This window comes from Microbacterium sp. A84, assembly GCF_051842815.1.
Lineage (GTDB): Bacteria > Actinomycetota > Actinomycetes > Actinomycetales > Microbacteriaceae > Microbacterium.
This window is the reverse complement of record NZ_JBPXMS010000003.1, coordinates 111,524-226,866: the sequence shown is the minus strand read 5'-3', so window position 1 is coordinate 226,866 and position 115,343 is coordinate 111,524. Positions and strand designations below refer to the sequence as shown.

General features: G+C 64.5%; 95 protein-coding genes and 1 tRNA gene (2 of these 96 running past the window's edge). 52 read left to right on the top strand and 44 right to left on the bottom strand.

Annotated elements, in window-relative coordinates:
• The 6 genes from ACSU04_RS13635 to ACSU04_RS13610 all read left to right on the top strand — a co-directional run.
• Window positions 1-814, top strand: the 3' portion of a protein-coding gene (locus ACSU04_RS13635) for an NAD(P)/FAD-dependent oxidoreductase (RefSeq protein ID WP_439289954.1). 470 nt of this gene lie to the left of the window's left edge; 814 of the gene's 1,284 nt are visible here — the last part of the coding sequence; the start codon falls outside the window, past its left edge; it ends in the stop codon at window positions 812-814.
• 13 nt (window positions 815-827) lie between these two features.
• Window positions 828-1,472 carry an HD domain-containing protein gene (locus ACSU04_RS13630; RefSeq protein ID WP_439289953.1) on the top strand — a complete coding sequence of 215 codons (645 nt, stop codon included), beginning with the start codon at window positions 828-830 and terminating at the stop codon, window positions 1,470-1,472.
• Entirely contained in the window at window positions 1,469-2,977 is a 1,509-nt protein-coding gene (locus tag ACSU04_RS13625) for an aldehyde dehydrogenase family protein (protein ID WP_439289952.1), read from the top strand. Before ACSU04_RS13630 ends, ACSU04_RS13625 begins: the two co-directional genes overlap by 4 nt.
• A 326-nt stretch (window positions 2,978-3,303) precedes the next feature.
• Window positions 3,304-4,473, top strand: a complete 1,170-nt coding sequence (locus ACSU04_RS13620) for a thiolase family protein (protein WP_439289951.1) — start codon at window positions 3,304-3,306, stop codon at window positions 4,471-4,473.
• Window positions 4,474-4,482: 9 nt separating this feature from the next.
• On the top strand, window positions 4,483-5,286 hold the full coding sequence (locus ACSU04_RS13615) for an IclR family transcriptional regulator domain-containing protein (RefSeq protein WP_439289950.1): 804 nt from the start codon (window positions 4,483-4,485) through the stop codon (window positions 5,284-5,286).
• Window positions 5,287-5,438: 152 nt separating this feature from the next.
• Entirely contained in the window at window positions 5,439-7,151 is a 1,713-nt protein-coding gene (locus ACSU04_RS13610) for a long-chain-fatty-acid--CoA ligase (RefSeq protein ID WP_439289949.1), read from the top strand.
• 15 nt (window positions 7,152-7,166) lie between these two features.
• On the opposite strand, the gene ACSU04_RS13605 is transcribed toward ACSU04_RS13610, so the two are convergent.
• A complete protein-coding gene (locus ACSU04_RS13605; protein ID WP_439289948.1) occupies window positions 7,167-7,616 on the bottom strand; it encodes a MarR family winged helix-turn-helix transcriptional regulator in 450 nt (149 codons plus the stop codon).
• Between the two features lie 103 nt (window positions 7,617-7,719).
• Here ACSU04_RS13605 and ACSU04_RS13600 point away from each other — a divergent pair, with 103 nt between their 5' ends.
• The 4 genes from ACSU04_RS13600 to ACSU04_RS13585 all read left to right on the top strand — a co-directional run bounded on the left by ACSU04_RS13600 (window position 7,720) and on the right by ACSU04_RS13585 (window position 11,660).
• On the top strand, window positions 7,720-8,637 hold the full coding sequence (locus tag ACSU04_RS13600; protein WP_439289947.1) for an SDR family NAD(P)-dependent oxidoreductase: 918 nt from the start codon (window positions 7,720-7,722) through the stop codon (window positions 8,635-8,637).
• A gap of 11 nt (window positions 8,638-8,648) precedes the next feature.
• Window positions 8,649-9,536 carry an amidohydrolase family protein gene (locus ACSU04_RS13595; protein WP_439289946.1) on the top strand — a complete coding sequence of 296 codons (888 nt, stop codon included), beginning with the start codon at window positions 8,649-8,651 and terminating at the stop codon, window positions 9,534-9,536.
• A gap of 104 nt (window positions 9,537-9,640) precedes the next feature.
• Window positions 9,641-10,093 (top strand): MaoC family dehydratase, encoded by a 453-nt coding sequence (locus ACSU04_RS13590; protein WP_439289945.1) that lies wholly within the window; start codon window positions 9,641-9,643, stop codon window positions 10,091-10,093.
• 46 nt (window positions 10,094-10,139) lie between these two features.
• Complete coding sequence (locus tag ACSU04_RS13585; protein ID WP_439289944.1) at window positions 10,140-11,660, top strand: acyl-CoA synthetase; 1,521 nt, start codon at window positions 10,140-10,142, stop codon at window positions 11,658-11,660.
• A 3-nt stretch (window positions 11,661-11,663) separates the two neighbouring features.
• Here ACSU04_RS13585 and ACSU04_RS13580 read toward each other — a convergent pair whose 3' ends face one another.
• On the bottom strand, window positions 11,664-12,242 hold the full coding sequence (locus ACSU04_RS13580) for a PadR family transcriptional regulator (RefSeq protein ID WP_439289943.1): 579 nt from the start codon (window positions 12,240-12,242) through the stop codon (window positions 11,664-11,666).
• A gap of 121 nt (window positions 12,243-12,363) precedes the next feature.
• Here ACSU04_RS13580 and ACSU04_RS13575 point away from each other — a divergent pair, with 121 nt between their 5' ends.
• Together ACSU04_RS13575 and ACSU04_RS13570 are read left to right on the top strand one after the other, a co-directional pair.
• Window positions 12,364-13,473, top strand: coding sequence for an aromatic ring-hydroxylating dioxygenase subunit alpha (locus tag ACSU04_RS13575; RefSeq protein ID WP_439289942.1), 1,110 nt, complete (start codon window positions 12,364-12,366; stop codon window positions 13,471-13,473).
• 1 nt (window position 13,474) lies between these two features.
• A complete protein-coding gene (locus tag ACSU04_RS13570) occupies window positions 13,475-14,461 on the top strand; it encodes a PDR/VanB family oxidoreductase (RefSeq protein WP_439289941.1) in 987 nt (328 codons plus the stop codon).
• A 43-nt stretch (window positions 14,462-14,504) separates the two neighbouring features.
• Here ACSU04_RS13570 and ACSU04_RS13565 read toward each other — a convergent pair whose 3' ends face one another.
• The 7 genes from ACSU04_RS13565 to ACSU04_RS13535 all read right to left on the bottom strand — a co-directional run bounded on the left by ACSU04_RS13565 (window position 14,505) and on the right by ACSU04_RS13535 (window position 22,235).
• The gene (locus ACSU04_RS13565) at window positions 14,505-15,362 is read right to left on the bottom strand and encodes a PaaX family transcriptional regulator (RefSeq protein ID WP_439289940.1); all 858 of its coding nucleotides are present in this window, start codon (window positions 15,360-15,362) and stop codon (window positions 14,505-14,507) included.
• Window positions 15,359-16,159 carry an ABC transporter ATP-binding protein gene (locus tag ACSU04_RS13560; protein WP_439289939.1) on the bottom strand — a complete coding sequence of 267 codons (801 nt, stop codon included), beginning with the start codon at window positions 16,157-16,159 and terminating at the stop codon, window positions 15,359-15,361. Before ACSU04_RS13560 ends, ACSU04_RS13565 begins: the two co-directional genes overlap by 4 nt.
• Window positions 16,152-16,976: an ABC transporter permease gene (locus ACSU04_RS13555; protein WP_439289938.1), complete on the bottom strand. Its 825-nt coding sequence runs from the start codon at window positions 16,974-16,976 to the stop codon at window positions 16,152-16,154. Before ACSU04_RS13555 ends, ACSU04_RS13560 begins: the two co-directional genes overlap by 8 nt.
• Complete coding sequence (locus ACSU04_RS13550) at window positions 16,973-17,803, bottom strand: ABC transporter permease (protein WP_439289937.1); 831 nt, start codon at window positions 17,801-17,803, stop codon at window positions 16,973-16,975. Before ACSU04_RS13550 ends, ACSU04_RS13555 begins: the two co-directional genes overlap by 4 nt.
• A 7-nt stretch (window positions 17,804-17,810) precedes the next feature.
• On the bottom strand, window positions 17,811-18,797 hold the full coding sequence (locus ACSU04_RS13545; protein ID WP_439289936.1) for an ABC transporter substrate-binding protein: 987 nt from the start codon (window positions 18,795-18,797) through the stop codon (window positions 17,811-17,813).
• A 228-nt stretch (window positions 18,798-19,025) separates the two neighbouring features.
• Window positions 19,026-21,515: an alpha/beta hydrolase-fold protein gene (locus ACSU04_RS13540; protein ID WP_439289935.1), complete on the bottom strand. Its 2,490-nt coding sequence runs from the start codon at window positions 21,513-21,515 to the stop codon at window positions 19,026-19,028.
• Window positions 21,516-21,632: 117 nt separating this feature from the next.
• On the bottom strand, window positions 21,633-22,235 hold the full coding sequence (locus tag ACSU04_RS13535) for a MarR family winged helix-turn-helix transcriptional regulator (protein WP_439289934.1): 603 nt from the start codon (window positions 22,233-22,235) through the stop codon (window positions 21,633-21,635).
• Window positions 22,236-22,356: 121 nt separating this feature from the next.
• Here ACSU04_RS13535 and ACSU04_RS13530 point away from each other — a divergent pair, with 121 nt between their 5' ends.
• The 7 genes from ACSU04_RS13530 to ACSU04_RS13500 are packed head-to-tail and all read left to right on the top strand — an operon-like array spanning window position 22,357 to window position 29,893.
• The gene (locus tag ACSU04_RS13530) at window positions 22,357-23,301 is read left to right on the top strand and encodes a transporter substrate-binding domain-containing protein (protein WP_439289933.1); all 945 of its coding nucleotides are present in this window, start codon (window positions 22,357-22,359) and stop codon (window positions 23,299-23,301) included.
• Window positions 23,302-23,318: 17 nt separating this feature from the next.
• Window positions 23,319-24,221: an amino acid ABC transporter permease gene (locus tag ACSU04_RS13525; RefSeq protein ID WP_439289932.1), complete on the top strand. Its 903-nt coding sequence runs from the start codon at window positions 23,319-23,321 to the stop codon at window positions 24,219-24,221.
• Window positions 24,218-25,051 (top strand): amino acid ABC transporter ATP-binding protein, encoded by an 834-nt coding sequence (locus tag ACSU04_RS13520; protein ID WP_439289931.1) that lies wholly within the window; start codon window positions 24,218-24,220, stop codon window positions 25,049-25,051. Before ACSU04_RS13525 ends, ACSU04_RS13520 begins: the two co-directional genes overlap by 4 nt.
• Before the next feature lie 44 nt (window positions 25,052-25,095).
• Window positions 25,096-26,331, top strand: coding sequence for a CaiB/BaiF CoA transferase family protein (locus ACSU04_RS13515; RefSeq protein ID WP_439289930.1), 1,236 nt, complete (start codon window positions 25,096-25,098; stop codon window positions 26,329-26,331).
• Window positions 26,331-27,437, top strand: a complete 1,107-nt coding sequence (locus ACSU04_RS13510; RefSeq protein WP_439289929.1) for a 2-hydroxyacyl-CoA dehydratase — start codon at window positions 26,331-26,333, stop codon at window positions 27,435-27,437. The genes ACSU04_RS13515 and ACSU04_RS13510 overlap by 1 nt, the downstream gene beginning before the upstream one ends.
• Window positions 27,434-28,684, top strand: coding sequence for a 2-hydroxyacyl-CoA dehydratase (locus ACSU04_RS13505; protein ID WP_439289928.1), 1,251 nt, complete (start codon window positions 27,434-27,436; stop codon window positions 28,682-28,684). The genes ACSU04_RS13510 and ACSU04_RS13505 overlap by 4 nt, the downstream gene beginning before the upstream one ends.
• Window positions 28,685-28,687: 3 nt before the next feature.
• A complete protein-coding gene (locus ACSU04_RS13500; RefSeq protein ID WP_439289927.1) occupies window positions 28,688-29,893 on the top strand; it encodes an MFS transporter in 1,206 nt (401 codons plus the stop codon).
• Between the two features lie 21 nt (window positions 29,894-29,914).
• Here ACSU04_RS13500 and ACSU04_RS13495 read toward each other — a convergent pair whose 3' ends face one another.
• Window positions 29,915-31,030, bottom strand: a complete 1,116-nt coding sequence (locus ACSU04_RS13495) for a CapA family protein (protein ID WP_439289926.1) — start codon at window positions 31,028-31,030, stop codon at window positions 29,915-29,917.
• 106 nt (window positions 31,031-31,136) lie between these two features.
• On the opposite strand from ACSU04_RS13495, the gene ACSU04_RS13490 reads away from it, so the two are divergent.
• The 6 genes from ACSU04_RS13490 to ACSU04_RS13465 all read left to right on the top strand — a co-directional run bounded on the left by ACSU04_RS13490 (window position 31,137) and on the right by ACSU04_RS13465 (window position 38,057).
• The gene (locus ACSU04_RS13490) at window positions 31,137-31,613 is read left to right on the top strand and encodes a MarR family winged helix-turn-helix transcriptional regulator (RefSeq protein WP_439289925.1); all 477 of its coding nucleotides are present in this window, start codon (window positions 31,137-31,139) and stop codon (window positions 31,611-31,613) included.
• 152 nt (window positions 31,614-31,765) lie between these two features.
• Complete coding sequence (locus tag ACSU04_RS13485) at window positions 31,766-32,698, top strand: ABC transporter permease (RefSeq protein ID WP_439290113.1); 933 nt, start codon at window positions 31,766-31,768, stop codon at window positions 32,696-32,698.
• On the top strand, window positions 32,698-34,662 hold the full coding sequence (locus tag ACSU04_RS13480) for a dipeptide/oligopeptide/nickel ABC transporter permease/ATP-binding protein (RefSeq protein ID WP_439289924.1): 1,965 nt from the start codon (window positions 32,698-32,700) through the stop codon (window positions 34,660-34,662). Before ACSU04_RS13485 ends, ACSU04_RS13480 begins: the two co-directional genes overlap by 1 nt.
• Entirely contained in the window at window positions 34,659-35,522 is an 864-nt protein-coding gene (locus ACSU04_RS13475) for an ATP-binding cassette domain-containing protein (protein ID WP_439289923.1), read from the top strand. Before ACSU04_RS13480 ends, ACSU04_RS13475 begins: the two co-directional genes overlap by 4 nt.
• Before the next feature lie 28 nt (window positions 35,523-35,550).
• The gene (locus tag ACSU04_RS13470; RefSeq protein WP_439289922.1) at window positions 35,551-36,453 is read left to right on the top strand and encodes an alpha/beta fold hydrolase; all 903 of its coding nucleotides are present in this window, start codon (window positions 35,551-35,553) and stop codon (window positions 36,451-36,453) included.
• Window positions 36,450-38,057, top strand: coding sequence for an ABC transporter substrate-binding protein (locus ACSU04_RS13465; RefSeq protein WP_439289921.1), 1,608 nt, complete (start codon window positions 36,450-36,452; stop codon window positions 38,055-38,057). Before ACSU04_RS13470 ends, ACSU04_RS13465 begins: the two co-directional genes overlap by 4 nt.
• A gap of 90 nt (window positions 38,058-38,147) precedes the next feature.
• Here ACSU04_RS13465 and ACSU04_RS13460 read toward each other — a convergent pair whose 3' ends face one another.
• The 4 genes from ACSU04_RS13460 to ACSU04_RS13445 are packed head-to-tail and all read right to left on the bottom strand — an operon-like array spanning window position 38,148 to window position 41,837.
• Complete coding sequence (locus ACSU04_RS13460) at window positions 38,148-38,801, bottom strand: response regulator (RefSeq protein WP_439289920.1); 654 nt, start codon at window positions 38,799-38,801, stop codon at window positions 38,148-38,150.
• A complete protein-coding gene (locus ACSU04_RS13455) occupies window positions 38,798-40,087 on the bottom strand; it encodes a sensor histidine kinase (protein ID WP_439290112.1) in 1,290 nt (429 codons plus the stop codon). Before ACSU04_RS13455 ends, ACSU04_RS13460 begins: the two co-directional genes overlap by 4 nt.
• Before the next feature lie 20 nt (window positions 40,088-40,107).
• Window positions 40,108-40,929, bottom strand: coding sequence for an ABC transporter permease (locus ACSU04_RS13450; RefSeq protein WP_439289919.1), 822 nt, complete (start codon window positions 40,927-40,929; stop codon window positions 40,108-40,110).
• Window positions 40,926-41,837, bottom strand: a complete 912-nt coding sequence (locus ACSU04_RS13445; protein ID WP_439282898.1) for an ABC transporter ATP-binding protein — start codon at window positions 41,835-41,837, stop codon at window positions 40,926-40,928. Before ACSU04_RS13445 ends, ACSU04_RS13450 begins: the two co-directional genes overlap by 4 nt.
• 201 nt (window positions 41,838-42,038) lie before the next feature.
• Between ACSU04_RS13445 and ACSU04_RS13440 the strand changes: the two genes are divergently transcribed.
• The 3 genes from ACSU04_RS13440 (at window position 42,039) to ACSU04_RS13430 (ending at window position 44,640) form a co-directional block, all read left to right on the top strand.
• Window positions 42,039-42,560: an HtaA domain-containing protein gene (locus tag ACSU04_RS13440; protein ID WP_439289918.1), complete on the top strand. Its 522-nt coding sequence runs from the start codon at window positions 42,039-42,041 to the stop codon at window positions 42,558-42,560.
• Window position 42,561: 1 nt separating this feature from the next.
• Window positions 42,562-43,530: a PaaX family transcriptional regulator gene (locus ACSU04_RS13435; protein WP_439289917.1), complete on the top strand. Its 969-nt coding sequence runs from the start codon at window positions 42,562-42,564 to the stop codon at window positions 43,528-43,530.
• Window positions 43,531-43,608: 78 nt separating this feature from the next.
• The gene (locus ACSU04_RS13430) at window positions 43,609-44,640 is read left to right on the top strand and encodes an ABC transporter substrate-binding protein (RefSeq protein ID WP_439289916.1); all 1,032 of its coding nucleotides are present in this window, start codon (window positions 43,609-43,611) and stop codon (window positions 44,638-44,640) included.
• 56 nt (window positions 44,641-44,696) lie between these two features.
• Here the strand turns inward: ACSU04_RS13430 and ACSU04_RS13425 are convergent, their stop codons facing one another.
• The 7 genes from ACSU04_RS13425 to ACSU04_RS13395 are packed head-to-tail and all read right to left on the bottom strand — an operon-like array spanning window position 44,697 to window position 52,665.
• Window positions 44,697-45,809, bottom strand: a complete 1,113-nt coding sequence (locus ACSU04_RS13425; RefSeq protein WP_439289915.1) for a CapA family protein — start codon at window positions 45,807-45,809, stop codon at window positions 44,697-44,699.
• On the bottom strand, window positions 45,806-47,179 hold the full coding sequence (locus ACSU04_RS13420) for an MmgE/PrpD family protein (RefSeq protein ID WP_439289914.1): 1,374 nt from the start codon (window positions 47,177-47,179) through the stop codon (window positions 45,806-45,808). The genes ACSU04_RS13425 and ACSU04_RS13420 overlap by 4 nt, the downstream gene beginning before the upstream one ends.
• Entirely contained in the window at window positions 47,176-48,138 is a 963-nt protein-coding gene (locus tag ACSU04_RS13415; RefSeq protein ID WP_439289913.1) for an ABC transporter ATP-binding protein, read from the bottom strand. Before ACSU04_RS13415 ends, ACSU04_RS13420 begins: the two co-directional genes overlap by 4 nt.
• 1 nt (window position 48,139) lies before the next feature.
• Window positions 48,140-49,153: an ABC transporter ATP-binding protein gene (locus ACSU04_RS13410; RefSeq protein WP_439289912.1), complete on the bottom strand. Its 1,014-nt coding sequence runs from the start codon at window positions 49,151-49,153 to the stop codon at window positions 48,140-48,142.
• Between the two features lie 5 nt (window positions 49,154-49,158).
• Window positions 49,159-50,061 (bottom strand): ABC transporter permease, encoded by a 903-nt coding sequence (locus ACSU04_RS13405; RefSeq protein WP_439289911.1) that lies wholly within the window; start codon window positions 50,059-50,061, stop codon window positions 49,159-49,161.
• Between the two features lie 5 nt (window positions 50,062-50,066).
• Entirely contained in the window at window positions 50,067-51,050 is a 984-nt protein-coding gene (locus ACSU04_RS13400; protein ID WP_439289910.1) for an ABC transporter permease, read from the bottom strand.
• A gap of 37 nt (window positions 51,051-51,087) precedes the next feature.
• On the bottom strand, window positions 51,088-52,665 hold the full coding sequence (locus tag ACSU04_RS13395; RefSeq protein WP_439289909.1) for an ABC transporter substrate-binding protein: 1,578 nt from the start codon (window positions 52,663-52,665) through the stop codon (window positions 51,088-51,090).
• 251 nt (window positions 52,666-52,916) lie between these two features.
• Between ACSU04_RS13395 and ACSU04_RS13390 the strand changes: the two genes are divergently transcribed.
• Complete coding sequence (locus ACSU04_RS13390; RefSeq protein ID WP_439289908.1) at window positions 52,917-54,122, top strand: cytochrome P450; 1,206 nt, start codon at window positions 52,917-52,919, stop codon at window positions 54,120-54,122.
• 40 nt (window positions 54,123-54,162) lie between these two features.
• Here ACSU04_RS13390 and ACSU04_RS13385 read toward each other — a convergent pair whose 3' ends face one another.
• From ACSU04_RS13385 to ACSU04_RS13360, 6 genes are all read right to left on the bottom strand, one after another.
• Window positions 54,163-55,065, bottom strand: coding sequence for a PaaX family transcriptional regulator (locus ACSU04_RS13385; RefSeq protein ID WP_439289907.1), 903 nt, complete (start codon window positions 55,063-55,065; stop codon window positions 54,163-54,165).
• A 47-nt stretch (window positions 55,066-55,112) separates the two neighbouring features.
• The gene (locus tag ACSU04_RS13380; RefSeq protein WP_439289906.1) at window positions 55,113-56,324 is read right to left on the bottom strand and encodes a cytochrome P450; all 1,212 of its coding nucleotides are present in this window, start codon (window positions 56,322-56,324) and stop codon (window positions 55,113-55,115) included.
• Entirely contained in the window at window positions 56,321-57,499 is a 1,179-nt protein-coding gene (locus ACSU04_RS13375; RefSeq protein WP_439289905.1) for an ABC transporter ATP-binding protein, read from the bottom strand. Before ACSU04_RS13375 ends, ACSU04_RS13380 begins: the two co-directional genes overlap by 4 nt.
• Window position 57,500: 1 nt before the next feature.
• On the bottom strand, window positions 57,501-59,258 hold the full coding sequence (locus tag ACSU04_RS13370; RefSeq protein ID WP_439289904.1) for an ABC transporter permease: 1,758 nt from the start codon (window positions 59,256-59,258) through the stop codon (window positions 57,501-57,503).
• Window positions 59,259-59,327: 69 nt separating this feature from the next.
• Window positions 59,328-60,299: a type II toxin-antitoxin system HipA family toxin gene (locus ACSU04_RS13365; protein WP_439289903.1), complete on the bottom strand. Its 972-nt coding sequence runs from the start codon at window positions 60,297-60,299 to the stop codon at window positions 59,328-59,330.
• A 303-nt stretch (window positions 60,300-60,602) separates the two neighbouring features.
• Window positions 60,603-60,908 carry a helix-turn-helix domain-containing protein gene (locus tag ACSU04_RS13360; RefSeq protein ID WP_439289902.1) on the bottom strand — a complete coding sequence of 102 codons (306 nt, stop codon included), beginning with the start codon at window positions 60,906-60,908 and terminating at the stop codon, window positions 60,603-60,605.
• 160 nt (window positions 60,909-61,068) lie between these two features.
• Between ACSU04_RS13360 and corA the strand changes: the two genes are divergently transcribed.
• The 9 genes from corA to ACSU04_RS13315 all read left to right on the top strand — a co-directional run bounded on the left by corA (window position 61,069) and on the right by ACSU04_RS13315 (window position 82,084).
• Window positions 61,069-62,085 (top strand): magnesium/cobalt transporter CorA, encoded by a 1,017-nt coding sequence (corA, locus tag ACSU04_RS13355; protein ID WP_439289901.1) that lies wholly within the window; start codon window positions 61,069-61,071, stop codon window positions 62,083-62,085.
• A gap of 30 nt (window positions 62,086-62,115) precedes the next feature.
• Entirely contained in the window at window positions 62,116-62,400 is a 285-nt protein-coding gene (locus ACSU04_RS13350) for a hypothetical protein (RefSeq protein ID WP_439289900.1), read from the top strand.
• Window positions 62,401-62,625: 225 nt separating this feature from the next.
• Window positions 62,626-64,158: a helix-turn-helix transcriptional regulator gene (locus ACSU04_RS13345; protein ID WP_439289899.1), complete on the top strand. Its 1,533-nt coding sequence runs from the start codon at window positions 62,626-62,628 to the stop codon at window positions 64,156-64,158.
• 127 nt (window positions 64,159-64,285) lie between these two features.
• Window positions 64,286-65,890 (top strand): helix-turn-helix transcriptional regulator, encoded by a 1,605-nt coding sequence (locus ACSU04_RS13340; protein WP_439289898.1) that lies wholly within the window; start codon window positions 64,286-64,288, stop codon window positions 65,888-65,890.
• A 114-nt stretch (window positions 65,891-66,004) separates the two neighbouring features.
• Window positions 66,005-66,361, top strand: a complete 357-nt coding sequence (locus ACSU04_RS13335; protein WP_439289897.1) for a hypothetical protein — start codon at window positions 66,005-66,007, stop codon at window positions 66,359-66,361.
• A gap of 50 nt (window positions 66,362-66,411) precedes the next feature.
• Window positions 66,412-72,885, top strand: a complete 6,474-nt coding sequence (locus ACSU04_RS13330) for a DUF7507 domain-containing protein (RefSeq protein ID WP_439289896.1) — start codon at window positions 66,412-66,414, stop codon at window positions 72,883-72,885.
• Window positions 72,886-73,316: 431 nt separating this feature from the next.
• Window positions 73,317-74,147: a hypothetical protein gene (locus ACSU04_RS13325; protein ID WP_439289895.1), complete on the top strand. Its 831-nt coding sequence runs from the start codon at window positions 73,317-73,319 to the stop codon at window positions 74,145-74,147.
• A 515-nt stretch (window positions 74,148-74,662) separates the two neighbouring features.
• Window positions 74,663-75,838 (top strand): response regulator transcription factor, encoded by a 1,176-nt coding sequence (locus ACSU04_RS13320; protein ID WP_439289894.1) that lies wholly within the window; start codon window positions 74,663-74,665, stop codon window positions 75,836-75,838.
• Window positions 75,839-76,168: 330 nt separating this feature from the next.
• Window positions 76,169-82,084 carry a GEVED domain-containing protein gene (locus tag ACSU04_RS13315; protein ID WP_439289893.1) on the top strand — a complete coding sequence of 1,972 codons (5,916 nt, stop codon included), beginning with the start codon at window positions 76,169-76,171 and terminating at the stop codon, window positions 82,082-82,084.
• A gap of 117 nt (window positions 82,085-82,201) precedes the next feature.
• Here ACSU04_RS13315 and ACSU04_RS13310 read toward each other — a convergent pair whose 3' ends face one another.
• From ACSU04_RS13310 to ACSU04_RS13300, 3 genes are all read right to left on the bottom strand, one after another.
• Complete coding sequence (locus ACSU04_RS13310; RefSeq protein ID WP_439289892.1) at window positions 82,202-85,711, bottom strand: putative Ig domain-containing protein; 3,510 nt, start codon at window positions 85,709-85,711, stop codon at window positions 82,202-82,204.
• Window positions 85,712-85,978: 267 nt separating this feature from the next.
• A tRNA-Gly gene (locus ACSU04_RS13305) sits at window positions 85,979-86,052 on the bottom strand.
• Window positions 86,053-86,113: 61 nt separating this feature from the next.
• Window positions 86,114-87,355, bottom strand: a complete 1,242-nt coding sequence (locus tag ACSU04_RS13300; protein WP_439289891.1) for an NAD(P)/FAD-dependent oxidoreductase — start codon at window positions 87,353-87,355, stop codon at window positions 86,114-86,116.
• Window positions 87,356-87,504: 149 nt separating this feature from the next.
• Here ACSU04_RS13300 and ACSU04_RS13295 point away from each other — a divergent pair, with 149 nt between their 5' ends.
• From ACSU04_RS13295 to ACSU04_RS13280, 4 genes are read left to right on the top strand one after another with little or no spacing between them, the layout of a single operon-like run.
• Window positions 87,505-87,981 (top strand): Lrp/AsnC family transcriptional regulator, encoded by a 477-nt coding sequence (locus ACSU04_RS13295; protein ID WP_439289890.1) that lies wholly within the window; start codon window positions 87,505-87,507, stop codon window positions 87,979-87,981.
• A complete protein-coding gene (locus ACSU04_RS13290; RefSeq protein ID WP_439289889.1) occupies window positions 87,981-88,658 on the top strand; it encodes a GAP family protein in 678 nt (225 codons plus the stop codon). The genes ACSU04_RS13295 and ACSU04_RS13290 overlap by 1 nt, the downstream gene beginning before the upstream one ends.
• A gap of 9 nt (window positions 88,659-88,667) precedes the next feature.
• The gene (dcd, locus tag ACSU04_RS13285) at window positions 88,668-89,273 is read left to right on the top strand and encodes a dCTP deaminase (RefSeq protein WP_439282909.1); all 606 of its coding nucleotides are present in this window, start codon (window positions 88,668-88,670) and stop codon (window positions 89,271-89,273) included.
• Window positions 89,274-89,327: 54 nt separating this feature from the next.
• Window positions 89,328-89,900, top strand: coding sequence for a hypothetical protein (locus tag ACSU04_RS13280; protein WP_439289888.1), 573 nt, complete (start codon window positions 89,328-89,330; stop codon window positions 89,898-89,900).
• A gap of 110 nt (window positions 89,901-90,010) precedes the next feature.
• On the opposite strand, the gene ACSU04_RS13275 is transcribed toward ACSU04_RS13280, so the two are convergent.
• Window positions 90,011-90,748 carry a hypothetical protein gene (locus ACSU04_RS13275; RefSeq protein WP_439289887.1) on the bottom strand — a complete coding sequence of 246 codons (738 nt, stop codon included), beginning with the start codon at window positions 90,746-90,748 and terminating at the stop codon, window positions 90,011-90,013.
• 89 nt (window positions 90,749-90,837) lie between these two features.
• On the opposite strand from ACSU04_RS13275, the gene ACSU04_RS13270 reads away from it, so the two are divergent.
• Entirely contained in the window at window positions 90,838-91,404 is a 567-nt protein-coding gene (locus ACSU04_RS13270; RefSeq protein WP_439289886.1) for a MarR family winged helix-turn-helix transcriptional regulator, read from the top strand.
• Between the two features lie 34 nt (window positions 91,405-91,438).
• On the opposite strand, the gene ACSU04_RS13265 is transcribed toward ACSU04_RS13270, so the two are convergent.
• Both ACSU04_RS13265 and ACSU04_RS13260 read right to left on the bottom strand, forming a co-directional pair.
• On the bottom strand, window positions 91,439-92,854 hold the full coding sequence (locus ACSU04_RS13265; RefSeq protein WP_439289885.1) for an MFS transporter: 1,416 nt from the start codon (window positions 92,852-92,854) through the stop codon (window positions 91,439-91,441).
• 112 nt (window positions 92,855-92,966) lie between these two features.
• Complete coding sequence (locus ACSU04_RS13260; protein ID WP_439289884.1) at window positions 92,967-93,818, bottom strand: serine protein kinase RIO; 852 nt, start codon at window positions 93,816-93,818, stop codon at window positions 92,967-92,969.
• A gap of 275 nt (window positions 93,819-94,093) precedes the next feature.
• On the opposite strand from ACSU04_RS13260, the gene ACSU04_RS13255 reads away from it, so the two are divergent.
• Entirely contained in the window at window positions 94,094-94,705 is a 612-nt protein-coding gene (locus ACSU04_RS13255) for a nucleotidyltransferase domain-containing protein (protein WP_439289883.1), read from the top strand.
• Window positions 94,706-95,008: 303 nt separating this feature from the next.
• Here the strand turns inward: ACSU04_RS13255 and ACSU04_RS13250 are convergent, their stop codons facing one another.
• Window positions 95,009-96,478 (bottom strand): nucleobase:cation symporter-2 family protein, encoded by a 1,470-nt coding sequence (locus ACSU04_RS13250; protein WP_439289882.1) that lies wholly within the window; start codon window positions 96,476-96,478, stop codon window positions 95,009-95,011.
• Window positions 96,479-96,612: 134 nt separating this feature from the next.
• On the opposite strand from ACSU04_RS13250, the gene ACSU04_RS13245 reads away from it, so the two are divergent.
• Window positions 96,613-97,797, top strand: coding sequence for an MFS transporter (locus ACSU04_RS13245; RefSeq protein ID WP_439289881.1), 1,185 nt, complete (start codon window positions 96,613-96,615; stop codon window positions 97,795-97,797).
• 11 nt (window positions 97,798-97,808) lie between these two features.
• Here ACSU04_RS13245 and ACSU04_RS13240 read toward each other — a convergent pair whose 3' ends face one another.
• The 8 genes from ACSU04_RS13240 to ACSU04_RS13205 are packed head-to-tail and all read right to left on the bottom strand — an operon-like array spanning window position 97,809 to window position 106,825.
• Window positions 97,809-98,726: a helix-turn-helix transcriptional regulator gene (locus ACSU04_RS13240; protein ID WP_439289880.1), complete on the bottom strand. Its 918-nt coding sequence runs from the start codon at window positions 98,724-98,726 to the stop codon at window positions 97,809-97,811.
• Between the two features lie 37 nt (window positions 98,727-98,763).
• Window positions 98,764-99,999, bottom strand: coding sequence for a D-mannonate dehydratase ManD (manD, locus tag ACSU04_RS13235; RefSeq protein WP_439289879.1), 1,236 nt, complete (start codon window positions 99,997-99,999; stop codon window positions 98,764-98,766).
• Between the two features lie 23 nt (window positions 100,000-100,022).
• Complete coding sequence (locus ACSU04_RS13230; RefSeq protein WP_439289878.1) at window positions 100,023-101,567, bottom strand: mannitol dehydrogenase family protein; 1,545 nt, start codon at window positions 101,565-101,567, stop codon at window positions 100,023-100,025.
• A complete protein-coding gene (locus ACSU04_RS13225) occupies window positions 101,560-102,483 on the bottom strand; it encodes an ABC transporter permease (RefSeq protein ID WP_439289877.1) in 924 nt (307 codons plus the stop codon). The genes ACSU04_RS13230 and ACSU04_RS13225 overlap by 8 nt, the downstream gene beginning before the upstream one ends.
• The gene (locus ACSU04_RS13220) at window positions 102,483-103,409 is read right to left on the bottom strand and encodes an ABC transporter permease (RefSeq protein ID WP_439289876.1); all 927 of its coding nucleotides are present in this window, start codon (window positions 103,407-103,409) and stop codon (window positions 102,483-102,485) included. Before ACSU04_RS13220 ends, ACSU04_RS13225 begins: the two co-directional genes overlap by 1 nt.
• Window positions 103,406-104,536, bottom strand: coding sequence for an ABC transporter ATP-binding protein (locus ACSU04_RS13215; RefSeq protein ID WP_439289875.1), 1,131 nt, complete (start codon window positions 104,534-104,536; stop codon window positions 103,406-103,408). The genes ACSU04_RS13220 and ACSU04_RS13215 overlap by 4 nt, the downstream gene beginning before the upstream one ends.
• Window positions 104,537-104,538: 2 nt before the next feature.
• Entirely contained in the window at window positions 104,539-105,762 is a 1,224-nt protein-coding gene (locus tag ACSU04_RS13210) for an extracellular solute-binding protein (RefSeq protein WP_439289874.1), read from the bottom strand.
• A 43-nt stretch (window positions 105,763-105,805) separates the two neighbouring features.
• Window positions 105,806-106,825 carry a LacI family DNA-binding transcriptional regulator gene (locus tag ACSU04_RS13205; RefSeq protein ID WP_439289873.1) on the bottom strand — a complete coding sequence of 340 codons (1,020 nt, stop codon included), beginning with the start codon at window positions 106,823-106,825 and terminating at the stop codon, window positions 105,806-105,808.
• A 201-nt stretch (window positions 106,826-107,026) separates the two neighbouring features.
• Between ACSU04_RS13205 and uxaC the strand changes: the two genes are divergently transcribed.
• Window positions 107,027-108,448: a glucuronate isomerase gene (gene uxaC, locus ACSU04_RS13200; RefSeq protein WP_439289872.1), complete on the top strand. Its 1,422-nt coding sequence runs from the start codon at window positions 107,027-107,029 to the stop codon at window positions 108,446-108,448.
• 91 nt (window positions 108,449-108,539) lie between these two features.
• On the top strand, window positions 108,540-109,001 hold the full coding sequence (locus ACSU04_RS13195) for a DUF3817 domain-containing protein (protein ID WP_439282925.1): 462 nt from the start codon (window positions 108,540-108,542) through the stop codon (window positions 108,999-109,001).
• 16 nt (window positions 109,002-109,017) lie between these two features.
• Here ACSU04_RS13195 and ACSU04_RS13190 read toward each other — a convergent pair whose 3' ends face one another.
• A complete protein-coding gene (locus tag ACSU04_RS13190; protein WP_439289871.1) occupies window positions 109,018-109,746 on the bottom strand; it encodes a DUF1684 domain-containing protein in 729 nt (242 codons plus the stop codon).
• Window positions 109,747-109,778: 32 nt separating this feature from the next.
• Entirely contained in the window at window positions 109,779-110,474 is a 696-nt protein-coding gene (locus ACSU04_RS13185) for a hypothetical protein (protein ID WP_439289870.1), read from the bottom strand.
• Window positions 110,475-110,630: 156 nt separating this feature from the next.
• Here ACSU04_RS13185 and dnaK point away from each other — a divergent pair, with 156 nt between their 5' ends.
• From dnaK to ACSU04_RS13160, 5 genes are all read left to right on the top strand, one after another.
• On the top strand, window positions 110,631-112,493 hold the full coding sequence (gene dnaK, locus ACSU04_RS13180; RefSeq protein ID WP_439289869.1) for a molecular chaperone DnaK: 1,863 nt from the start codon (window positions 110,631-110,633) through the stop codon (window positions 112,491-112,493).
• 2 nt (window positions 112,494-112,495) lie between these two features.
• Entirely contained in the window at window positions 112,496-113,158 is a 663-nt protein-coding gene (locus tag ACSU04_RS13175; RefSeq protein WP_439289868.1) for a nucleotide exchange factor GrpE, read from the top strand.
• Window positions 113,159-113,165: 7 nt separating this feature from the next.
• Entirely contained in the window at window positions 113,166-114,155 is a 990-nt protein-coding gene (locus tag ACSU04_RS13170) for a DnaJ C-terminal domain-containing protein (protein WP_439289867.1), read from the top strand.
• Window positions 114,156-114,188: 33 nt separating this feature from the next.
• A complete protein-coding gene (locus ACSU04_RS13165) occupies window positions 114,189-114,617 on the top strand; it encodes a heat shock protein transcriptional repressor HspR (protein WP_439289866.1) in 429 nt (142 codons plus the stop codon).
• 109 nt (window positions 114,618-114,726) lie between these two features.
• Window positions 114,727-115,343, top strand: the 5' portion of a protein-coding gene (locus tag ACSU04_RS13160; protein ID WP_439289865.1) for a GntR family transcriptional regulator. Its footprint extends 73 nt past the window's final position; only the first 617 of its 690 coding nucleotides appear in the window; the start codon lies at window positions 114,727-114,729; the stop codon falls past the right edge of the window.

Below are 115,343 nucleotides of genomic sequence, written 5' to 3'. Positions count from 1 at the left end.
TTTCATCGGCCTGGAAACCGCGGCTGTCGCCCGAGGGCTCGGCAAGAACGTCACGGTGCTCGAAGCCGCACCTCGCCTAGTCGGACGCGTTGTCGCGGAGGAGACCAGCGCCTTCTATCTGGGCGCGCATCGGCGCCGCGGAGTGCAGGTCGTCCTGGATGCGCGCATCGCGCGCATCATCGGCGGCGATGCCCGCGTGGCTGGTGCCCAGGGATCGGTAACCGGAGTCGAGCTCGAGGACGGCACCGTCATTGCCGCCGACCTCGTTCTGATCGGCGTCGGCGTGATCCCGCGCACGGAGCTTGCCGAGCAACTGGGCCTGGACGTCGAGGGTGGCATCGTCGTGGATGCGGCGGCCCGGGCATCCGATGGTCTGACGGTTTCGGCAGGCGACTGCACCATGATGCCCAATCCCTACCCGCTCGGCATGGGCGGCAGCATCCGGCTGGAGAGCGTCAACAACGCACTCGAGCAGGCGAAGATCGCGGCCGCTTCCCTTCTCGGTGAACCTGCGGAGTACCGCTCAGTGCCGTGGTTCTGGTCGGACCAGGGCGATCTGAAGCTGCAGATCGCGGGGCTGTCGACCGGCTACGACAGCGTCGTGGTACGCGGCGATCCCGACACCGAGAAGTTCGCGGTGCTGTACTACCGCGAAGGGCGTTTGATCGCCGCCGACGTCGTGAACCACCCGGCGGAGTTCCTGGCGATCAAGTCGGCCCTCATCAAGGGCGGGACGATCTCGCCCGCCGCCGCGGCCGACGTCAGCACATCCCTGAAATCCGCCATCGTCCTGCCCGACGCAGTGAACGCCTGATATCGGAGTCACCATGACACTTCCCGCCGCTGTCCCCGTAGACACCAGCCCCATCGCCGCCGCGGCTGCGAACGACGACCTCGACCCGCTGTGGCGTGCCATCGTCGCCGAATCGCGCTCGCGACAGAACGACATCCATCTGCCCATCTCATTCGCTTTCGCCGAGCGCTTGTGCGCCTCGCACCCCGAGGCGGACGCCCTGGTCGTCAGAGTCGCCATTGTGCTGCATGACACCGGTTGGTCGCGCGTTGACCAGGACCGCATCATCTCCGAGGGATTCTCCGGTGACTGGCGCCGCGCGGATGTTCGATACGAACATGAGCGGCACGGCTGCGACATCGCCCGCGAGGTGCTTCCGCCGCTGGGGTACGACGAGGCCTTTATTGAACGCGTGACCGCGATCATCGACGGTCACGACACCCGCCAGGTGTCGCACTCCATCGAGGACAGTCTCGTGCGCGACGCCGATCGGCTCTGGCGGTTCACGCCCACCGGAATCGCGCTCGCCTCGTCGTGGTTCGGCATCACACCCGCCGCGTACTGTGCACGACTGCGCGTAGAGATCGTGCCCGAGCTGCTCACCGACGCCGCCGTGCGCATGGCCGAGGCCGAGCTCATGCGCGCCGAAGTGCTTCTGAAGATCGAGCAATTGTCATGACGATGCTCGATGACGATTTCGTGGTGGCGATGCGTCATCGCCACCATGAAGCTGCCGCCGGATTGCCCTACACCCACGTCTCTGGACACCGCATTGGCGGCGTCGAGACGAAGGCATCCGGTGGCGTGAACTCCCCGGTTGTGGACCCAGCCACAGGGGAGCGTTGGGGCTCGGTACCGGATGCTGATGCGTCCGATATCGACGCGGCAGTCGCCGCAGCTCGCGCTGCCTATCCCCAGTGGGCGGCGCGGGCTCCCTCCGATCGTGCCGAGCTGTTGCGCCGCATGGCGGATGCGATCGAGAACAGAGCCGATGTGCTCAGCCTCACCAACACGCTGGAGAATGGATCGCCGGTGGCCGAGACTGCTGGCGCAGCGGCGAATGCGGCATCCATCCTGCGAGTGTTCGCAAGCCTGGCCGGGCAACTCGAAGCGGGCGACGTGCGCGCCTTTCCGGATCGACGTAACGAGACTGTCGTCGCGCAGGACCCCATCGGCGTGTGTGCGCTCATCGCGCCGTGGAACTTCCCGATCAACCTCGTCGTGATCAAGCTCGCTCCCGCGCTCGTCGCCGGATGCACCGTCGTGATTAAGCCTGCCGGCCCGACGCCCCTGTCTGCGCGGTTCCTCCTCGACGCCGCGGAGGAGGCCGGTATTCCCGCGGGGGTTATCAACCTCGTGACCGGTGACGGTGCGACGGGCGAGCTGCTCGTGCGCCACCATGGCATCGACAAAGTAGCTTTCACGGGGTCGACACCGGTCGGGCGTCGCATCGCTGCTGCGTGCGGCGAGCTGCTGCGTCCGGTGACCCTCGAGCTCGGCGGTAAGTCGACGGCGATCGTGCTGCCGGATGCTGATTTGGATGCCATGTCGGCGGTGCTTCTGCGCAGCAGCATGCGCAATACCGGGCAGACCTGCTACATATCGACCCGCCTGGTCACCACTCCCGATCGGTATGACGAACTGGTCGACATGGTTTCGGCGACGGTTGCGGCAGCGCCCGTCGGAGACCCGCTGGATCCCGCGACGGTGTTCGGCCCTGTCGCGACGTTCGCGCAACGTGATCGGGTGCTCGGGTATATCCGCGCGGGTGTGGCAGAGGGCGCCAGGGCGACGGTCGGCGGAGATGTGCCCGAACCGCTGCGGGGTGGCGCGTTCGTCGCCCCGACCGTGTTCGCCGACGTCACGCCCGACATGACCATCGCCCGCGAGGAGATCTTCGGACCCGTCATCACTCTGCTCCGCGCACCGTCAGTGGACGCCGCCGTCGACATCGCCAACAACACGTCGTTTGGCCTCGGTGGGATCGTCTTCGGCGGAGATGAGGATGCCGCGTTCCGTGTGGCGCGACGCATGGACACCGGCTCGGTCGGCGTGAACATGTTCGCCTCGAACCACTACGCGCCCTTCGGTGGTCGGCACGATTCCGGTCTCGGTGTCGAGTACGGGCTGGAGGGGCTCAAGGCGTATCTCACGCCGCAGTCTGTGCATCGCCGCGTGCGCTGACTGTAGGCGCCGCTGCGCCGGGCTTCGTCCGGTACACCTGCAGGGCGATCGTACGGATGCAGGGCGACACGCCGTGGGATGGCCGTGCATCCGGGGTTTGGCCCTGCATCCGTACGAGGGCGAGGGCGAAGGCTGGTCAGTGACGTCCCCTAGGGAGTATGCTGGCACCGCATAGCGAACCATCATTCGCAGAGCGAACACTCTCGAGGAGGCGCAGTGATCGACAAGACCGTGCCGGATGCGGCATCCGCCGTCGCTGGCATCCCCGATGGGGCGACCGTCATGATCGGGCGGTTCGACAGGGCAGGGCGGCTGGTGGCGCTCTCGTGACCGCCACCTATATTTACGACGCCGTACGTACCCCGTTCGGACGTGCGGGTGGTGCGCTTGCGGGCATCCGTCCCGATGATCTCGCCGCGACCGTGATGCGCGCAACCGTCGAGCAAACGGAGCTGGACCCTGCGCGCATCGACGATGTCATCTTCGGCGATGCGAACCAGGCCGGTGAAGACAACCGCAATGTCGCGCGGATGGGTGCGTTGCTGGCTGGGCTTCCGACCTCGGTGACAGGCACCACGGTGAACCGGCTGTGTGCGTCGAGCGTCGAGGCCGTCATCCAGGGCGCGCGTGCGATCGAGTCGGGGGATGCCGAGATCATTCTCGCCGGCGGGGTCGAGTCGATGAGTCGGGCGCCATACGTCGTGGAGAAGTCCGCGAAGCCGTTCCCCGCGACCGGCAACCAGACCATGTGGAACACCGCGATCGGCTGGCGGATGACCAACAGCGCGCTGCCGACGCACTGGACCATGTCCAACGGTGAGGCCGCAGAGAAAGCGGCCCGCGTCGCTGGCATCAGCCGTGAGGATCAGGATGCCTTCGCGGTGCGCTCGCATGAGCTCGCTGCGAAAGCATGGGCTGACGGCGTCTACGCCGAGGAGATCGTGCAGGTTCCCGGTGTGGAGCTGGTGCGCGATGAAGGCATTCGCGACGGTTCGACGGTTGAGAAGCTGCGCGGCTTGCGTGCACTGTTCACGGCAGACGGCACCGTGACTGCAGGCAACTCCTCGTCGATCAATGACGGTGCATCGGCCGTGCTTCTCGGTGCTGAGGGCGTCCTGCCGGGTGAGCCGCTCGCGCGCATCACCGGTCGCGCCGCGCACGGGGTCGACCCCGATGACTTCCCGATCGCGCCAATCGAAGCGGCGAACAAGGCACTCGCCCGCGCCGGACGCACCTGGGCAGACGTCGATTTCGTCGAGCTCAATGAAGCATTCGCATCACAGTCGCTCGCGTGCCTGCGCGGCTGGCCGGAGCTCGATCCCGAGCGGCTGAATGTGCACGGCGGGGCGCTGGCGATCGGGCATCCGCTCGGTGCATCCGGCGGTCGCATCATCGGCCATGCCGCGCACGAGCTGCGCCGTCGGGGTCGCGGGGTCGCCGTCGTCGCTATCTGCATCGGCGTTGGGCAGGGTCTCGCCGTCGTGCTGGAACGCTAGGGTTTCGATGTGACTGAATCGGATGCTGCACCCGCGGCCGACTCTGCGCCTTCGGCCGATTTCGTGCAGTCGCTCGCTCGTGGGCTGGCCGTCATCCGCACATTCGATGGTGAGCCTGCTGAGCTGTCACTCGCCGAGGTGGCCCGTCGCGCGGATATTCCGCGCGCTGCAGCTCGACGGTTCCTTCGCACCCTCGAGCATCTCGGCTATGTGCGCGCGACGGCGGATGCCAGGTTCCTGCTGACACCGCGAGTGCTGGAGCTCGGCTACGGCTACCTTTCGTCACTGTCGCTGCCCGAGATCGTGCAGCCGCACCTCGATGCGCTCTCGCGCCAAATCGGGGAATCGGTATCGGTCGCGGTGCTCGACGGAGCAGACATCGTCTACGTCGCCCGTGCCGCTGCCCGCCGCATCATGAGTGTGCGCATCACGATCGGTACTCGCCTGCCTGCGTTCGCGACCAGCATGGGGCGCGTGCTGCTGGCCGCGTTGCGTGAGCCGGAAGCCGGAACCATCTTGGATGCCACGCAACTCGTCGCCCACACCCCGCGCACCCGCGCCGACCGGGCTGACCTCGTTGCCGAGATCGAACGCGTGCGCTCGCAGGGCTGGGCCATGGTCGACGGTGAGCTCGAGGAGGGGCTGCGGTCGATTGCTGTCCCGCTGACGACACGGGCAGGGGTGACAGCGGCACTCAACGTCTCGACAAGCACCGCACGGGGGAAGGCCGATGATGTGCGGGCCGAGCTTCTACCCGCGCTCCAAGAGGCGGCATCCCGCATCGAAGGTGAGCTGCGCGCCGCCCGCGTCTGACGTTTCGGGTGTGAACCGTATCGGCATCCTGTTGCGGGAAGTGTTTCCTGGCATCCGGGGCCGGCGAAGCCAGGATTTCCTTACCGTAACGAGCGCGATTCCCGCAACGGGCGCGACGATGGCGGGGAACAGCGACCGCGTAGGATTCTCCCATGCAGCTGAACGAGACGCGCGCCTGGAATCGGTTCTACGCGCCGGGGACGCCCATCGACATCGAGCCGGTCACCGGGTCCCTCAGTGACCTGCTCGACGAGCGTGTCGCCCAGTGGTCAGACCGCCCGGCGATCGCGTTCTTCGACCGGACGGTGAGCTACCGAGAGCTCGGCGAGCGGGTCTCCCGCGTCGCGAACGGGCTGCGGGGGCTGGGCGTCAAGGCCGGTGACCGTGTCGCGCTCATCATGCCGAACGCTCCTCAGCACGTCATCGCCTTCTACGCCGTGCTGCGCCTCGGCGCCGTCGTTGTCGAGCACAATCCGCTGTACACCCGCGACGAGCTCGAGGTGCAGTTCCGTGACCACGGCGCGACCATCGTCGTCACCTGGGACAAGCTCGTGCCGACTCTGCGCGCGCTGCCGTCCGAACTCGGCATCCGCGACATCATCTCCGTCAATATCACCCGCGCCATGCCGTTCGCGATGCGCCTCGCGCTGACGCTGCCGATCGCGAAGGCGCGCGAGTCGCGTGGGAAGCTGACCGCGCCCGCGCCGGGGACCCTCCCGTTCGCGACGCTTGAGAAGAGCGCTCCGCTTCCGGCGTCGCACCCGCGGCCCGCCGCATCCGATCTGGCATCACTTCAGTACACCTCCGGCACCACCGGCACGCCAAAGGGTGCGATGATCACGCACGCGAATCTGTGGGCGAACGCCCGCCAGGGCGCGGCGTGGATGCCCGAGTTCACCCGGGGTGACGGACGCATCTACGGGCTGCTGCCGATGTTCCACTCCTTCGGCGTCTTGCTCTCGGTCATCTATTCCGTCGAGACCGGCTCCTGCGCCGTGCTCTTCCCGACGTTCGATCCGGCGCTGGTCGAGAAGGCCGCGAAGAAGTTCCCGCCGACGTTCGTGCCAGCGGTGCCGCCGATGTTCGACCGTCTCGCCCGCGTCGCCAAGGAAGGCAAGCTCGATTTGACCGGTGTCGTCTACGCGATCTCCGGTGCGATGACGCTGACCCCGGCGATCGTGAAGCGCTGGGAAGATCAGGCCGGAAGCATGCTCAACGAAGGCTACGGGCTTACCGAGACCAGTCCGGTGGCGCTGGCGAACCCGTTCACGGATGCCCGCCGCATCGGCGCGATCGGCATCCCGTTCCCGTCCACGGACATCAAGGTCGTCGACCCGGACGAGCCCACCCGCGAGGTCGAGCTCGGCGATTCCGGTGAGCTGCTGATCCACGGACCGCAGGTGTTCCAGGGGTACTGGAATCGGCCGGAGGAGACAGCGGCCACCCTGCTCGAGGGCGGCTGGCTGCGCACCGGCGACCTTGTCGTGCAGGATGCCGACGGCTTCGTCACGGTCGTCGACCGCAAGAAGGAACTCATCATCACCGGCGGCTTCAACGTGTCGCCGAGCGAGGTCGAGCAGGTCATCGTGACGGTTCCTGGGGTCGCGGCATCCGCCGTCGTTGGCATCCCGCGGGGGAGCGGAGCCGAGGTCGTCACGGCCGTCGTCGTACTCGAAGAAGGCGCGACGTTCGACGAGGATGCCGCCCGCGAAGCCGCGCGCGAGAGTCTAGCCGAGTATAAGCGCCCGAGCTCCTACCTGGTCTGGGAGGAACTGCCAACCTCGCTCATCGGCAAGGTGCTCCGCCGCACGGTGCGCGACACCCTGATCGCCGACCGCCACGCGGTGCGCGCGACGGAGGACTGAGTGCCATTGAATTCGCTAGGCCGGGAAAGCGGTCTTTCGGAGGAGATCGGCAAGGGTCACGCGCTCGGTGTCCGTGAGTTGGGAGTGCGTGTCGCGCTCGGCGCGACGCACTGCCTGTCGCGCCCGGGTGAGCGTTTCGAGGCCATGGGGGGTGGCGATTACGACGTTTGCGCGTCGGTCGCGAGTGTCGGGTTCGCGGGTCACTAGACCTGATTTCTGAAGGTCGTCGACGAGCGCGACCACCTGGCTGGGGTCCAGCCGGAGGAACTCGGCGATCTCGCGCTGCGAGGTGCGCGCCTCTCCAGCGGCGAGCTCAAGCACGGCGTAGGGGCGCACCTTCATGCCCACGTCGGCAAGGGCGGCGTTGCCGGCTGCGTTGGACAGCGCGCTGGCGCGCGCCAGGAGGAAGCTCATGTCGCCGACGAGCGCCTCGCTGCCCGTCAGCCGGGTGATCGATTCCGTCATGGGTTCATCGTAAGCTACGGAGCATCTATCAATAATTGAAAAGATCAAGTAATCTGACAGTGCTCCGCCGAGAATCGGCCGAGCCCACGAACAGGGGAGTGTCATGTCGCTCGAAGGCAAAGTCGCCATCGTCACCGGATCCGGTCGGGGCCTCGGTCTCGCTTATGCTCGGGAGCTCGCCCGTCAGGGGGCGTCCATCGTCGTCAATGACGTGTCGGCGGATGATGCTGCCGAGGCTGTCGCGAGTATCGAAGCTGTCGGTGGCAAGGCTGTTGCGGTTGTCGCGCCCGTCGGCTCCACTGAGACGGCCCAAGAATTGGTGAAGACTGCCGTCGGCACTTACGGACGCCTGGATATCCTCGTTACGAACGCCGGCGTGCTGCGCGATACCGTGCTGTGGAAGATGAGCGACGACGATTTCGACACCGTCATCAACGTGCACTTGCGCGGCACCTTCACCTGTGTCCGCGAGGCCGCCACCTACATGCGTCAGAACGAGATAGCCGGCCGCATCATCTGCATCGGCTCGCCGACCGGCCAGCGCGGCAACTTCGGTCAGACCAACTACTCCGCGGCCAAGGCGGGCATCGTCGGTATGGTGCGCACCTGGGCCATGGAGCTGAAGAAGGCGGGCATCACCGCGAACGCCGTCATCCCAGTCGCCGCTACCGCCATGACGGCGACCGTCCCCTACTTCGCCGCCGCTGTCGAGGCCGAGGCCAAGGGTGAGTCGATGCCGGCGTTCTTCCGCCACGACCTCGGGTTCGGCACCTCCGACGACGTCGCCAGTCTCATCTCATACCTCGCCTCGGATGACGCGGCAGCAGTGACCGGACAGGCGATCGGCATCGGCGGCGACCGGATCCAGCTCTGGTCGCATCCGGAACCCGTCGTGACCGAATACCACGAGGGCGGCTGGTCGTACGAGACGCTGGCCGCTGACTTCCCCGGTCTCATCGGGGCGCACCAGCAGTCGGTGGGCGAACGCTTCCCTGCGCTCCCCGAAGACCTGCAGCGCTGACCGGGAGCGCCATGACCCGCTACGAGCCGAACATCGACGTCGATGCGATCGTCGCCATTGACATGCACGTGCACATCGAGATCGACGACGACGGTCATACCTCGCTGCCGAGCGATCTCGTCGAAGCTGCGTCGAAGTACTTCGCGGCGGATGCCTCGCGTCCCGATCTCGACTCGATCGCCGCCTACTACCGCGAGCGGAAGATGGCCGCGGTGGTGTTCACGGTCGATGCGGAGTCGCAGCTCGGTCACGCGCCGCTCTCCAGCAGCGACATCGCGGAGGGGGCGGCGCGCCATAGCGACGTGCTGATCCCGTTCGGTTCGGTGGATCCGAATCGTGCGGATGTCGTCGACCGTGTGCGCCGTCTGATCGATGATTACGGGGTGCGAGGCTTCAAGTTCCACCCCACCGTGCAGGGGTTCGACCCGAGCGGTGAGGAGTTCTACGGTCTGTATCGGGTACTCGAGGAGGCCCGTGTCGTCGCGCTGTTCCACACGGGACAGACCGGTATCGGTGCGGGGCTCCCCGGCGGGCGCGGAATGAAGCTCGCGCTGTCGAATCCGATGTTGCTCGACGGTGTCGCTGCGGACTTCCCTGACCTGCAGATCATCATGGCGCACCCGTCGGTGCCCTGGCAGGACGAGGCGCTGTCGGTCGCCACGCACAAGCACAACACCTGGATCGACCTGTCAGGCTGGAGCCCGAAGTATTTTCCTGAGACCCTCGTTCGGGCGGCGAACTCGTATCTGAAGAGGCGCGTTCTGTTCGGCTCGGACTACCCGCTGCTCACACCCGATCGGTGGCAGCGCGACGCTGCTACCGCCGAGACCTTCAAGCCCGAGGTATTGCCCGGCATCCTGAAGGACAACGCTGTGCGCCTGCTCGGACTCGGTGACTGACGTGCCACTGATCGAGCCGTCATCTGCCATCGGCATCACTTCCCTCATCGTCGGACGCGCCCTGACCGGTGCATCCGCATTCGTCTGACCGAAAGGACACCACCATGACCACCACCGTCGCCTACGCCGACATCGCAGGCCTTGCCGGGACCGATCTCGGATTCTCCGAGTGGCTCGACGTCACGCAGGACCGCGTCAACGTCTTCGCAGACGCCACCGATGACCACCAGTGGATCCACGTCGACCCCGAGCGAGCCGTCGACGGTCCGTTCGGAGCGCCGATCGCACACGGTTTCCTCACGCTGTCGCTGGCAGTGAAGTTCTGGAGCGAACTGTTCGACGCCGAGGGCGTGACCACGAAAGTCAACTACGGCCTCGACAAGGTGCGTTTCGTGTCGCCGGTGAAGGTCGGCTCGCGGGTGCGCATGAGCGCTGTCATTGCCGAGGTTGCCGAGGTCACGGGCGGGTACCAGCTCGCGGTCGACCAGACGATCGAGATCGAGGGCGGCGGCAAGCCGGCCGTCGTGGCACGCGGCATTTACCGCTTCTACGCCTGATTCGAGCGCGTCGACAGAACTGTTTCCCGCAGCGAAGGAGCTATGGATGAAGAATCAAGGGCTGGGCAGTTGGATCGCGCGTCGCCGGGTGAAATCTGAGGGGGACATCGCGCTGATTCATGGTGATCTTTCCTACCGGTATGAGGAGTTCGCCGAACGTATCGATCGGTTTGCGAACGCGCTGGCAGAGCGCGGTGTCGCCAAGGGTCATCGCGTCGTCTACTTGGGCAACAATCATCCCGACTTTCTCACCACCTTCTTCGCCTGCGGGATGCTCGGAGCGATCTTCGTTCCGCTCAACACCCGGCTTGCTGCAGGTGAACTGGAGTACATGATCGATGACTGCGGCGCGCGGTTGCTCGTCACGCACCACGATGTGCGCGAGCTTGCGAGGGCTGCGGCGTGGACGAGTGCGATCGAGCATCGCATCGTGGTGGGCGGACCTGCGGAGATGCCGGCAGTTGAGAACATCGAAGACGTCCTGGCCGCCGCATCCGCCGCCGAGCCAGTCGTCGACGTCGGCCACGATGATCCCGCCATGATTCTCTACACCTCGGGAACAACGGGGCGACCCAAGGGGGCGTTGCTCACGCACGGCAATCTCACCTGGAACTCGCTCAACGTGCTCGTCGACTACGACGTCACCTCCAACGAGCGGGCGCTCATGATCGCGCCGATGTTTCACGTCGCCTCACTCAGCATGGGTGCGCTACCCACCCTACTCAAGGGCGGCACCCTGGTGCTGCAGCAGAAGGTCGACGCTGGCGCGGTGCTCGCGGCGATCAAGCAGTACCGAATCACCAGCCTGTCGGGTGTTCCGACCACGTTCCAGATGCTCGCCGAGCACCCAGACTGGAAGACGGCCGACCTGTCCTCCCTGTCGAAGCTCACGTGTGGTGGGTCGAGCGTTCCGCTGCGCGTAATCGATGCGTATGAGCAGCGCGGGCTGAGCTTCTCATCGGGGTACGGGATGACCGAGACTTCGCCTGGCGCTACCGCGCTACCCTATCGCAAGGCGCGGGAGCATGTCGGCTCTGCGGGGCTGTCGCACTTTTTCACCGATGTGCGCATCGTCGGAGACGACGGTTTGCCAGTGCCGACCGGTGAGGCGGGCGAGATCGAGGTCAGCGGCCCAAACGTGATGCGGGAATACTGGCTGCGACCGGATGCCACGCGTGACGCCCACCATGGCGAGTGGCTCCGCTCCGGTGACATCGGAATCCTTGATGAGGATGGATTCCTGACGATAAGTGATCGCCTGAAGGACATGATCATCTCGGGCGGAGAGAATATCTACCCGGCAGAGATCGAGCAGCTGATCATGGAGCGTCCTGAGATCGATTCGGTGGCTGTGATCGGCGTTCCTGATGAGCGGTGGGGAGAAGCTCCTCTCGCAGTCGCGGTCAAACGCTCAGAGATCACGGCCGACGACGTGCTCGAGCACCTCAAGGGGCGCATCGCAAAGTACAAACTCCCGCGTGGCGTGGTGTTCGTCGATGAGTTGCCTCGCACAGCGAGCGGAAAGATCCGCAAGAACGTGTTGCGGGGAAAATACACGCTTGACTGAGTGTCAGCTCAGATCCTCGAGCATCTGCAGGCCGCGCTGTGCCCAGCGAATTTCCGTCTGCGCACGCTCGACCAGGCCTTCATAGGCGAACTCTTTGAACGCGGTCGTGCGCGCCCACTCGGATTGCGGAGTCGTCGCGAGGCGCCGCTCCAGCATCGGATGCCGACCCGAGCGGATGCGCTCAAGTTCGGCCTGCCATCGGTGCAGCAACTCCGTGTGATGTCGTGCGTGATTCTCCAGGAATGCGCGCCGCGCCTCTGCGCCCGCAGACTCGAGGTAGGCGGCTTTCAGATGTGCGGGATCACGCACGCGCGAGTACTCCAAGGGCCCATTGACCCACTCGAGGAAGGCCTGGTCGCCACCATCCGTCACGTGATACACGCGGCGGCGACCGCGGACTCCGCGCGACTGCTCCTCGCCGGCGATCAGCCCTTCGGTCTCCATGCGCTTGAGCTCGGGGTAGATCTGCGAGTCGGGTGCATGCCAGACATGACCCACCGACTCGGCGAACAGCTTCTGCAAGTCGTAGCCCGATAGCGGGCCGACGCGCAGGAGCGCGAGTAGGGCGTATCTCAGTGACATCGAACCTCCGTCGTTCCGAGGACGTTATCAGGCGCTGATCACTTGCGGCAGCGACGCCGGGCGACATACGATGAACATACCTATCCCCATAGGTAAATCTTAGCGGCACGAAGGAGTGACGATGGCTGACACCACGACGGCGAAGATCTTCGACTATCCACGCAATGCGTGGTACGTCGCGGCGTGGGATTACGAAGTGACCCGCAAGCCGCTTGCTCGCACCGTCGCCGGCAGGCCGCTGGCCATGTATCGCACCGAGGACGGAACCCCGGTGGCTCTCGCAGACGCCTGCTGGCATCGCCTGGCGCCGCTGTCGATGGGCAAGGTCATCGGTGATGATCTGCAGTGCCCGTACCATGGCATCCGCTACAACTCCGCGGGGCGATGCACGTCGATGCCCGCGCAGGAGACGATCAACCCCAGCGCGACCGTGGCATCCTTTCCCCTCGTCGATCGCTACCGCTACGTCTGGGCCTGGGTCGGAGACCCGGCACTGGCCGATCCGTCGACCATTCCAGACATGCGTCAGATGACCGACCCGGAGTGGACGGGCGACGGTGAGCTCATTCACGCGGACTGCAACTACCAGCTCGTGCTCGACAACCTCATGGACCTGACCCACGAGGAATTCGTGCACACCTCGAGCATCGGCCAAGAAGAGCTCAGCGAATCGGACTTCGTGACGACCCACACCGACAACACCGTCACCGTGGAACGGTGGATGCTCGACATCCCCGCTCCGCCGTTCTGGCTGAAGAACATGCGCGACAAATTCCCCGGTTTCTCAGGTCGAGTGGACCGGTGGCAGATCATCCACTTCGAGTCTCCCTCGACGATCTGTCTGGATGTTGGTGTGGCCGCGGCCGGCACCGGTGCACGCGAGGGCGATCGCTCCCAGGGGGTCAACGGCTACGTGATGAACACGATCACGCCCGAGACCGACCGCACCTGCCACTACTTCTGGTCGTTCCAGCGCAACTATCGCCTGGACAGTCAGCTGATCACCACCCAGCTGCGCAACGGCGTGCACGGGGTGTTCGGCGAGGATGAGCGCATGCTGAAGGCGCAGCAGGAGGCGATCGACGCGAACCCGGACTATGAGTTCTACAGCCTCAACATCGATGCCGGTGGCATGTGGGTGAGACGCCTGTTGGAACGGATGCTGGCCGCGGAGGGTCGCTCCGGTGGGGTCCCGGTGGCTTCCGCGACCGCGGAATCACGGAGCGCCTGACGTGGCGACATCGCACACGCTCATCTGGCAGCGGGCGACGGTCGTCGAGAGCGCTGAGGTCACCGAACGAATCCGTCGGATCGTGTTCTCGCCCGACGCAGCGCGCCGAATCGACCCCGGAACCCACGTCGAAGTGCGGCTGATCGTGGACGGTGAACCGGTGACGCGCTCCTATTCGATCGCGGAGGCCGTCGGCGACAACGGATCCTTCGCGCTGTGCGTGCATCGCAGTGATGTGTCGCGAGGCGGTGCCGAGGCCATGCATGCCCTGCGCCCGGGAGAACAGGTGGAGCTCACGCATCCGCTGCAGGACTTCCCGTTCAGTTACGGCGGGCGACGCTACGCGTTTCTCGCCGGCGGGGTCGGCATCACCGCCATCCTCGCGATGACGCGGGCCGCTCGGCTCGCAGGTAAGGAATATCGCATCGCATACTGCGGCAGGAGTCGGGGGCAGATGGCTTATCTCGACGCACTGCGCGCCGAGCACGGGGATCGCCTGCGCACGCACGTCGGTGAAGAGGGCACGTCGATCGACGTCGAAGCCTTCGTGGCAGCACTCGATGTCGATGAAGAGCTGTATATGTGCGGCCCGATCCGCCTGATGGATGCCGTGCGCCGAGCCTGGGACGCGTCAGGGAGACCGCTGGCGAACCTGCGATTTGAGACGTTCGGCAACAGCGGCTGGTTCGAACCGCAGCCGTTTCGCGTGCGAATTCCCGCGAGCGGGATCGAGTGCGTGGTCTCGCCCACCCAGACGCTGCTCGAGGCGCTGGAAGGGGCAGCCGCCGACGCGATGTTCGACTGCCGCAAGGGCGAATGCGGCATCTGTGAGGCTCGCGTCGTTGGTCTTGCTGGAGACATCGATCACCGCGACGTGTTCTACAGCGAACGTCAGCGCGATGCGAACTCGAAGATGTGTCCCTGCGTGTCGCGGGTGCACTCCTCCGCAGACGGCGAGATGGCGACCATCGATCTGGAGCTGTCTTGACGGCCGAGATCCCGGATCCTCCGAAAGGAGGTTCCCCAGTCGATCAGCGGCTGATACCGGTGCGCTGAGCCGTCATCGCGGTGAACTCTGCCTCTGATCGAGGGGCGAGTTCGGCCCTGATCTGGCGATAAAGGGCGAAGGATGCCGGCGCAGGCCACTGCGCGCCCATGAACTCAGGAGGAAGTCGCGGGTCTGCACGTAGCAACTCTAGCCAGTCCGCGACGAGCATCGTGCGCGTGACGACGGCGGATGTGGCATCCAACTGCACGCCGCTCCATGTCTTGACGAACGACTCATGCGCGCCGCGGATGCGGTCGATGTCCCAGGCATCCTTCACGCTCGAGGCGATCGGGAACCCGTCCAGTTCCTGTGCGTGGAATGCCACAACGGCGCCATCCGGAAGGTCCGCGCGCAGCGGCTCGATCGCTGCCGCCAGCGCGGGTCGACCGGATGCCAGCCAGAGGCCGTCGCGCAGGGGTGCGAAGCCGTGCCAGGTGAGCGTGGAGCGCAATCGGCTGCGCAGAGTCCGAAGCTCCTCTGGTAGCGAGAAGGTGACGAGGGTCCACCCGTCCCCGTTCGGGTGGAAGGGGTCAGGTCCTCGGACTCGATTGGTCGCTTCGGCGAGCATGGCGTGGCCGGCTGGTGTGAGGGAGAACTCCAGATGGCGACCGTGCCGCTCGCGGGTGAGCACATCGTTGCTCACGAGGCGGTCGAGTGTCGCGCGCGCCGCGGGGGCTGCAACTCCCGCGCCGTGCAGCACGTCGAGGAAGACGCCAGTGCGCACCGGTTCATCCCACTCCTGGGCGATGAACTCACCGAGGAAGGCGAGCAGAAGCCGTTTGGGCTGTCGGCTGCGCACACCCTCAACTTTGCCGCTGTCGGCACGGTTCGTCGTACTCATGCGCGTGGACGCACAGCCTCGCCGCGTTTCGCACGCTGGATCTGCTCGTACACGTGTGTGCGGAGCTCAGCGAAACGCGGAAGCGCTCGGGTCGTGATCTGATCCCGCTGGGGACTGAGGTCGATCAACAGGTCCTCCTGTACCCACGTTGGTGACTTGGACAGCACGATAACGCGTTGACCCAGGTAAACCGACTCGTCGATGTCATGTGTGACGAACAGGATCGACATTCCTCGCTCGGCGTGGAGTGTGCGCACCAGATCCTCAAGGTCCGCGCGAGTTTGGGCGTCGACAGCAGCGAACGGCTCATCCATGATCAGAACTTCTGGTTGGTAGGCCACTGCACGGGCGATCGCGACCCGCTGTTGCATGCCACCGGATAGCTGCCAGGGGTAGCTTTTGGCAGCGTGTTCCAGGCCCACCGCCAGCAGTGCGTCGTCGATGAGCTGCGCACGCTCGGTTTTCGACAGCTTCTTGTGCTTGAGCGGAAGCTCAACATTGCCGCGAACAGTCAGCCAGGGATACAAGCTCCGCCCATACTCCTGGAAGACGAGTGCCATGTTCTCTGGTGGCGCGGTGACTTTGCGGCCATCGAGTTGAACTTCTCCGGCGCTCGGTCGAAGGAGCCCTGCGATGCACTTCAGCAGCGTCGTCTTACCGCAGCCGGACGGCCCGACGATGCAGACGAGCTCGCCCCGCTTCATGGCGAAGCTGATGTCGCCGATCGCCTCGACTCTGCCGGTCGCAGACTCGTAGACCTTGTTCAGCTTGTCTACCTGCAAAAGCGTCTCAGGCACGCTCGACCTCCTTGATTCCGTGGTACCAGCGCAGCACGCGTCGTTCGGCGAAGCCGAAGATCACTGCGAGAAGTACGCCGATGAGGCCCAAGAGGAGGATGCCGCTCCACATTTGGGCGATGAGATAGTTCTGCTGGAAGAACTTGATCTGGTAGCCCAGCCCGGAGGACGAGTAGAACAACTCCGAGATGACCATCATGATCAACGCCACCGACAGTGTCTGTCGGATTCCGGCCATGATTCGTGGGCTCGCCGCGGGCAAGACCAGATTGAACAGGCGTTGTGAACGGGTAAGAGAGTACGACCGGGCTGTCTCCGTCATGACCGAGTCTGTTGCGCGGACGCCATCGATCGTGTTCAACAGAACCGGCCATATTGCGCCGAACGCGATGACGATGATCTGCATGGAATCGGTGACGCCGAGGATCGCCACGAAGACTGGAATGAGCACGGGTGGCGGAACGGCGCGGAAGAATTCCAGCAGCGGTTCGAGAAGCTCACGAAGCCAGCGAGTCAAGCCGATGAGTGTGCCGGCAACGATGCCGAACACCACCGCGATGACGATTGCCACAGCCAAACGGGCAACGCTCGGAAGCACGTCATCCACGAAGCTGGGGCCGAACCACGTGTCGACAAAGGCCCGGAATATCGTCTGCGGTGCGGGGAAGAACTTCGCCGGTGAGATTGTCGCCCAGATTCCCCAGATGAGCAGCAGCACTATCGGGAGTCCGATGGCGTACAGAGTGCTCGCGCCGATCTTCGCCCAGAGCCGAGACTTCGGCGTCGGAGTGCGAACAGTGCTGGTGTAAAGAGTCACGCTGCTTCCTCCCCTCTGACCGACTGGTGCCATGAGAGTGCGCGGCGTTCGATCGCGCGGAATCCGATGTTGATGATGAGTCCGAGGACGCCAGTGACGATGACGATGGCGTAGACGGTGGTGATGTTGCCGATTCCTGAGGCCACCGTCAGCTGTCGGCCGAGCCCCGGGTTGCCGATGGTCATCTCAGCGGTGACGGCGAGGATGAGCGCCACTGCCGCGGCGAGTCGTATACCAGTCATGAGGTAGGGCAGTGCGGTGGGCAGGACGAGATTGCGCAGTTGAGAGGCTTTTGTCAGTCCGAAGCTGCGTGCGGTGTCGCGGGCTACCGCATCGATGTCGGCTACGCCGTAGAGCACCTGCACGAACACCTGCCAGAAGCTGGCGTACACGATGATTATCAGGGCAGCGGGCATCTGCAGACCGTAGATCAGCACAGCCAGTGGAATGAGCGCGACCGAGGGAATTGGCCGCAGGAACTCCACCATGGAGTGGGTCGCTCGTCGCAAGATCGGCACCATGCCGATAAGAGTGCCCAGTGCCGTGCCGGCGAGGGTGGCGATGGCCAGCCCGATCGCCCATGCCGACATGGTTCGGCCGATGTTGCGCCAGAACTCCATGTCGCGCAGCAGCACACCCAGCTGCGCGAAGGTGTCCGTCGCGGGCGGCAGCTGCTCTGGGTTGATGATCTTCATCACTGAGAGAAGCTGCCATGTCGCGAGGAACCCGACGATGCCGAGTGTTCCGAGGAACGCGCGGCGGGCTGTGCCGATCCGCTGACGGCGCCGGTGCCTGGCGAGTGTCGCCGAGGATGTCGCAGTCGTCATATCGGGTTCAGTGCTGCTGGATCAGTCGATCGAAGTCCGGCAACTGGTTGATGTACTCATACGTGACCGCGAGGTCGGCGAGCGTCTTGATGCTGTCCACGTCCATCTCGAACGTGAATGTGGGCAAGATGATGCTCTCGGCTGCTTCGAGGGGAATGTCGAGGTTCTCAGCGATCGCAGCGTAGACGGCATCGTCGTTCGCTTCGGCGAATGCAAGGGCCTCCGTCATTGCCTCGGAGTACGCGGTAACAAGCTCGGGATCGTTGTCGATGAGGTCCTGTGTGGTGATGTTGGTCAGCACGGACAACCCGGGAATGGTCACCTGATAGGGAGCCATGACAGACACGCCGCCCTCGCTAACCACCATTCCTCGGAACGGGTCTGGCGCCCAGGCGGCATCGATCGTGCCAGCTTCCAGCTGTGCCTTGACGTCGGGGAATCCGACCTCGATGAACTCGATGGTGGACGCGTCGCCGCCGTCTGCATCGACAGCCGCGCGGATCGTGAGGTCACCGGCAGCACCGAGGCTGTTGACGGAGACTTTCTTGCCGGCCAGGTCCTTCGGGGTTGCGATTCCCGAGTCGCCCAGTGCAACGACCGCGTTCACGTCATCGCCCTCTGCGAGGCTGTTTGCGTAGTCGCCGATGATCGCGACGCCGAGGTCCTGCAGGTCGGCGCGGATCGGGCCGAACGGCTGGCCGATCGCGAACTGGATGTCGCCGCTGAGCAGTGCCGGAATCGCCTGGGCTCCGCCCTGAGCGGGAACAATTTCGACCTCGAGACCGTGATCGGCGAAGATGCCCTCGTCGATGGCGGCCCAGAGCGCTCCTGTTTCGGCAATGGGTAGTGCAGCGACGCGGATCTTCGTGACCTCCGCGGTTGCGTCCTCGGCATCGCTCGGGGCGGCAGCCGGCGGCGCGGCGGAATCGGTGCAGCCTGACAGGGCGAGCGTGGCAACGGCCAGTAGGCCGAGTGTGGCAAGACTCTTCTTCATGGTGGGGCCTCTCGTGTGTGGTCGCCGAGGCTCGCAACCCCCGTGCCCCACTGCTGTGAGAGCGTTCCCACCAAGGTGAGAGTTCGACGGTACGCACATCGACGTGCTGATAATGCCCATCGTGTGCGAGATTCCGCGAACTGTCAAGAGTTCTGTGACGGGCGTCAGAGAATATTCGAACGAAGATCGGCGAGTGACTTGTTCGCGATCAAATACGACGCCCTTGGCCTACCGACCTCGTTGTGTCACCTCGGCGTGCGTACCTTCGGAGGCGCCGACGATGTTTGAAGCAGTCACGGTGACCGCCTCTGGGGCCTTACCAACACGGTCGATGACGAGACAACGCAAGTCGACCGTCTCACACAGTATTTCTCCGGACAGGTTGCGCACCGTATATGTCACCGGCAGATCGGAGTTGCTCGCCGCCCAGCGGATGTGACGCGTCGCCCCCGCTGCGAACGCCGTGACCGAACCGGGAGCAGCCGGGCTCGCGACGTGGTGGTCTCCTGCGGGAAGAATGATCGTCGCTCGCTCGCCCGAGCGGGTCAGCTCCAGCTCGATCTCGCCATCCGTGTGCACACGCACGTCTCCGGTGGTCGCCGCATCCAGCGCGGCGGCATCCAAGTCGACCGTCATCGTCCGGGAGTTCTCTGCCTCGAGGTCGATCTCGTTGTACGGAGTGACTGTTCCCGCGGCGTTCAATTGCTGATCCCGCACGCGCACCTCCCTGTCATCAATCACCTGGATCTCATCGGTGAGAAGCGGCTCGAAGGTTGTCGTCTGCAGCGCGTGCGATGTCGCGGTGACTCTGCTCCAGCGCGCATTGTCATCGCGCGGTTCCAGGTTGCTGAGCCAGTACGCGCGGTTCACCGGCATGCCGAGATCCTCCCGCTCATCGCCGGGCTCCCAGCGGAACGTGATCGTACTGGGGTTGGTCACGCGGTCAGGTGCGTCCTTGAGATATTCGGCCGCGTCGCTCCAGCCGAGCCACGAGCCGAGCATCCCATGGTCGGCGCCGTCATAGTAATGGGCTCGGTACGGGATTCCGGCGTCCTCCGCGGTGCGATCCCAGTGCTCTGTGTTCCTTAGCGCGACGTCGTTGCTGCCCGACTCCATGTAGGTTCGGGTGCTGTTCAAGTTCTCGAGTCTCAGTTCGGCACCCTCGCGGTCTCGCTGCTCAGCGGTGTTGTAGTAGCCCGCGCCGGAGACGATTGCTGCACCGGCGAACAGATCGGGATGGTTGGTGAGGAAGTGAGCGGCGCCCACGCCACCCATCGAGAATCCGCCGATGACCGTGCGCTCACTGTCGAGCGAGTACGCTGACGCGACCCGGTTCCACGCCTCCCAGACGTCGAGTTCGGCGTGGTTGATGTACCACGATGAGAGGCCCCGGCCCAGCGGCGTAACGCAGATCGATCCCCTTTCCTCGCACATCGGCAAGTAGACATCGTCTTTCCTGTCGCCGATGAATCCGTTGTGGTTGGAGTTGCCGCCGTGCAGCAGTATGGTCAGCGGCGCTGGGGTTTCTGGTGTGTATCCCGTCGGTACATATACGGTGTAAGGCTGCACTCGCCCCCAGAACGTGGCGGGCAACACGGCAGGACCGGGGCTCCTGCGGGCTCCTTCTGCGAAGCCCTGGGCAATCTCGACCGATGACACGAGCCATCTCGTGGAGTACCCGGTGGGCATCGCTTCGGGGGTGGTGACGCCCGAGAGTAGATCATCCCAGTCCACCGCGATGGCGAATTCGCTCATATCGCCCTCGGTGAGACGTTGTGATTGCCGTCCGTTGCTCCACTGGCTCGACGCGTCGGCATTGCCGTCCACCACGGGCGGCTCATCCGCCATGTCGCGGAACGCCGCGTTGTACACGCGGGTGCCCTCGGTGGCCTCAGGTGCAACGGCGAATCCGCTGCCTTCAGAGTCGGCGACGCCCGCTGCCAGGCGGATGTTCCAGACCTCGTCGACGGGAAGCGCGCTGCGGGGAACCGTGACCACAAACGACCTCGCGTCCGTGTCTACAGTGACGGCGCCACCAACGGAGTCGACGTCTTCCCTCTCGCCCGTCGTCATGTCGATCACCCATGCGCCTCGAGAAGACACCACGAGCGCAGAGTCGATTCCCGGCGACGTCGCGCCGGCGGACGCCGGCCACTCAGCGACGCCCGTGTCGGCATCCGCGTCGGTGTCGAATGCCCACGCGGCGATGGGGACGTCGGGGTCGACGAGCGTGTTCCAGTCGATGCGCCAGTAGGTGTTGTCCTCGTCTGCTGCCACCCCCGCACGGAAGATGTCGGCGCCGTTGGATGCAGCCTCATCGGCGCTGTACGTGTAGTCACCCGCGCCGGTGTCGTCGTAGAGCCAGTCGGCCCAGAGGAGCGCGCCATCGACGAAGCGGCTTGTTCCCGAAGTACGGGGGAACTCCTCGGAAAAATCCCAGCCCTGTGCGTCTGGGAGAGTCGGTTCCGTTGCTGCCGCTGCCGCCGGCACGCCGTCTGGCATTCCGGAATTTGCAGGTGAGTCGACGGCGCCGCTCGCGTTGTTCGTGGAACCCGAACCGAGGGATGCAGGGTAGCTCGCGCCAGCCGTGAGCGATCCGATGCCGAAGGCCCCGATCGTCAGGGCGACGAGGACGTTGCGCAGGCCGCGTGCGGGTTTCTGCGTGGGTGAACCGGCGGATTCCACAGGAATGATCGGCGTGCGCGGCGGAGGGTTCACGGCTTCTCCTTCGAAGCATAAAATCAATCAGGATGAGATTATGCACCGAAAGCTAACAGCTTCGTCACGCCGCCGTCAACCGCCGCGCAGAGTCTTAGGCGCGGAAGAACACCTAGGTCACGAATCGACGTCCGGATGTGCTGCACGGTCGGCGCGGAGACGCGCGGCCGCAAGCCGCGACGGGATGTGTCGCGGGCGGATGTCGTTCGTCCGTCTGCTGATGGCAGCCGCCTCCGCCTCGTCGTCGCCGAAATATCCTCCGGCAAGCACCTGGGCGGTGTGGTCGAGGAGTTCGGCGAGGGTTTCGCCGAACTCTTCTCCGAGTGCCGCGGTCAGCCTGTCCTCATGTATGCGCAGTTCCGCGTGGCAGGCATCCAGCACCTCCCAGCCGCGTTCGGTCAGTCGCACCAATCTCACGCGCCGGTTCGTGGGGTGGTCGCCGCGCTCGACCAGGCCGGTTTCGATGAGTTCGTTCGACACCGTGTGCGCCGCTTGCGCGCTGACGAAGGTGCGGCGCGCGAGCTGTGCGTTCGACAGCGGCATCCCCTCGCCGAGAACCTGCAGTACGAACAGTTGTGAGAGTGTCACGCCGTGGGAGAGTGCGGAGTTCTCTGCGAAGCGGTTGAATGCACGCCCTAGCCGGTACGCGCTGTAGTTCAGACGCGACGTTGCTGGCTCACCGCGCGGGTCTCGTGTGATCTCCTCCACATCGACCGACACTACAGGCTTCCCGGGTTGCGGTCGTCGAGAAGAATCGGCATGGTTGAAGAATATCATTCGACATGATACTTTTCATCTCGCATGAACCACCCTGCCTGTTCACAACGATGTGGAGATCATCATGAAACTCAACCGCTTGGGTGCGGCCCTGATCGCGGGAGTCGCAGTGCTCGCGCTTGCCTCCTGTGCCGCAGGATCCGGTGACAACGATGCCGCCGGGGGATCCGGTGGCAGTGATGCTGCCGGAGGATCCGACGGCGTCAGCGAAGTCAACACCGATGCACCCCTTTACGACCAGCTCCCGCAGGGGATCAAAGATGCCGGCGTGATCACGATCGCCGGTGACACCCACCCGCCATACCGCACGGTCGAGGAGGGCGGGGAGATCACCGGAATCGATCCCGATATCCAGGCCGCACTGTCCGAGCAGTTCGGCGTGCCGTTTCAGATCGAGACCGTCTCGGGCATGGAAGCGATCCTGACCGGAATGCTCTCGGGGCGCTACGACGGGTTCAACGGCCCGCTGCGAACCACCCCAGAGCGCGAAGCGGACTTCGACGCCGTCGTCTGGATGACGACCATCACCTCCTACGTCTACCTTGCCGAGCGCGAGGATGAGTTGGCCGATCCCGAGGCGCTCTGCGGTGCTCGCGTGGCAGGCGTGGGCGGCTCGGTCACCGAGAGTCAGCTGGAGCGCTATGGCGAATGGTGCGTCGCGGAGGGGCTGGAGCTGCCGGAGTTCATCGGCCTCGACGACACCAACTCGACCTTCCTTGCGGTCAACTCCGACCGAGCAGACTACGCGGGTACGACTCAGACGGCGGCGATCGATCTGCAGGCGACTGACCCGGAGCGCTACGAGTATCTCGTGCAATCCGAGGATCAGGGCGCGGGCATCGATCAGCTCGCCTTCTTCGTGCCCAAGGGGAATGACATGGCCGAGCCTCTGTTTGCGGCGTTCGAGGCGATCTTCGACAACGGCGAGTACGAGCGGATCATGGCTGAGTGGGACCTCACCGATGTCGCTGTCGATGAGCCCGTACTCAATCCGATGACCAGCAAATGACGATGACGGAGGCAATCGTGACGACCGATTCTGTGGAGCCCGCGGCGGTGATCGATGTCGAGAGCGCTCGCCCTCGCATCCAACCGCTGCGGATCATCGGCGGCCTTCTGCTTGCCTCCGTTGTGCTGGCAATGCTGTGGTTCCTTGTCAGCAACGAGCGCTTCGAGTGGCCCGTCGTCGCCGAGTACCTCTTCAACGGCAGCGTGCTGCTCGGGCTCGGGATGAGCCTTATGCTCACCGCGATCGGAATGGTGCTGGGGTCGGCCCTCGGCACCTTCCTGGCCGCTGGCCAGCTCAGCGACTTCTGGCCGCTCCGGATGGCGTGCATGGGATTCGTGGGCCTCTTCCGCGGCATCCCTCCGCTCGTGCAACTCATCTTCTGGTACAACCTCGCCTATCTGCTGCCACGCATCGCGGTGGGTGTGCCATTCGGTCCCGAACTGTTCAGCTGGTCGACGAATGACCTGATCACCCCGATCACGGCCGCCATCATCGGGCTCTCGCTGCACGAGGCCGCCTACATGGCAGAGATCATCCGCGCCGGCATCCTGTCGGTGGATCAAGGACAGCGGGATGCGGCATCCGCTATGGGCTTCAGCCGCTGGCACACATTCACGCGCATCATCCTCCCGCAGGCGATGCGCGTCATCATCCCGCCGACTGGATCACAGGTGATCGCACTCCTCAAGGGCACATCACTCGTCAGCGTGATCGCCATGGGTGATCTGCTGCATGCGGTCCAGGTCATCTACAACCGCACGTACGAGGTGGTCCCGATGCTCATCGTCGCCGTGATCTGGTACCTCGCCGTCGTCACCGTTCTCACGGTGATCCAGCGTCGCGTCGAGGAGCACTTCGGACGGGGCACCTCGCGAGTCGCCGTCAAACGCACCGCCAGAGCGAAAGAGCGACAGCTATGACTATGGAATCCTCCGGACTGATCGTTCAGCCGAGAATGGCCGACGGATCACCGCTGCTGCGGGTGTCCAACGTGCGCAAGCGCTTCGGCGATCAGATGGCGCTCGCCGGGGCAACCCTCGACGTGTACGAGGGTGAGGTCGTCGCGATTCTCGGACCATCCGGCTCGGGAAAGTCGACGCTCGTCCGCTGTATCGATCAGCTGGAGTCGATCGACGGCGGATCGATGTCGTTCGAAGGCGAACTGCTCGGCTTCGAGGAGATTCACGGTCACCTGCGGCCGCTCACCGATGCGGGGCGCAGGCGGCAGCGTCGTCGTATGAGCATGGTTTTCCAGCAATTCAACCTGTTTCCGCACTGGACCGTGCTGCGCAACATCACCGAAGCCCCGATGAGGGTGCACGGCGTCTCCGCGGCCGAAGCCCGGCAGCGCGCGCTCGAGCTGCTCGAACGCATCGGCCTCGCCGACAAGGCGGACGCGTATCCGAGGCATCTGTCCGGCGGCCAGCAGCAACGGGTCGCCATCGCGCGCGCCGTCGCAGTGCGACCGCGGATTCTGCTCTTTGATGAGCCGACGAGCGCACTCGATCCGGAACTGGTCGGCGAAGTGCTGCAGACCATGAAGTCGCTCGCGGTGGCCGGGCACACGATGGTCGTCGTCACCCACGAGGTGGCGTTTGCTCGCGAGGTCGCCGATCGATGCGTATTCATGGCGGACGGGCGGGTCGTCGAGGACCGCCCGGCAGACGACTTCTTCACGGACCCGCGGTCCGAGCGGCTGCGCACGTTCCTCACCCGGTCAGAGAGATCACAGAACGAAGTCGCGGACTGATGCCCGCGCATGACCGTCCTATTTCCCCACAACGAGGAGCAGCTATGAGCACAGCACCACTTGCAGGCAAGACCGTCATCGATCTCACGACGGCGCTTGCGGGGCCCTATGCCACGCTCCTGCTCGCTGGGCTGGGTGCTCGTGTGATCAAGGTCGAGAACCCCACCCGCGGAGGCGACTCCTCGCGCAACAACTCGCCGTATGTCACAGCTGACGGGCTGAGCCTGAAGCGGATGTCGCCCGACGATATGTCCGTGTCGATGATGCTCCGCGGTCGCGGCAAGGAGTCGATCACTCTCGATCTCAAGCAGCCCGAGAGCCGTGATGTGCTGTTCGACCTGATCCGCGATGCGGATGTCGTCGTGGAGAACTACAGCTCCGGCGTCACCAAGCGGCTCGGGATCGACTACGGCTCGGTCCGCGAGCTCAACCCACGACTCGTCTACACGTCGATCAGTGGCTTCGGAGCGACCGGTGACCACGGTGATCGCAAGGCGATGGATACGATCATCCAGGCGCTCAGCGGAGTGATGATGACCGCCGGCGAACCCGGAGACCCGCCTGTGCGGTTCGGACTCCCGATCGGAGACCTCGTCGCACCGCTGTTCAGCGTGATCGGAACACTCTCCGCTGTCATGCACGCCGAGCACACCGGACAGGGTCAGCACGTCGATGTCTCGATGCTCGGCGCGCTGACATCCCTGGTCGCCTGCGAACCCTTTGATGCGCTGGAGTCGATTGGATTCCCGCTGCGCACCGGGGCGTATGTGCCGCGCCTCGCGCCGTTCGGCAACTTCCGCGCGGCTGACGGTTGGTTCGCCATCTGCGCGCCAACAGATCAGTTCGCTGCCGGAGTGCTTCGCGCGATCGGTCGTGAGAATCTGCTCGCCGGGAACGAATTCGGCACCCGCGACGCGCGCGTGGCCAATGCCGACCGACTGCATGGTCTGATCGCAGGCTGGGCCGCCGAGCGTACGCTCGCAGAGGCGCTGGCCGCGCTGGAGAGCAACGGCGCTCCGGCCGCGGAGGTGCGTACGACCGCTGAAGCGGTACGCGATCCCCAGGTGACAAGTCGCGGTGAGGTGGTGCCACTCGTTCACCCGAAGTTCGGGCACTTCGACGGGCTCTTCGGATCGGGAATTCCGGTGCTCTTCTCGGAGAGTCGCACCGACCTGACGGCGCCGGCTCCTGGCCTCGGTGAGCACACCGACGCGATCCTGGGAAAGCTCGGCTATGACGCCGAGCGCATCGCGCAGCTGCGCCAGGCCGGGGTGCTGTGATGCGAAGCGCGCCCAGCCTTTCGCACTTTGGGGGCACGAGCGCGCACAGCCGACCGCTAATCGGTGTGGTCGGCTCGGATCTGCCCAGGCAGATCGTGCTCGCTGCCGGCGCGGTTCCCCAACGCCTGTTCGGCTCGTGGTCGGGCGCTGTGTCGCCGCGCGCGTCCGAGTTGCTCGGTGCCGTGGATGCAGTGGCGGGTCGCATCCTCGATGCGATCCTCGCAGGAGAACACGATGATCTCGTAGGGCTCGTGATCTGCAACGACTCGCAGGCGAATCTTCGGATGTTCTATGTGCTGAGAGTACTCGCTGAACGGGGTGAGGTTCCGTTCCCCGTGCAGCTGCTGGACGCCCCGCGTGGACCGGGGGCGGCGAAGCGGGCGTTCGTTGTCGCGCAGTACGCGCGACTCGTCGACTTCTGCGGACAGGTGACCGGCAGCACCGTCGGGATCGAGGATCTGCGCCGCGCCGGTGGCGTCGAGCAGAACGTGGCTGTCGCACTTGAGCGGATGCGTGAGCGCCGAGCCGGGAGCCGCTGCACCGGTGTCGCAGCATTGAACGCCTACCGCATCGCGGCCTGTTCCGCTCCTGATGTCGCTATTGCTGCCGTCGACGATGCCGCCATCGACGACGCACAGGGGCCGGTCGGCGAGGGGAAACGCATCTTCGTCACGGGCAGTGCGCATCCCGACTCCACCGTGTATCAAGAACTTGAGCGCGCCGGAGTCGCCATCGTCGCCGAAGACCATGATGCGGGAGACGCAGGCTGGTTTGCGGCCTGCCCGACGGGAGATTCTGCGGCGGACATCCTCGCCGGTCTCGCGTCGCTGCACGCAGAGCGCCCGCCGTCTGCGGCCCGTGGCACCACGGCGGAACGCGTCACGGCGCTGCGCCGGCGGGTCGTGGAGACCCGAAGCACTGCGGTGATTGCACTTGTGCGGGACTTGGACGATGCTCCTGCCTGGGAGCTGTCCTCCTTCCGTGCCGCGCTTGACGCCGTGTCCGTGCCGTTTGCCTCGCGCGTGCAGATTGCGGTGGACGGAGCGATCTCGGCGTCGCTGGATGCCGTGAGCGCACTTGCGTCGATGGAAGGAGTGCGCAGATGAGCGAGAACAGACTCGAGACCGCGGCGGCGGCCACTCGCTACCAGAAGGAATGGTTCGCCGAGACGGCTCAGAGAGCAAGGGATGGCCAGCCGATCGCGCTCGTCAACGCCGATGCTCCGCACGAGGTGCTGCGGGCAATGGGCATCCCCTATGTCGTCAATCAGTGGTGGGCGTCGATCATCTCTGCCAAGCGGCTCGGCCCGGCGAGCCTGGAGCATCTCGCAGCGCTGGGCCTGCCGGACTTCAGCCAGCAGTACGACGCCATCCCTCTCGGGGCGCAGGACCTCCCCGGTGATCAGCGCGCATGGGGCGGCCTGCCCGATCCGGACTTCGTCATCGCGGAGCGAAGCGGCGATGTCACGCAGAAGATCTTCGAGCTGTGGGGGCAGCGAGAAGGCACCGAGGCCTTCTTGCTCTCGCGCACCGGCGCGGATCCGGTTCCGTCGAACTGGTGGGAGAAGGTATCCCACGATTGGGAGGAGGTTTTCGGAGCTGACCGGCTCGATCTGCTGCAAGCGGAGATCGAAGACCTCGTCACCTGGCTGAGCGAGCGCACTGGGCGGACGCTTGACCGTGATCGTCTCGCGCAGATCATGGACCTCGGAAACCAGCAGGTGGAGTGGAACCGACGCACGCGAGATCTGATCGCCACAGCGCGGCCGACTCCCGTACTGGTGAATGACACGATGCCTGCCGTTATGGTGCCGCAGTGGCATCGAGGTACCCAGTGGGCTGTCGACGCCGCACGCGCGCTGCACGACGAGGTTGCGCGTCGCATCGAGGAGCAGGTTGCGGTCTGCGCAGACGAGAAGCGTCGACTGATGTGGGTCGGACGCGGGCTCTGGTCGGATCTGGACATGTATCGACGGTTTCATGAAGAGTTCGGCGCCGTATTCGTCTGGTCGATGTATCTTGCGATCGCGGCGGACGGCTATCCCCGATATGGCGATGATCCTGTGCGCGCCCTTGCCGCGAGGTTCGTCGGATTCACCGATCAGCTCTATGTGCCGCCTTTGTCAGCCGAGTGGTATGTGAAAGAAGCCCTCGCACACGGCGTCGACGGTGTCGTGCACCTTGTCGCGGACGACACCCCGGGGGCGGGGTTCATCTCCGAGGCGCTCGAGGCGGAGGGCATACCGGTCCTGGAAATCCGCGCGAACAACGCGGACTCCCGTTCGAGCGGCAACGCCCGCATCCCGGAGCGCATCGAGGAGTTTCTCCGCGAGCGCGTGCCGGCGCGAGCCTGACGCGTGCGCCTCGGCGGAGTCTTCGAACCGTTTCGCGAACGGAACTTCTCGCTGTACTTCGCCGGTCAGACGCTGTCGCTGACCGGAACCTGGTTTCAGAATCTTGCGCTGTCACTCGTCGTGCTCGACATCACCGGAAGCGCGCGGGCTCTTAGCGGCGTCACGATCTCGCAGTTCCTGCCGATGCTGCTTCTCAGCATTCCCGCCGGGCGGATCGCCGACCGGTTCCGTCCGCGCACCGTTCTGATGACGACTTCCCTGGTCTCTGCCGCGCTCGTGGCGGTCCTTGCCATGATCGTGGCTTCACCGGACCCGGCCCTTCCCGCGATGTATGGGGTCATCGCCGCGCTCGGAAGCGCACAGGCATTCGAGCGCGTCGCGGCGCAGACCATCATCTTCGAGCTCGTCGGACCGCGCGCCTTCTCGAGGGGCGTCGCGCTGAGCACCGTGACGGTTGCCGTGTCGCGTTCGATCGGCCCTGGCCTTGCCGGCATCCTCTTCCAGGCCTTCGGCGCCGTTCCCGGAATGGTCGTCAACTCGGTGTCGTTCCTGATCGTGTTCGGAATGCTCGCGCTCATCCGGGTCGAACGCTTCTATCCTCGGCGTATCAGCGGAGCCGCCGAGCGGGTGCCGATGCTGCTCTTCCTGCGCAACCGCACGATCGCGACGCTCCTGGTCACGAACGTCTTCATTGCGCTGCTGGCGCTGAACTTCATGGTGACGTTGACGTCGGTTGTGACCATCGACTTCGACGGGGGCGGGGCTGCGGCAGGGCTGGCGCACGCGCTCAACGCGGTCGGCGCCATCATCGGCGGTTTCGTGGCCGCGTCGATCGTCCGGCTCCGACCCATCATGGTTGCCGTGGCGCTGGTGGGGTTCGGTGTCACCGTACTCATCAATGCCGCGGCGCCTTCGCTCATGTGGTTCCTGATCGCCGCGCCGCTGCTGGGGCTCGGCATCGGCTTCTACAACAGCGTGCTCAATGCCACCGCTCAGCTGGCGGTGGCGCCGTCGAACATCGGTCAGATGATGTCGTTGATGAACATCGGCAACTACGGCGTCGTGCCGTTCGGAGCGCTCCTGCTCGGCTGGATCATCGACCTCAGCTCCGGTCGCGTCGCCTTGGCGATCGGAGGCGTGGCAGCACTTCTCGCTGCGGCGTGGGTCTGGTGGAGAGTGCGACGTGATCGGCCCGATCCCGCGGGATAGTCGCGGCGGCATCCCTTGTTCTCAGGAAAGCCGTACGACGTCACCGTCCCACGTGAACTGGGTGTCGAGGCCAGCGCGCCGTGAGATGTCTTCGATGTAGGCGAGCACGGAATCGCGATCGCCCTCGCCGAGCGGTACTGGAGCGGAACTGTCATCGATCCAGCACGGGATCACACCGGCACGGATTTCGCCGCCATCGACGTCGAGCACAGCGATCGCGGTGTTGCGGCTCTCCGGGTGGAACGGATAGCCAGGCATGTTCGGGTCCGGGGCGAACCCGTACAGTTCGATACGGCGCTTGGCCCACGCCTTCAACTCTTCGGAGTCGTTGTCCTCGGACGGCGTGAGCGCGTCAGTCACAGTAACGAAGTTGCCGAGGCCGTGGAAGATCGGTTTGCCCTGGTACATCTCAATACCGCGCATGATGTGTGAGTGGTGGCCGACGACGGCGTCTGCACCCGCGTCGACAGCGGCGTGTGCGATCTCATATTCGTAGTCATCGATGCGCGCCGGCGTGTGGCCATACCCCTTATGAAGGGCGACGACCACAACGTCCACCTCTGCGGCGAGGGCAGCGACAGCATCCGTCATCCGGCGCAGTGATGCACGGTCGGCGAAAGTGTAGATCTGCGGCGGGTTGCCGGGGTTGAGATCGTCGAGGTCGTAGTGGGTGAGTACTTTGACGAACGCCGCCCCGGCCTTTCTGCTGGTGGCCCACGACTCGCGGGGTCCGACGCAGTTGAAGCTCAGGACGCCGACGCGGATGCCATTACGCTCGACGATCGCGGGTTCCATGGCGGCTGCAATGTTCACGCCCGTTCCCGTGGTGACCATGCCATACGACTGTGCAGCGGTGAGGGTATCGATGACGCCGCGCTCGCCGAGGTCGAATGCGTGGTTGCCTGCGACTGTCGCGATGTCATAGCCGGCTCGCGCCATCGCTTCGAGATCTTCCGGCCTCGCGGGTGGTGCCGGAACAGTCAGCGCCGTCACCGCTTGCTCAGTGGTGTGGGGCACTTCGATCTGGCCGATGGCGACATGCGCATTCTGGGTGACCGGCGCACTGGCGGTGAAATAGGAGTCGGGGTTGTCGTACTGAAGAACGATGTCGCCGACCGCAACGATGCGTGTGCTCATGAGGTTCCTTAAATCAAGTTACTTGATATTAATGCCGAGTGGGCTGCCAGCACAACTACGCGGTGTCTGAAGCGGCGCAGTCAGCGAACAGTGCTTTGATCGATGTATGTCACGCCGGCTTCTCGCTTCTCCTTCCGTCAGTCCCGATCCGACGCTGCGGCACGTGCTGCGCCATGTGGCGCGGACGTATCAGGCGCAACTGAGTGAGCAATTCGGGCAGTACGGCATCAGTGATGCGGAGTACACCGTGCTGTTCGTGCTGAAACGCATGCCTGGTCTGTCGAGTGCGGAGATCTCGCGCTGGACGGCTGTCACGGCGCAGGCGGGCAATCAGATCGTGAAGAGTCTGTCGGAGAGCGGCCTCGTCACCCGCCGTCAGTCGGAAGACCATGGACGTGTTCTTCTCATCGAGCTCAGTCCGGAGGGGCGTCGTATCGTCGATGCCTGCGAGAAGCATGCCAATGACTTGGAGGCGCAGATGTGCGAACAGATGTCGGTGGATGAGCGTGCCGCATTCATGCGACTTCTGCGTTCGGCTGCGGACGGTCTGGGGAGCCCGATCTCAACCGTTGCGCGGCGCTGAGCGCACGCTCTTCACCTGATCTCTCGCCGAGAGATCTTCCGCAGATCCCGGTGTTGTCTTGACTCGATGTCACGAATAGTATCTAGTTACTTGATACACGCGCTTGGTGTGCGTGTGAGGACAATCGGCAAGGAGGCTGATCCGTGATCTCGATGCTGCTTCGAAGAGTCGCGCTTGTGATTCCGATGATCATCGTCGTCTCAGTGATCATGTTCCTGCTCGCATCGCTTGTCCCCGGGGATCAAGCGCGAGCGATCCTCGGAGAAATGGCAACACCCGAGTCGTTGGCGGCCCTGCGCGAGCAGTTGGGCCTGAATCTGCCGTGGTATCAGCAGTACTTCAACTGGGCGGTGAGTGCGGTGCGGGGCGACCTTGGGGCCTCGATCTACAGCGGCGAGTCCGTTGTCAGCATCCTCGCCGGGCGGTTCCCCGTGACCGCTTCGCTGGCACTGCTGTCGACGATCGTGATCGCGGTCATCGGGATCTCGCTGGGGCTGATGAGCGCGCTTCGGGGAGGCGTGGTGGGGCGCATTCTCGACGCCGTTTCGCTGTTCGGGCTCGCTGTGCCGAGCTTCGCCATTGCGATCCTGCTCGTCTCGCTCTTCGCCGTCACTGTGCGTGTGTTCCCCGCCACCGGATACGCGCCTATCGAGCAGGGCTTCGGGCCGTGGATCTGGGCGCTCGTGCTTCCCGTCGTCGCCCTCAGCCTGGGCGGGACCACCCTCGTCGCCAAGCAGATGCGCGACTCGGCGAAGGAAGCGCTCAACAAGGACTATGTGCGCTTCCTGCGCGCGAACGGCGTTGGCGAAACGTCGATCTTGTTCCGGCACGTGCTGAAGAACGCGGCGATCCCCTCGGTCACGATTCTCGGTCTGGGCGCCATCTCCGCATTGACCGGAACCGTCTTCATCGAGAACGTCTTCGTCCTTCCCGGCCTCGGATCCCTCGCGACGCAGGTGACCCTCAATCATGATCTCCCGGTCCTGCTCGGCATCGGCGTGCTCTTCACTCTGATCGCCGTCGTCATCAGCTTCGTCGTAGATCTTCTCTACGGCGTGCTCAACCCGAAGGTAAGGACCGCCTGATGGCCGCTCGCCAAGGTTCGCCTCGTGTCGTGGTGAGTGAACGCCGCAGTCTGTTCGTGGATGTGATGCGCAAACCCGTCGGCGCGATATCCATGACGTACCTGTTCCTGGTCATCGCGGCGTCTCTGATGGCCCCGGTGCTCGCGACCCATGATCCGCTGCGGCAGGACCTCGCCTCGGTGCGGCTCACGCCGTCGGCTGAGTACTGGCTCGGCACCGATGCGCTCGGTCGCGACATCTACAGCCGGCTTCTCTACGGCGGCCAGGAGTCTCTTCTTGGTGTGGCACAGGCTCTCATCGTCGCCCTCGTCCTCGCCGTGCCGATCGGCATCGCTGCCGGCTACTTCGGCGGATGGTTCGACTGGCTGGTGATGCGAAGCATCGACATCAGCCTGGCGATCCCCGGAATCATCGTGACCCTGGCCGTGCTCGCCATCTTCCAGAACAGCATGGTCGCGGCCATGGTGGTCTACGGCGTGCTCGTCTCGGCGGGTGCCGCACGCGTGATCCGCAGCGTCGTGCTCGGTGTCAGAGAAGAGTTGTACATAGATTCGGCGCGTACAACAGGTCTCACGAATCCGCAGATCCTCCTCCGTCACGTGCTGCCGCGCACTTTCGGCGTCATCATCGTGCAGGCCGCCATGCTCGGGGCGATCGCGCTGGGTGTGCAGACGGGTCTTGCGTTCCTCGGTTTCGGGCCGCAGCCACCGGCGCCCACCTGGGGCGGCATGGTCGGCGAAGCATCGTCGATGCTGCAGTACTTCAGCTGGATGATCGTTCCGACGTCGGGGATCATCGTGCTCACAACCCTCGCCTTCGGACTCCTTGGCGATGCGGTTCGCGACGCCAATGCCGAGAGGATCGAGCGTCCGGTGCGCGGCGCGAAGAAGTCCGAGCCGACGGTCGAGGCGACAACAACGATGAGGGCTGTGTCCGACGAGGTCGTCCGGCCGGTCGATCAGACTGCGCTCCTCTCGGTGCGGGAGCTCACGGTGGCATTCGGCACGGACGAGAACGAGACTGTGGTGCTCGACCGTGTCGGCTTCGACATTCGGCGGGGCGAGACGGTCGGGCTCGTCGGAGAATCAGGCTCCGGAAAGACCGTGACCGCGATGGCCGTGCTCGGCCTCCTCGCCGAGGGCGGCCGCATCGTCTCCGGAGAAATCTTGTTCGACGGGGTCGACATCTCGGGCTACTCGCGCAAGCAGTACCGGTCGCTTCGCGGCACCAAGATGGCGATGATATCCCAGGAGCCGATGGTCGCACTCGATCCGACCTTCCGCATCGGGTTTCAGATCGCCGAGGTCGTCCGGGCGCAGCATAAGGTCAGCTGGCGTGCGGCGCACCGCCGAGCCCTTGAACTGCTCGAGGCGGTCCGGCTGCCGAATCCCCGCGAGGTGGCGGGGCTCTATCCGCATCAGGTTTCGGGCGGCATGGCGCAGCGCATCGCGATCGCGATCGCACTGGCCGGTCGCCCACAGCTGCTCGTCGCCGACGAGCCGACGACGGCGCTCGACGTCACCGTTCAAGCAGAGATCCTCGATCTGTTGCGCGCGCTGCGGGACAGGCTCGGCATGGCCATCCTCTTCGTCACGCATGATTGGGGCGTGGTCGCCGACATCTGCGATCGCGCGGTGGTGATGTACGCAGGACAAGTGGTCGAACAGGCCACCGTAGAGCGCGTCTTCGAATCGCCGTTGCATCCCTACAGCCAGTCGTTGCAGCGCTCCAACCCGCACGATGCTCCCAAGGGTGTTCCGTTGCCCACCATCGGCGGGGTGGTTCCACCTGCTGGGCGATGGCCGAGCGGATGCCATTTCGCGCCCCGCTGCGCACTGGCCACTGATGCCTGTCTCGATGGGCGGATCCCCATGGTCGACGGGCAGGAAGACCACTCGGCGAGATGCATCCGGATCGATGTGGCTCGGGTCGCACACGAAGAATCACTGGAGGTGGCGACATGAGCGGCGAGAGCCAGCCCGTCCTCGAAGTCGAGAACCTGGCCGTCGAGTATCGCCGAGGGCGCCACATCACGCGCGCAGTCGAGAACATCTCCTTCGGTATTGCCGCCGGAGAGACGTTGGGGCTCGTCGGAGAATCGGGCTCGGGGAAGTCGACCATCGGCAAGGCGATCCTCGGACTCGCTCCCCTGACCGAGGGGGTCATTCGATACCGCGGCACTGACCTCAGCACGCTGACCAGAGCGCAACGGCGCGCACTCGCGAAGGATGTGCAGGTCATCTTCCAGGACCCGCACAGTTCGCTCGATCCCACGAAACCGATCGGGTACTCCATCGCGGAGCCCGTGCAGATCCATGAGCCGGGTCCGAAGGCGGTCGTTCGTGAACGCGTGTTCGAGATGCTGCGCCGAGTGGGGCTTTCGGAGGACGCGGCACAGCGCTTTCCCGCACAGTTCTCTGGAGGACAGAAGCAGCGCATCGCAATTGCACGCGCCCTGATCCTCGCGCCGAAGCTCGTCGTCTGCGACGAGCCGGTCAGCGCCCTTGACCTCTCGATCCAGGCAGAGGTGATCAATCTCATGGCTGAGCTCCAGCACGAAACAGGGGCGAGCTACCTCTTCATCTCGCATGATCTGTCGATCGTCCACTACCTCTCAGACCGCATCATCGTGCTGAGGAAGGGCCACGTTGTCGAGCAGGGCACTGCAGAGGAGATCTATCGAGACCCGCGCCAGGACTACACCCGTCGACTTCTCGACGCTGCGCCCATCCCCGATCCCGTCGCACAAGCGCAACGCACCGCTGCGCGTGAGAAGGACGGCCTGACAGCCCGCACCGACGCGATCGTCAGCCACATCCGATGACCCGGGCGCCAGCCCACGAGGAGGTTTTATGCCCATTCAGAAGCTCACCGACGTCGAACTCTGGTTCGACGAATACGGCCCCGACGATGCATCCGAGGTTTTCCTCTCCAGTGCGATGGGGTACTCGGGACTCGACGGATATCCCGAACGCCTGTCAGAGGCGCCCACCGAGTACAAGGTGTACACGATCCAGGCGCGCGGTTTCGGCCGATCATCGCGCACCGCGAGCGTGCCCGACGAAGGGTGGCTGGCGCAGTGGGCAGACGACGTCGTCGCCTTCGCCGACGCGAAGGGCATTGACCGGTTCGTCTACACCGGCGCATCGCACTCGGCGGGTATTGGCTGGTATATCGCCGTCCGGCATCCCGAGCGCCTGAAGGCCTTCGTCTCGGTCGTCGGCACGCCGCATGACCGCTTCGGTGTGACGGACTCATCCGAGGGCCGTCGGGAATCGATCCGTGCACGTATGGAGGGCGACGTCGACGCCATGCGTGTGCAGTTCGAGAAGCTCGGTGGTTGGCTTCATGACGATGAGACCGAGCGGCGTCGTGACCGGGATCTGCTGATCGATGGAGCGATCGCCGGTGCGATGAGGCGCGACGACGATGAATCGCAGATCAATCAGGGGATGCCTTTTCCCGAGGCGAAGACGAACGACGAGCTCGCGGCTGTCCTGCGCACCATCACCGTGCCCACGCTGATGCTCGCTGGCATGCGTGACGGCATCGTCTCACCCGAATCATCTCTCCGCGGCGTCATGAACGTCAGAGACTCCAAAGCAGTCTTCTTCGAAAGCGAAGGACACTACATGACCCGGGAGATCCCCGAGCGTCTCATCCGCGAAGTCCGTCTCTATATGGGCGAAATCAATGACACCGCTCAGCCCGCGCGGCGTCCCGTTCACGATCACACGAAAGTAGACACAGTATGAGAAAGCTGGCACAGCGTCGTCGCCACGCATCGCGGTGGGGAGCCCTCGCCGCATCCATCACCTTGGTCGCAGGTCTCACCGCATGCGGTGCTGACACCAGCGCCGACGTCACCGCGAATACCGATGGCCCCGTCTCCGAGCGCGGTGAAGAGCTCATCCTGCAGTTTCGCGGGGCTCCGATCTCCCTGGATCCAGCGCTCCAGGGAACGGCCAGCGGCTCGGTGTTCACCGTGCTCGCCTACGACCCCGTCATCTATCAGGCGCCCGATGGCAGCCTGCAACCCTCGCTCGCCACTGATTGGGGATATGTCGACGACGACTATCGTCAGTTCGAGTTCACCCTGCGCGATGGCGTTGAGTTCGCCAGCGGTGAGCCGGTCGACGCCGATGCGGTCAAGGCGTCGTTGGACTACTTCCTGGGCGCTGGCGGCGGTCAGCTCCCGCGTGTCGGTCCGGTCTCGAGCGTGGAAGCGGTCGACGAGAGCACGGTGCGCATCAACTACGACGCACCCTGGGCGGATGCCGCATTCTCGTTGACGCAGACGGTGATGTTCGGAAACATCATCGGGCCGGATGCACTCGCGGACCCGAGCTCGTTGCTCCAGATCATGGACGGAGCCGGACAGTACGTCTACGATGCTGAAGCCTCGGTGCCCGACTCTGAGTACGTCTACGTGCACAATCCGAACTATTGGAACCCCGACGCTCAGATGTGGGACAAGGTGGTGGTCGAGATCATCGCCGATCCGAACGCCGTGCTGAACGCGGCTTCGACCGGGCAGATCGATTTCGGGCTCGGGTCACCGCTTTTCGCTGAAGCAGCCGAGGCTGCAGGACTCACCGTGGAGGCCGCACCGTTCTACAACTGGGAGCTGCGTCTGCACGACGTCAATGGAGAGGTGAACCCGGCACTTGCCGATCAGCGCGTACGTGAGGCCATCGGCCTCGCGATCGATCGCGAATCGATCGTGGCGGCGCTCGGGGGTGAGTACATGTCGCCGAGCACTCAGCTCGTCGTTGAAGGTCTCAAGGGATACAACGCCGAGATCGGATGGGGCTTCGACCTCGAACGGGCGGAGGAGCTGATGGCAGAGGCGGGTTACGAGGACGGCTTCGCGATGTCGCTGGTAGACAGCAGTCTGCAGGACAACCAGTCCCAGATCGCCCAGGCCGTTGCGAGTGCGCTCGAAGCGATCGATATCGATGTGAAACTCGTCGTGGACGCCGTCAGCATCCCGTCCTTCGCCGAGAAGGTCGAATCCGGCGACTACGAGGCGAGTATCTGGGCCTCCAACGGCAACGTCGGCGACGCTTATCGTCCGTTCCGGAGCGCAGGGTCGATGAACAACCCGTTTGGAGTGATGGACGAGGAGATGGAGACCCTATACACCGCAAGCCTCTCCGTCGGCGGGGATGAGCTCGAGCAGACCTACCAGGAGATGAGCGAACGCTGGCAGGAGGCCGCGTTCTCGATCCCGATCCTCACCGGGTATTTCGTGAACTACATCGGACCGAAGATCACGAATGTCAATTCCTCGTCGTTGAACCCGGTGATGCTGCCGGTAGGGCCAGAGCCCGAATACAACTGGCAGCCCGCGCAATAAGTGGATGAAGGACCGCGAAGGAGTTGCCTTCGCGGTCCTTTCCGCGGCACGGTTGTGGCCGATAGCCGGTCCAACTGCTCGTCGCGGCCCTCACACCATCCCATGCCGATGCGCGAGGATCACGGCGTGCACGCGGTCCCTGGCCTCGAGCTTCATCAGCACGCGCCCGACGTGCGTCTTGACAGTCGACTCGCTCAGGAAAAGGCTGTGCGCGATCTCTGCATTTGTGTGGCCGCGAGCGATCGCGACGAACACATCGCGCTCGCGATCGGTGAGTGACGCGGTGGGATCGGGCTCGTCGCTCGCCGGAGCCAGATGAGGCCCGAGGTGCTCGAGTAGTCGGCGGGTGACACGCGGCGCGAGCGCCGCGTCGCCGCGATGCACGGCCCGCACTGCTGAGGTCAGCTCATGCCGCTGCGCGTCCTTGAGGAGGAATCCGCTCGCGCCCGCACGGATCGCACCGAACGCGTACTCGTCGAGGTCGAATGTGGTCAGCACCAGCACCCGGGTATCCGGCAGCGACTGCACGATTGCCTCGGTCGCAGCGATCCCGTCGAGTCCAGGCATCCGGATGTCCATCAGCACGACATCCGGGGTGAACTCCGTCGCCCGCCGGATCGCCTCTTCGCCGTCGCTCGCCTCACCGACCACGACCATGTCGGATTCCGCTTCGAGCACCAGGCGGAAGCCGACCCGGATGAGCTCCTGATCATCGACGAGGAGTATACGAATGGGGTCGATCATGGGGCATCCTCGATTGCAGGGGAAGGGGGAGAGTCGGATGCCGCAGGCAGCTCCGCCCGAAGCATCCATCGATTTTCGCCTGCAGGCACTGAATGCACCGTGCCATTCACATGGGCTGCGCGCTCGCTCAGCCCGCGCAGCCCGAACCCGGTCGTGCCGATGGGGTCCGAGGCCCCATCGTTATAGATCTCGACCACGATCGGATCCGCTGAGTAGTCGATGCGCACCTCGATCTTTGACGCGTGCGGGGCATGCCGCATGGCGTTGGTGAGCCCCTCCTGCACGATCCTGCCGATCGCGAAGCTCACCGCCGGCGTCACGTTCGCCTCTCCGGTGGTCGTGAGCGTGACCGGATAGCCGGCATTCTGTGCGGTCTGGACGGTGACGTGCGGCTGCACCGGCGCGGACGGAGCCAGCGGGAGGTCAGAGTCTGCATCGCGGAGGACTCCGAGCATCGACCGCATCTCAGTGAGGGCGCCGCGGGCGGTCGCCGCGGCCGCAGTCGAAGCATCCCGAGCCCTGTCCTGATCGGCGGTCGCCGCGGCGCCCTCAGAGAGGGCGACGATCACGGTGAGCGAATGCGAGACGATGTCGTGCATCTCGCGTGCGATGCGGGCCCGTTCGCTCGCCGCAGCCAGCAGCGCCTGCTGATCGCGCTCGATGAGCAACTGGCGCGAGCGATCGATGACAGCTTCGATATAGCGCTTGCGGCCGCCGACGTTGATGCCGATCAGTGTTCCAATCAGCGCGAGCGTGAGTTGGCCGAGGACACCGTTCAGCGAATCCTGGAGCGTGATGGCTCCGGCGCGCTCGAGGATGAATGAGATGAGCGTCAGCGTTCCGATGCCGATCCCCAGCCCCGTCCATGCGGCACGAGTCGAGCGATAGACCGCGAGCGTGTAACTCGTGACGACGAGAAGCGGGCCGCCTGCGGGCTCGAGCAGGAACAGATACGCGACAGCTACCGCGTATGAGGCGGCGAAGGTCACCACTGGCCACTGCCTGCGGCGCAACAGCAGAGCGCAGGCGATCACGACCAGGACCACGAGGATGACATTGGTGATCACTGGTGGAGGGTCGATGACCCTGAGCCCGCCGCCGGGTGTCGTTTCGTATGAGGTGAAGAAAGTTGCCGGCGCGATCCCGAGGAGGAGGCAGATGACGGCGATGATGACATCGGCTGCGATCGGATGCCGCGCCCAGAAGCGCCGGATGATGCCGGGCGGACGCGGCAGCCGCAGCTCGTCGTCCTCACGGACGGCGGTGCTGCGGCTGCGCGAATTCATCACGGCCTCGACTTTACGCGTCACGCATCGCGGGTGCGCAGTACCGCCCAGGCGGACAGCATCCCCGCGGTGACCCATGCGGCCAGCGTCAGGTAGGCCTCGACGAGGGGCAGACCCCAGTCATCCTGCGGCAGGATCGCGCTCTGCGCTGCGGCCATCGGCAGGTGTCCGATGACGTCACCGATCCACTGCCACTCCTCTCCTGGCATTGCGAAGATGCTTCCCACGATCGGGAGGACGAACAGGAGTCCGACGGTCGCGGCGATCGCGCCGGCGCCGGAGCGGATGAGGAAGCCGAACGCGACGCCGATCAGGGCGAAGACCGCCATCGAGATCGATGAGGCGAGGATCGGCAGCATCGATTTGGCCGGGTCATCCCAGGCGAACGGCATGTCCCTGCCGGCGAAGATCGGCGTGACCGCGATCGCGGCGACGAGGAAGATCACGAGCGAGGTGACGAACATGAACACCGCGACGACGATCGCCTTGGCGGCGAGGACCGATCCACGGACCGGATCGGCAGCCAGCGTGGAGCGGATCATCCCGGTCGAGTACTCGCCGGTCACCGCGATGACCCCGAGGATGCCGGCGAGCAGCATCGTGAACTGGATGGGCGAGACCACGGCCTGGATGGGCTCGAATCCCGGGACGTCCATGGCGAGTGCGACGAGGACGGCGATGCCGATGGTCAGCACGGCGACCAGGCCGATCGACCACCAGGTCGAGCGCAGCGTGGACAGCTTGATCCACTCGCTGTGCACAGTCCGGAAGAACGTGAGGCGGTACGGCGACGCACTCTGCGTGCGCAGCGGCGCCGGAGCGGCGGGAGCCACGGTGGTCATGAGATCTCCTTCGAGCGGTACTCGACCGATTCACCGGTGAGTGCGAGATAGGCATCCTCGAGAGACCCGGTGGCCGGAGTCAGCTCGTGGATGGGGATGCCGCGGTCTGCGGCGATGTCTCCGATACGGGATGCCGGCAGCCCGACGATCTCGATCGTCTCGGGGCTCGTGCTGACGATCTCGATGTCGGGACCGGCCACCGCGGCGGCGAGGTCGGAGGTACGAGGGCTCCGCACCAGGACGGTGTTCCTTGTCCACGCCCGAACGAGCTCTTCGAGTGGGGCATCCGCGAGTACCTGCCCGCGGCCCATGACGATCACGTGATCGGCGGTCTGCGCCATCTCGCTCATCAGGTGGCTGGACAGCAGCACCGTGCGTCCCTCGGATGCCGCGTGGCGGACGAACTGGCGCACCCAGCGCACGCCCTCAGGGTCGAGCCCATTCACCGGCTCGTCGAGGATCAGCGTGTGTGGGTCTCCGAGCAGTGCCGAGGCGATGCCGAGGCGTTGTCCCATGCCGAGCGAGAACTTGCCGGCGCGCTTTCGTGAGACGGAGCCGATGCCGGCGAGATCGATGACCTCGTCGACGCGTGACAGCGGAATGCCGTGAGTGGCGGCCATCGCGCGCAGATGGTTTCGCGCGGTGCGACCCGTGTGGACGGCTTTCGCGTCGAGTAGTACGCCGACCTCGGTGAGGGGCGCACGCAGCTTGCGGTATTCCTGTCCGTTGACGGTCGCTCGTCCCGATGTGGGGCGGTCAAGGCCCACGACCATGCGCATCGTGGTGGATTTGCCAGCGCCGTTCGGGCCGAGGAAGCCCGTGACGGTGCCGGGTTTGACCGTGAAGGACACGTCCTGGACGGCTGTCTTGTCTCCGAACCTCTTCGTGAGGCCTTCTGCTGTGATCATGTCTTCGACGTTACGGGTCGGGCGCGGGCTGACGCGTCCTCCTGTGGTGCCGAGTTGCGGGTGGGGCGTGGCACTGGGGGACCATGGGCGGCGTCCGAAGCGTCCCAACGGTTAAGTTCGCAGGCTGACGAACCGAGCACTGCTCGTGTGAAGGCCGCTCTTCATTTGACCTTGGCGCGTCCGGTCGTCATCATCGATGTTATGAATGCGCGCTCTGCCTACGACGTCGATGCGCCCACCGCGACTCTGGTCGATGGGCTGTACTGGGGTGTGCGCGGCAGTTTCGTCGAGTACATCCTGAACGGCGGTGATGGTCTCATCCATGCTGACGGCGGAGTCGACACCGACGGGCAGGGGGTGTTCCGCTTTCCCGTAGAGGCCGTGCAGCGAGATGCCGCCGGTTGGGTTCTGAGCTTCGGGGGGCAGTTGCGCTTCATGGCGCACTTCGGGGCTCTCGATGTCGACCTGTCGCGTCCTCGCATCGAGCTCGGTGCGACCGGGCAGCTGATCGTGGATTCGCACGGAGCGGAGACGGTTCTCGCTCGCGTCGAGCCTGCGGAACCCATCGAAGTGGATGGCTGGCTGGTGTGGCCGCCGTTGACGACGCGGCTCACGCTCGCGGGGTCGGTGCTCTTCGGTGGTGTGTACTCAGAGGGAGATGACCTGGACGTGCTTCGCATTGCCGTTGTGGCACCCAGCCGGGTTGACGGAAGGGACTACTGATATGACACCTGAGGATCCCGATCTCACCTCACCGCACGCGCGTACTCGTCGCCTGCCTCGCCCGCATTCCGCAGGCGGACCGCAGCATCTGCTGATCACGCTGTTGGGTGACTACTGGTTTGCGAGGGCTGAGTTGCTGCCATCATCCGCGCTCGTAGATCTGCTGGCGGAGTTCGGCGCGAACGAGAATTCGGCGAGGCAGGCTATGCGACGTCTGACGCAGCGGGGGCTTCTGGTGCAAGGGAAACAGGGGCGAACGACCTCCTACGGCATCCCTCCCGACATCGTCGCGGGGCAGCGGGTGCGCCTTGCGCGTGCGTTGACGTTCGGAGCCGACTTCGACGATTGGGACGGCAGATGGACGCTCGTCTCGTTCTCGATTCCAGAGGCGGAGCGCGACGTGCGCAGGCTCTTGCGCAACGGATTGCGAAACATGGCATTCGGAGACCTTCAGGACGGGGCTTGGATCAGTCCACACGATCGGCGCGAAGACGCCGTCGATTTGCTCGACGAACTTGGTGTGGTGCAGGGGCATGTGATGCGCGCCGAATGGAGCCTTCGCGCTGGTGACACCAGCTCGATCGCTTCCGCATTCCGTCTCGAAGAGCTCAGTGGCGAGTACGACGCGTTCATCAGTGAGTACGAGCCCAGGCTCGCGTGGGCGGAAGGTGGCGTCGAGCCGCACGACGCGTTGCGTGAGCGAACGAAGCTCACGAACGACTGGCTGGCCTTCCGGCTCTCAGACCCGGAATTGCCGGCCGAGTTGCTCCCGGTTGGTTGGCCGCGCCCGAGGGCTCTAAAGATTTTCCGAAGCCTGTACGACGCGCTCGGTCCGGCGGCTGCGTCCCACGTGCGGACTCTGGTCGCGCGCTACGACGAGCCGCTGGCCCGCATCGTGACTTTTCACACCGCGACCACGGCGACGTCGGACGGTGCCAGGCGGCGGGTGGGGCCAGCTGAGAGCGTATAATCCTTGACGTTGAATGTGACGACCGGGTATTATTTTGTAGTGTAACTTCCCTTTACTTACGACAATGGAGTCATTCACATGAGGCGATCACTTTCCCTGCTCGCGCTTGCCATGGCCGGGGCGCTCGCGCTCACCGGTTGCTCAGGCGACGCTAGCGGCGACGAGCCCACCGAAGTCATCTCCGACGGAGATCTCGATGCACTGATCGAGGCAGCCCAGGCAGAAGGGGAGCTTGTGGTGTACCTCACACCGCCGGAGTCGACGGCGCAAGCGCTTGCCGACGCGTTCTTCGACGAGTACGACGTCGAGGCATCCTTTGTCCGCCTCACGGGCGGCGAACTCTCGGCCCGCTACAGTTCCGAGGTCGAGGCGGGCGCTCCGGCGGCGGACATCGTGATCCCGAGCTATGACGCGTTCATCGATGACGGCATCGACGAGGGATGGCTGACCGGTCTCGACGAGGCGGGCATACCGGGCTTCGATGAGTTCCCCGAGGAGGGCAAGATCGACGGCGGTAAGACGGCTGTCGTGCAGTTCGCTCCGAGCGCGCTGTCGTGGAACGTCGACGCGCTCGGAGATCTGCCAGTGCCCGAATCCTTTGACGATCTCGCCGACCCGCAATACAAGGGCAAGGTGCTGCTCAGCGATCCCACCTCGTCGCAGGCATACATCCAGTTCTGGACGATGATTGAAGATGCCTATGGCATCGAGACAGTTGAGGCCATCGCGCAGAACCAGGTGCGACTGTACAACTCGGTTGTCCCGATGACCGAGGCGCTCGGCGCAGGTGAGGGGGCCGTTACAGGCCCCAACGTCGGCCAGGTCGTGGCAGGAGCCGCTGCGCAGGGCGCACCGGTGGAATACGTGGTCCCCGATGTGACGACCGGGCCCGAGATCGTCATGGCGATCTCCACGGATGCTGCAAGCCCGAACGCCGCTCGCCTGTTTGCGCACTTCGTGCTCTCCGAAGAAGGGCAGGCGATTTTGAACGCGGCACCGGGGAACGTCTCGGCGTACAACTACGACGAGATGCCGGCCGAGTACGTGCGTATCGATCGTGACGAGGCGCTCGCCAACGAGCAGACCATCCTGGATGCCTTCGGGCTCTGAGGAAGAGTGAAGGGAGGGGCCCGGGTGCATCAGCGCCCGAGCCCCCTCCCTTCGTCTCAGGCGGGAACGACGAACACCTGATCGCCCTCGACGACGAACGAGGTCGTGAGCCCGGCGGCATCCGATGCTCCGCGCAGGTAGTCGACAACCTCTGCGAACCGCGGATCCGATGGGGCGAGCAACGTCGGCACGGCCATGCGGTCGATCCACACCGGGCGGAAGCGAACGCGCGACACCCCTGCGGCATCAACATCGCAGTCAACGATGATTGACTTGCGTGAATCCGGCGGGAAATTGAACATCCCACCGATGTCGGGCTCCCATCCCGGATGCAGAGACAGAAGATGCCGGAAAGAGGGCCGCGATGCATGCTCCTCGTCCATAGGCAGCTCGATCGCGAAGTTGCCGAGGCTATGGAAGATGGCCTTGCCGCGGTACATCTCGATGCCTTTGAGGATGTGCGCGTGATGTCCGATGACGAGGTCGGCGCCGGCATCGATTGCTGCGTGACCTGCGATTCGCTGGTAATCGGCGAGCTCTGAATAGGAGAAGTGGATACCCCAGTGCATCGACACGATGACGGCATCCGCCTGGTCGCGCGCGCGAGCCACATCGTCGACCATCGCAGCCAGATCGCCGGGATGCGGGAAAGTGTGCATCCGGTGAGGGGTGCCAGGCTGGTCTGGCTCGATCGGCTCATGCACCGTGAATGCACGCAGCGGTGCGACACCCGGGCGCTCGACGGTGGCCCAATACGCCTCGGGCAGGATGCTGCAGTACGCGAGCAGGGCGATTCGCACCCCATTGGTCTCGACGATGCGCACCTGGCGTGCCTGGGCGATGTTGCGACCTGCGCCCAGCGGCACGATGCCGGCCCTGTCGAGGGCATCGACCGTATCGAGGAAGCCCTCCGCACCCCAATCCAAGGAGTGGTTGCTCGCCCAGGATGCGTGAGTGAAGCCGGCGCGGCGGAACGCGGCGGCGGCATCGGGATGCGTGCGGGAGGTGTGCTTGGTCTGCGGCACGCGGGAGCCGCGTTCGGTCAGAGTCATTTCGAGTTGCATGAATGCGACGTCCGCGGCCCGGATGTGGTCGGCAACGTTCTCGAACAGCGAGTCGACGTCGAGGCGCTCGGGCCCGACGTCGCCGACAGCAATGAAACGGATCATAGCGGGGGGTGCATCTTTCTCGTGTGGGGCATCACTGCTGAGACCGGTCCGCCGTCTGGCAGGGCGTCGATCGCAACGATGAGCCGCGTGGCATCTGCTTCGCCGATGATCGGATCGACCAGCGCGTGGAACTTTGCCTCGCGTGCGACACGATCCATCGGTGTGCTCGGGGTTCCGGGCGCTTCAGCCCGAACGGTGATCTCTCGGTCAACGGTACGCAGGGTCACCGTCGACAGCAGGCGGTTGGGGAACGCAGCCTCTGCGGCATCGTCGACATGCAGGGCGACACGCGCCGCGGCGTCTGCCACATCAAGTCCCGCTTCGAATCGCGCGTAGTGAACCGGGTCGTTGCCTCCGCTGATGAGGCGCATGCCCACGGCATGATGCAGACTCATCTGCGCCTCCGTCATGTCGCGAGGTGAACCGCCGATGTGACCGACATGTGCGAGCGTCGCACGGTCGACTCCGACATCGACGGAGACCACACCATTTGGGTGGATGCTGTGTGAGGAGAGAATCTGATCGAGTCCGGCCAGCGGCGCCTGGATGCCGGCGCACACGCACCATCGTTTCAGGGCGAGGCCGTCGAGAGCCCACCGGCTGCCGAGGCCCGCCGTGAGGTGCTCGGGGTTCGGATGCGCGACGAAGGAGTTGAGGAACCCGCGTTCGCCCTCGACGGCCGCGGTCGGAGCCGTGAATCCGCGGGCGGCGATCGCTGCCGATCGGATGCCGGCGCTTGCGGCCATGCCGGCGTGCAGCCGCTTGATGTCTCCGCCGGTGCGGGTGAACTCGGTGGTTCCGCTTGCGTGCGCCGCGGCGATGCCGAGGGCCGCACTGGCGTGAGCGGCGGACAGTCCATCGATTCTGATCGTGGTCGCCGCGGCCCCGAAGACGCCCAGAGCGCTGGTCACGTGGAAGCCGCGGTCACTGGTGAGCGACGGGGTGCAGGCCTCACCGAACCGCACGATCGTCTCGAAGCCGGCGGCCATGGCCGTTAGAAGGATGCGGCCTGAGGTCTCCCGATCCTCACCGACAGCGAAACCGGTGGGAACAACCACGCTGCCGGGGTGCGAAAGTCCAGGCAAGGCGTAGTCGTCGATCTCGAAGCCGTGCGCAGCGGTCGCATTGGTGAGAGCCGCCCACTCCGGTCGCAGGGTGCGATCCAGCGCAGCGGAACGTGAACGACCGGTGGGCGACTCGATCGACGCGTACTCGGCGACACTCCGCGTCCATGGCCGATCCGCACCCACGATCATCGCGCCGATCGTGTCGAGGGTGTGCGCGAGCACCCGATCGATGACGTGCTGAGGCACGTCGTCGAAACGCAGCGACCGCGTCCATTCCGCCAGCTCCTCGGTGGCGCCGCTCATGCGGCGACGCGATCACTGAAGTGGCACGCTGAGAGCTGGCCTTCAGGTGTCTTTTGCAGGGCCGGCGTCTCCCGAGCACAGATGTCCTGGGCGAGCGGGCAACGGGTGCGAAAGCGGCATCCGCTCGGCGGCGCCATCGGCGAGGGCAGGTCTCCACCCAGTGCCACGCCGCGTGCAGGAGCTGCCGGGTCTGGGACCGGTACCGAATCCAGCAGTGCCCTGGTATACGGGTGGCGGGGCCGATCATAGATCTGATCAACTTCCCCGATCTCCACGATGCGTCCGAGGTACATCACGGCGACACGGTCGCTGATGCCTCGCACGACGGACAGATCGTGCGAGATGAAGAGCATCGCCAGACCGTACTGCTCTTTCATCTCCTGGAGCAGATTCACCACCTGCGCCTGCACCGACACATCCAGACTGGCGACCGGTTCATCACAGACGAGCACCTGGGGGCGCATCACCATGGCGCGGGCGATCGCAATGCGCTGACACTGCCCGCCGGAGAACTCTGACGCGCGACGGTCCCCGATCCGATCCGGATCCATCCCGACTGACCGGAGCATCGCGTCGACCCTCTCGTGCGTTTCGTGACGCCCGACACCGGAGATCTGCAGGCCCTCGGCGACGAGGTCGCGCACGCGACGGCGCGGATTCAGAGACGCGCGTGCATCCTGGAAGATCATCTGGATGTCACGGCGCGGTCCTTTCGCGGAATGTCCGGCCGCGCGTCCTTCACCTGCGAGCATGGACCCGCCGAGGGTGACGGTTCCCTCGTCCGGGCCGGGCACGCCCAGCAGGGCGCACCCCGTGGTCGACTTTCCGCATCCTGATTCGCCCACGAGTGCCAGGGTCTCGCCGCTCTCCAGCGTGAAATCCACTCCCGATACCGCCTCAACGGTGCCGCCGGGCACCTTGAATCGCTTGATGAGCCCGCTCACTTCCAGCAGAGGCATGTCACTCTCCTTCCGTGGCAGGGTTGTGGCACCGAAGCGTTCGCATCGACGCCGGCCTGGTGACAGACGGCATCACGTCTGCGCAGTGTGCGAGCGCGTTCGCGCAGCGTGCCGTGAACGGGCACCCGGTGCCGAGCCGCGTCAGATCCGGCGGGTTGCCCGGAATCGCCTGGAGTCGAGACTGCCGCGGGGCATCCAGTCGAGGAATCGCGCGTAGCAGCGCACGAGTGTATGGATGCTGCGGATTCTCGAAGACCTCGCTCGTGGGGCCGGACTCGACGATGAGACCGCCGTACATGACGGCGATCCGATCGGTGCGACCGGCGATGACGGAGAGGTCGTGACTGACCATGAGCATCGCCAGGCCCCGGTCCCGCGCGAGGCGGGCGAGCAGGTCGAGGATCTGTCGTTGCACAGTCACATCGAGGGCCGTCGTCGCCTCATCTGCAATGAGCAGGTCAGGATCGCACACCAGCGCCATCGCGATGGTGATGCGCTGGCGCATGCCACCCGAGAACTGATGCGGGTAGTGCCGGAGGCGGTGCTCCGGATCGGGAATGCCGACCTGCTGCAGCAACGCGACGGTCTTTGCGCGGGCTTCGGTCTTCGACATGCCGAGGTTGGCGATGGCGGCCTCGGATATCTGGCGTCCGATCGGTACAACCGGGTTGAGCGCCATCATCGGGTCCTGGAACACCATCCCGATGCGACGCCCGCGCAGTCGGCGAGCCTTCTCCGCCGGCATCCGATCAAGATGCTCTCCGCTGAGGATCACCGAGCCGCTCACCTTCGCACCAGACGCTGGCGCGCCGATGATGACGCTGGCGAGCGTCGACTTTCCCGAACCCGATTCGCCGACGAGACCGACCACCTCACCCGCGCGCAACTCCAGATCCACGCCGCCAAGAGCGATAACGTCGCCTCGATCCGTGGGGATGGCGCAGCGTGCCTGTTCGACACGCAGCAGCGGCTCATCGGACTTCGCGCGAGTGGCATCCATTGATTCTGAGATCACCGGATTCATGCTGATCCCCGTCCGCTCATGCGGCGACGAAGATGATCGCCGACGATGTTGAAGCTGAGTACAGAGAAGAAGATCATCAGCGATGGCGCGATGATCAGATACGGTGCGCGCGACAGGTTGTCCTTGGCGGATGCGATCATCGACCCCCAGCTCGGCGCCGGAGGCGGAACGCCCACGCCGAGGAAGCTCAGCGATCCCTCGATCACGATGATGATCGCGATCACGACAACGGCGTACGAGATCACCGGCTGGATGCTGTTCGGCAGTAGCTCTCGAAACACCACGCGTGCGCGCCCTGCTCCGAGCGTGCGCGCGGCGGTGACGTAATCACGGCCGAACTGTCCGATCGCCGCAGACCGAGTGAGCCGGGCGAACGGCGGGGCGAACAGGAACCCGAGTGCGACCATCATAGTCGGCACGCCCGGTGTCAGCACTGTTGCCAGTGCCATGAGCAGCAGCAGTGGAGGGAACGATAGCACCGTGTCAGTGAGGACATTGATCACGGCTTCGACAGGGCCGCGAGCGTTCGCGGCGACGAGGCCGAGAGTCACGCCGAGAATCAATGCGATGGCGGTGGCGCCTACACCGACGGCGAGCGAGATACGGATGCCGAAGATGAGTCGAGACGCGACGTCACGACCGATGGCATCGGTGCCGAGCAGCGGGCCTTCGCCGGAGAACGGTGGCAGGCTCGGAGAGCCGACAGGCTCGTCGATCCCGGGGAGCGGGAGCAGGTCAGCGACGAGCGCGAGTACCAGCAGCAGCGCGATCCAGGCCACGGCGAACCAGAGCGTGACGAGGCGGCCTGTGTGCCGAGGGCGTCGAGTCCGGGCGGTCAAGATGGCACGTGTCGTCGGCGGGTGCGCCGACTGCGCGGGAGTGTGTGTGGAGGTGTTCATCTCAGTCATCGGCGTGTGCGGGGGTCGAGGAAGGTGTAAGCGAGATCGACGAGAGCGTTGATCAGCACATAGGTGACAGCGACCAGCACGACGATCCCCTGAATCATCGGGACATCCTTCGCCGGGATCGACTGCAGGGCGAGGCTGCCGAGACCCGGTAGCGCGAACAGGCTCTCGACTACGATCGAGCCGGCCAGGAGCCTGCCGAACGCGACTGCGGCGACGGTGATCAGCGAGAACGACGACGGACGCAGTACGTGTCGCAGCAGGATGTATCGACGTGGCAGACCGCGCACGGTCGCGGTGCGGACGAAGTCCTCTCGAAGTGTGGAGATGACGTCGCCGCGCAGCAGGCGGTAGAAGGCGGGGAACTCCCCGAGCGCCAGCGCGAGCACCGGCACGAAGACGTAGCGCAGATTCTCACCGAGTCCGTCGGACAGGGGCGCCCAGCCGGCCACCGGGAACCAGCGCGTCGCCACGGCCAGCGCATAGACCAGCACGACGCCGACGACGAACACCGGGATGGAGAGGAACGCGGATGCGGTCGCCGACATCGCGCGGTCGAACCAGCCGTTCGCCCGCGATGCGCCGTATACCGCGGCAGGGACCGCGATCAGCAGAGACAGCAGTAGGGCGAGGACGGTCAGCTCGAGCGTGACGGGCAGACGCTGCATCAGCACCTCGGCCACGGGCTGGTTCGACTGGATCGAGGTGCCGAGGTCGCCGGTGAGTGCGTTCCCGAGCCAGCCGATGTAACGGGGCAGGAGCGACTGGTCGTAGCCGTGCGCCTGGTCGAATTCTGCGATCTGCGCGTCGGTGGCACCGGGACCCAGGATCGTCGCACCGGGTGATCCTGGCATCAGGTCGGTCAGCGCAGTCGCGGCGAGCGTGACCAGCAGGAGCACTGCGACCAGGTGCGCGATGCGAGCGAGAGCGGAGCGGGAGCGGATGCGCACGGCGCGCACCCGCTCCCCGGTGGGGGCTGTCACGAAGATTTTCCCTTCACCGTTGCTCTGCCGTTGGTCTTCACTCGGTCAGCCACAGCCGGTCGTAGAGCAGTGAACCGTCGCCGTGCAGCGTGAGGCCGTTGAATGATTCGGCATGCACGGTGTAAGACTCCTGGTTGCGAATTGGAAGTACCGGCACCTCGTCGACCGCGATCTGCTCGACCGTGGCGTAGGCCGCACTGCGCTCGGTGACATCCGTGCTCCCGCGGCCTTCCTCGAGTGCGGCGTCGAGGGCGGCGTTCGAGTAACCCATGTAGTTGGTCTGTCCGCCGGTGGCCAGCAGCTTGGCCAGGTTTGGTTCAGGGTCTGTCACCGGCACGATCTGTGCAGACAGCTGGTAGTCCTGGTTGCGGAACACGCGCTCATCGATCGTTGCGTTGTCGACGGTCTCGACGGTGACCGCCACATTGTCGTACTGCGAGAGCCGACTCTGCAGGTACTCGGCGACACGGGTGAAGAACCCGCTCTGTGGCATCGTGACCGCGAACGAGACGGGGGTGCCCTCGTCTGCCAGTTCATCGAAGAGTTCCTGCGCGGCGTCCGCGTCGTGTTCGACGAAGACGCTCTCGCCTGGGTGGAAGGGTGACTCGGAGCCGTACAGACTGTCGGGCGCTGTCGAGCCCGGATCGACCACCTGGGTGAGGTCGTCGAGGTCGAGAGCGAGCTGGATGGCCTTGCGGGCACGCACGTCGTCGAAAGGTGCGACTCCGGTGTTGAACATGAGCATCGGGCCACTGCCGGCGGGGGCTGACGCGGCGGAGAGGCCGGCATCTAGAGCCGCCTGCTTGAAGGAAAGCTCGGAGCCGGGAATCGCGGCGTGTGCCGCACCGGTCTGCACCGAGTTGATGCGTTGGGTGGGGTCGCGCAGCGGCTTGAACGTGATCGAGTCGAGGTAGGGGAGTCCGTCCTGGAAGTAGTCGGGATTGCGGACCAGCGTCATGTGGTCATCGCGCACCCAGTCCTCGAGCATGAATGGTCCCGCACCGACCGGGTTGTTCGCGAAGTCCGGGTCGCTCTGGATCGCGTCGGGCGAGGCGATGTGAGTCAAGCTCGTGGCGAGGATCTTGTCGAACTGAAGGTTGGGTTCGGAGAGTTCCAGGGTGAGAGTGGTCTCGTCGATCACCGTGAAGGTCACGCCCTCCAGCAGGCCCGCGAGCGGCGACGCTGTCGCCGGATCCTGAATGCGCTCGTAGTTGAAGACGACGGCGGCGGCATCCAGAGGCGTGCCATCGGTGAACGTCACGCCCTCGTTCAACGCCATCGTCCAGACGGCGCCCTCGTCGTCAGGTTCCAACGACTCGCCGATCTGCCCCTCGACCTCACCCGTCGCGGCATCCGACCAGAACAGGACATCGTAGATCGCCGACGTCCGGTTCGCATCACCGGAGGGTGTCAGGTTGAACAGCATTGCAGGATCGAGTCCTCGAACGGCTTCCACGCCGAGGATGATTGTGGCGTCTCCACCGGTGACCGGTTGGCCGGTCGTGTTCTCAGCGTCAGCGGGCGGTGTCGTCTCGCCGCTCGGCGCGCACGCCGTCAGCGAGACGAGTAGGCCCGCAGCGACCACGGCCGCGGTAATACGAAGTGAACGGTGCATGTGGTTCCCATCTCCATCGATTTCGGAACGCTCTCCGCGCACGTTGATGCGTCGGACAGCACTTGGCAAGCAATAGTATTCATCGAATGTGACCGATCGTCAAGATCTGTGACGCCAATTATGGATCTCCGTATTCCGCTTCGCTGCGCTGTGGTGCGCATCAATGTCGGCAATCTCGTAGTATTAGACGTCAGCAAAACGTGCGATAGGCACATGTTTATAGTTATATTGACGATGAGAGTGGAGCGAAGATGCAACACGATGCAGGGGCGAAGTGCCCCTTCAATGAAGACTTCGATGCGCACGCCGATGAGACATTCGACAGCCCGCACGACCTCTACCGTCAGCTGCGTGACGAGACGCCGGTTGCCTACTCGCGCGGATACGAGGGGTTCTGGGCGCTCACCCGCTTCGAAGACGTCGAGGCCGCGGCGCGCAACGCCGACACCTTCATCTCCTCGGTGCGCGCGGTGGTACCGAGTGATCCGCGTGGCATCCGTCGCCCACCCCTGAATTTTGATGCGCCTGCGCATTCGCCCTTCCGGCGCGCGCTCGATCGCACTCTGCATCATGCGGGACTGGAGCGCCTTGAACCGCTGCTGCGCGCGCATGCCGAGCGAGAACTGCAGCCGTTCCTGGATGCGGGCACCGGCGATATCTGTCGTACCTTCGGCACCATCTACCCGGCATACACCGCGGCGGAATGGCTGAATCTCGAACACGACGAGGTAGCGCGGCTCGCCAGCGTCTCCAGTGAATGGGTCGATGCCTGGCGCCGTCAGGACGGTGCGACGGTCACCGCCCGCAGCGAGGAGATGTACGGGATGGCCCGCGCTCTGGTTGCGGATCGCCGTGAATATCCACGCCCGATCGAGAGCGATCCGGCCAGCTCTCTGCTCTCTGAGGAGTATGAAGGAGCGCCGCTGTCCGACGAGCTCGTTGTCGGAGCGCTGCGGCAGTCACTTGTCGTCGGGCTCGTCGCGCCGCCCATCTTGCTGGGGGGTATCTGCGTGCACCTCGCGCGTGACCCAGAGCTGCAGTCGCGGCTGCGTGCCGACCTCAGTCTTGTCCCGGCCGCGCTTGAGGAGTTCATTCGGCTCTACACGCCGTACCGCGGTTTCGCGCGCACGGTGTCAGAGCCGGTCGAGTTGCACGGCCGCACGATCGAGCCCGGTGTGCCGGTGACGCTGGTGTACTCCTCCGCGAATCGGGACGAGCGGATGTTCCCCGATGCCGATGAGTTCATCCTGGATCGACCGAACATCGCGCGCCACCTCGGGTTCGGCCGAGGGAGGCACCGCTGTGTCGGAATGTCCCTGGCACGCCTTAGCCTGCGGATCGCGCTGGAGACTATCCTTGCGCGCACGACGTCGATCGAGCTCGCGGGCGCCATCGAGGCGACCCGCATGCCCGAGCTCGGTGCGCAGAGCGTTCCGTTGCGCGTCGTGGCGGCCTGACGCGCGAGCCTTCGTGCCCACCCGGGTGGCCGGGTGGGGCTCAGGCGTCGCGAGACGTGTGATGCGAGGCGAGCGCCGCCAGATCCCGATCGATGGCGCCCAGCACCTGGCGGAAACGTGCCTCTGCAGCATCGCCCAGCTCGTCATAGATGCGGAATGCGACCTCGCGCGCGTGTGAACGCGGCCAGCCATCCGGCAGCAGCTCCACAGGCAGGTTGGGGTCGAAGGGTCGGAACTGCAGCCATTCGCTCATCACCTCGGTGCGCATCACGAGCGCGTCGCGTGGCGCGATGCTGCCGGCGAGCACCTGCTCGATCTGCGGCTCGTGTCTGGTGATGAAGTCGCGATAGCGCTGCTCGAGCTCGCGCAGGTCGAACACGTCGACCGCAGAGAAGCTGCGACCAGGTCGCGGAAGCATCGTCGCCCGCAGCACGCTGCCGTCTGACACACCCAATTCCTCGAGCATCTCGATCGCCGCAGTGACGCGGTCATGCGGAGAGATCCAGGTGCCGTCGGTCAGTAGCCCGAAGTCGAGATCGCGCAGCCGGGTACGCAGCACACGGCGTACGTCACGGTCGGCTTCCGGAATCGAGAAGGTGACGAGCGTCCACTGGCCGTCCCAGCCGGTGAGATCGAGGCCAAACCGCAGCACGCGGCGGATGCGGGTGTTGGTCGACTCGGTGATGCGTTCCGGCACGCCATAAGACGTTGTCCGCCCGGACTTCGACTGCACCAGAAGGCCACGTTTGTGCAGTCGTCGGATCGCCTGACGTGCGCCGCTCTCGGTGATGCCGAACTCGGCCAGCAGCGCGACGATCGCAGACGAGGGGATCTCCTCGTTGCGCCCGAACCAATAGTCGCCCAGGAGAGTGACCGTCAGGTACTGCGGTTCACGGCTCGTCGTCGAGCGGGGGAGGCGAGGGCCGGGTGGGAGAGAGTCCACACCCCCACGTTAGTCCGAATCTAGCGGGGCGGCGCTGTGCCGCCCCGCTAGGCACGCACGAAGTCCATCGGCACTGACCGGGTGCCCCATTCCGCCCAGATCGCCATCTCCGGCTCCTCGGTCAGCGCCCAGCTGGCCGACCGACCGAGAGCCTCCTCGAGGGTGATCCGCATCATCATACGGGCGAGCGGTGCGCCGGGGCAGCTGTGGGTACCGCGACCGAACGCGATATGGCGCTGGATGTTCTCGCGGTTCAGGACGAAGTGCTCCCCGTCGGGGAACACGCGTTCGTCACGATTCGCGGAGGTGTAAACCAGAGCGATCGGGTCGTCCTCGCGGATGAGTTGCCCGCCGAGAGTCACGTCGGTCCGCGCGGTCCGCGCCATGCCGCGATAGGGCGAGTACAGTCGCAGCATCTCCTCGACCGCAGCGGGGATGAGTTCGGGCTCGCTGCGCAGCAGCGTCTGCAGATCCGGGTCGCGACTGAGGTGCACGAACATGTTCCCGATGAACACACTCGGCGCCACCATTCCGGTCACGATGAGCTGACGCACGCAGCCGAGGATCATGGCGTCGGGGAGCGGTGCGCCGTCATGCGTGGCTTCGAGCAGGCCCGCGGTCAGATCCTCCTCCGGGTCGTGCCCGCCAGCCCGGCGCTCATCGATAATGCTCTGTGCGATCGCGTACAGCTCGCCGCTGAGGGACTTTACCGTGTCATGGTCGAGTACCTGGATGGCATCGACATAGGTGCCGGACACCTGCTTGATCAGCTCGCTCGTCTCGGTGCTGAGATTGAAGAAGTGCGCAAATACGTGCGCGGGGAACTTGTGGGCGAACTGCTTGCAGACATCCACCCAGCGTTGCTCGAGCAGCGGATCCAGTAGTTCCACAGCGGCGGTGCGCACGTGTGGTTCCATGTCGCGCATGCGAGGCGGCGTGAAGAACCGGTTGATCACGCGGCGGTACGCGGTGTGCTCTGGGGGGTCGAGATGCAGCGGCGGACGTACGCCGGTGAACGCGAATTTGGGGATCGCGTTCTGCTTGCGGGTGGTGAAATGTTCGATGTCGGTGATGACGGAGAGTACCTCGTCGTAGCCGATCGCGGCCCAGAATCCGTCATACTCTTGGCTGCGGGCGATGCCGCCACGCCGCTCTCGGAGCTGTTCGAACTCTGCGTGTGCACTTGTGAAGGTTTCTCCTTGGCGGACCGGTTCGAAGTCGTGGTCGTCTCGACGGGTGTCGGTGGTGGCGATGCTCATGTGGCACTTTCCTCAGCATGACGCAGCACCCGAAGGCGTGACGTCGGAACGAACAAGTTGACGTCATCGCCCTCGGCGAAGGCGGGTTCTCCAAGCGTCACGACGCGAGTGCGCACCTCGGTGCCGCCGATGCGAACCACGGCCTCCGTGGTCGCGCCGATAAACAGGACACGTTCCACGCGCGCCGCCCAGACATTGCCGTCGTCGCCTTGGTGATTGATCGCCGCGTACTCGGGGCGGAAGCAGGCCACGACGCGATCGCCCGGTGCCAGGGAGTTATCTGCGAGCACACCGTGCGCTTCTCCGGCGGCGGTGTCGAGTAAGGCGCGGCCTTCCGAGACCGATCGGATCGTCGCATCGATCTCGTTCGTGGTGCCGATGAAGTTCGCGACGTATCGGCTGATTGGGGTGGAATAGATCTCAGAGGGCGGGCCCAATTGGCGCACCTTGCCACCACCCATCACAGCGATCCGGTGGCCGAGCTCCATGGCCTCGCTCTGATCATGGGTGACGTAGACAGCAGAGAAGCCGAGTCGGCGCTGCATTTCGAGCAGTTCACGGCGCAGAGTTTCGCGCACTTTGGCGTCGACATTCGAGAGTGGCTCGTCGAAAAGTACAAGGTCACCACCATCGACAAGGGCGCGCGCGAGTGCGACCCGCTGCTGCTGTCCACCGCTCATCTGGCCCGGGTATTGCTTCCCCAGTTCGCCCACGCCGACGAGCTCCAGCACATGCCGTACTTTCTCCGCGATCTCCGCTCGAGGCCGTTTCCCTCGGCTCCGCAAGGGGTACGCGACGTTGTCGAAGACCGTGAGGTGCGGCCACAGCGCGTAGGACTGGAAGATCATGCTGAGGTTGCGTTTCTCGGGTGGCAATTCGATGTTGCGCGCGGCAGAGAACACCGTGCGGCCGTGCACATCGATCTCTCCTTCATCGGCCCGTTCGAGGCCCGCGATCGTTCGCAACAGCGTGGTCTTGCCGCAACCGCTCGGTCCCAGCAGCACCACGAACTCGCCGGGCATGACATCGAGGGAAACGCCGTCGATCGCTTTGGCGACGGTGCCGTCTGCGCGGCGAAAATGCTTGGCCACGTTCGTGAGGCGCACGACCGGCGACAGCTCGGCGACGTCTGCGCTCACTTTGGATGCGGTCGGGATGCGGGTGATCTGAGACATGTCAGGATCCTCCGGGGATCTGATTGCTCCAGCGAGTCAGGCGCCGGGAGATGATGAGTACGAGGATGACGATGACGGCACTGATCAGGGTCAGCGCCGTGGCTAGCGACGCGAGCAGCGCATAGGATCCGTTCTGGTAGATCTCCAGGATGCGGAAGCCGACGACGTTGTTGCGCGTGCCGGCGAGGATCGAAGACGCGGTGAGGTCGCCGATCATCCGCACGAAGAGCAGCGACCAGCCGACGATCAGGGCCGGGGCCATGAGCGGAAGATAGATCCGCACGATGGTGCGCAGTTCTCCGGACCCTGAGACGCGTGACGCCTCTGGTAGTTCCTTCCCGATCTGTGCGACGGCTGCGTCCGAGCTCACCGACGCCTGCGGGATGTACAGCGCCAGATAGGCCAACACCATGATGAGGGCGGTGCCGCCGAGGTTGAAGGGCGGGCCGGCGAAGGCGAGCACGAAGCCCACAGCGATGACGAGGTGGGACAGCATGGCGGGGAACTTGATCGTGCTGTCGAGGAATCGAGCACCGCGACTGCGCGAGCGCACGATCCACAGCGACGACACGGCGACGGCCACGATGCCGATGACTGAGCCGATCGTGGCGAAGACCAGACTGTTCGTGAGAGCCCGCCGCGTGGCGCGGTCATCGAACAGAGCTTGGAAGAAGGAGTCGAGGCTGAGACCTGACCAGTTGATGTCAAGCGTCCAGAAGCCGTTCAGAGAGACGATGAGGAGGGCGAGCAGAGGCAACACGGTCGTGATGATGATGTACATCACGATTCCGGCGCGCACGAATATCTTTCCGCGTCCCAGCCGGATCCGCGTTGCCCGCTGTCCTTTTCCTCCGATGGTCGCGAAACGGCCGCGCTTGAGGGTGGTCGTCTGCAACCACCAGAACACGGCGACGAAGGCGACGACGATCAAGCTCAACCCGATCGCAGCTCCTGTTTCGGCGGGGAATGTGAAGTTCAACAGCCGCACGATGCGGACCGACAGGATCGGGATGTCGGCTCCTTGACCGATCACGCTCGGGATCGAGAACAGTCCGAAACTGCTCATCAGGATGAGCATGGTCGCACCGAGCAGGCTGGGAGCCATCGCGGGAAGCGTCACCGTGCGCAGGGTGCGCAACAGCGACGAACCGCTCACTCGACTCTGCTCCTCCAACGCGGGGTCCATGTTGCGCAGTCCGGTCGTGCACATCATGAAGCTGTAGGGCACCGAGTAGATCGTGTAGACGAGGATGAGCCCATACCAACTGTAGATATCGAGCGGGCCCGACTCCATATTCACGCCAAACAGGTCAAAGAACCAGCGGATGGCACCGTTCAGGTATCCCGCACTCGGCGCCATCAGCAGCACCCAGCCGACGGCGCCCGCGATCGGCGGGAGCATGAAAGGGATCAGAGGCATCGACTCGGAGACCATGCCCATGCCGGCATCGGTGCGCTCGTTGATCCACGCCAGCAGTGCGCCGATGATGAGGGCGAGGACCGTGCTGACACCGACGACGATCAGCGTGTTGCGGAGGAGTCCGAACACATCCTCTCGGGCAAGGGCTTCGAGCACCTCCTGGCCCTGGGTGATCGCATTGATGCCGACAGCCAAGAGGGGCACGATGCCGAGAGCGCCCATGAAGCTGGCGAGCACAATGCTGGCGACCGTCAGTGGCGTGAACTTCCGACGCGCGCGTCTGACGGGCACCGCATCGAGCGGCACTGTCTGTGGAGGAGGAGTTGACGTCATCGTCATAGAAGAAGACCTTCATGGTCGTAATGGATACCGTACAGAAACGGTAACGAGCGGACACAAATAAGTCAACTATTTCTGAATCGTTGACGCTGTGTCGTTCATCCATATGTGTGGTTGAGTCCGGCGCTGGTGAACGACGACTGAGGCAGGGTCAGCCGCAGCAGAGCACGAACCGGCGAGTCGGGCGAGGGCGGGTCCGCTTTTCGGCCTCAGCCTCAGCCTCAGTCGGCGCACGGCCGTCACTGCGGCGCCGATACGAGAACGCATCAGGTAGATCGTGAGAGCATCGGCGCCGTGGGCTGCGGCGAACGGTGGCAGGGCGGTCAGAGCGGGGTGCAGTCGCTCGAGAAAAGAGGCTGCAGCCGGCGGCCGAACGCCGAACAGCGCGAGCGCGTCCTTGGCCATGAACGCGTCGAGATTGACCTTGCGAGCGCCGATGAGTGCGAGCTGGTGCTCATCCCCGTCGCCGAGAGGTTCGGGGTTCACGTCGAACGCGGGCGAGAGTGTCCATGCGGTGCCTCGGCGAAGGAATCCGTGGTTGCGCAGGTGGTCGTCGAGGTTGCCGACGAGCGTCCCGAACGCTGCTCGTCGCCACAGTTCAGTCGGGTCCGAGCCAGCGAGTCGCGCGAAGTCGACGACGTCGACCCAGTCGCCTCCTTCTCCGTCGGCGGCTTCAAGCTCGGTCATCGCGGAGATGTAAGGAATGCGGACGCCGTCGTCAGTGCGGTCGAATCGCCTCAGGAAGAGCCCGGTGCGTTCGGTGCCGTCGACCGTGATCCGTTTGGTCATATGCTCCGGGACGTCGATCCCCACCGCGCCCATCGCGTCGAGCATGGATGCTTCCCATACCATCACATTCCAGTCATCGCCGGTGGGCTTGGGGAACTTCGCCAGACACAGGTGAGAACCGATCTTCACGTTCACTTTCGGGCGAGCGCCGCCGAGCGAGCCGGTGGCCCGGAACAGTCGGCGGAGAGCGACATTGTCGATCTCCGTCTCGCCGCGCTCGACCTGGTCGGCGACGTGCATGATGTCGGACAACGGGTCGCTCCTTGGCGGCCCTCATCGTTGGCGCCGAACATCAGAGTGAGCTCATCGAGCTTGTGCCCGGCCGCGCGGTTCTGCACCTTCCGGCCCCATGTGTCCGGTGCAGAGCCGCTGAACAGATTGGCGGGGAACAGGGCTTGAGGCCCGGGGGACAAGCCCAGCGTGGGGGCGAGCCCGGATGCCGCGCGCTCACGCAGGTAAGCCGTGTCGTACTCGAATGAGCCTGAGGTTCTGGTGCGGTAGATCCTGCCTGCGAGCACTTCTTGGCGACCGAGCACCGTCGTCACCTCGTGGGCGTCAGCCCTCGCTTCGCACCCGGACCCGTTTAGGCAGCTTCTCGTCGATCATCAGTCGACCGCGCTCGGTCGCGAACGGGTCGGTGGCCGCGACCACGCCATCCATGAGTCCCAGGACGCGCATGACGCGGAGCGTGATATCCAGCGTTGTCCCCTCGCCGTTCTCGAGTTTACTGATCGTCGGCTGCGTCGTTCCGGCGCGCTCGGCGACCATCTTCGCGGTCAGTCCCAACAGCTTGCGCTGGTTCGTGAGGTTCTGCCCGATCGTGCGCATGGAGCGCTTGACGGGGAGAGGTGTAGTCGACATAGACCCATGTTAGGTCAAAGATTTTTTATGTAAAAAAGGGTTAGGTAAAGAATCCTTGTTCTAATTTGGGACTAAGTGGGCGGATGTAGGTGGCACCGCGGGACCATGACCTAGAGTCGGATCCGTATGAGGGCGGGCATCCGCGGTGGGAAGGGGAATGATGGCGATCATCGACAACGGCATCTATGTGGATGGCATCCGCACCGAGAACTCGACGAGTCTGAACGAGACGTTCGAGCTCATGCGCGAGCGTGGGGGCATGGCCTGGATCGGGCTATACCGGCCGGAGGAGCAGGAGGTGCGCGAGGTCGCCGACGAGTTGGGACTGCACGACCTCCTCGTTGAGGATGCGCTGTCTGGGCATCAGCGACCGAAGCTGGAGCGCTACGGAGACGTGCTGTTCCTGGTGCTGCGTCCGGCTCGTTATCTCGATGCCGAGGAAGAAGTCGAGTTCGGCGAGGTGCACATCGTTGTCGGGCCCGACTTCGTGGTGACGATCCGGCACGCCGAATCGCCCGACCTGGCGCGCGTACGCACTCGGCTTGAACACGACTCCGCGCTGCTGGCGCGGGGGCCGGAGGCGGTGCTCTACGCCATTGTCGACGAGGTCGTCGACAAGTATGCGCCCGTGCTTGCCGGTCTTGAAAACGACATTGACGAGATCGAGAGCCAGTTGTTCGTCGAGGATGCCGATGCCACAGAGCGCATCTACAAACTCGCCCGCGAGGTGATCGATTTCCAGCGCGCGACGCAGCCGTTGGCAGGGATGATCGAGGCGCTGCTGCACGGTTCTGAGAAGTACGAGGTGGATGTCGAGCTGCAACGGTATCTGCGTGACGTGCTCGATCACGCGCTACGGATCTCCGACAGGGCTGCGACGTTCCGCACGGTGCTCGATAACGCACTGACCGTCGAATCGACGATCGTCGCTCGCCGTCAGAACGAGGAGATGCGACGGATGACGGAGCTCAGCATCCGTCAGAACGAAGAGGTCAAGAAGATCTCCGGATGGGCGGCGATCCTCTTCGCCCCCACCCTCGTCGGCACGATTTACGGGATGAACTTCGAGGTGATGCCGGAGCTTCACTGGACCTTCGGGTATCCGCTCGCCATCGGGGCGATGTTGGCGATGGGGTTCGGGCTGTATGTCGTGTTCAGGAAGAAGGGGTGGCTGTAGTGCCCCGGATGGGGATCGGAAGGGGCGAATATGAGTGAGTCAACGAGCGTCACGAGCAACCGTGCGCACCATCTGATCGCGCTGGCTGCTGGTGTGTTTGCTTTGCTGTTCTTCATCTTCGGACCAGTCGTGTTCGGCGGACTGCTGGCGGTGCTGGTGGGTGTCGCGGCACTCATCATCGGCCATCGCGCGTCCGCGCGCCCTGGGCGCATCCGCTGGGTTGCGATCCTCGGGCTCGTCATCGCGTACCTCCAGCTGATCACAGCCGGTGGCATCCTGCTGGTGGGGGCGCTCCGCGTGCTGGGTGCCTTGTAGGGGAGTGCCCCGGCCCGCCAGTCGACCAATGTTGACCCGATCGGTGACTGGTTCTTCACCGGTGCCGGCCTCATCCAGCTCTTCCTCAGCGGTGCTGTCTGGGAACGCGCCGCTTCCGGCCGGCGGGTGTTTCGGGCCGAGTGGCTGACAGCGGCGTTGTTGAGCGCCCGGCCGGGCTGTAACAGACCTTGTTGGGGCACGCGGGTGCAGTATAATCAGGCTGATATGGATGACACAAGTTATTGTGCTCAATTGCGTGAAGCCGTCCGTGTGGAGGACTGGGATACCGTCGAAGCTCTAGAAGCTCGCCATTTGACGCGCATCGAGATGACAGAAGGTGCTGCGTGGCACCGCGCGCTGTCGCAGGCGCCCGATGACTGGCTGCGCGAACGGCCGGTGCTCGCCTTCGTCTCGACGATGAGTCTGGCGAGTGGAGGCGGATTCAACGTACCCGACCCAGAGCCCTTCGAAAGGCTGATCGGCTGGGTCGAGGCGCAGCAGAACCCGCCTGTTCGTGCACGCCTGTTTGCCGAGGTCGGGCTTCTCCAGTACCAGAAGATGATCGGCAACTATGGCGAGATGAGCGCGACCATTGATCGGATGGAGGTGCTGCTGGATGAGACGACGGACTATCGAAGCCTGGGCGATCTGACTCCGGTACTGTTTCTTCCGATGGCAATCGGCGCACTGATCCTCGGTGACGCGGCGCGCGCGCGAGGGTTTCTCGGCGAGGCGCGGCGAAGGGGTGCCAAGGCAGGCCCGCATCCGATCCTGCCGCATGTGCAGAACTATCTTGCTCTCGTATATGCCCTTGAAGGTGATTTTGGTGCGGCTCGCGAGTACGCGGCCGACTGGGTTGGACGTGTTGAGGCTCCGGTGGGCAGCCTCCCCGCCGTCTATCAGGGGGACGCCGTGATGATCGCCGCGCTCCTCGCGATGGGAGACCTTGACCGAGCACGCACGGATGCCGCCATCGCATCGATCCCGAGCACCGTGGAGGGCGATGATCTTTGGTGGGTGGCGGCACACGTTCGAGCCCGGCGCGCACTGCTCTGGGGCGATCGAATCGTGGCGGCGCGAAGCTTGGAACGGTTACTCGCAGAGAACGCTGCGCTCGCCGGAGCGGGGACGCTCGTGCACACACTCCTGGCGACAGATCTCAGCGATCTTTATCAATACGCCGGAGACCTGTTTGCGGCCTCGCGATCGCTGGAGAACGTTCACAACCTGGATCCTTCTTCATCGACGTCGAGGGCCCGCCTGGCATTGCTGCACGGAGACATTCATGCTGTGCGTGAGCAACTGCCAGTGGAATCGGGGCCGAGGGGGTATCAATCAACCGCACCTGCGGAGTGGTTGGCGCTGAGGGCTCGTGCAGAACGTCTCGACGGGGACGATGCGCGCGCAAACGACTTGGCGGTGACCGCGGCGCGTTCGGCGCTCGTGCACGGCAGTCGGATGGCAGTTATCGAAGCTGACCCGAAGAGTGGCGACATGATGCTGGATGCCTGGGGCAGTCCTGCGATCGATGCAGCGCAGTGCATGATCTTGCAGCAGCCGGCAATCCTGACTGCCAGAGAAGAAGAGGTTCTTGGGCTGCTGCACGAGACTGGTTCGGCCCAGCAGATCGCAACGGCATTGTTTCTGTCCGTGAGTACAGTGAAGACCCATCTGCGCGCTGTGTACCGCAAGCTCGGAGTTCGTTCGAGGGAAGAAGCGCTTGTGAAAGCGGCCGGTGTGGCCAACCCTGCGAGGTGAGACAGAACGATTTCGGGATGAGGTCGGGATGAGATCGCTCCCACATTAGGCAGTCGGTGAGCGTACAACGGCAGGCTGGAGGAATTCCCTCCTTCCCCGGTCCGCCCGGTCGACTCCCAGGATTCTCATGCCCGAACTCGTTCGTTCTGATATCGATGTCACCGACCCTTCGGCTGTGCGTGCGGTGTTGGCTACCGGGGACATCGTCGACATCGTCGAGATGGTCGACCTCATGTGGTATCGCCTGCCTGGCGACTATTCGGTGGAGTTGCTCGCTGCGCTGCGGCGATTCTCTGAGGATGAACTCTTATCTCGGCCCCGGCTCGCTGTCGCGGGGATGTATGCGCACCAGATCTGTTTCGGTGAAAGCGATGCGACGATGCAGGCGCTGCTGGAGAAGCTTGTCGTATTGGGCTCGCAGTATCGGGCGGTCCTGGCGACAACCGAAGATCTGTATGAGGTCATCGCGAGCGGTGCGGCGGCGATCATCATCCCTCGATTGCGTGGACGGCTCTCGGAGTCGAAGGAAGTCGGTGACTTCGTTGCGTCCCGCATCGAGCGAATGTCGTCGTCCGGCGCACTGGGTTGGGGGAACGAAAGTTCTCGGTACCGGCCGGGCTCGGTCGACGTGCAACGCGGCCTCACTGCGACACTGATGGGCGACTTCCGGACCGCTGTGCGCTTATACACGAGGGCGTACGCGCAAGCAGGTCCGCCCCCGTTCGAGCATTTTGCTGGGGCGAACGCTGCGTCAAACTTGGCAATGCTGGCTGCTATCCAGGGGCAACACCGCCTGGCGGCGGAATGGATCAAGAAGTCGACCAGCACGGCCGACGTTCCGCAGCCGATCGAGTACCTCATCGGCGTCGGCCGATTGATCGCGACCGCGATGGTTGCGATCGACCTGCTTGATCAAGCGGCAGCAACGAAAGCGTTGCAGCTCGTCGGCGCTGCATCGACCGGGATTGAGCTCTGGCCATTCGTTGCCAGTACCCATGCCGCCTTCCATCTCGCGTTCGGAACTCCCCATCGGGGGCTGGTGCTGCTGGAGGAAGCGGCCTTCGCGCACGGGCACGATTTGTGGTCGTCAACGATCGCCGACGGGATACTTCGTCGGGCTCACCTGGACCTGCTGATTGCGGTTGGGGAGGGGCATCGGGTCGTCTCCGCGCTGAAGGACGTGCCCGTTCCGCTGAGGTTGCGCGTCCCTCTTGCCACTGCCTATCTCAGTGCGGGCCGATACAGCCGCGCCCTCCGGATTGCGGCGGACGGGCTGCGACGAATGACGCTTTCCGGCCGCGATGCCGCCGATCTACGTGTGATTTCCGCGGTCGCACAGGTCGCGCTGGGACGCACTGATGCGGCGAGGTCCAGCTATCAGATGCTGGTGGAGTCGGGGGTCTTCGACCACCGCGTGGATCTGATTGCGCGCCTGCCTCAGCAAGACGGGGAGCGTCTGATAGAAGCCTTGGGGATTCAGTCGTCCAGTCATGTACGACTGCGCTTTGCGAGTGCCCCGGTGACGCTTGTGGAGCTGACGGGCAAGGAAAGCGAGGTGCTGTCGGCGCTGGCGCGAGGGCATACGCCGATGCAAATCGCGGCGAACACGAACACTTCGCTCAATACCGTGCGCACTCATGTGAAGGGCATCTACCGAAAGCTCGGCGCATCCAGCCGGGCTGAAGCGCTTGCGATTGCCGCCAGTCAAGAGCTGATCACCTCGTGCGTGTGATGTGCCCCAGTGGGTGAGGGCGTGGGTGATTTTCTCAGACCACACCCTATGTGGTGGCTGTGAGCTCGATTGACTGAGTGGGATCGTGCCCCGTGACGAAGGAAGAAGGCGACGATGGATCGACTGCGCCGAGGTAGCGTGCGTGTGCTGCCAGCGATGCTCGTCTGCACGCTGCTTCTTTCCGGATGCACGGGTTCCCCCGCGATCACTCGTTCAGATGTTGCTGCGTCAGCGGCCGAACGAATCCAAGACCGGGTCGACGTTCTACCGATCGTGGACTGTGGCACGGGCGAAATCCAGATCGAGACGGACACCGAGATCGACTGTGAAGTACGGGCCGATGAGACAGCGGCTGCCCATAACGCTGTCGTTCGTATTACACGAGTCGACGACGACAGATTTGCCGTCATAGATATTGCAGTCGAACCGGATGCGGCGACTGAACGAGAAGAAAAAGAGACGTCGGAGTGACGATGACCATTGCTGCCCCTGCCCGCCACAGACTGCCCTTTGGGCGGGTCATGAGGACACTTGCGCTGCTGATAGTGGCCGTACTCGCAACGACTCTGCTTGTCGGCACCCCCGCATATGCCGCCGGAAATGCGGTTTTGTCCGTCAACGCGGTCGCTGTCGACGTCAGTGGATCGCCGATGACTGATATCGCGTACGGGGAGCACAACAACACCGTCTCCTACCGGGTCGGGTACTCGTGTTCAGTCGCAGACTGCACTGATGCGAAGGTGCTGATCACCGGATCGCAGCCTGACCCCTATGGGCTCGCCGCGCAGGTGCCGAGCGCCTGGGGTCCGCAGACGTTGCTCTCATATGCCACCTGGACGCGTCCGAACGGCATCCCGGATGTCGCGCCGACCGGCGACGACGCAACGGGAAAGACGTTCTCGCTCGGAAACCTGTCCGCCGGCGCATCCGGAACCTTCCTGGTGTCCTACTCGATTCCGAGCACCGGAACCTACACGACCCCTCGGGCGCCGCAGTTCTACCCGGATGGCTTCCAGATCAAGATGGGTGCGACCATCAGCTCTGCGTCAGCGGTGGGTGACGTCAGTGCAGCTGCTTCCGCCGTTACCTGGCACAACGAGGTGCCGGATCCGTCCGTGCGGATGGTCCCGGACAGCTCCGTGGTGGCTCCCGGCGAGACCTACACGATCACCAACCAGATGGCGAGCGGGTCATTCGTCCGGACCGGATCGGGATCGATCAGCGGTACGTCAGAAGGAGTTGCGGCCGGTTCTTACACCGTGACGCAGCAGCTTCCCGTCGAAGCGGATTTCGTCAGTGCCAGCGGCGACGGTGTCTTTGACCCGGCGACCCACACGGTGAGCTGGTCAACGGGATCGGCCAGTACGCCCAGTGTGGATGCCGCTGGTGGTTGGGGTTGGACAGCGGGCGGTAACTGGAGTCCGCGTGGTGTGTACTTCCCGCGTGCGGTCCAGGTCGTCTTCCCTGCTGACAACTTCCCGGAGGCAGTCAACGGCTGCAACTTCGAGCGGACGCTCTCAGTGGGGCTGAATACCTCCGTGACCTATCTCGATGACGCGAAGACGACCAAACAAGCAGATGCCACTGGAGAGGTGACCGTCGCATGCTGGGACCCCTTCGGCATTGCCGGAGCGTCGAAGCAGATCACTCCGCGGCACAACTCGAACGCGACGAGTCCTATTTATGTGCCGGTCGCTGGTGCTTCGGGCAATGTCTACTCATGGGTCGTCGAAGCACGCAACGGCGGCAATGTTCCGGCCGTCGCCGTCATCGAGGACAACGATCTCGACAACGCTGACGCACCCGTGACTCGCATCCAGCTTTCTGCGACGGGGACGATCGAGTGGGCACGGAGCGACGGTGCAACCGGCACGTCGACAGGGACGCTTCTGGACGCTCCGAACGGGACGCATTTCGTCTCCGCTCGGATCACGAGCGGGGAGATCGCACCCGGTCGAGTGCGCCCCACTGACACCGGTGCTGAGGCGTTCACTGCTCGATTCGCGTTCACCGTGCAGGAAGATGCTCCGATCGGCCAGACTCGTACGAACACCGCACGCGTCACCGTCGGATGGCCGGGCAACCCTGAGCTCACGCCCGAGGTTGTCACAACCAACAAGTCCATGGTCTTCACCGCCACTCCAGTGACGACGACGAAGCCGAGGGTGACAGCGGCGCTTCCCGCTGCTGTTGTCACTGGTGGTGGACTCGCCGTTCCTGGCCGTGACGTGACCTTCTCCGTCGGTGGAACGCTGCGCGATTTCCCCGCCGAATCGAGCTTCGTTCCGGAGTATGTCTTCATTGCCCCCACGGGCTGGCGTATCACGGAAGACACCGCATCTTTCGTGGATGACGTACCCGAAGGCGTGAACTTCGCGTACAGCACTCGCGAGGTCGGCGGACAGGAGCGCGGGGTGCTCGTCGCGACGTGGCCAGACGGTACCGTTCTGCCCGCGACCCTTCCTGTCATGACGGTGGTTGCTGTTCCGACATCCGCTGTTGCGGCGGGCACCAACAGCCGCGCCGAGGCGTGGATCGGTGATTCGACGCGCGGTCTTGACACCACGAATGGGATCTTCGACTCTGCGGTCCAGAACGTTGGCGATGTCGACGGGTCCGGCGATGTCGCCGCGTGGTTCTCATCCGCTGTCCGCGACGTGCGGGTGTCATCATCGGACTCTGTGGCTGTTCTGAAAGAGATCTGCCGACCCGACGCGGGCGCGGCAGACGGCTGTGAGTGGATCGCTGACCCCACAAATGTGGTGCAGGTGCCATTGAACGCCTCCAGCATCCGATACCGCATCTCGATCGAGAACACCGGAAACACTGTTCTGGGTGGAGTCGTCGCATACGACGTACTTCCGTACATCGGTGACACGGGCACCAGCCAGGGCACCTCGGAAACGCCGCGCGGATCGACGTTCAATGAGGAGCTGGCTTCTATCGAAGAGGTCTCCTCTGCCTTGAACCTCACCTTCTCGTCGTCAACCAACCCGCGTCGCGTCGAGGTGGATCCTACGACGACTGGCGCGACTGATGACTGGGGCCCTGGAGCCGCCCAGAAGCAGGCAATTCGCGCCGAAGTGGCCGGCACCCTTTCACCAGGACAAGTGGAGTCCTTCCAGTACACCGCCGCGGTCGGCAGCGGTTCTGGAGCAGACGCGAAGGCGTGCAACTCTGTCGCCATCGCGACCGATCGCACTCCGCCGTCCGAGCCGCAGCCTGTCTGCGTGAGCACGTCAGAGGCAGATCTTGCCGCGGGTGGCCCCGACACGGTTGACGCCCAGCAGGATCGTCCGACGGTGTTGCCCTTCACCTTCGTGAACCGTGGCGGGTCTGCAGAGGCCAGCGGAACGGTGACGATTGCCGTGCCGGCGGGCGTGCGTGTCATTGCGCAGCCCGATGGATGGACCTGCACGTCGAGCGCCGGCGAGCTGCCGTTGGACGGACCTGCTGCGCTGAGCTGTGAGCCGGCCGTGGTCCTCGAGCGGGACGAGCCCGTCGCTCTTGACCTTTCGGTGGTCATCGGGCAGGCGGATATCAGCGTCACCGCTACGATCGACGGGCCGATGTTCGATTCGAATGAGGCGAACAACGCGCATGCTATTCGCGTCGGCACGCTCGTTCCTGCCGCACAGTCTCTTGGCGTGGTCAAGAGCGATGGTGTGGAATCGGTTCTTCCCGGAGGCGAGACCACATACGTTGTCAGCGTTACCAATCCGCTGGCCTTTGAAGACCTCCAGGACATCGTCATCACTGACCAGCTGCCTGCGGACGTGACTTTCGTTTCTGCTGATGCGGGCGGAACCCACGACACCGGCGTCGTCTCGTGGACGATCCCTGTTATCGCTGCGGGTGCAACCGCCGAGGTCTTGGTCACCGTTGTTGTGAGCGAGACCGCGACGACGAGCATTGTCAATGAGGCGACCGCCCAGACAGCTGATCCTGCGTTCTCAGGTCAGACGCTGGAAGGTTCTGCGAGTGACACGGATGCCGTCAGCCGACTGAGCCTTGTCAAGAGCGTCGTTCTCGGGGGCAATGCGCAGGCAGGCCAGATCGCCACCTACACATTCACGCTCGCCAACAACGGCGGCGGAGTGCTCAGCGCTGTGTCGATTCTCGACGAGATGCCGGGCCTGACTGCAATGACGTATGGCGCGTGGCCGTCGTTGCCCGGCTATCTGGGACAGGGCGAGCAGATCGTCGCGACCGCGACCTACACACTGACTCAGGGCGATGTCGATGCTGGACGTGTGGCGAATGACGCCTCGGCGCGCGGAACTGACGCCAACGATCGTGACGTCACCGCGGCGGCGACTGCAGAGCTGACGCTTGTCGCGGCTCCGGTTGTGGATCTGGTGAAGTCGGTTTCGCGGGTGGATGACGGGGTTGCTCCGGTGGCGGGTGAGACGGTGACGTACTCGTTCGAGGTGAGCAATGGTGGCAACGTGACACTGTCTGGTGTTGTGCTGTCGGATGAGCTCGCTGGTCTGTCGGATGTGGTGTTCGGCGACTGGCCGGATGCTGAGGGCGTGCTGGCTCCGGGTGAAACTGTCATCGCCTCGGCGACGTATGTGCTTTCCCAGGAGGACATCGACCGCGGGTACGTAGACAACACCGCAGCGGTCACGACGATCACCCCTGACGGCTCGCCTGCCGAGACATCTGATGATGTGCGTCTGGCGTTGGCTCCTACCGCTCGGCTTGTGCTGCACAAGAGCGGCGTGCTTGACGATGGCGCCGTTGCAGTGGTTGGTGAGACGGTGACGTACTCGTTCGAGGTGAGCAACGGTGGCAACGTGACACTGTCTGGTGTTGTGCTGTCGGATGAGCTCGCTGGTCTGTCGGATGTAGTGTTCGGCGACTGGCCGGATGCTGAGGGCGTGCTGGCTCCGGGTGAAACTGTCATCGCCTCGGCGACGTATGTGCTTTCCCAGGAGGACATCGACCGCGGGCAGGTCGACAACACCGCCACTGCAGAGGCGACCGACCCTGACGGAGCGTTGGCGTCGGACGACGACACCGCTTCGGTGCCGCTTGCTTCGGTCGGCTCGCTCCTCCTTGAGAAGACCTCAGAGTTTGACGATCTCGACGCATCCCAGCCGGGAGAACGCATCTCGTACAGCTTTACGGTCCGCAACGACAGCAATGTCACTGCATCGGGGATCACGCTCACTGACGACCTGGACGGACTCAGCAGGATCGAGTTCGGCACATGGCCCGCGGGCGCAGGAGTTCTCCGGCCCGGCGAGGAGGTTTCGGCGATTGCCAGCTACGCGATCACCCAGGCCGATATCGATCGCGGGTATGTCCACAACGCAGCCACCGCGGCCGGCCTGACTCCTACGGGAGGTGCGCTGACGGCATCCGATGAGGTTCGTACCCACATGACGGCGGCTCCGGTTGTGGATCTGGTGAAGTCTGTTTCGCGGGTGGATGACGGGGTTGCTCCGGTGGCGAGTGAGACGGTGATGTACTCGTTCGAGGTGAGCAATGGTGGCAACGTGACGCTGTCTGGTGTTGTGCTGTCGGATGAGCTCGCTGGTTTGTCGGATGTGGTGTTCGGCGATTGGCCGGATGCTGAGGGTGTGCTGGCTCCGGGCGAGACTGTCATCGCCTCGGCGACGTACGTGCTTTCCCAGGAGGACATCGACCGCGGGTATGTAGACAACACTGCGACCGTCGATGCGGCAACCGGGCGGGGTTCCATCGCGGCTGATGACGATGTTCGTCTCGACCTGCTGGCCGCTCCTGCGGCAACGCTCATGAAGACGGCTGAACGCGACGGTGATGGCGCTCCCGTCGCCGGTGATGTCGTGCGGTTCTCCTTTGAGATCGAGAACACCGGCAACGTGACCCTCATCGGAGCGAATCTGATCGATGGGATGCCTGGGCTCTCCGCGATCAGTTACGAGGAGTGGCCAGGTGAGCCGGGAGTTCTCGTTCCCGGCGCCGTGGTCAACGCGACCGCCGAGTATGTACTGACCCAGCAGGACATCGACGCCGGCGCGGTGAGCAATACTGCGTCACTGATGGCGACACCGGTGCGTGGTGAGTACGAGCCCGTCGATGCATCCGTCGTGCTGACGCTGCCTGCTGCTCCAGCGATCGCGCTCGAGAAGGAAGGCGCCGTCCGCGCCGATGGCCGCGTGGCCGTGGGACAGCGTGTGGACTTCACGTTCCTCGTGACGAACACCGGTAACACGACGCTGCATGATGTCGTGATCGAAGACGGCCTTGAGGGCCTGTCGGAAATCAAGTACGACGCATGGCCTGGCGAGGATGCAGAACTTGCGCCAGGTGAGAGCGTGCGTGCTTCGGCGGTGTACACCCTGACGCAGCAGGATGTCGATGCCGGTGAGGTGCTGAACAGCGCACACGTACGTGCAGTGGCAGTGACAGCAGCGACCGTTGAGGCGGACGCCGATGTTGCTGTGCCGCTGGCGAGCGAATCCGCGCTGTCGATCGTCAAGAAGGCCGTCACGCAGGACCAGAACGGTGATGGTCGCGCGAACCCTGGGGAGACGATTGAGTACTCGTTCGTCATCACCAACACCGGTACGACCACGATCCGCAACATCGAGGTCGACGACCCGAAGGTGACGGGAATCGCATCGATCGCTGTCCTAGCGCCTGGTGAGAGCGCGGAGGTATCGGCGACGAGGTATGTCGTGACCGCAGAGGACGCGGCAGAGGGGCGAGTCGTCAACACTGCTTCGGCAAGTGGTGAGGGCAGCACCGGCGCCGTGACCAGTGCGGACGCCAGCGTGGTCAGCGCCGCGGGACCTGCGGACAATGGCGAAGTGCCGGCACCTGGGGAGACACCGGCACCTGGGGAGACTCCGGTTCCGTCGGCAACGGACGAGCCCTCCGATGGGCTAGCGGTGACAGGCGGTGAACCGGGCTGGGGATTTGCGGCGCTCGGATCATTGTTGCTGCTGCTTGGCGGGCTGCTCGTCGCTCGTCGCTCGCGTTCTCACACTGCAGGAGGATGACAGTCCGACCGCAGGACACACGCGAACCCGCACCACGCTCATCCTCGGCTCATCCTGTTATCGGTGGCGGTTATGGATCACCTGTGTGTTTGATGGAAGTGGTGGTCGAGGCATCAGCCACGACGTAAACGAGCGAGAGGTGGCGGGCCTGTGGTTGATCCTGATCAGGTGTTTCCCGTGGTTGGCGGCGCGCATCTCGCTCAATGTTCGCTCATAGTTGGTCCCCTCCGCAGCGCTGAAACCGCTGCGGAGGTAGCCGCGTCGACGGTGAGTTTCCCCTCCCCGGGCTTGTACCGACGACGGACGGCTCGATGGCGCCCCCTTCATCCCATCGGCGGCACGTGGTGTCGACGAATGGGAAAGGAGCTGTCTCCTTTCAGGGGGCGCCATCAACTCCTCGCGCGTGATTCATGACGACCGTGGGGGGAGTCGTGGCGAGTATGGAACCGCGCGCCAGCGGATGGAGTTCCACGAGCGCCGCCGCTGTCGAGCGGTTCCTGCAGGTGAGGGGAGCGGTGCGCCGTCGACGAACGGTTCAGCAGCTCACCAGCGTGCGTGATGCGCCCATCATCCACCTGCAGGGCGGCGTCGGGTGGGGGAAGACGGTAGCCACGTTCGGTCTGGCGCTCGAGCTCATGCAGGAGGAGGAGTCCACTCTCGTCATTCGTAGCAAGCACGATCTGAATTCGATCAAGATGCCTGACAATGCAGGATCGATCGTGTACGTCATCGACGATGTGCCGATGAGTGTCGACCAGATGCAGCGAGTGCTGAGCAGTGTGAGTGCCGAGAGGACCACGCGGGTCTTGGTCGCCTCGCGTCAGGGGCATCCGCTCCTGCAGCATGCGGTCCTGAGCGGGCTGCGGGTCGCGACGTTGGACGAGGGGCATCTGGCCTGTGAATCGGTAGACGTTGCCGAGATGGCGCGGGCTCGGTCTGTGCGGTTGCCGCCGTCTGTCATCGACTACGTCACTCGTGAGTTTGCGGGTTGGCCACTCGGATTGAGCGTTTTCCTCGGGCTGTGGACTCCGCAACGCCGCCGACGTGGTTCGTCATCGGCCCTGGCCGTCGATGAGATCGTGGACATGACGTTCGCTCGCATTCTTGAGCCCTTGCTGGGCCGCCTTCCGTTAGAGCCGCTCGCACACGCGGCATTGACGGATCGCGTGCCAATCGAACGCCCCTCAGGCCCAGGCGCGGCTACATCCCCTATCGCCCCCATCTGGCAGCGCGCCAGGGAGCTCGGGTTGGTGTCGTGGTGAATGCCATGAGCGACCTCAGCCGTGCTGGCGATCAGGAAATCGTCATGAGTGAACCACTGCGGCGCGGAATACTCCGGCTCGCTGCAATGGGTCCTAAGCGGGGCCAATTGGCGGCACACGCTTTCGTTCTTGTCGATCACGCACTAGCGTCGCGTGACTTTGCGGAAGCAGCCCAAATTGCCATTCGGGCACGAAGGTGGCACCTGGCAGCTCGGTGCCTCCGACTTGCGCTGAGCAGCGGAGACCTTTCGTTCGACGATGAGTTGGCAGAGATGGTGGCCAGCATTCCAGGCGCCGTTGTGAGAAACGACCCTATCCTCGCCCTGCTCGCTGTTCTCTGCGCCGGTAGTGAGGGAACTGACGACCTCTTGCGCGCGGCAGCATTGGCTCCGGAGCCGATGAATGCGGATGGTGATCCGGACCTTGTTTGGCCGGAACCTCTCGCTGACGGGAAACTTTGGTTTGCGCTCGCCCGAGCAGTTGGCCATAGCTGGAGCGGGCGCTGGAGCGCAGCAGTGAGAGCTGCTCGTGAACTGTCTGATGTGCTCGGCTCGGGCGAGGCGGTGGAGGCATCGCTACGGCTTCGCCTCTGGTCGTACGCGAATCTCGAGCTGATTCGCGTGATGTCGAACGCCCAACGCGGTGAAGGCTCCATTGATATAGAGCGGCTTCTCCCGCACGTCACAGCGCCCGATCGCCGAGAGCTCGGAACCATGCTCGCCGTGAGCGCGGCGATGCGTGGCGAGATGGCAACGGCAGCCGGATACCTCAACTGGTCGCAGATCGGCGATGATGCTGAGTGGGGCCATGGTGAGGTGAAGCGAACATCTGGGCGCGACCGAGCGACGACCGATGCACGTGACCTCCTGCGCAGATGGATTCGTCAATGCCAGGGAAGAGATGTCGAGGTCCAGAGCCTCATCGATCCGGCGCGGCCGGCACAATTGCCTGGGCGTTACGGCCTGAGCGCCGTTCGTGCCTATCTCGATACTCGTCAGGCAGTCGTGAACGGACATGTCGAGCGTCTGCAGGATCGGCTGGGCGCAATGGAATCCTTGCACAGCCCGCCATGGTTCCAAAGTGAGGCGTTCGCCCTCCGGCTCGAAGCACATGCATCGATTGGAGCCGTAGCTAAAGCACGGTTGTTGTTGAGCTCGAATCCAAGGCGAATCAGTCCAGCAGATCCTGCGTTGCTGCTGGCGAAGGCGAAGGTCGAACTCCGTGCGGGGAATGCCGACGAGGCGCGAAGCATTGCACGGGAGCTGGAACGGAGCGGATGCTGCATCCGTCATCGCACCAGGGCGAGCGTGTTGGTCTGGGTGTCGGAGGCTGTCCTGCGCGGTGACGTCGACAAGGCGCAGTCTCAAAGCATCCAACGGGCATGCCGAGAGCACGGGTTGATGGAGCCGTTCACCGATGTTCCGTCTGCTATGCGTTCAGACATATTCGATGAAGGCGCGTCGGCACTGCGGCCGATGATCGTTGTCCCCGCTGAAGCGGTACACGGGCTCTCTAAGAGGGAGCAGATCGTCGTGGATGCGTTGGCGAGCATCGACAGCATCGGTGAATTGGCGGAGATGCTTCATGTCTCTAGGAACACGATCAAGACACAGTTGCGTCACATCTATCGCAAGCTCGGCGTGAACTCCAGGGAACAAGCGATTCGCGCTGTCGCAGGCTCCCCCGCCTGAGGGGTGCCGCTGCGTCGAGCGTGGCAGCCGGCGCCGTGTACGCCAGATCCGCCGTTCTGACGCTCCGCACTCGCGGGGTGACGGAGGCGGGTGAAACAGGTGGATGACCACCGCCTTTCTGACTGTCCGGTATGGATCGTTGATCCAATAGCCGTGACTCGCAGTAGTTGTATCCGAGTTTCTTTAACATTCATGACCGGAGGGGATTTCATGCTTAGGCGAGAACATGCTGAGGTGCAGCGTTCACGATCAATAGGTGACAGGGAGGGACGAGCGGGCCCTCGTAGATTCGCTGGGCCGTCACTTTTGTGGGTACCCGGTCGCAGAGGCGTGGCTGTCGTCGCATCGACGACACTTGTCGCCAGCTTGCTGAGCATCACAAGTGCGGTGATCACTCCCGTTGCCGCGTACGCTGCACCTGCCGATGCGTCCGTTTCTTCCGTCGCCGCTGGCCCGGTTGCGAGCCCAAGAATAGTCCCGAGCGCCCTCGTTGCCGCTGACGGCGTCGCGTTCAACACGGACGTCTCAGTTCCCACCCGTCTGGAGACGGTATGGGTGGATTCTGACGCTGACGGCTTTCTGAACGCGTGGATCGACTTCAACAGGAACGGCAGCTACGACGCGAGTGAACGGATCGCGAACGACACTCCCGTCGTGGCCGGTACCAACCAGATCACCTACACCGTCCCCACAGGTGCGAGCTTCGTCGCGGGTGACAGCTCTGCTCGCTTCGATATCGTTGCGACGGCAGGTCAAGTGACAGACCCAGGCGGTGTGGTCAACGCAAGCGATCACCCTCGTCAGCTCTTTGATGCCCCAAGTGAGGCTTTGGGTCTGTGCGTCGCGGGAACGCGGCCGGTGCCCGTCAGCCTGATTCAGAACCCGAGCTTCGAGGATCGAACTGGCGACTTTTCGAACGGCACGTCATCTGCGAGCACGATCGGTTACGCAGAGTCATGGTCGGACTCCCACCCGACCGGTGGCCAGTATCACGTGTTCTCGCCCGACTTGGACAGTGGTCCTGTAGAGGGAACTATGCCGGTCCGCGCAGGTGCAGACGGGTATGCATTCGAGGGCGGTCACTCCAACCGAGGCAACGGTGAAGGCGCGGTCAACGTCTTGGCCGCATCTCTGAATCCCGATGCAAGCTATGTCGGATTCTTCTCCATGGCCGCCGGTGGATCTCTCCGTGGAGGCAATGGGTTCATGCAGTTCTTCGGAACTAATGACCTTGCTTCTGGCTCCGTCCCGCACGCAGATGTCACGCCGCAGACGCCCGCCAACACCGAGCTGCTGTACTCGACTCCAGTCGTCGACTATGCCGGTAACGGTGTGCGTCCCACGTGGGAGCTCAATACCTTCCAGCTCGATGCAAGTCAGGCTTGGCCCTACCTCCGCGTGGAAATCCGCAACGAGACGTTGGATAGCGACCACACTACAGGCGGTCAGGCGTGGATGAACTTTGATGATTTCCACATGTATGAGTGTGAGCCGATCCAAGACTTTGGTGATGCGCCGGCGAGCTACGGCACGAGCCTAGAAGACGACGGCCCCCGTCATCTCCTTCCCGGCTACGACGAGGACTCGACGACAGCTCTGCTGATGCTCGGATCTCTCGTAGACGAGGAAGAAGACGGCTTCGCGAGCGCCGATGCTCTTGGCGACGACGAGAACGCGTCTGCCGACGAGGACGGCGTCAGTAGCCCGATCATCGTGAACGGTCGCGCGGAGACCGACGTCACAGTCACGGCAACGAATAACACGGATGCTGCGGCGACGATCGCCGGATGGATTGACCTTGACGGCAACGGCACGTTTGATACTGGTGAACTGGTGACAGTAGCTGTTCCCGCGAACAGTGGCACCGCCGACTACGTCCTGACCTTCCCCATCGGGACGGTGACCGAGGACACCTTCGCCCGATTCCGTCTGTTCCCAAGCGATGTGACCGAATTCCTGCCGACCGGTGCTGCCAGCGCTGGCGAGGTTGAAGACTACGCGGTGACTTTTACGGAGAGCGAACTCGGTATCGAGAAGACGTCGAGCATGACGACCGATTCACGGCCTGGCGACACGGTCGAGTACGCGGTCACGGCGACGAACACGGGCACCGGCCCGTTCACGACAGGCAACCCGGCAGTCATCTTCGATGACCTTGCCGGAGTGTTGGATGATGCGGAGTACAACGGCGACGCTGTGGCTGTGGCATCGGATGGTTCGGCTGTGTCCGATCCTGCGTTCCTAGACCCGTCGTTCCTGTCTTGGTCAGGTCCGCTCGCTGCTGGCGAGTGGGTCACGATCACGTACACGGTCACGCTTGCCGCTGGTGGCGATGGCACTGTGCGCAACGTTGCATGGCAGCCCGTGACGCCGCCGCCGCCCACCGTGCCACCAGTGGACATCCCCGCGTGCGACCCGGCAACCGCAGACGGCACCGACCCGGTGACGGGAGAGCCGTGCGCGGCGACCGAGGGTCTTCTGCCGAAGCTCACGGTCGAGAAGTCGTCTGATGTGACGGACCTTCCCGCCGATGGTGGAGAGGTGACGTACACGGTGACGGTCACGAACGAGGGCCCTGGTGTGTACACCGAGGATGCTCCCGCAACGGTGACTGATGACCTGTCTGAGGTGCTGGATGACGCCGTGTTCGGTGAGATCACGGCACCTGCGGATGGTGCGGTCTTCGATGAGGACGCGCAGGAGCTCACCTGGTCTGGCCCGTTGGGTGTCGACGAGTCGGTGGAGATCACCTACACGGTCACCTATGACTCGACCACCGGTGACAAAATCCTCTACAACGTCGCCTGCGTTCCCGCAGACCACGCAGCCACGGCTGGTGCGGACTGTGCTGACGTGCGGATCCCGGCGGCAGCGCTCGAGATCACGAAGTCGGCGGACCCGGCTGATGGCACTCGTGTCTTCGCCGGTCAGGACGTTACTTACACGGTGAGCTTCGCAAGCATCGGCGAGACGGCAGCTGCCGTCGACGTGATCGATGACCTGTCGAACGTCTTCGACGACGCGACTCTCGTCGAGGGGTCGATCGTCACATCCGATCCAGCACTGACAGCGACCCTGAACGGGGAGCAGCTGGCTATTGCCGGTTTGGTGCCGGCAGGGGAGACCTTCACTGTGTCCTACACGGTGACGGTGAACGCGTATGCCGAACAGGGTAATCACAACCTTGGCAACGTAGTCACAAATTCTGACGGCACCTGCCAGGTTGACGGTTGCCCGGAGACGGAGCACCCGGTGCGCCACCTCTCGCTGACGAAGTCTGCAGACTCGACTGAGGGTGTGCGGACGGGTGACACGGTGGAGTACACCGTCATCGTGACCAACGATGGTGAGGCGGCGTACACAGTGGCCGACCCCGCGGTGATCACGGACGACATGTCGGGTGTGCTGGATGATGCGACCTATAACGGTGACGCCGTCGCGGTGGCATCCGATGGCTCGGAAGTTCCGGCTCCGTCGTACCTGTCGCCACTGCTCGGCTGGTCTGGTCCTCTCGCGGTCGGAGAGTCGGTGGCGATCACGTACACGGTGACCGTGACCAACCTCGGTGATCACGAGATGATCAACACGGCCAGCATTGTCTGTGCCGATGGTGAGATCTGCGAGCCGCCGGTCGTCGTCGATGTGGACCTTCCCTACATCACTCCTGCGAAGGTCTCTGACCCGGCAACGGGTGAAGCGGTCAGCGCGGGTGATGTGGTGACGTACACCCTGTCGTGGACGAACAGCGGTCTGGCAACGGGTCCGGTGGATTCGACGGATGATCTGTCGGATGTTCTCGATGATGGTGAGATCACCAGCGACCCGGTGGTGGATGAGGCTCACGCTGACGCCATCACGGCGAACCTGAATCTGGATGCTCAGACGATCCGGGTAACCGGTGACCTGGCTCCGGGCGAGACGGCCACGGTGACCTACCAGGTCACGATCGGCGCTGACGGTGACCGCGGTAACAACATCGCCGGAAACGTTCTGACGCCCGATCTTCCGACCTACGTCTGTGAGGAAGGTAACGAGGAATGTGTGCCGCCCCCGCCGCCGGAAACAGTGCACCTGATCGATGAGTTGCGTATGGACAAGTCGGTTGACCCGGAGTCCGGTACGAATGTGTACGCGGGTCAGCAGGTGACCTACACGCTCTCGTTCGAGGCGATTGGTCAGGCCCCGTCGGCTGTGGATGCGCTCGACAACCTGTCGGACGTGCTCGATGATGCCACCCTGGTGGACGGTTCCATCGTTACTTCCAACGAGGCGCTGACCGCCACGTTGGACGGGGCCGAGCTCCGGATCACTGGTGAGGTTCCTGCCGGTGAGACGTACACGGTGTCGTACACGGTGATCGTGAACGCGTTCGCTGATCAGGCTGATCACGTGCTTGGCAACGTGCTGAGCAATGCGGACGGCACCTGTGGTGTCGATGATTGCTATCCCACGGAGAACCCGATCCCTCACATCAACGTCACGAAGTCGGCAGATTCGACGACGGACGTCGAGACCGGCGACACGGTGACCTACACGGTCATCGTGACCAACGACGGCGAAGGCGACTACACGACCGAGGCTCCGGCTGCGGTGACTGACGACATGACGGATGTGCTCGACGATGCCGCTTACAACGGTGACGCTGTGGCGGTCGCATCCGATGGCTCTGCGGTTCCGGCACCTGAGTTCGCGGCTCCGAACCTGACGTGGTCTGGTCCGCTTGCTGCTGGTGAGTCGGTGACCATCACCTACTCGGTGCTGGTGACCAACCTCGGTGATCACGACATGATCAACACGGCTAGCGTGGTTTGCGCCGAAGCCGAGACCTGCGGCCCGCCGGTCGTCGTTGTGGTGCCGTTGCCGTCGATCACTCCTGCGAAGGTCTCTGACCCGGCAACGGGTGAAGCGGTCAGCGCGGGTGATGTGGTGACGTACACCCTGTCGTGGACGAACAGCGGTCTGGCAACAGGTCCGGTGGACTCGACGGATGATCTGTCGGATGTTCTCGATGACGGTGAGATCACCAGCGACCCGGTGGTGGATGAGGCTCACGCTGACGCCATCACGGCGAACCTGAATCTGGATGCTCAGACGATCCGGGTGACCGGTGACCTGGCTCCGGGGGAGACGGCCACGGTGACCTACCAAGTCACGATCGGCGCCGACGGTGACCGCGGTAACAACATCGCGGGCAACGTGCTCACTCCGGACGTGCCCCCGTATGTGTGCGAGGAGGAGGCGGCCGAGTGTGACCCGTTCGTTCCGCCGACGACAGAGCACCCGATTGGTGAGCTGGATGACTGGAAGACGGTCGACCCGGCATCGGGTTCGACGGTCCAGGCCGGTCAGGTCGTCACCTACACCCTGTCGTTCGAGAACACCGGTGAGGCTCCGGTCGCGGTCAACCGTGACGACGTGCTGACCCAGGTGTTGGATGACGTCACGGTGACCACGGCGCCGGTGTCTTCGGATGCAGCGTTGACAGTGTCGGAGATCACGGATGGTCGCTTCAACGTGTTCGGTTCTCTCGAGCCGGGCCAGCTGGTCACGGTGACCTACACGGTCACGGTGAACGCGGATGGTGCGCGTGGTGATGACCGTCTGGGCAACTTCCTGGTGAACACCGGTGAGATGCCGTCGGCAGAGTGCGTGCCGGCTGATGGTGAGCGTGCAGACTGCACGATCAACCATGTCTCTGACGTGGTCGTGTCGAAGTCTTCGGACCCGGCATCGGGCACCGAGGTCGCGCAGGGTGAGAACGTCACCTACACGCTGACGTTCGAGAACGTGTCGACGAACGCTGACGCGGCTGACGTGTCGATCGATTACACCGACCACATGGTTGATGTGCTCGACGATGCCACGCTGCAGGCAGGTCCGACTTCCTCGGACGAGGCAGTCACGGCTGTAACGGATGGCGACACGATCCGCATCACCGGTGCCGTGGCATCTGGCGACACGGTCACGGTCACCTACACCGTCACGGTCAAGGCATACGACCAGCAGGGCAACCACACGCTGGGTAACGTCGTCGCAATCACCGGTGAAGAGCCGGTGTGCGCGCCCGACAGCACGCTGTGCACCACCCACGACCTGCCCAAGCCGCCGCCTCTGGCAGCGACCGGTGGCGAGATCACCTTGTGGGTGCTGGCAACAGCGCTGATGCTCCTCGCGGGTGGTGGAGCGCTCATGATCGCTCGCCGCCGTCGTGCTGAAGAAAATGTCGAAGATCAGTTGATCAGTTGATCAGTTGATCAGTTGATCAGTTGAGACAATCAGAATGTCCCGCTTCCATGTTGGAAGCGGGACATTCTGCTTTTGTTCGTGGTTGGTGTGGCGCCCGGATGCCGGCGGCTCGCGCCGTCAGTTCGTCTGAGGGCGTCGTGTCCACTTCCGCGCTCGCATCCGCACGAACAGCCCGGTAGTCATCAGTAAGGCGCCAAGCGCGAAGGTGCTGGTCGAATCGGCTCCTGTTGCAGCGAGACCAGCGGCAGGGGATGCGATGTTGCCAGTCGTGGGTGCTGTATCGACCGGGGTCGATCCGGGGTCGCTCGGCGTTGTCGGGTCGACCGGGGCGCCGGGAATCACCGGAGCTGTCGGGGTTGTGGGGACGACCGGGCTCACAGGATCGATGGGTGCCACGGGGGTTACGGGGTCCACGGGGTCCACGGGATCAACCGGATCAACAGGGTCCACCGGGTCCACCGGGTCTACCGGATCAACCGGATCAACCGGATCCACGGGATCCACGGGATCAACCGGGTCCACCGGATCGACGGGGTCAACCGCATCCGCCGGAGCGATCGTCAACGTGAGATCCTGCGTCACGGCGCTGACCTCGCCCACGGCCAATGCGAGGGCGAGAAGCGGCACCGGGGCGGCGCCGGGGGTGACGGTCGCCGTGATGGTGAGGGGGAACGTTCCCGCAGACTGGACGGCCGGAGTCCCGGAGATCGACGCGGTTCCGTCGCCGTTGTCGGAGAATGACAGCCCGGAGGGGAGTGCGCCGCTAAGAGTCAGGGACGGCGTCGGGGATCCGGAGGAGGTGACCTGGAACACTCCCGCGACGCCAACCTGGAAGGACGCAGCCGGTGCAGAGGTGACCATCGGCGCCTCCCACATGGTGAGGGCGAGAGCTTGATCAACGCTGCCGTAAGAGTTGGTGGCGGTAATGCGAACCGTCTGGTCTCCCGCTTCGGTGGGAGTGCCGGCGATCGTCGCCGTGCCGTCACCGTTGTCGGTGAATGACAGCCCGGTCGGAGGTACGTCGCCGAGGGCCAGCGATGGTGCGGGGTACCCGCTGGTTGTGACAACAAACGATGTTGCGACGTCTAATTCGAACGTCGCCACGTCGGCGGAGGTGAAGGCGGGGCCTTCTCCCGCTTCGATCGTCCACGTTGTCGTCGCGGATCCTGAGCGGTTCGTCGCGGTGAGGGTGACCGTCGACTGCCCAGAATGAGTCGGGGTGCCAGTGATCCTCACGCCGTCGTCGGTGTCGACGAGGCGGAGCCCGTCCGGGAGGTCGGTCGCGGTGATGGTGGGCGCCGGGCTTCCCGTAGCATCCACCCTCACGTCGATCGGCGTGCCCAGAGGGAAGACGGAGGTGGGGATGTTAGCGATCGTGGGGAGCTCGTCGACCGTGATGGTGATGTTGTGCGTGGCGGTGCCATCTGCGCTTGTGGCCGTGAGCGTCGCGGTGAAGGTGCCAACCTCGGTTGGTGTCCCGGCGATCGTCAGGCTGCCGTCGGTGGCCGTCCAATTGAGACCGGGGGGAAGCGCGCCTCCCTCTGCGAGGGGGGCTGGTTCGCCGGACAGAGTGAAGACCACGCCTGCGGGCACTGGTTGTCCCTGGGCGAAGATGAGCGATGTGGGACCTGAGATCGACGGCTTGGCGAATGTTGAGACGTAGACGTCTCTCGGCGTCACGCCGTTGGCATTGCTTGCGGTCAGATGCACGGTCACGGGCTGTTCCTGTACCGTCGGCGCGGCGGTGAGCGTCCATTCGGTCGCCGAGTTACGGGTGAGCGTGATCCAATCCGGCAACGCACTCGGAGTGAGGGTCGCAGTGGGGAATGCGAGCACGGTGATGCGCGTGGTCGCTGTGGCACCAACCTCAGCTCGAAGGTCGAGGGGAGCGCCGACAGCCGGGATGGAGTGCACCTCGATGCTGAGCTGTTGCGTGGCCGTCTCGGTGCCGGTGGTCGCTTTGACTTCGAGCGTGGAGACTCCTCCCCAGCCCGTCGGAGTGCCACTCAGCGTCGCGGTTCCATCGAGGTTGTCAACGAAAGTCAGTCCTTCAGGAAGGTCTTCCGCCACGACGGTGAGCGCTGGCGCTGGCCACCCGTCCGTCGTGATCTGGGCAGTGAAGGGGACGTCGACGGCAGCGGTGAAAGTCGAGCCGCTGGTGAAGCGCGGAGCCTCGGTCACGTCGATGACGAGATCCTGCGTCACTGTGTTGCCGGATGCGAGGGTCAGAACGAGTGGGAGTGTCCAGCTGCCGCCGTTGTCGGGGGTGCCGGCGATGGTGAGGCGGTTCTCGTCCGGGTCAGAGGTGGCGGTGAGGCCTGGCGGCAGGTCATCCAGACCGCTGAGGTTTGCAGGGCTGGTTGAGGTCCAGGTGACGTCGAAGCTTCCAATGGCTGTTGTGGAAAAGGTTGCCGCTGCAGGGCTGGTGAACGCGAGGGACTCGACAGTGAGGGTGACGATCTGATCGGTGTGTCCGAGCTGATTCTCAGCGCGTACAGGGATGTCGAAGGTGCCGGTCGCTGCTGGGACTCCGGACAGCACGCCGCTGCTACTGAGAGAGAAGCCGGCAGGGAGGTCGGTCGAAGCGAAGCTCGGCGTGGGGGTACCCGTCGCACTGAGCTGGGCGGAAAAAGGCGCATCCACTAACGCTGATAGCGCGGCGGGCGTGACCGCACCGGGAGCGGTTCCCTGCTGAACTGTCACAGTCGTGGAGCCCGCAAGGCTGGGCTGGCCCCAGGTATCTGTGATGGCACCTGCGTGAACTGTCGGAGTGAGTGTGCCCGAGCCAGATTCAACTAGGACGCTCACGGTGTAGGGGTTCGTTCCCGCAAGAGACTCGACCGAGGCCTGCAGGCCGCTGCCGCTGACCGTGACGTCAGCGACAGTGGGGTTGTCTGCAAGCGCGGCCAGAGCTCCGTTGGACATGAAGCTCGTGGTGAACGTGAGCATTGTCGGCTCATCGACCCAGATGATCCCATTGGTGGCTGCCGGCGCAGTGTGCGTGACGATTGCAGATGGGGCAAGTGGCTGCGCGCCACCAGTCGGGGTGGTGCGCAGCTCATCAAGAACGACGACGGTGGAGTGACCGGGGTCATAGTTGCGGGGATAGTAGAACGTCAGTGTGACATCGGTGATCCGAGTGAAGTCGACGCTCGGGGTGAAGCACGACGGAGTTTCGGGGGTGCAGTAGAAATTCAATACGAGATCGAAGTCAGCGACGTTTGGGAAGCTCGTTCCGTAACGTCCGGTGTTGCCCGAAGCGTCGGTAAGGGTGATCTCCGCGGAGACCGCTAAGGGGCCGGCGGTCACGTCCGGACCCCGGGTCACGCTCTCGAGGCCAACCATGAACTGCGTGTTGGTTCCAGCCGACGTGAGATCTGTCTCCGCGAAGCTGTATTGCAGCGAAGCTGAAGTCCTGCTGTTGCCGTCGCCGTAGAGCTCAATACGCTTCACGGGGTCGCTGACAGTGGGTGTGGTGCTCGTTCCGGTGTTTTCAACCGTGACGGTCGGCGCCGCGATGCGGTTGCCGTTGAAGTCGTCGATCACGATCGGCGCAGCCGCGGATGCCGAGAGTGGCATGAGCAGCGACCCGGCGATGAGTGCCAGCGTCGTCGCGACTCCGGCCATGCGGGAGCGACGGTGAGGCGCGAACGAAGACTGCGAAGGGCGCATGGGGCTGCACATTCCGGGAACGACGATGATTCCCAGGTCGAGGGCGGTGAGTGGGGAAGTTCGGGTAGCGCGCTGATGGCCGGGGTGAACCCGAGCAGTGTGCAGAAGAATTATCTCGTGAGAACGATTGCGGTATTAGAGACCTAGGTCCCCGATTGCTGAGTTCTATCCCAGCGGGCGGTTGTTGACCGGACGTGGGCGAGCATCTGGCTTCGCGATTGATGGAGGGACTGACGGGAATCGAACCCGCGCTATCTGCTTGGGAAGCAGAAGTTCTACCATTGAACTACAGTCCCGCGGCCTTGCGGCGCCCCGCCAGCATAACAATAAAAGCGAGGTCAGCTCCGCCGCAAGACGCTACCGCAACGGGTTGAACGGCTCGATCGCCGGATGTATCTTCCCGGTGACGATCTGCTCGGCGAGCAGCTTGCCCGTGGCGGGGCCGAGCACGATGCCCCACATTCCGTGGCCGCCGGCGACGTACACGCCCGGTGCGCGCGTGGCGCCGACGATCGGCAGGCCGTCAGGAGTCACTGGCCGCGAACCCACCCACTCGTCGTGCCGATTGTCGAGATCCACGCCCTGCATCAGAGTGCGTGTCTGATTGATGATCGCCTGGATGCGACGGGCCTGAAGTGGCTCGTCCGGACCACGGAACTCCATGGTCCCCGCGATCCGGAACCTGCCCTGATACGGCGTGCAGGCGATCCGCTGCGCCGGCAGATAAACCGGATGCGTCGCCGGCTGGTCGGTGTCGACGGTGAATGAGTAGCCGCGCCCCGCCTGAACCGGGACCCTGACTCCCAGCGAGCGCGCGAGTTTCGGCATCCACGCCCCGGTCGCCACCACGACAGAATCGGCAGAGAGCCGCTCACCGGATGCGAGAACCACACTCGCAGCAGAACCAGCAGAACCAGCAACCCCACCGTCCACGCGTGCCACCTCGGCATCGGTGCGCAGCACCGCTCCGCGCGCGACGACGGCATCCGCCAACGCTTGCACGAACGGCGCCGGCTCCAGGAACCGTTGCTTGTCGAGCCGATACGCGACCTTCACCGCATCCGAAAGCATCGGAGCAAGTTCGCGCGGATTCTCCAGTCTCTCCAACGGCGCGTCCTGTCCGTGCCGGACCACTCCGGCGATCTCTCCGAGGAACCCCTTCGCATGCCGCTCTTCCGTGAACCCGATGACGAACGGGCCCTCCCGAGTCCACGAGTCGACACCGCCGTCTGTGAGTTCATCGAAGGCGGAAAGAGCCAGCTTGTCGATCGGAGTGAGTGCCGCCATCGTGCGATCCCACGCGCGGTGCGTGCCGTGTGCGGCGAAGCGTCCGAGAAACCCCCAGAGTGCGGCATCCACTCGGAGCGGCACGTGCAGTGCGGCATCCGGATCCAGCAGCGCTTTCGGTCCATACGTCCACAGGCTTGGATCAGCCAGCGGAATCGCCTTACCGGGCGTGAGCCAGCCGGCATTTCCCCAGGATGAACCAGCGGCGACGCCGGTGCGGTCAAGGACTGTGACCTCGACACCATGCTCCTGCAGATGCCAAGCGGTCGCGAGTCCGACCATGCCAGCTCCGATGACGATCGAGTGCGCCATTGCAAACCTCCCGAGATGCGACAGAAGTCGAGATACGACAGATATGTCCAGGATGGCAGATCTGCCCCGTCATCCGGTTGAGATTGAAAGAATCCTCGCCAACTGCACCAAACACGAATAGGATCCTCGCGACGAGAAGGGAATCAGTCATGTCTGAGAAGGATTCTTCGCGGTTCGCAGACCTCGACGACATCGACCGCGCCATCCTCATCGAGATCGAGCGCGACGGACGAGTTTCGAACACCGAACTGGCCGCTCGCGTTGGCGTCGCCGAATCGACCTGCCACAAGCGGATGCGCGCCCTGACAAGCGCCGGCGCGATCATCGGTTTCCGTGCCGAGATCGATCCCGAAGCCGTCGGCCTGCACTTGGAGGCACTCATCGCGATCCGGCTCCAAGCTCACGCCCGCGGCAACCTCCATCGCTTCCAGTACTATCTCGAGTCGCTCCCCGCGACGCGGCGGGTGTACTTCCTCGCCGGTGACCGCGACTTCCTGGTGCACGTCGCCGTTCGTGACGCCCAGGCGCTGCGCGAACTCGTCGCCGACACGATCAGCGTGCGCGAAGAAGTCGCCGGAACCACAACGAACCTCATCTTTGAACACGCACCGCGGAGGCACAGCTGATGGGCGCCATCATCGGGGAGATGCTCCCGTTCGCCGTCGGCATCGCGATCAGCCCGGTGCCGATCATCGTCGTGATCCTCACGCTTTTGAGTCCTCGTGCCCGCTCGAGCAGCCTGGGCTTCTTGCTCGGCTGGGTGGTCGGCACCGTTGCGGTGATCGTGGCGCTCACCGCCCTCGCGTCGATCCTGCCCACCCATCAGCATCACGCGCGGAATTCATGGGAAGGCGCGATCAAGCTGGTCCTGGGCGGGCTGCTGATCTGGCTGGCGGTCAAGCAGTGGCGCAAGCGCCCGCACGGCGATGAGAAGCCTGAGCTGCCGGCGTGGATGCAGAAGATCGACACCTTCGGTTTTGGTGACGGTCTGAAGTTCGGACTGATCCTCTCCGCAGCGAACCCAAAGAACGTGATACTCGGCGCGAGTGTCGGCGTCGACCTGGGGGCTGCCGATCTGAGCCTTGAGGGGCTCATGCTCGCCATGGCCGTATTCGTGCTGATGGCTTCGTCCACAGTCATCATCCCGGTGGTCGCGTATCTCATCGCCTCCGACCGTATGCACACACCGCTGGCGGCGCTGCACACCTGGTTGACCCGCGAGAACCACACCATCATGGCTGTGCTGCTCTTCATCCTCGGTGCCAATGCCCTCGGCAACGGGATCGGTGCGATCTGGCCGTAGGCTGGTGCCGTGCTTCTCAGCGACCGCGACATCAAAGCAGAACTCGCCGCCGGCCGGATCGGCCTGTCTCCGCACGAGCCGGAGATGATCCAGCCGTCGAGCATCGACGTGCGCCTGGACAGGTACTTTCGCCTGTTCGACAACCACAAGTACCCCTTCATCGATCCTGCCGAGGATCAGCCCGAGCTCACCAGGCTGATCGAGGTGAAGCCGGATGAGCCGTTCATTCTGCACCCCGGCGAGTTCGCGCTGGGCGCCACTTTCGAGCAGGTCAGCCTCGCCGACGACATCGCTGCACGTCTGGAAGGCAAGTCTTCGCTCGGGCGTCTCGGCCTCATCACGCACTCCACCGCGGGCTTCATCGACCCGGGCTTCACCGGTCATGTCACCCTGGAGCTCGCGAACGTCGCTACCCTGCCGATCAAGCTCTGGCCCGGGATGAAGATCGGTCAGCTCTGCTTCTTCCGACTCTCCTCGCCCTCCGAGAATCCGTACGGCTCCGGTCCCTACGGCAACCGTTATCAGGGCCAGCGCGGACCGACGGCATCCCGCTCGTTCCAGAACTTCCACCGCACAAATGTCGGCACAACCGACGTCGGATCACTCGGCGGCTGATCGCCCGACGTCAACCAGACTCGGAGAACGAGGCGCACACGTAGTATCAAGAGCGTGAGCATCGAAAACACGGAGAATCCGCAAGGTCCCGGCGAGGATGCCACGACTGAGCAGCCCGCCGGCGCACCGATCGCGCCCGCCTCGCCCCTGGCAGCGGGGGTGGAGCCATTCGACGTCCCCGCACCGGAGACGGTCGACGTCCCGGACGCAGAAGCGGCCATCGACGGTTTCGAAGTGCCGCCACCGCCAAAATTCGGGGCGCCGCCCCCTCCCCGTGCCGCGCCGGTCGTTCCGCCGGCGCCATCCGAGAACACCGGAACTGACACAGCGGACGCTCCTGCGCTCCGCAAACGCAGCACTTGGGCGCCCGACGACACCTGGACCTCGGCATCCGCCCACAAGCAGGAGGTTATGCCGCCGACCGCTGCACAGAAAGCTGAGTCACGTGCGGCGGCATCACGCGCCGCAACGGCTCGCGATGAAGCGACGCGGAATTACGTCAGTCCGGCCGCTGGCGGAACAGCCGGGCAAAGCTACCGCGGCTGGACGATCGCGATCTACGGTGGTCTCACGGTGCTGATCGTCGGCGCCATCGGCCTCATGGTGTTCCTGGCGACGCAAGGCTGACATCCGCGGCGGAGGCCTCGGCCTGCCTGCCCCTTTACCGCGGGGGTATGGAAAACGTCGGTTATGAGCGCTCATAACCGACGTTGTTCATACAGCCTGCGAGGTGCAGGTCAGCGGTCGTCGCGACCACGACTGAAGCCGGAGTCGAAGCCCCGCTCGTAGGCGCCCTGCGCGAAGTGCGCAAAACGGGCGCGGGCGTGGCCGCGGTGATCGTGAGGCCCGCTGTGAGGGTGAGGCCCGTGGTTTTCGTGGTCGGTGTCATGCGCGAAGCCGCGTTCGCCATGGCGGCAACCCTCGTGGCTGCGGTCGTGGCTGTGGCTGTGGCTGTGGCTGTGACTGTGGCCGTGGCGTCCGAACCCGTGTCGGTGCCCGAACCCACCACGATGTCCGCGCCCACGGGGGAGCGGCGTCTCCTCATCCCATCCGAACGCGCGAGCGAGCTGCTCGAGCGTGGCCATGGTGGTGGCGAGGTCTTCAGCGGGAACCGCATCGGTGACCTTCGCGCGGATGCCTTCGACGATGCTGCCGAGGCGTTCCTTGGCTGCGCGGCCTTCGTCGGTCAGCGTCCAGGTGCCATCGGCATCCGTCACCCATTCGAGCTCGATCAGTCGCGCCAGTTTGTGGGCGGGCAACCTACGTGGCTGGGACGGGCGGTCGTTCTTCGGGTGGCCACTCGGAGCGGTGCCGTCGATGACGTTCAGGAGGCGCCACTCGCGGCGCGTGATGCCCTCGGAGTCGAAGGCGGAGGCGAACTCGGCCACCATCAGGCGATCGACGGCCTTGAGCCAGAATCCGAATGGGCGACTGTTTTCGGTGTTGTTGTTCTCATCAGTGTTGATGGTGTTCATGGAAGAAGTCCTTTGCTTGTAACCTTGCATGTATATGTAGTGTGACATGCAAATTAGATACATGTCAAGTCGCATGTAAAATCAAATGCGTGAGCACTGACAATCCCGACCCCGCCGAGTCCATCGCGCAGGCACTGTCGCGCCTGCGTGGGCGGCGACCGCATGGCCGCGGCCACGGTGGACCGCACGGAATGCGCGGCGACCTCATCGGCGACTTGCATGGTCACGGCGGCGAACACGGCCCAGGGCACGGCGAGCATCCGCGTGGCGCCCGCGGGATCGTCCCCCCACCGTGGGCGGGCGGGCCGGGCGGACGCCTGGGCGGGCCGGCCTGGATGCGGATGCTCGAGGCTCTCGCTATAGCATCCGAACCACTCAGCGTCAGTGCGCTCGGTGAAGCCGTCGGTGTCGACCAGCCTCGCGCCTCGCGCCTGGTGCAACAGGGGGTTCAGCGTGGCCTCGTGCAGCGCGAGGCCGACCCCGACGACGCGCGCCGCACGCGCATTGCGCTCACAGATGAGGGTCGCAAGATCGCCCGCGGCATGCGTGGCGAGCGGCGGCAGGTGCTTTCTCGTGCGCTTGAGTCATTTACCGAGGGCGAGAGTCGCGAGCTCGCCCGGTTGCTGTCGAAGCTCGCCGACAACTGGGAGAGCTGAGCTTCTAAATTGACGACTGGTCAATGGCTCCGTCTCAGCGCACCGACGTCGCCTTGACGGGAAGCAGCAGCAGGAATCCGGCGAGCAACACGATCATGATGCCGAGGATGCCGTATGTGGTTGAGCCGGTGAGCACGATGAGCAGCGTCCAGGCGCCCGATGCCATCCAGCTCGCAGCGCGTCCGGTCGTGGCGTAGAGACCGAAGATCTCACCCTCTCGCCCGGCCGGTGTCACGCGTGCCAGGAATGAGCGGGATGCCGCCTGCGCGGGGCCGACGAATGCGCACAGCAGCAGACCGCCGATCCAGAACACGATGGTTCCGGCATCCACCAGGAAGAAAACGGCGAGGCCGGCGACCACCATCGCGGCCAGCGCGAACAGGATGATGCGCTTGGGGCCGAATCGGTCGTCCAAGCGGCCGGCAAGGATCGTGGATACACCGGCGATGAGGTTGGCGGCGATGCCGAAGATGGCGAGCTCCAGGAACTCGAAGCCGAACACCTGACCGGCGATGATCGCGCCGAAGGCGAAGATGCCGCCGAGCCCGTCGCGGAACACCGCGCTGGAGAGCAGGAACCAGAACGTCGGGCGGGTCTCGGGGGAGCGGTAGAGCTGGACGACGTCCTTGGTGAGCAGCACGTATGAGCGGAAGAAGCCGACCTTGCGCTCTGGGCGTCCGAGTGACGGCTCCGGCACATTCAGGAAGATCGGGATGCTGAAGACGATCGCCCACACGGCGCATCCGACTGCGATGAGCCGGAAGGGCAGGCCTCCGTCATCGGAGATTCCGAACCAGTTGAAGGCGTAGAAGACGATGACGATGACGAGAGCGATGACACCACCGATGTAGCCGAAGCCCCAGCCGAGACCGGAGATCTTACCCACTGTCTTAGGGTTCGCGATGCCGATCAGCATGGCGTTCGAGTTCACCGCTGCGATCTCGCCGAACACCGAGCCGGCTGAGATCAAGGCGACTCCGAGCCAGAACAGTGCCGGTGTCGGCTCTACGAACCACAGGCCGAACATGCAGAGGATGAGGGCCCCGGTGCCGATTCCGAGCCAGAGCTTCTGGCGTCCGGCCGCATCCGCACGCTGCCCGAGCACGGGGGCGAACAGCAGGATCGCGAATGCCGCGATTGTGGAACCGAGCCCCAGACCGGATGCAAGATCAGCCTCGGCCGCCTTGTGCACCGCACTGTCGGGATCGAGTGCTGCGATCTCCGGCGGCATGAACGCATCGGTGGTCAGGTAGAGAGCAGCGAAGATGAACGTCAGGATGACGGTGTTGAAGGGCTGCGTCGCCCAGTCCCACAGTGCCCACGAGTAGACCTGCTTCTTCGGTGCTGGGGTCTCGCCGCGCAGTTCCAGACCGATCACGCCGACGGCGCCGCTGTTTGCGATGGCCGACGGGTGCGGCGGCGTCGAGTCGGGCTTGTCGGGTGCGCTCATGTTCGAAGTCTGGCCGGGTCCGGTGAACGGGTGGTGACGGCGCGCCGCAGCATCCGCTCCGTCCCGAGCGCGGCCTATGCGTCGCCGGCCTCTTGATCATGACCACGAGGCCTCACGTGAGCGACGCCGCCATCAGTTCGGCGAAGAGTTCCTCGGCGTCGCACTCCACCCGGCGCCGGGCGAACCAGTCGCAGACGTTCACACAATCGCGGTGCAGCAGATCGAGCCCCTGTGGGTTCGCGATGATGTCGACGATCTGCGGCAGATCGATCACGCGCACCTGGCCATCGTGCACGAGCAGGTTGTAGGCGGACAGGTCGCCATGGGCGAAACCCGCGCGGGCGAAGGTATGCATGATCTCGACGATCTGCGCGTAGTACTCGGCGAGCATGCGGCGGTCGCCGCGCTCCTGGGCGAGGCGGGGTGCGGCCGTGGCATCCGTCCCGATGAATTCCATCAGCACCTCCGACCCGTTCACCTGCACGGGATAGGGCACGGGTGCTCCGAGCTCCCACATTCGGCAGAGGGCGCTGAACTCGGCGAACGACCACTCAGCGGCTGCCACTTCGCGCCCGAACGCCGTCTTCTTCGCCATCGCGCGGCCGTCGCGCGAATTCTGCACGCGCCGCCCTTCGGTGTACACCGCGGATCGATGGAAGGTGCGGTGCTCAGTGCTGCGGTATCGCTTGGCGGCGAGCAGTACTCGCTGGGCCTGGCCGTCCGGCACGGCGCGTTCGATGAGGAAGACGTCCGCTTCTTTGCCGGTCTTGAGGATGCCGAGTTCGGTGTCGATTGCGCCGGCTGATGTCACGACCCATGTCGGCCAGGGTTCGGGGCCGCGTTCGGAAGGGGTGATGGCTGTCCACGTGGACCAGCGCTGGTCTTCGCCGGGTTCGATTTCAGAAAAGGACAGGGGGTCAGAAAAGGACAGGGTTGCGTCGAAGGACGCAAAAGGATCAGTCAAGGTGGTTGCTCCGGAAGTGGAGGCCACACGCGGATCAGGAGCGGGAGGCCTCGAGGGGAAGGTCGTCGGCGGCAGGCGGTGCGACAAAGACAGCGTTCATGTCACAGCTCCTTTCGCTCAAATTCCTTCCGGGGCATGTCCGGACCACTTCACGATACCCGTGCATCGCGCGAGGCGTCCACCATGAAGCTGCCGTTGATGTGGCTTCGCAAGCAGATAATCGTGCGAAGTGCTAATTTTAGTGATTAAACACTAAAATTAGTTTGGAGTGACGGATGCAACTTCAGTATCCGCTGGCTGCGATCGCCGGCGGTGTGGAAGGCGACATGCTTGCAATCCTTGTGCGCGCGAGCGAGGTTCGCATGGATGCTGCGATGATCGCACGCTCTTCGGGGAAGTCATACACCGGAGTTCGGCATGCTCTGCGACGTCTCGTCTTGCAGGGTGTGGTCCTCGAGGAGATAGTGGGGGCCAGGTCGCTCTACAGGTTTAATCAGGATCACATTCTGGCCTCGGCGATCGCGGAGATCGTCGATGTGAAAGCTCGCCTGTTCGCCGAGGTGACACGACTCCTGACCGCTGTCGGCGAACGTCCTGAATTCGCCGCCGTATTCGGCTCCGCGAGCCGTGATGAGATGTCACCCGCGAGCGACATCGATCTGTTCGTCCTGCGCCCCGACGGCGCAGATGTCGAGCGCTTCGAGGTCGAGGTGACGGCGGTGACCGAGAGGCTTTCTCGCATGACGGGCAATGATGTCCGTGCTCTGATCTACAGTGCTAGCGAGGCGAAAGGCGGACCCGACCGCCATCCGGTGCTCGGGGAGGTCGCGAGAGACGGCGTCGTCATCGTTGGTTCCATGGCGGAGTTCCGGCGTCTGTGGAAATAGTGCAAGGGGGCGCTGGTGAGGGTGACGGAGCGGACACCTGCGGCTGAGGCCGGGAGACGGCGGAAAGCGGCTCAGTTCGCAGAGGCGGCCGAAATGGTCTCCGAACTCGCGGAAGACGTGGCTGATCTGATCGATGCGATCGTCACGCTCAGCGTGCATGTAGCTGGGAATGAAGAGCAAAGCAGGCTATGGGTATGACTCGCTCAGCCCCGCCGACAAGATGCGAGCATTGCGCGCCATGCGCGCGCTGACCGATCGCATGCGCTCGGCGTAAGGCCGTGCTCCCGACGGGAGCGGAGGGTTTCAACGAGAGTCGTCTGAGCGGACCGCGATCTCGTTGTCCTCGGCATCCTTCAATGCGCCGCCGACGTAGTGGTCGCCCTCCTTGAGGATGGCGAGAAGCTCGTGCGGAATCTCCCGGAACGCGGGAACTGAGACGGCCTCCGCGTCGACGGCGCGGCGACGTTTCAGGACGTGGTGGAAGAAGATGTTCAGCAACAGCGCCATCATCGTCGTCGAGCTGATCGATGACTGGAAGATGACGGAGAACCACGCCGGGAACGCCGCGTATACCGTGGGCACGACCAGCGGCAGCAGGCCGAAGCCGAGCGCGACCGCGATGATGATGAGGTTCAGGCTGTCGCGGTAGTCGACCTTGGCGAGCGTCGCGATGCCGCTGGCTGCGACGGAGCCGAACAGCACGATGCCGACGCCGCCGAGCACCGGCGTGGGGATGGCGGCGACCACTCGTCCGAGGACGGGCAGGATGCCGAGGACGACGAGGATCACACCGCCCGCGGCGACGACGTACCGGCTCTTGACCTTGGTGATCGCGACGAGCCCGACGTTCTGGGCGAAGGCGCTCTGAGTGAACGAGTTGAAGATCGGGGACACGGCGCTGGAGAGCATGTCTGCACGCAGACCTGCCGCGATGCGCTTCGAGTCGACCTTGGTGCCGACGACCTCACTGACGGCCAGCAGATCGGCGGTCGTTTCGGTGAAGGTGACCAGCACGACGATCAACATCGAGAGGATCGCGGCGACGTTGAACGTCGGCATCCCGAAGGCGAAGGGGGTCGGAAGCGCCACGATCGGGCCCTCCGCGACCGTGGAGAAGTCGGCTGCGCCGACGACTGCGGCGAACACCGTGCCCAGCACGAGTGCGATGAGGATGCTGAGACGGGAGATCGTCGGCGTGCCGAACTTCGTCAGCAGCACGATCAGCAGGAGCGTGAAGGCGGCAAGCCCCAGGTTGGCGACCGAGCCGTAGTCATCGGCGGTGGTATCGCCGCCCATCGCCCAACCTGCAGCGACCGGCAGGAGTGATAGCCCGATCGAGACGATCACGGTGCCGGTGACCACCGGTGGGAAGAAGCGCACGATCATCGCGAACGCGGGTGCGAGCAGCAGACCAATCACGGACGAGGCGATCACTGCACCCATGACGGCAGGCAGTCCGCCCTCGGTCATGATGGCGATCATCGTCGCGATGCCAGAGAACGAGACGCCCTGCACCAGGGGCAGCTTGGAGCCGAAGAACGGCAGTCCCAGAGTTTGCAGGATCGTCGCGAGTCCGCCGACGAACAGCGCGCAGGCGACCAGCATTCCGATCTCGGGTTGTGACAGCCCGCCGGCCTGGCCCATCACCAGGGGAGGGGCGATGATGCCGCCGTACATCGTCAGCACATGCTGAAGCCCGTAGGCGAAGCTCGGAGCGATACCGAGTTTTTCGTCTTCGGGGCGCGCCGGGGCTGCTGATTTTGTTTTGGTCATGAGTGGGGGGAGCCTTCGAGAGAGAATGGGCGACACTCGACGATATCTGGTGCGCCGGCCCGCTCCGGACGAACGGTCGGATGCTGCGGACGACTGATCGGGCGCGGCATCCGTCTGCCTGCGATCGTAGAAGCATGACAATCACCGCGCCCATCCCCGTCGCTCCCGCTGCCGAGCGGATCCGCTACGGCGCCCTCATCGTCTTGATGATGATGGGGTTTCTGCTTGTCACCGCGGAGTTCCTGCCGAACGGCCTGCTGACAGAGATGGCCGCGGGCCTTGGCATCACACCCGGCCAGGCAGGGCAGACCGTCACCGTCACGGCGCTGGTCGGGCTGATCGTGGCGCCGACGGTGGGCCTCGTGTTTCCCCGGGTCGATCGTCGATCACTGCTGATCTGGATGGCGCTCGCCGCTGCCGTCTCGAACCTCATCGTCGCGATCGCGCCGAACCTGGTCATCATCCTTCTCGCACGGTTCCTCCTCGGCGCGGCGATCAGCACGTTCTGGGCGATGTCGATCACGGTCGCCGTAAGGATCGCGGGGCCTGAACGGCTCGGTCGTGCCGTGATGTTCACCTCCGCAGGCGTGTCGCTCGCCACAGTGGCGGGCGTTCCTCTGGGCGTGATGCTCGCCGAGATCATGGACTGGCGTGCGGTGTTCGCGCTCGCCGGAATCGTCACCGGCCTGCTCGCGATCGCGCTGCGGACGCTGCTGCCGGCGGTCCCCGCCGCTCAGGTCTCCAGCATCCGAATCCTGATCGACACGTTCCGCCGTCCAGGGGTCGGTCTCGGACTGGTCGGACACATGTTCGTCGTTCTCGGGCACTTCCTCGCCTACACGTACATCCGTCTCGCGCTGGAGCGGATGCCGGATATCGATGCCGGCACGATCGTGCTGCTGCTCGCGCTCTTCGGCGTCGGCGGTCTGATCGGCAACATCGTCATCGGTCTCGTCGTAGACCGCTCCTTCGCGTTCTTCGCAGTGCTGGCGCCAGTGGTCATCGCGGTGGCGGTCGGAGGAGCCATCCTGCTGGCTGGTTCCGTGCTCGCGATCGGCGTTGTGGTCTTCGTCTGGGGATTCTTCTTCGCGTCGTGGCTGATCGTCGTAAACACCTGGGTCGGTCACCGGATGCCCGACCGACTCGAGGCGGGCGGCAGCCTGGTCGTCGTCGGATTCCAGGCAGCGATCATGATCGCGGCCGGGCTCGGCGGGCTCCTCGTCGACAACGTCGGGATCGAACTCGTCTACGTACTGGGTGCGGCCGCGCTCCTCGTCGGTGCCGCGCTGTTCGGGGCGTCGAACCGGGTGGGGCGCTGAGGCGCACGCCGCTACGCGCGAACCGGGTCCAGCTTGCGCACGCGCCACGACGACGGGGTTGCACCCGTCGCGCGGCGGAACGCGCGGCTGAAGCCTTCGTCGGAGGCATAGCCGAGCTGTTGGGAGACGTCTGAGACCGCGTGACCAGAGGTCAGCAGCTCCTTTGCCGACTGCATACGCACCTCGGTGACGTAGCTGGCGGGCGAGCGGCCGATGGCCCGGTGGAATCGTTCGGCGAACACCGAACGCGACATCGCACTGATGCCCGCGAGCGCTTCCACGGTCCACTCCCGGCCGGGCTGGTCGTGGATGGCTTCAACGACGCGATCCAAGAACGGGTCGCCTGAGCGGGACGGCCACCCGGCGGGCGCGCAGCCGTTCTCGGCCCAGGCGCGGATGACCGACAGCAGTACCGTCGTCGTCATCAGGCGGCAGATGACCGGGTCGCCCGAGCGCAACGGCCAATCATCAGGGGTCGCAGGACCGAGGTTGCGGGCGAGTGCCGCGGCCGCGGGTTCGAGGCCCGCGAAGTCAGTGACGGTGATGAATTCGGGCAGTACATCGCGCAGCTCGGCGGCCGTATCGGACAGCTGCAGCTCGGCGATCATCAGCGAAGCGCCATCATCCGAGCGCAGCGTGACGGGTTGGCGACCGAGAGTCAGGAAGGCATCACCCTCGACCAACAAGTCCTGTGCTGCGTTCGGCGAGAATGCGACCGAGCGTGAAACGCGGTCGACGTCGAGCGCGCACGCCTGGCCGAGTGGAGGTTGTCCGTGAACAGCGCCGCCTGCAACGAAGACGAGCCAGACGGACCCGGCCGGAAGAGACGCGACAGTGCCGGAACCCAGTGTGTCTCGACGTGCGACACCGAGGCGGACGTCGACGGAGGAGAGCACTCTCTCCAGTGCGGCCGCATCAATCGTCGTCATGCTTGTGGGCAACGATGCGTCGCGGCCGGTTATTCCGTCACCAGTCGTGAACTGTCCCGTCGGCGAGCCGATTGAACGGCAGGTATGCCTGCTCGTACGGATACTTTCCGGCTTCATCCACATCGAGGGTCACGCCGAGCCCCGGCTGCTCGCCGGGGTGCAACAGACCGTCCTTCCAGGTGAACGACTGCGCGAAGACACTGTTCGTCTTGGCGCTGTGCGGCATGAATTCCTGGATGCCGAAGTTGTGGATCGCAAGGCCGAGATGCATCGCGGCGGCCATGCCTACCGGCGAGATGTCGGTCGGGCCGTGCATGCCCGACTTGACCTGGTACTGGGCGGCGAAATCGAGGATGCGGCGCAGATGCGTGATGCCGCCGGTGTGCGTGACCGAGCTGCGCACGTAGTCGATCAACTGTTCGCGGATCAACCCCTGGTAGTCCCACACGCTGTTGAAAACCTCTCCGATCGCGAGCGGAGTGGTCGTGTGCTGGCGCACGAGGCGCAGCGCCTCCTGGTTCTCGGCCGGAGTGCAGTCCTCAAGCCAGAACAGATCGTAGGGCTCGAGGCTCTTGCCCAGCGACGCCGCCTGGATCGGCGTCATCCGGTGGTGCCCGTCGTGAAGCAGCGGTAGTTCGGGGCCAAACTCAGTCCGCACGGCACCGAAGACGGTCGGCACATGACGGAGGTACGCGCGAGTGTCCCAGTCCTCCTCCGCCGGATATGCACCCCGTGACGCTGGTTCGTACTCCTGGCTACGCACCCCGTTGGAGACCGTGACGTCGTGCGGCACACCGTAGACGGCCCGCACTCCCGGCACCGCGGTCTGCACGCGGATCGCTCGGAATCCGCGCTCCAAGTGGTGACGGATGCTGTCGAAGAGCTCCTCGGTGTCGTTGCCTGAGGCATGCCCATACGCGAGCAGGCCCTTACGCGATGCGCCGCCCAGCAGCTGATACAGCGGCATCCCCGCAGCTTGGGCCTTCAGATCCCACAGCGCGACATCGACCGCCGAGATCGCGGTCATCGTCACCGGGCCTCGCCGCCAATAGGCGCCACGGTAGAGGAACTGCCAGGTGTCCTCGATGCGGTGCGCGTCCATCCCGATGAGAAGCGGGACGACATGCTCCTGCAGATACGCGACGACGGAGTGCTCGCGTCCGTTCAGAGTGGCATCGCCGAGGCCGATCAATCCCTCGTCCGTCGTCAGCCGCAGGGTGACGAAGTTTCGGGATGGACTCGTAACGATGACTTCGGCGCGTTCGATGATCATGATTTCCCTGGTGTGGATGCCGGTCAGAATGCCCGGACGGAGGCGAGGTCGTGAACGGTGTCGAGTGCGTGGCGCACCGCAGCGCGGAAATCGGGCGAATCGCGCACTGCCGGCGGAAATACGGCTTCGAGCGCGAACAGCTCTTCGATCACGGCATCCGGCGCACTGTCTGCGCGCCCGCCCGCGATCGCGGTCAGCCGCGGGGCCAGCGGATCGTCGAGCCTGCCGCCTGTCGAGTGTCGATCTATGTACACGATCCAGGATGCGACGGCCAGCGCGATCGAGCGCGGGATGTGGCCCGCGGCCAGACGCTCCGCCGCAGGCTCGAGCAGCCGGATCGGTAGTTTGTGCGAGGTGTCGCTGGCGACCTGTCGCGTGGTGTGGTTCAGCGCGGGGTTCGCGAAACGGCCCAGCGTCTCGTGGCAATATTCGAGCAGATCGAGCCCTGGCACCGGGTCAAGCGTCGGCAGGACATCATCGATCAGCATCCGCAGCGCCGCTTCACGGAGACGGGCGTCGCACACCGCTTCCGCGATTGTGGTGTGACCGCACACCGAACCGAGCAGCGCGAGGAGTGTGTGCGACGCGTTGAGTACCCGCAGCTTGATCCGCTCGTACGGTCGGACATCGTCGGTGAGTATGGCGCCCGCGAGTTCCCAGCGGGGGCGGGGACCGGCGAAATCATCCTCGATGATCCACTGCCGGTACGGCTCGGCGACCACCAGGCCCTCGTCGTACAGCCCCGAAAGGTCGGCGGCGCGGAGTCGATCGGCATCCGTTGTCGCCGGCGTGATCCGATCGACCATGGTCGACGGGAAGCGTACCTGCGCGTCGATCCAGCGATGGAGCTCCTGCGCTCGTTTGGCATCAGCGCCCGCGCCCTCGACGGCATCGATGACGAGTCGGCGCACGAGGGGGCCGTTTTCTGGAAGGTTGTCGCAGCACACCACGGTGAGCGGCTGACCGTTCCCGCTGCGTAGTGCGATCCGGTTGCGTAGTGCGATCTGGCTGCGGAGTGCGAGGCCGGCGACGAGCAGCCCCAGGGGAGTGCTCGTCGCTGGCTCGCGCCGCCCGTCGATGGCCGCGGCGATGGCAGGCAGGTCGGCCCGCACCGCGGTGGACGAAAGGTCGAGCCCCCCGGTGGTACCTCGGGGGTAGCCCTTCTCGGTGATCGTCATCGTGACCACATGCGTGGTCGCTGCCGCGATTGCCTCGACCACGCGTGCCCCCTCGACACGCGGGTCGGCGACGTCGAGAATCGTCCCCACGATGCGCAACGACTCACCCGCCGAGCTTCGCGACAGCACCCCGAACAGCCCACCCTGCGGCGCGAGTTGCCTGATGGCGGTGTCGCTGCGTCCGGCGACACCGAGTATTCCCCAGCGCCTGTCTCCGGTGGCAGCCACCGCATCCTCGGTGAACACTGCCTGATGCGAGCGCAGGAACGCCCCCAGCCCGAGGTGCACGATCCCGACCTGCGCCGGCCGCTCCGGCACGGCAAAATCCGGGTGATGCAGCGCGGCGATGGCCAGTGTCGAGGGAGTCAGTCGGGGTGCGCCCTCAGTCATCCCGTGCGTCCTTGACCTGCGCAACCAGCTGCGTCGGGTTGATGAACCGCAGGGCGATCACGAGAATCACCAGCATCATCACCGTGTACATCACGCCCATCGATGAGATCAGCGCACGTGCCTCGCCACCGCCTGCACTCGTCATCGCGCGATAGATCGAGACGACGAGTGTGTCGGATGCAGGACCTGAGACCAGGAACGTCAGCTCGAACATGCCGACCGTTCGGACCAGCACGAGGATGGACGATGCGAGAATGCCGGGAACAAGCAGCGGAGCGAGGATGCGGACGAAGATCTGGCCGGTACCCGCACCGCACATACGTGCGGCGTTCTCGATCGACGGGTTGATCTGCTCGATGAACGGCGTCATCGTGATGATGGCGAACGGGATCGACGGCACCAGATTCACCAGGATCACCGCGAGCAGGGTGCGTCCCAACCCGAAGTTGTACATCACAGTCGCGAGCGGAATGCCGAACGTGATCGGCGGGATCAGAATCGGCAGCAGGAACAACAGCATGACGAGACGCTTGCCGGGGAAGCTGCTGCGCGCCAGCACGTACGATGCCGGAACGCCCACCAGTACCGAGATCACGATCACAGTGAGGGCGACCACGAGCGTGTTCAGGATGATGTTACCCAGATCGAACCGCGTCCACGCTGCGGCGTACCACTCGGTGGTGAACATCTCCGGCAGCCAGGAGTTGAACCAGGACTTGCCGAACGAGTCGACGAGCACGCTGAGGACGATTCCGAACAGGAAGATGAAGAATGCTGCAATGCCGGCCCACACGAACCAGGTCGAGGGGGCCGCTGCCAGCGACTTCTCTCCTGCCGGACGCTTCGCCTTGCGGGTACTGGCGACGTCGACGGCCTCGGTGACGGGATCGGTCTTAGCCTCGAGAGTGGTGGTCATCAGCCTTTACCTCCGGTTGATCCCTTATAGAGGAATGAGCGACCGAGGAACACGATCGCCACGACGACCAGCTCCACACCGCCCATCATGACGGCGATCGTGGAGGCCATGCTGTAGTCCAGCTGCTCCGCGAACGATCGGTAGGCCATCAACGCCAGCACCCGTGATTCTCCGGCGGCATCACCGACGAGGCGAGCAGACGGGAAGACGCTGAAGGCGAGCACGAAGGTCAGGATGAAGGTCGTCGCAAGACCCGGTGCGAGCAGTGGGAAGATGATGCGACGGAACCGCTGCCACCATCCGGCTCCCAGCGTCTTCGCTGCCGCTTCCAGCGACGGGTCGATGCCGGAGAGATACGACGAGATCAGCAGGTAGGCGAACGGGAAGCCCGAGATCACCAGCGAGAAGAACACGCCGAGGTTGTTGCCGACGAGTTCAAGCGGTTCGGAGATGATCCCGAGTTCAAGCAGGGTGCGGTTCAGCCAGCCCTGTCGACCGGCGAAGATCAGCAGGCCCTGCGCGGTGAGCACAGTGCCGAGTGCGATCGGTAGGACGAGCAGCGTCTGCAGTGTGCGCTTACCAAAGAACCGGCGGCGCAGCTTGTACGCGATCGGTATGGAGATGATGACGTTGAAGAGCGCAGCAGGCACCGCGATCCGAAGCGTGTTTCCGACCGATTCAAAGATGAAGCTGTCGCGGAAGAACGCGACGTAGTTCGCGAAGATCCCGCCGCCCCACTGTTCCTGCGTCTGCGCCAGCGGCTGCACGGTGAGTCCGAGACCGTACGCAAACGGGTAGATGAACAGCGCGAGGGCGAACAGCACAGACGGCAGCAGAAGCAGCAGTTTCAGGTCGACGCCGCGTTCGGCGAGGCGGTGCCGCAGGCTCGAACGGGTCGAGTCGGCCCGCGTGGCGGTCGTTGTCACACCAGCACCTCGGCAGGCCTCGACGGCGCACCGGCATCGGCTGCGGCATCCAAATCTGCGGGGTAGACGAGCACCGATTCTGGTCGCACGCTCATGGTGACCTGGTCGCCCGTGCGCGGAGCATGCTCGGTCTGCGCGAACAGGTTTAGACCTTCGGATGATGTGAGTCCAGAGGCGAACTCGCGACCCTGGTACTCGACGAGGTTGACCGTGGCCCGGATGCTGTTGACCTCGCCGGGCGTGCCGTCGAGTGCGAAGTCGGACGGACGTATCGCGACGCGGACCAGGTCGCCCTCGGCGATGGTACCCACGCTGCGGCCCACGAGTCTGATGCCGTGGCCGCTGACGTGAGCCAGTTCTCCGTCGACACGATCCACGGTGAGATCGAGCAGATTGCGGTAGCCCATGAAATCGGCGACGTGCCAGTTCGCCGGGTAGTCGTGCAGCTCTTCCGGCGTGCCGATCTGCTGCACTCGTCCGTCGCGCAGCACGACGAGACGGTCGGCCATCGACAGGGCTTCCTCCTGGTCGTGCGTGACATACACGGTTGTGAGTCCGAGCGACTGGTGCAGGCGGCGGATCTCGGCGCGCATCTCGATTCGCAGTTTCGCGTCGAGATTCGATAACGGCTCGTCCATCAGTACGAGACGCGGTTCGAGGGCCACGGCGCGGGCAATCGCGACGCGCTGCTGCTGCCCGCCGGAGAGCTGGCCTGGCAGCTTCTTGGCGTGCTCCTGCAGTTTCACCAGCGCGAGCGCTTCGTCGACGCGGCGGGCGACCTCGTCGCGGGGAAGCTTGCGCATCTGCAGGCCGAAGGCGATGTTCTTCGCCACTGACATGTGCGGGAACAGTGCGTAGTTCTGGAACACCATGCCGAAGTCGCGCTTCTCGCTGGGCAGGGTGTCGACGCGCTGGCCGTCGATGAGGATCTTGCCCTCGGTGAGGGGCAGGAGGCCGGCGAGACAGTTCAGCGCGGTGGACTTGCCGCAGCCCGACGGCCCGAGCAGAGCGATGAACTCGCCTGCCCGGATCGTCAGGTTGAGGTCCGCGAGCGCCGCCCGGCCGCCGAAGCTGCGGCCGACGTGCGCGAGTTCGAGTGACTCGAACGAATGCGGAGAGAGGGGCATGTTTACTTTTCCTCGTACTTTCCCGCACCGATCTCGCGGTCCCAGATGTCGAAGGCCTTCACCAGTGCGTCGGCCTCGAGTGGCGTCGCCTTCGGGTTCGACTCGATGAGGTCGTCGTACCAGTCGCGGCTGAACTCGGCCAGCAGATCTTGGCTTTCCTGCGGCGCGAGGTCGAGAGTCGCGCCCTCGACGGCCGGACCGGGGTAGAAGTAGCCCTTGTCGTAGGCGATCGCGTTGATCTCCGGAGTGAGCATGTACTGCAGGAGCAGCAGGATTGCGGAGAGCTTGTCAGCAGACTGGCCCTTCGGCACCAGCGCGTAGTGTGCGTCGGTGATCCAGGTGAAGTCGTCGAACGGTGCAGCCTCGATCGTGGCGGGCATCTGTGCCGTCGCACGCGGCTGGATGTCCCACCCTGTCGTGGAGGGCACGATGTCCCATGAGCCGTCGGCTACCTTGCTGACTACCTGACCGGTACCGGTTGGGTAATCGCTGACGTACTGGCCGAGTTCGCTCAGGTATGCCCACGTCTTGTCCCAACCGTCGACGGGATCAGACGGGTCGGAGTCGCCGAGCAGGTAAGGAAGGCCCTGCAGGAACGTGCGACCGGGGCCGGAGTTCGCGGGGCGCGCGTAGCCGAACTTACCGGGATTGGCCTCGGCCCATTCGAGTAGTTCCTCCGGAGTGGACGGCACGTCGCTGACCGTGTCGGGGTTGTACTGCAGGATGGGGCCGGACGGATAGTAGGTCACGACGATGCCCTGACCCTCGGCGAGCTCTTGCATGGCGGCGGCTGGCTCGAGGTAGTTCTCCTGGTTGCTGACCCGGTCACCGAACTCTTCTGCGATTGGAATCCACAGGTCCTGTGCGATTCCGGCAGAGAGGCCGTCGGTGCCGGAGAACACCAGGTCGATCGAGAGGTTGCCGGTGCTCACCTGAGGCTTGATCGTGCCGACCAGGTCGGGGGATCCTGCCGACTCCCAGGTCACGCCGGAGATGACATCGGGGTACTCCTCGACGAAACTGTTGATCATGCCCTCGGTGAGCTGTTGGTTCCCAGCGACATCAAGGATGTTGAGGGTGACAGGCTCGGATGGCGTGTCGGGGACTTCGAGCGTGTCAGAGGAGGGGGCTGGCGTCGCGCTCCCCGGCGCGGTGCAGCCGGTGAGTGCGAGGGCGGTCGCCGTCACGAGAGCTGCGCCGTAGGCGACACTCCGTCGTATTGCCATTGCTCTTCCTTTCATAGGCCCGCGGCGAGTTCCGAGGGCGTTCTCATGGTGTTGCTGAGGGCATGTCCGCTGCGCGAACTGGTGCCACACCGGTGGATTCACGCACCACCAGGTGCACGGGAACTTCACCGGGGGAGCTGAGTCGTGAAGAGTCGTCGAGCATCGTGTCGAGCAGCGCGTCTACGCATGCGCGCCCCATCTCGATCCGCGGGTTGTCGATCGAGGTCAGCGTTGGCCAGACCATGTTCGACGCGGGGATGTTGTCGAATGCCATCACGCTCATCTGCTGTGGAACGGAGATGCCCCGCTGGCGCAGTCGTTCGAGTAGCCCCAGGGCCATCAGGTCGTTGTATGCGAGGACGGCGGTGGCGCCGGATGCGACGGCAATGTCGGCGGCTTCCCGGCCGCCGGCGAAGGACGGCGGGAATGCTCCGAGGTCGATGACCTCGAGGTCATCACGTGAGGCGCGGAATTCGGCGATTGCGGCGCTGCGCTCGCGGTTGGACCAGGAGTGTGCGGGGCCTGCGGCGTACGCGATTGAGCGGTGTCCGAGTGCGATGAGGTGTCGCATGGCCGCGTCGGTGCCGCCGGCGCTGTCGAAGACGATCGATGCGACGCCCTCGACTCTACGGTTCAGCAGCACCACTGGCACGGCCGCGGCGATCGAGCGGATGTTGTCATCGGAGCCGCGGGCGGAGGCAAGGATGAGGCCGTCGACGTTCGAGCTCATCCGGTGACCGAGCTCGGCCTCGAGTGACGGATCTTCGTCGCTGTCGGCGATGAAGACACTGAAGCCCGCGGCGCGGGCGCGATTCTGGATGCCCTTGCACATCGATGCGAAGAACGGGTTGTCGAGGTCGGGAACGATCAGGCCGATGACCTGCGCGCGGGGTGTGCCTGCGGCATCCGTACCGTGCAGCGGGCGATAGCCGAGCTCGTGTGCGACCGACTCGACCAGGCCGCGGGTGCGTGCGGAGACGGTGCCGCTGCCGGAGAGAGCGCGGGACACCGTGGCAGTTGAGACGCCGGCGGTGCTCGCGATATCGCGGATCGTTACAGCCATGGTGCACCTCCTCGTGCTCGGGTCAGCTCATCGACGGGACCGTCAGTGGGGACAGTCTGCAATGAAGTTGCGGAAGATGTCAATCGTTTCATTAAAGTTCCTTCTGTGTTTAGCTGTCTTCAGGTAATTACTGATGCAAACCAATGTAACAAGCATCGCACCTTGTTACATAAGCGCTACAGAAGAAGCGAATGGAACCTCATGAACACACACTGGCGCCTTCATCCGGATCGGGCTCTGCCTGCGGGGTCTACCCTCCGACCCCTGGCACGCGAGATCTACACGACCACGGCAGCTCTGCCGATCGTTTCGATGCACGGACATGTCGACGCATCCGCGATCCACGAGAACGCCGCCTTTCCTGATCCGGCGGCGCTACTGGTCACACCAGACCATTACCTGGTACGCATGCTCGTGTCGCAGGGGATCGAGCACTCCAGCCTCGGTGTGGTGTCTGCGGACGGCGGTGCCGTGCCGCCGGCTCGATCGGTCTGGCGCACCTTCGCGGAGAACTGGACGTTGTTTCGGGGGACGCCAACGCGGTTCTGGATTGAGCACTCGCTCGCGATGGTGTTCGGCGTCACACAGGAGTTGTCGGCTGATTCGGCGGATGCCATCTTCGATGACCTCACCGAGAAGATCGCACGACCTGACCACCGCATCCGCGCCCTCATCGATCGTTTCGACATCGAGTTGCTCAGCACGACCGACCCTGCCGATTCTTCCCTCGAGCATCACCGGGCGCTCGCCGAGGATGGGTGGGGCGAACGTGTCGTGCCAACGTTTCGTCCAGACGCGCTATTCGCGCTGGAGTCTCCGATCTGGCGCGATTCGGTGGCGGGGCTATCCCAGCGCAGCGGCGTCGACGTCGGAGACTACGCGGGATTCCTACGCGCGATCCGTCAGCGCCGTGCGGCGTTCATCGAGGCGGGCGCCCGCGCCACAGATCATGGTCCTCGCACACCGCTGACCCTCGAGCTCAGTGCCGACGAGGGTGAGCGCATCTTCACGGCCGCCCTCCGGGGCGAGGTTACGGCAGCGGAGGCGGAGGCGTTCGCAGCGGGCCTGCTCTTCGAGAGCGGCCGAATGAGCGTGGAGGACGGGCTCGTTATGCAGGTGCATCCCGGTGTGCACCGCAGTCACTCGGCTCCGATCGCCGGACGCTACGGCGGCGACTGCGGCTTCGACATCCCGTTCGCCGTCGAGTACACCCGCTCGCTCAAGCCGCTTCTGGATGCCTTCGGGATGGACCCGCGCTTTCGACTCATCCTGTTCACGATCGACGAGACGACTTACTCCCGCGAGCTGGCGCCGCTCGCCGGTGCGTATCCGTCCGTGCGGTTGGGGGCACCGTGGTGGTTCCTCGACTCGCCCGATGGGATGCGCCGCTTCCGTGAGCTGACCACCGAGACAGCCGGCTTCTACAACACCAGCGGATTCGTCGATGACACCAGGGCCTTCACGTCGATCCCCGGTCGTCACGATCTCGCGCGCCGCATCGATGCCGGGTATCTTGCCCGACTGGTCGCTGAGCACCGGCTCTCGCTCGACGAGGCAATCGAGACCGCGGGGGATCTCGCGTATCGGCTGCCCAAGAAGTCATACGAGATGCGCGGCGTGTGACCTGTATCTGCACCTGCGCAGCCGGGTTGTAGGCGCACGGCGGATGCATCGACTCGCTGACTTAGGCTGGAATGCGACCCCGAGGAGTGCCGTGTTCCATACACCTGCCCGATTGTTCCGTGTACTCGCGATCGCCGAGGCGATCACCTGGACGATCCTGATCTCGGCGCTCATTGCCCGCGCGGTCGGCGCTCCAGGCATCGTGGTGACTGTCGGCGGTGGCATCCACGGGTTCATCTTCCTCGCCTATGGCGCGACGGCGATCCTCGTCGCGTTCAACCAGAGGTGGTCGATCGGCGTCGCCGTGGTGGCGATCGCCAGCGCGGTCATCCCGTACGCGACCATCCCCACGGAGATCTGGCTGCATCGCAGTGACCGGCTACAGGGCGAATGGCGCCTGGAAGAGAGCGATCACCCGCAGGATCGCACCTGGTACGACCGGCTGATGCGCTGGTTCCTGCGTCGGCCGTGGGTACTCGTGGCGCTCATCGCCGTTGCGGTGGTGGCACTCTATGTCGTGCTTCTCCTGGCTGGTCCTCCCGGCGGCAAGTGAGTTCCGCCGCTCGTGCTCAGGTTGCCGCGTAGAGGTCGAATCCTTCTCGGAACACGACGTTCTTCTCGCCGGCGCGAATAGGCTCGGCGAACCGGTTCTGTGCTGGCGGCAGCGGGCAGTTGTACTGCGCGGAGAAGCCGCACGGTGGGACGAACGCGCGGTTGAAGTCGAGGGTCACCGCACCGGGCGTGCCGAATGCTGTGGGGCCACGGCTAACGGTGAGGAAACGGCCGGACCCGTATGTCTCGCCGCCGTGTGCGGGATCGCCGTTCGTGGAATCGCCGAACACCAGCAGAAGCGAGTCACCGTTGTCGAGGGCGGCCAGGCGATGGATAGCGCTGCCGCGGGTGAATGTGATGTCCCCCGGTATGGCCGTGTCTCGCGTGCCGCCGTTGTCGCGGATGTGCTCGACCGGGATTGTGTGGTCGGTATCGGATGGAATGAACTGCGCGTCGATCACCCAATCGGGGTCGTAGGGGTAGGCGTCGATGTCAGTGAACGCCGTGATCGCAGCGGACTCGGCATCCCAGCGGCGGAGCCCATACTCGACGTCGCCGGTCGTGAGATTCTTGCGCTCGAGTGGCGTCACCGTGACGGACGCGCCAGCCGCAGCCTGTTCAGCATCCACATCGGGGCGCTCGCTGCCCGTCCAACGCGTCTCGATGAGCGCGAGATTTCCGGTGGGTGCCGTCACGGAAACGCGGCGCTCGCGGCGCCAGCGCGCGTGGTCATCGGGTGCAGCCATGGCTTCTCTTTCGTGAAGGAAGAGGAGGGGGATCAGTACGCGGCGATCGCGTTCTGAGCGATGACCTCGGCGACGGTGGCATCGAAGTCTCCGCCGGTGCAGTCGACCAGCGTGTACACGCCGGCGCCGACGTGGCCGAATGCGCGCGCGGTCATGCTCCACGTGCGGGCATCATCATCCTGCTGGCCCCCGATGCTGCGCGCGTCCAGGCCGCCTGCGCCGCCCACCTGGTAGCTGAGTTCGGTGTTGGTGGCCGCGGCCGTCACGTCGGCAACCTCGGCGTCCAGGAAGAACGCGATCACCGCATCGGTGTCGGCGGAATCGTCGCCGGTCGGTGTCAGGCCGTCCAGCGTCCCCTGCCAGAATGACGCCGTGCAGGTGCCGTCCGTTGTGGTGTAGCCCCAGGTGCCGTTTCCGGTGTCGGGTGTGGTGATCTCCCACCCGTCATCGAACATGAGGCCGTCGGCCCACTCGATGTACGTGGAGTCGGGAAGCAGCGCTCCGTCAGCGAACGAGAGTGTTGCCGGAACGTCGCTGTACGTCTCCTCGGACTCATCGTCGGCCGGTTCCTCGACGGTGGCCTCTTCAGAGGGCGAAGGAGTGCTGATCGGTTCTTCTGCACTTGGTGCTTCAGAGGGGATGGAACTGAACAGGCATCCACTGAGCGGCAGCGTCGTGAGAGCGAGGATTGCGATGGCTGTGACCCGAAGAGAGCGCGTTCTGTTCATCCGGTCAGCCTAACCCCGTATCCAAACTTGAGTGGAGGCGTATCAAGTTTGTTTTGACAGCATCCGCTCGCCTGAGTACAGTTGAGTCATCGCGACTCAGGTTTACTGATTCGCCAGAGAACTTCACTCACAGACTTCAACCAGAAGGAGAATCGCATGGCACGTGCTGTTGGAATCGACCTGGGTACGACGAACTCCGTCGTCAGCGTCCTCGAGGGTGGCGAGCCGAAGGTTATCGCCAATGCCGAGGGCTTCCGCACGACCCCATCGGTCGTCGCATACACGAAGGACGGCGAGATTCTCGTCGGCGAGACCGCGAAGCGTCAGGCTGTCACGAACGTCGACCGCACCGTCGCATCCGTGAAGCGTCACATGGGCACCGACTGGGGCTTCGACGTCGACGGAAAGAAGTGGACGCCGCAGGAGATCTCCGCGCGCATCCTCATGAAGCTCAAGCGTGATGCTGAGTCCTACCTCGGCGACACCGTGTCGGATGCTGTCATCACCGTCCCCGCGTACTTCAACGACGCCGAGCGCCAGGCCACCAAGGAAGCCGGCGAGATCGCCGGCCTCAACGTGCTGCGCATCATCAACGAGCCCACCGCTGCTGCCCTCGCCTATGGCCTGGACAAGGGCAAGGAAGACGAGCTCATCCTGGTCTTCGACCTCGGTGGCGGAACCTTCGACGTCTCGCTGCTCGAAGTGGGCAAGGACGACGACTTCTCCACCATTCAGGTGCGCTCCACCTCCGGAGACAACCGCCTCGGCGGCGATGACTGGGATCAGCGCCTCGTTACTCACCTCATCAAGCAGTTCAAGGAAACCACCGGCGTCGACGTCTCCGGCGACAAGATCGCCCTGCAGCGTCTGAAGGAAGCAGCCGAGCAGGCGAAGAAGGAACTCTCCTCCTCGACGAGCACTTCCATCAACCTGCCGTACCTGTCGCTGACAGAGTCGGGCCCCGTCTCGCTTTCGGAGACGATCACGCGTGCGAAGTTCGAGGACCTCACCAAGGACCTGCTTGACCGCACCAAGAAGCCGTTCGAAGACGTCATCCGTGAGGCGAACGTCAAGGTCGCCGACATCGACCACATCGTGCTCGTCGGTGGATCGACGCGTATGCCTGCTGTTGCCGAACTCGTCAAGCGCGAGACCGGCAAGGATGCCAACAAGGGCGTCAACCCGGACGAGGTCGTCGCCGTCGGCGCCGCACTCCAGGCTGGTGTCCTGCGTGGCGAGCGCAAGGACGTGCTGCTCATCGACGTCACCCCGCTGAGTCTCGGTATCGAGACCAAGGGTGGTCGCATGACCAAGCTCATCGACCGCAACACCGCGATCCCGACCAAGCGCAGCGAGACCTTCACCACGGCAGACGACAACCAGCCGTCCGTCGCGATCCAGGTCTTCCAGGGCGAGCGCGAGTTCACTCGTGACAACAAGCCGCTCGGCACGTTCGAGCTCACCGGTATCGCCCCGGCGCCCCGTGGCGTCCCGCAGGTCGAGGTCACGTTCGACATCGACGCCAACGGCATCGTGCACGTGTCCGCCAAGGACAAGGGCACCGGCACGGAGCAGTCGATGACCATCACCGGCGGCTCGTCGCTGTCGAAGGAAGACATCGAGCGCATGGTTCGCGAGGCCGAGGAGAACGCGGCTGACGACAAGAAGCGCGCCGAGGCTCTTGAGCAGCGCAACCAGGCAGAGACGCTCTCGTACTCGATCGAGAAGTTGATCAAGGAGAACGAGGACAAGCTCCCCGCCGAGGTCAAGGACGAGGTTCAGGCTGACGTCGACGCTCTGAAGACCGCTCTGGCCGGCGAAGACGATGACGCGGTGAAGTCGGCGTTCGACAAGCTCAACGAGTCGCAGGGCAAGCTCGGCGAAGCGATCTACGCACAGTCGCAGTCGGATTCTGCGGCAGGCGAATCCGCCGATGGCGATGCTCCCGCCGATGAGGCTTCTGACGAAGAAGATGTCATCGACGCAGAGGTTGTCGACGACGAGGACGAGAAGAAGTAGCCATGACGAAGAAGAACTTCGACGACAATGCCGAGGTTCCTGAGGACGAGGGGTCGGATGCTGCGGCATCCGGCCCGTCGCCGCAGGAAAACCGGTCGCCGCAGGAGAACCCTGATTCCGCTGAGGCTGCCGCCGCAGAGGGATCCGACGGATCGATCACCGACCCTGTCGAGGGGCTCACGGTCGACGACATCCTGAACGCAGAGCAGACCGACGAGGCAGCAGCAGGTGACGCGGCGATCGCTGATGCGGAGTCCGCTCTGCTCAACGACCTCAAGCGACTGCAGGCGGAGTACGCCAACTACCGACGACGCACAGAAGAGCAGCGGCACGTCGAGATCGCGCGTGCCAAGGGCGAGGCTGCCAAGGGGCTGCTCCCGGTGCTTGACGATCTCGACCGTGCCACCCAGCACGGCGACCTTGTCGAGGGCACGCCCTTCTTCGTCATCGGCGAGAAGGTGCGCACCGTTGTGGAGCGCCTGGGTGTTGTCGCCTACGGCGAAAAGGGTGAAGCGTTCGACCCGCAGCACCATGAGGCGATCTTCCAGCAGCCGACCCCGGGTGCTACGACCTCGACGATCCTCGATGTCGTCGAGGTGGGTTACCGCCTCGGTGACGTCGAGCTGCGTCCGGCGAAGGTCGTCGTCGCTGTTCCTGCAGAGTAGGTGATCGATGGCCAGCCAGGATTGGTTCGACAAGGACTTCTACAAGACGCTCGGCGTCTCCAAGGACGTCGCTGATGCGGATCTGAAGAAGACGTACCGCAAGCTGGCGCGTAAGTATCACCCGGATTCCAATGCGGGGGATGCGAAGGCGGAGGCGAAGTTCAAGGAGGTCAGCGAGGCGTACTCGGTGCTCTCCGACGCGGAGCAGCGCAAGGAGTATGACGAGATCCGGGCCATGGGCTCCGGCGCGCGTTTCACTTCGGGCGGTGGCGGTGCGGGTGGCTTCGAAGACGTGTTCAGCCGATACGGCCAGCAGGGTCGTGGTCAGAGCAGCGCCGACTTCGAGGACATCTTCGCGATGTTCAACCAGGGGCAGGGCGGCAGCGGCTTCGGTTCCGGGCGCTTCGGACAGACGAGCGGTGGATTCCGCGGCCGCGGCGGCCCTCAGAAGGGCACCGACGTCACCGCGCGCACCACGCTCGACTTCGCCACTGCCGTGCAGGGTGAGACGATCACCCTGCAGGGCGAGGACGGCAAGCCGTTCAAGGTGAAGATCCCTGCCGGTGTCGCTGACGGGCAGAAGATTCGCCTGCGCGGTCGGGGTCGTCCGTCGCCGGATGGCGGCGAGAGTGGCGACATCGTCGTGACGATCAAGGTGCGTTCGCACCCGGTGTTCACGCGTGATGGCCTGAACCTGCGCCTGACGGTGCCGGTCAGCTTCACAGAGGCGACGCTCGGCGCGACGATCGAAGTGCCCACTCTCGGTGGGGACGTGGTCAAGCTCCGCGTTGCACCAGGCACGCCGTCCGGTCGCATCCTGCGAGTCAAGGGTCGCGGCGTGAGCACCGCGAAGGGCACCGGCGATCTGCTTGCCGAGCTACAGGTTGCCGTTCCCACGCATCTGGATGCCGCGGCGCGCGAGGCGCTCGAGAAGTTCCACGAACTGGAGCCGAAGGAAAACCCGCGTGCGGAGATGATGGCGAAGGCGCAAGCCTGATGATGACGAGTTCGAGTCGCGGAGGTGATCGCAATGGTCGAGGATGAAGATGCCCCGGTCTTTGCGATCGCCGTCGCGGCCGAACTCGCGGGCATGCACCCGCAGACCCTGCGCCAGTACGACCGCATCGGGCTGGTCGTGCCCGGCCGCACGCGCGGTGGCTCCCGCCGCTATTCGGCGCGGAACATCCAGCAGCTTCGCGAGGTCGCCAGGCTCGGCGCGGAGGGGATGAGCCTTCCCGCCATTGCGCGGCTGCTTTATCTCGAGGACGAGGTGCGGATGCTGCGCCACCGAGTCCTCGAACTTGAAGGGGCCCTGCGCTCCGAGCGAGCGAACCGCCCCGGCGTGCGTGTTTTCGCCGCCGGTGCGAGCGGAGTGATCCCGGTTCTCAGCGGCCGCCGTATCCGTCGGTCGACCGATGTGGTGTTGTGGCGGCCGCGTCGTCCCGGCGACGAAGACTGACTGGCAACGGCCGTTCCGCGTCTCGACATCGCGCTCGCAGGGCATGTTGGGGTAGCCTGATCCCACAAATGTTAACTGTAGACATTTTGTCAGCGGGGCGGAGAGCAGTGTGGCCACCAGACTTCAACCGGTGAAGGTCGTGCGCGAAGCGCTCGGAACCCAGGTTGCGAACCACATTCGCGATGGGATCGTCCGAGGCGATCTCGAGGCGGGTGAGCGCCTGGTTGAGACGGAGTTTGCCGATTCCCTCAATGTCAGCCGTGGCCCGGTGCGTGATGGTTTCCGCATCCTCGAGGCCGAAGGTCTGATCGCCAAGCGGGGTCAGGGTTACCTCGTCCAGAGCCTCGACGAGCGTGACATCCGCGAACTCTATTCGCTGCGCAGTGCGCTGGAGTCGCTGGCGACATCGATGACCATGGCGCTGGAGAAGACTCCAGATCTCGGCGCGATGCGTGCGGTCGTCGAGGCCATGGGCAAAGCTGCGGATGCCGGCGACTCGGACGAGTTCGCCCGCGTCGATGTCATCTTCCACAGCATGCTGTGCGATCTTTCCGGTCACCGCCGGCTTGCCGCCGTGTGGCGTCAGTATGAGCCGATCACCATGGCGCTGCTGCGGGTGACCGTGCTCGTCGACGATGATCTGCACGACACGACCGCGCGCCACGCGCTTTTGATCGACCTCATCGAGGGCAGCGACAGCGAGGCGGTGCTCGCCGAGCTGGAGGA

Excerpts from the sequence above, each read along its gene's own strand:
- ACSU04_RS13630 (WP_439289953.1), top strand. The coding sequence starts at position 828 with ATGACACTTCCCGCCGCTGTCCCCGTAGACACCAGCCCCATCGCCGCC.
- ACSU04_RS13625 (WP_439289952.1), top strand. The coding sequence starts at position 1,469 with ATGACGATGCTCGATGACGATTTCGTGGTGGCGATGCGTCATCGCCAC.
- ACSU04_RS13610 (WP_439289949.1), top strand. The coding sequence starts at position 5,439 with ATGCAGCTGAACGAGACGCGCGCCTGGAATCGGTTCTACGCGCCGGGG.
- ACSU04_RS13605 (WP_439289948.1), bottom strand. The coding sequence starts at position 7,616 with ATGACGGAATCGATCACCCGGCTGACGGGCAGCGAGGCGCTCGTCGGC.
- ACSU04_RS13600 (WP_439289947.1), top strand. The coding sequence starts at position 7,720 with ATGTCGCTCGAAGGCAAAGTCGCCATCGTCACCGGATCCGGTCGGGGC.
- ACSU04_RS13595 (WP_439289946.1), top strand. The coding sequence starts at position 8,649 with ATGACCCGCTACGAGCCGAACATCGACGTCGATGCGATCGTCGCCATT.
- ACSU04_RS13590 (WP_439289945.1), top strand. The coding sequence starts at position 9,641 with ATGACCACCACCGTCGCCTACGCCGACATCGCAGGCCTTGCCGGGACC.
- ACSU04_RS13585 (WP_439289944.1), top strand. The coding sequence starts at position 10,140 with ATGAAGAATCAAGGGCTGGGCAGTTGGATCGCGCGTCGCCGGGTGAAA.
- ACSU04_RS13580 (WP_439289943.1), bottom strand. The coding sequence starts at position 12,242 with ATGTCACTGAGATACGCCCTACTCGCGCTCCTGCGCGTCGGCCCGCTA.
- ACSU04_RS13575 (WP_439289942.1), top strand. The coding sequence starts at position 12,364 with ATGGCTGACACCACGACGGCGAAGATCTTCGACTATCCACGCAATGCG.
- ACSU04_RS13565 (WP_439289940.1), bottom strand. The coding sequence starts at position 15,362 with ATGAGTACGACGAACCGTGCCGACAGCGGCAAAGTTGAGGGTGTGCGC.
- ACSU04_RS13550 (WP_439289937.1), bottom strand. The coding sequence starts at position 17,803 with ATGACGACTGCGACATCCTCGGCGACACTCGCCAGGCACCGGCGCCGT.
- ACSU04_RS13545 (WP_439289936.1), bottom strand. The coding sequence starts at position 18,797 with ATGAAGAAGAGTCTTGCCACACTCGGCCTACTGGCCGTTGCCACGCTC.
- ACSU04_RS13530 (WP_439289933.1), top strand. The coding sequence starts at position 22,357 with ATGAAACTCAACCGCTTGGGTGCGGCCCTGATCGCGGGAGTCGCAGTG.
- ACSU04_RS13520 (WP_439289931.1), top strand. The coding sequence starts at position 24,218 with ATGACTATGGAATCCTCCGGACTGATCGTTCAGCCGAGAATGGCCGAC.
- ACSU04_RS13515 (WP_439289930.1), top strand. The coding sequence starts at position 25,096 with ATGAGCACAGCACCACTTGCAGGCAAGACCGTCATCGATCTCACGACG.
- ACSU04_RS13510 (WP_439289929.1), top strand. The coding sequence starts at position 26,331 with ATGCGAAGCGCGCCCAGCCTTTCGCACTTTGGGGGCACGAGCGCGCAC.
- ACSU04_RS13505 (WP_439289928.1), top strand. The coding sequence starts at position 27,434 with ATGAGCGAGAACAGACTCGAGACCGCGGCGGCGGCCACTCGCTACCAG.
- ACSU04_RS13495 (WP_439289926.1), bottom strand. The coding sequence starts at position 31,030 with ATGAGCACACGCATCGTTGCGGTCGGCGACATCGTTCTTCAGTACGAC.
- ACSU04_RS13490 (WP_439289925.1), top strand. The coding sequence starts at position 31,137 with ATGTCACGCCGGCTTCTCGCTTCTCCTTCCGTCAGTCCCGATCCGACG.
- ACSU04_RS13485 (WP_439290113.1), top strand. The coding sequence starts at position 31,766 with ATGCTGCTTCGAAGAGTCGCGCTTGTGATTCCGATGATCATCGTCGTC.
- ACSU04_RS13480 (WP_439289924.1), top strand. The coding sequence starts at position 32,698 with ATGGCCGCTCGCCAAGGTTCGCCTCGTGTCGTGGTGAGTGAACGCCGC.
- ACSU04_RS13475 (WP_439289923.1), top strand. The coding sequence starts at position 34,659 with ATGAGCGGCGAGAGCCAGCCCGTCCTCGAAGTCGAGAACCTGGCCGTC.
- ACSU04_RS13470 (WP_439289922.1), top strand. The coding sequence starts at position 35,551 with ATGCCCATTCAGAAGCTCACCGACGTCGAACTCTGGTTCGACGAATAC.
- ACSU04_RS13465 (WP_439289921.1), top strand. The coding sequence starts at position 36,450 with ATGAGAAAGCTGGCACAGCGTCGTCGCCACGCATCGCGGTGGGGAGCC.
- ACSU04_RS13460 (WP_439289920.1), bottom strand. The coding sequence starts at position 38,801 with ATGATCGACCCCATTCGTATACTCCTCGTCGATGATCAGGAGCTCATC.
- ACSU04_RS13455 (WP_439290112.1), bottom strand. The coding sequence starts at position 40,087 with ATGAATTCGCGCAGCCGCAGCACCGCCGTCCGTGAGGACGACGAGCTG.
- ACSU04_RS13450 (WP_439289919.1), bottom strand. The coding sequence starts at position 40,929 with ATGACCACCGTGGCTCCCGCCGCTCCGGCGCCGCTGCGCACGCAGAGT.
- ACSU04_RS13445 (WP_439282898.1), bottom strand. The coding sequence starts at position 41,837 with ATGATCACAGCAGAAGGCCTCACGAAGAGGTTCGGAGACAAGACAGCC.
- ACSU04_RS13440 (WP_439289918.1), top strand. The coding sequence starts at position 42,039 with ATGAATGCGCGCTCTGCCTACGACGTCGATGCGCCCACCGCGACTCTG.
- ACSU04_RS13435 (WP_439289917.1), top strand. The coding sequence starts at position 42,562 with ATGACACCTGAGGATCCCGATCTCACCTCACCGCACGCGCGTACTCGT.
- ACSU04_RS13430 (WP_439289916.1), top strand. The coding sequence starts at position 43,609 with ATGAGGCGATCACTTTCCCTGCTCGCGCTTGCCATGGCCGGGGCGCTC.
- ACSU04_RS13425 (WP_439289915.1), bottom strand. The coding sequence starts at position 45,809 with ATGATCCGTTTCATTGCTGTCGGCGACGTCGGGCCCGAGCGCCTCGAC.
- ACSU04_RS13420 (WP_439289914.1), bottom strand. The coding sequence starts at position 47,179 with ATGAGCGGCGCCACCGAGGAGCTGGCGGAATGGACGCGGTCGCTGCGT.
- ACSU04_RS13415 (WP_439289913.1), bottom strand. The coding sequence starts at position 48,138 with ATGCCTCTGCTGGAAGTGAGCGGGCTCATCAAGCGATTCAAGGTGCCC.
- ACSU04_RS13405 (WP_439289911.1), bottom strand. The coding sequence starts at position 50,061 with ATGAACACCTCCACACACACTCCCGCGCAGTCGGCGCACCCGCCGACG.
- ACSU04_RS13395 (WP_439289909.1), bottom strand. The coding sequence starts at position 52,665 with ATGCACCGTTCACTTCGTATTACCGCGGCCGTGGTCGCTGCGGGCCTA.
- ACSU04_RS13390 (WP_439289908.1), top strand. The coding sequence starts at position 52,917 with ATGCAACACGATGCAGGGGCGAAGTGCCCCTTCAATGAAGACTTCGAT.
- ACSU04_RS13380 (WP_439289906.1), bottom strand. The coding sequence starts at position 56,324 with ATGAGCATCGCCACCACCGACACCCGTCGAGACGACCACGACTTCGAA.
- ACSU04_RS13375 (WP_439289905.1), bottom strand. The coding sequence starts at position 57,499 with ATGTCTCAGATCACCCGCATCCCGACCGCATCCAAAGTGAGCGCAGAC.
- ACSU04_RS13370 (WP_439289904.1), bottom strand. The coding sequence starts at position 59,258 with ATGACGATGACGTCAACTCCTCCTCCACAGACAGTGCCGCTCGATGCG.
- ACSU04_RS13360 (WP_439289902.1), bottom strand. The coding sequence starts at position 60,908 with ATGTCGACTACACCTCTCCCCGTCAAGCGCTCCATGCGCACGATCGGG.
- corA (WP_439289901.1), top strand. The coding sequence starts at position 61,069 with ATGGCGATCATCGACAACGGCATCTATGTGGATGGCATCCGCACCGAG.
- ACSU04_RS13350 (WP_439289900.1), top strand. The coding sequence starts at position 62,116 with ATGAGTGAGTCAACGAGCGTCACGAGCAACCGTGCGCACCATCTGATC.
- ACSU04_RS13345 (WP_439289899.1), top strand. The coding sequence starts at position 62,626 with ATGGATGACACAAGTTATTGTGCTCAATTGCGTGAAGCCGTCCGTGTG.
- ACSU04_RS13340 (WP_439289898.1), top strand. The coding sequence starts at position 64,286 with ATGCCCGAACTCGTTCGTTCTGATATCGATGTCACCGACCCTTCGGCT.
- ACSU04_RS13335 (WP_439289897.1), top strand. The coding sequence starts at position 66,005 with ATGGATCGACTGCGCCGAGGTAGCGTGCGTGTGCTGCCAGCGATGCTC.
- ACSU04_RS13330 (WP_439289896.1), top strand. The coding sequence starts at position 66,412 with ATGAGGACACTTGCGCTGCTGATAGTGGCCGTACTCGCAACGACTCTG.
- ACSU04_RS13310 (WP_439289892.1), bottom strand. The coding sequence starts at position 85,711 with ATGGCCGGAGTCGCGACGACGCTGGCACTCATCGCCGGGTCGCTGCTC.
- ACSU04_RS13300 (WP_439289891.1), bottom strand. The coding sequence starts at position 87,355 with ATGGCGCACTCGATCGTCATCGGAGCTGGCATGGTCGGACTCGCGACC.
- ACSU04_RS13295 (WP_439289890.1), top strand. The coding sequence starts at position 87,505 with ATGTCTGAGAAGGATTCTTCGCGGTTCGCAGACCTCGACGACATCGAC.
- ACSU04_RS13290 (WP_439289889.1), top strand. The coding sequence starts at position 87,981 with ATGGGCGCCATCATCGGGGAGATGCTCCCGTTCGCCGTCGGCATCGCG.
- ACSU04_RS13275 (WP_439289887.1), bottom strand. The coding sequence starts at position 90,748 with ATGAACACCATCAACACTGATGAGAACAACAACACCGAAAACAGTCGC.
- ACSU04_RS13265 (WP_439289885.1), bottom strand. The coding sequence starts at position 92,854 with ATGAGCGCACCCGACAAGCCCGACTCGACGCCGCCGCACCCGTCGGCC.
- ACSU04_RS13255 (WP_439289883.1), top strand. The coding sequence starts at position 94,094 with ATGCAACTTCAGTATCCGCTGGCTGCGATCGCCGGCGGTGTGGAAGGC.
- ACSU04_RS13250 (WP_439289882.1), bottom strand. The coding sequence starts at position 96,478 with ATGACCAAAACAAAATCAGCAGCCCCGGCGCGCCCCGAAGACGAAAAA.
- ACSU04_RS13245 (WP_439289881.1), top strand. The coding sequence starts at position 96,613 with ATGACAATCACCGCGCCCATCCCCGTCGCTCCCGCTGCCGAGCGGATC.
- ACSU04_RS13240 (WP_439289880.1), bottom strand. The coding sequence starts at position 98,726 with ATGACGACGATTGATGCGGCCGCACTGGAGAGAGTGCTCTCCTCCGTC.
- manD (WP_439289879.1), bottom strand. The coding sequence starts at position 99,999 with ATGATCATCGAACGCGCCGAAGTCATCGTTACGAGTCCATCCCGAAAC.
- ACSU04_RS13230 (WP_439289878.1), bottom strand. The coding sequence starts at position 101,567 with ATGACTGAGGGCGCACCCCGACTGACTCCCTCGACACTGGCCATCGCC.
- ACSU04_RS13225 (WP_439289877.1), bottom strand. The coding sequence starts at position 102,483 with ATGACCACCACTCTCGAGGCTAAGACCGATCCCGTCACCGAGGCCGTC.
- ACSU04_RS13215 (WP_439289875.1), bottom strand. The coding sequence starts at position 104,536 with ATGCCCCTCTCTCCGCATTCGTTCGAGTCACTCGAACTCGCGCACGTC.
- ACSU04_RS13210 (WP_439289874.1), bottom strand. The coding sequence starts at position 105,762 with ATGGCAATACGACGGAGTGTCGCCTACGGCGCAGCTCTCGTGACGGCG.
- ACSU04_RS13205 (WP_439289873.1), bottom strand. The coding sequence starts at position 106,825 with ATGGCTGTAACGATCCGCGATATCGCGAGCACCGCCGGCGTCTCAACT.
- uxaC (WP_439289872.1), top strand. The coding sequence starts at position 107,027 with ATGAACACACACTGGCGCCTTCATCCGGATCGGGCTCTGCCTGCGGGG.
- ACSU04_RS13190 (WP_439289871.1), bottom strand. The coding sequence starts at position 109,746 with ATGGCTGCACCCGATGACCACGCGCGCTGGCGCCGCGAGCGCCGCGTT.
- ACSU04_RS13185 (WP_439289870.1), bottom strand. The coding sequence starts at position 110,474 with ATGAACAGAACGCGCTCTCTTCGGGTCACAGCCATCGCAATCCTCGCT.
- dnaK (WP_439289869.1), top strand. The coding sequence starts at position 110,631 with ATGGCACGTGCTGTTGGAATCGACCTGGGTACGACGAACTCCGTCGTC.
- ACSU04_RS13175 (WP_439289868.1), top strand. The coding sequence starts at position 112,496 with ATGACGAAGAAGAACTTCGACGACAATGCCGAGGTTCCTGAGGACGAG.
- ACSU04_RS13170 (WP_439289867.1), top strand. The coding sequence starts at position 113,166 with ATGGCCAGCCAGGATTGGTTCGACAAGGACTTCTACAAGACGCTCGGC.
- ACSU04_RS13165 (WP_439289866.1), top strand. The coding sequence starts at position 114,189 with ATGGTCGAGGATGAAGATGCCCCGGTCTTTGCGATCGCCGTCGCGGCC.